Source organism: Absiella sp. AM29-15, assembly GCF_003434225.1.
Lineage (GTDB): Bacteria > Bacillota_I > Bacilli_A > Erysipelotrichales > Erysipelotrichaceae > Hoskinsella > Hoskinsella hominis.
In genome coordinates this window covers 1-115,343 of the sequence record NZ_QVFL01000010.1, presented here as the reverse complement: position 1 = coordinate 115,343, position 115,343 = coordinate 1, and the positions used below count along the sequence as shown (strand labels likewise).

Here is a 115,343-nt window from a genome sequence, read left to right as displayed (position 1 = left end):
AAAACGATGAAATATGCAGAGGTTATCTGGTTTTATGTCAGGAAGGTTGTGGCATGACGAATATTTTGGTTGTGAACAGTGGAGATGAAGCAACTTATGGTACGATGTGGTTTTTTGATTTATCGAATGATTTTGGCATTGCACCTATTTTCAAGCCAGGCACGAAAGAACCTATGCATTTTTTAGACTGGATCGAATATTGGATAGATTTCACATTACAGGCAAACGATGATGATGATTTTGGTTTTATAGAACTTACTTAAATTTGTAAAAGCGTATGCTTATCACTTGCATTCGCTTTTTTGTTTTATGACATTTATATTCGTTTATCCACCTGTTTCCATATGGATACAATGGTTTGCACAGCCTCTTCCATTTCTTCTTCATGAATACCTGCAAACGATAATACCAAATCTTTCTGGGCGTTCATATTACATAAGATTTGCTGCTTTTTACACGCCTCAATCAAAGCTTTTCCATCGATAGAAAAAGGAAAGCGCAGAATGAGCTGTAAACCAGCTTCCTCCAGATATACGTCTACATCGGGTAAATATCTATGTAATAATTCCATCATATAATGACATTTATATTCATAACGTTTTTTTAAGCGTTTGACATGGCGTTCTAAATGGCCGTCACTAATATATCTGGCAAGTGCCAATTGTTCGATTTTGGAAGCACTGGGACCATAATGATCTTTTTCATATACCTCAAACATTTCCTGATTCATGACAAGATAACTGATACGCAAAGCCGGCAGCAGCAATTTGGAAAAAGAGCCAATATAAAGCACATGTTTTCCCATATCATATCCTTGCATACATGGCGTAGGACGTGAATGATATCGAAGTTCTCCATTATGATCATCTTCAATGATCAATGCATGATATGCTTTGGCCCATGCAAGCAGTTCTTTACGCTTTTTACTTTGTAAAGGCTGATGATCACTTCCCATACTTCCTGCATTGATATATAATACGTTGATATGTTTTTCTATCAATTCTTCAATCGATACACCCTCTGGATGCATATCCAGTTTTATCACAGGATAGCCATAATCAGAAAATACCTGTTCTGCCTGTAGAAAGCCGCTTTCTTCCATACCGATGATCGGCTCTTTTAAATATCCGCAAAGGATATATAACAACGATTGGAAACTAGCACCGATCAACATACGTTCTGGTGTAGAAAATACCCCACGCATGGAATAAGCATATCTGCCTAGGGCAAGTCGCAGTGCATATTCTCCCTGGGCATCTCCATATGTAGTGATATCCTGTTCCATATCTAAAACTTCTTTTAAATACTTTTTCCATAAAGACATGTCAAAAGCATCTTTATCCATCGTCTGTGATCGAAAGTCATAACGTACCTTTTGTGTATTCACCTCATAAGGCCTCTCTACCAGCTGTTTTCTAAGCATACAATGTTCTTCATCAACATCAACAAAATAACCTTTCTGAGGGATAGAAACGATATATCCTTCCATCAACAGCTGTTCATAAGCACGCTCCACACTTGTCTTACTGATTTTTAACTGTTTTTCACATTTACGTATACTTGGCAGCTGATCATTCTTTTTTAAATAACCCGCCAACATATCATCACGAAGTTTTTCATACAATTGAAGATAAATAGGTCTGCCATTTTGTTTTTCAAAGTTGATTGTATTGATTTTCATATCATCACCACTTCTATTATAACAAACTGTACTCTAAATTAATATATATTCTGTACATTTTTATAATGACAGATTTCTGATAGAATAGTGAGCAAGCAGAAAGGGGCTTGAGAAAAATGAAAAAGAAAACTTTAACTACACAGGAAATCGTATTATATGCACTTGGCATGGCAGTTGTCTTTGTGGCTACGATGTATATCAAAATTCCAAATGCCTTGAATGGCTATTTTAACTTGGGAGATGGCTTTATCTTACTATTTGCCAGCATCGTTGATCCATTAGGTGGCTTTTTGATAGGAGGATTGGGCAGTGCTTTGGCAGATGTTGCTGGAGGATATGCTTATTACTTCTTTCCTACCCTGATCATCAAAGGATTAGAGGGGTTTGTGGTATCTTATCTGCTTCGCAAATTTGGTGAAAAAGCAAAATGGGGTGCCTATGGCTTAGGATGTGTCATTATGGTTGTTGGATACTTCCTTGCGAAATGGTATCTAAAAGGAAGTATGGCCATCGCTTTAACTGGGATTCCGGAAAATATTTTCCAATCTGGTGTCGGCTATGTGATTGCGATTGTAGCATTACCAGTTGTGAAACGCTGTTTACATCAGAAAAAGCTGAATGTACAGGCCGTTAAGTAAAAAAATCTACATATACAAATAACAGCATTCGCTTAGATTGGATGCTGTTGTTTCATTTTTGTAAGGAAAAAAACGTTGTTTTTTGATAAGAATACTTCTATAATAAAATACATGTGAAAGGGGGATAACATGTTTTGTAAATTAAAACTGTGGATCAAAGAACATCCACACTGTTATCTACTGGGATATTGGATTTTTTATTTATTATATTTTGAATTGTTAGAGCATTTAATAACACCGCGCTATATCTTACACAGTGCTGTGGATGATATGATTCCTTTTAATGAATACTTTGTCATTCCATATGTGATGTGGTTTCCATTATTGGTGCTTCCACTAGCCTATTTTTTATTTCATTCCAAAAAAGATTTTCAGGATTTATGCTTTTTCATGTTTACCGGCATGACCTTTTGTTTAATTGTCTATACCATTTTACCAAACGGTTTACAATTACGTGTACCAATTGTTCATGACAATCTATGTGCAAAACTGGTCACTTTCCTTCAAAGTATAGATTCTCCAACCAATGTATGTCCATCTATCCATGTATCCAGTACTGTAGCGATTTGGATTGTGGTATCCAGATATCAGTATTTTAAACATCCTTTCTTGATCAAAGGAACAACCGGCATCGTTTCTATCCTGATTATTCTTGCGACCATGTTCATCAAACAGCACAGTATCATTGATGTGGTGTTAGGAATTATATTATCCCTGATACTTTATGTTGTGACATATCACATGAACTGGCGCAAACTATTTGATCATACGCTATTAAAAAACGCAGTCAATTAAGACCGCGTTTTTTTATGAATCTAATCGTTTTTTCAAACGGATATAGGTAATGGTAAACTGTATAAATATCACAATATAAATTAGAAACATAATACCTAACAACCAAAACAATATATTTGCGAGAGGAAAATCTAAATGCGATTGGATTCGTAATTGTGGCAAAATACATAAGAAAAACAACACCAGTAAGGGAATCATTCTCCCTTTAAATACACGTTTGATCATATCCATACGGGAGTTGTCATCACAAAAGATTTCTTCTATACCCTTATCCATTTTAGAAACCGGCTTGCGAAAATAACTATAACCTCCTACATCTTCGATATATTCCCATCCACAATCTTCAAACAGCTGTATATATTCTTCCTTATGCGCCAATCCATCTTCATTGTAATCCAGTTGATATACAATGTTTTGTGGTTCACATTCTTCAAAATGATAGAAAAGCGGTGGTGTATAATGTATGAATTTTAGTCCCGATGCATGTTGTTTTTGAAGCCATTTTTGTTCCTTTTCATATTCAGATATAGAAAAAAAAGCCAATTTTATTTTACAAATATATAGAAACCTCCTTTACATTACGATATAATCGCTCTATTCTTTTTTTCTCTAATTGTAAGACTTCCTTTCCTAAAGCTGTGATTTTATAAATCTTACGTTTCTCTATTTCTTTCACAAACTGAATCAGACCATCTTTTTCCATTTTTGACAGACTGCCATACATTGTTCCAGGGCTTAATCGTATTTCTCCATGAGTAAGTGTTTCTACTTTCTGTATAATGCTGTAGCCATGCATTTCTTCTTGTAAACACAGTAGAATATAAAATCCCGTTTCAGTCATTGGCACATACACTTTTTTAATATGTGCATCCATTGCTTCACCTCCAATATATCGTACTGCGATATATCTTCAACCTCAGTATATCGTAGTGCGATATACTTATCAACAAAAAAAAGCAAAGACTAATTTCATCTTTGCTTTTCATACATTATTTTAATACAGCACCTTCATCAGCACTGGCAACCATACGGGAATAACGATATAACCATCCCTCTTTGATCTTTGGTTCTGGTTTTACCCATGCATCCATTCTGGTCTGATATTCTGCTTCATCAATCAAAAGATTAATTTTACCTTCGTTGATATCAATCGCAATCTGATCGCCTTCTTTGATGATGGCGATTGGTCCATGACTTGCGGCTTCAGGAGATACATGTCCGATAGCTGCCCCTCTGGTAGCACCAGAGAATCGTCCATCTGTGATCAATGCAACATCTTTATCCAGTTTCATACCGGCAAGTGCACTGGTAGGATTTAACATTTCACGCATACCAGGTCCACCTTTTGGTCCTTCATAACGGATAACAACAACATCGCCTTTTACGATCTTACCAGCATAGATAGCTGCGATAGCATCTTCTTCACTGTCAAAGACACGTGCTGGTCCTGTATGCACCATCATCTTTGGATCTACAGCACTACGTTTGACAACACAGCCTTTTGGCGCAATATTGCCATATAGTACCGCAATACCACCAGTTGCACTGTTTGGATGTTCAATATCCTTAATGATATTGGTATCCATATTCACTGCATTTGCGATATTTTCTTTTACAGTTTTACCAGTTACAGTCATTAAGTCCACATCAATCAGATTTTTCTTAGACAGTTCTTTCATGACAGCCTGTACACCACCTGCATTATACAGATCCACGATATGATCTGGTCCTGCTGGTGCTAAACGACATAAGTTTGGCGTTGCCTGAGAAACTTCATTGATTAAGTCCAGATCAACATTCACATGTGCTTCCTTTGCGATTGCTAGTAAGTGTAATACGGTATTAGAAGAACATCCCAGTGCCATATCACATGCAAGTCCATTACGCAATGCTTTTTCATTGACGATATCTCTTGGTTTGATATCTTTATTTACCATATCCATGACTGCCATACCAGCCTTCTTCGCTAATTGTGTACGCGCAGAGTATACTGCTGGAATCGTACCATTACCTGGCAATGCAATTCCCAGTACCTCGCATAAACAGTTCATAGAATTTGCAGTAAACATACCAGAACATGATCCACATCCTGGACATGCGTTTTGTTCGATGTGTGTTAATTCTGCCTGATCGATCAAGCCGGCTTTTTTAGCACCAACAGCTTCAAACATCGTGGAAAGACTCATTGGTTTGCCACGATCATTTCCTGGAAGCATAGCACCACCACTCATAACCACCGCTGGTACATTGACACGAAGTGCACCCATTAACATACCAGGAACGATTTTATCACAGTTTGGTACCAACACAAGTCCATCAAAGCCATGTGCTCGTGCCATTGTTTCTACACTGTCCGCAATCAATTCACGACTTGCCAAAGAATACTTCATACCAATATGTCCCATAGCGATACCATCACAAACGCCAATGCTAGGTACCATGATTGGTGTACCACCAGCCATACGGATACCTGCTTTTACCGCTTCTGTGATTTTATCAAGATGGGCGTGTCCTGGAACGATTTCTGAGTAGGCACTCACAACACCAATCAAAGGACGTTCTAATTCTTCTTCCGTTAAACCTAACGCATAGAATAAGGAGCGCTGCGGTGCGCAGGCATCTCCTTTTATAACTGAATCACTTGGTCTACCCATAGTTTCACTTCCTTATTTTTTCAGCCAGCTCATCATCTTACGCAACTGAGCACCAACTTTTTCACTCTGGTGTTCTGCATGTACTCTACGCATTGCCAAGAAGTGTGCACGACCTGCAGATTTGTTTTCTGTAATCCAGTTTCCAGCAAATGTTCCATCCTGGATTTCTGATAATACTTTCTTCATTTCTTTTCTTGTATCTTCTGTAATCAGACGTTTACCTGTTACATAATCACCATATTCAGCTGTATCAGAGATAGAATAACGCATCATTGCGAATCCACCACTGTTGATCAAATCAACGATCAGCTTCATTTCATGGATACATTCAAAGTATGCCATTTCAGGAGCATAACCAGCTTCTACCAAAGTATCAAAACCAGCCTGCATTAATTCACAGACACCACCACATAATACTGCCTGTTCACCGAATAAGTCAGTTTCTGTTTCTTCTTTAAATGTTGTTTCAATGATACCTGCACGACCTGCACCAATACCACATGCATAAGCTAATGCATAATCACGTGCTTTACCGCTTTCATCCTGGTGAATAGCAATTAATGAAGGAACACCACGGCCTTCTAAGTATTGAGAACGTACTGTGTGTCCTGGCCCCTTAGGTGCACACATCACAACATCAACACCTTTTGGCGCAACGATCTGGTTGAAGTGAATAGCGAAACCATGAGCGAACATCAATACATTTCCTTCTTCCAGGTTTGGTTCAATATCTGCCTTGAAGATATCTGGCTGGTTCTGATCTGGTGTTAAGATCATTACAAAATCACCAGCTTTTGCGGCTTCTGCAGTATCCATAACAGTTAATCCAGCTTCTTCAGCTTTCGCACGACTTGCACTGCCTGGACGTAAACCAACAACAACATTGACACCACTATCTTTTAAGTTCTGTGCATGGGCATGACCCTGACTTCCATAACCGATAATTGCGACAGTTTTTCCTTTCAATAAATCTAAATTGCAATCTGAATCATAATACATTTTAACCATTTTCTTTTCCTCCTGTTATTTATCTTTCTTTTTTATTTATTTTATTGAAACACGTGTGTGTTTAATAAACGGTTTCTTGGCTGAGTGCAAGTGCTGCACCGCCGGTTCTGCATACTTCTTTGATATGATATTCACGAAGTTCTTCAACGAAGAAATTAATCGTTGCCGGTGTTGCGGTAACCTCAATAATACAACAATCATCTTCTATAATCTGTTTACGTCCACCAAAGTCTTCTAATACACCATCTAGTGCTTCTAGCTGTTCTTTACCAGGTGCAAGCTTGATTAATGCAACTTCACGAATGAACTGCTGTTCATCCGGTATCAGTGAAACGATTTTCACATCTTCCAGTTTATCTAACTGTAAACGAATCTGGTTGATGATATTCTCATCACCATGTGTCGCAATCGTTACTCTTGAATAACCTGGATTTTCTGTTTCTCCTACGGCCAGAGAGTCAATGTTAAATCCTCGCTGACTAAACAAATTCGTAATTCTTGTAAGTACCCCGAAATGGTTTTCAACCAACAGGGACAATATTACATTATTCATTCTATCCTTCCCTTCTAATTTCCATACAGGATGATGTCTTTTCCACTCTTTCCAGGTGGAATGATTGGATATACACAATCATCTTTATCAATCATGCAGTCAACGATGCATGGTACTTTACTTTTGATTGCTTCTTTCATAACGTTTTCAATTTCATAACGATTATGAATTCTAAATCCTTTAGCGCCAAATGCTTCTGCCAGTTTTACATAATCTGTCTTACGATCAATGCTTGTATTTGAATAGCGGTGTTCATAAAACAATGTCTGCCATTGTCGAACCATACCAAGAACTGTATTATTGAAAATCAATACCACAATAGGAATGTTTTCACTAACTGCGACCGCCATTTCATTCATGTTCATATGGAAACTTCCATCCCCTGTTACAAGGACAACTGGACGATTTGGATTGGCGACTTTTGTACCAATAGCAGCACCCATGCCAAATCCCATCGTACCAAGTCCACAAGATGAAATAAAACTTCTAGGTCTTGAGAACTGATAATATTGTGCCATGATCATCTGGTGCTGACCAACATCGGTAACGATGATGGCATCTTCTCCAACAATCTTATGCAGGGTTGTTGCCAAATCTCTAGGATCTACACCATCGCCTTCTTTTGGTGTAGGAAGTCCCACTTTGGTTTTAAAATCTTTTAACGTATCGGTCCATTCTTTATGTTTGGTTTCTGGCATACGCTGAATCATTTTCTTTAAGATATATCTTGCATCTCCAACAATGGAAATATCGGTTGCGACATTTTTTGAAATTTCTGATGCATCAATATCAAAATGAATAATTTTCGCATTCTTTCCAAATTCTTCACGATTGCCTGCTACACGATCTGAAAATCTGGCTCCGATAGCAATAATCAAATCGGTATTTAATGTTGCATAATTACTAACCGGTGTACCATGCATTCCAATCATACCCAGATATAAATCATAATCAAATGGTACAGAAGATAAGCCCATCATAGAACAGCTGATTGGTATATCCATATGCTTTGAGAATTTCAATAATTCTTTTGTTGCATTAGAACTTAACACACCACCACCGGCATAAATCATTGGACGTTTTGCTTTCATGATTTCTTCCAGTGCCTGTTCAAATATTTCATCATCTACCTTTGGCAGTTTACGAATGCGATAACGTGGCAGTTTTACATATTCTGTAACTGCTGCAGTCACATCTTTTGGAATATCAATCAATACTGGACCTTTTCTTCCAGAATTCGCAATGACAAATGCTTTTCTTACGATTGCTGCTAAATCATCTACATGTTGAACAATAAAATTATGTTTGGTGATTGGCATCGTAATACCAGCGATATTTACTTCCTGGAAAGAATCCCTTCCTAACAAGTCATTACTTACATTTCCGGTAATTGCAATTAATGGAATAGAATCCATATAAGCTGTCGCAATTCCTGTTACCAGATTCGTTGCTCCCGGCCCTGATGTCGCAAGACATACCCCGGTTTTTCCTGTTGATCTAGCATATCCATCTGCTGCATGTGCAGCTCCTTGTTCATGGCTGCTAACGATATGACGGATGTCCTCACTTCTTTCATATAATGCGTCATAGATATTTAATACAGAACCACCTGGATAACCAAAGATGGTATCTACTCCCTGATCAATCAATGCCTGTATCAAAATCTGCGATCCATTCATTTTCATAACATTTCCTCCTTTACTCCATGGTAATATCGTATCCCTTTTTTCTTAATGATTTAATCAAACTTTCTCCATGTTCTTTACTTCTTACTTCTACTGCCAGATGTAATATGGTTTCATTCAGATTTAGATCTGCCTGAATTCGGTCATATTGGATTTGTATAATATTTGCATTTGCTACTGTAATCAAATGCGTCAAATGCTCTAAAGCACCTGGAACATCTAACATCAACACCTTGAATTTCATATTTCTTCCACGTGTCACAAGACCTTTTTCAACGACTTTATGAATGAAGCTTACATCAATATTCCCTCCGGATAAAACGCATACAACACGTTTTCCTTTACAATCGATTTTACCATTCAATACTGCCGCAAGACTTGCTGCACCAGATGGCTCCACAACTTGTTTTTCTCTTTCTAATAGTAGCAGAATCGTAGAAGCGATATCATTATCATTCACGGTAACCATATCATCTACATTCTGATTGATGAGATCCACTGTTAATTTACCAGGCTGGTTGACTGCGATACCATCAGCAATCGTATTTACATGATCTGTGGTCGTATACGCTTTTTTATGGAAAGACTGTACAATAGCACTAGCACCTTCCGCCTGTACACCAATCACTTTAATCCTTGGATTGATATGCTTAGCATAATAACTGATGCCGGCAAGTAATCCACCACCACCTGCAGGAACAACAATCATATCAACATTTGGTAAATCATGACAGATTTCATAAGCAATGGTTCCCTGTCCTGCGATAACATCTTCATCATCAAAGGGATGAATAAATGTTGCGTTCTTTTCTTTTTGAAGCTTTAATGCTTCCTGATAACATTCATCATAACAATCACCAGCAAGTACCACATCTGCGCCATAACCCTGGGTAGCGCTTACTTTCGCTATGGGTGTACTCTTTGGCATAACGATTGTCGCATGCATTCCTAACAGGCTGCTTGCATAACTGACACCTTGTGCATGATTACCAGCACTGCTTGCAATGACTTCGGTTGTTTTTCCTTCCTCTTTCAATTTGGCTAATTTGTTAAAGGCTCCACGGACCTTAAATGATCCTGTCTTTTGTCTGTTCTCACATTTCAGATATAAATCGCATCCACTCATTTGCGAAAAGGTACGAGAACTTGTGACCTTTACATTATGGATATTGCCCATGAGGCGCTGTGCAGCCTGCTCGATATCTTTACAATCCATATATTTCCTCCTCTATGACCTGACTCAACTCTTATAAAAAAGCAGCCCTCCGAATAGATAGCTGCTTTTCTTTCTTTACTCACATCCTTGTGCCTAAACAAAAATGATCTGTTGTGAAGAACCTAACGAATGAGGTTATCGGAAAGAAAAACAGATTGACGTAGGACTATGAGAATAATAATGACGATTAAACTATAGAATACTTGCATCTGGTTCACCTTCCTTCACGTTGTTGATGTGTATAAGGATAAAACTTTTTCAGTAATTTGTCAATGCTTTTTACAATTATTTTCATAATAATTGTAAATTTTGTTACATTGCGTTTGTAAATTGTATCAAAATATGAAACAATGCTTTTCAAATGTCTTTTCAACCGTTATAATGATGGTAATTGTAAAAGGGAGGAATTATATATGTATAAGGAATGTGCGAAACTTATTTTATATCGCAATTTAGGAAAAGACAGTATCCTATATCAATTATCTGAAATATTTCGGGATTTTGATACGGAAGCCGATAGTGAAACTCATTTGATTGAACGAATCTATGAACAAATCAAAGCATTACTTGATTTATCTACCATGTATGGATTTGATGATAACTTATGGCACAATTATCTGACATTCATATTATTGATGAATGAAAACAGTTTTACATTAGTAAGTGAAAAACAGGGGGCAATGGATGGCAGTGTCAATCAGTTCGCATTAAATGATTGTAAAGTGTTTAAAGCATTATTTGATTTTGACTTCTCAGAAATTGAAGCATCTTTAGATATCAACTGTTTCAGTATCATCAGCAATTATCATGCCGTTACCAAAAAAGAACGCATGTATAATAAGAATGTAAGTGTTATGGTGCGTTCGATATCCAAAGCTATTGAACAGGTAAAAAATGAAAATGAAATCTTTCAAATCATCACAGATTTCTATCAACAATATGGAGTTGGCATGTTTGGCTTGAATAAAGCCTTCCGTATCCGTCCAAATGATGAAGGCGTAGAATTCCTTCCCATCAATAATATGGAAAGTGTATATCTTAATGATCTTGTCGGCTATGAGCTACAAAAAGAAATGCTGGTAGAAAACACAAAGGCTTTTGTGAACGGGAAACCGGCCAACAATGTCTTATTATATGGAGATGCCGGCACTGGTAAATCCACCAGTATCAAAGCTATCGTCAATGAATTTTATGAAGATGGCTTACGTATGATTGAAATCTATAAACATCAATTTAAGGATCTATCCAATATCATTGCGCAAATCAAAAACCGTAATTATCGTTTCATTATCTATATGGATGATCTATCCTTTGAGGAATTTGAGATTGAATACAAATTCTTGAAAGCTGTCATAGAAGGTGGCGTTGAAACAAAACCAGACAATGTATTAATTTACGCAACCAGTAATCGACGTCATCTAGTAAAAGAAACATGGAATGATCGTGATGATATGAGTGATGATGGTTTACATCATTCTGATACAATGCAAGAAAAATTAAGTCTTGTGGCACGTTTTGGGTTAAGTATCTGTTATGAAAAACCTAATCAAAAGAATTATTTCCATATCGTATGCGAACTTGCGAAAAAACATCCAGAGCTGAATATGAGTGAAGATGAATTATGTGCTGAAGCAAGAAAATGGGAATTAAGTCATGGTGGTACCAGTGGTCGTGCTGCCCAGCAGTTGATCAATTATCTTTTAGGAAAAGTTGAATAAATGAAAAAGAATCACAGGAAGCAAAGCACTTTGCGAAATTCCTGTGATTTTTTTATTTTTAAGGAATACCACCTTTTTCAAAATATTCTTACAATTATTTTATATCATGGGTATGAAAAAGCAGTTAATCTATAAAAGACTAGCTGCTTTAAACACAATATAAAATTTACTCCAAAGCTTCAATATTGCCTGTTTGTATTGCATTTATATTACTAGCAATTTTATCTTTCGGCCAATTCCACCATTTTATTTTTTGCAAGGATGATATGGTTTCCTCAGTAAAGCGTTTCTTAATTATCTTTGCAGGAACACCACCTACAATTGCATATGGCGAAACATCTTTTGTAACGACAGCACGAGTACCTATGATTGCACCATCACCAATAGTTACACCAGCCATGATAACAGCTTCATAACCTAGCCATACATCATTAACTATTACAATATCACCTTTATTATCCCAAGAATCGATGACATCTTTCTTATCTAAACTCCATTCCTCAAAGAATAAAGGAAAGGGATAAGTAGATAATGATTTCATCGTATGATTTGCACTGTTAAACAAGAACCTGGCACCACAGCCAATTGAACAGAACTTTCCAATTATTAGTTTGTCATGATTGATTGAATAATGATACAAAACATTATTTTTCTCAAACTGAGTAGGATCATTTACAAAATCGTTATACATAGTAAAGTCACCTACCTCAATATTTGGATTGGTAATTATATATTTTAAATAAATTGTCTGTTTATCTCCTGAACGGGGATAAGCTTGTTTTACCGAAATAGTCATGTTAATTTTCTCCTAAATTTGACCTAGTTTCTTAAGACTACTTCGGTTTATGCAATACAAAGCCTCATTTCAACCACCTCTTTGTGCGTATTATATCCCAAATTAAAGATACTTTCAATCAGAAATTAGCTACACATTATTTCTTATCTTACTCATATTTTTAAATTTCATTTAATACTTGATTGACAATTTTATCTAATTCTACATGAACATCTCTGAAATTCAATTTTCGGTTGTTAGCTATATAAGTTATCATTCCATCTTTATTTGCTATGCTTTTTCCGGCCACAGTTTCTATTGCATTAATATAATTTTCAAAATAAATCACCATGGATTTTTTTAATGAAATATCTTTAAATATTTTATCATATATTGCCTTATTTCTTAGATCATAATCAATATCTTTTAAGTTTTTATTATTACTATTATATGAAAGTATACCAAGTGGCTTTTTCCTTTGGGAAAACCTCGAATTTATTAAGCTTAGTGTTCTGAACAAATCTTTACAGGCACTTTCTTCTAATCGATCAATATCTTCAATCACTAACATAATGTTGTCTTTTTGTATAAGATTATCAATTGATTGTACATAATAAGATTGATGAATTTTCGTTGTATTCTTAGAATGAACTATCGCATATGGAAGTAAATATTTTGTGATTATATATGCAATAAATACAGAACCACAAATCAAAATGATATCTTTCGAATTGATTAAAAAATTAATAACTCCATAATCATTTAGTAAATTAATTAAATTTTTATAAACATCATTTTTATTGAGTGCTCCCATAAAATATAATTTTATAATTTCATGTATATGATTTGATAATATAGTTAATAAATGGATTATTTGATTTATTAATGTATATAAGGCAATTATCATTGCAATTTCAAAAATTTTCACAGATTTGTCTAGTTTATTAAGCCCTTTTGTATTATCCTTGATTTTTGAATATATTAAATAGAGAAAATCATTATCATAATTTTCTTCCCATGGCGAAATAACGATTGTCTTATATCCTTGTGCACTCAAAAAAGAAAAATCTAAAACGCTTTTTCCAACACCGAACTTTCCATCATGCAATATCCATTTCCTAATATCTCTAAGTTCTTGTGTTCTAAATAACTCTGTGTTTTCACCCAGCATAATATCATCTTCATAATAATATGCATTGTTAAGTAATAAAGATAGCTCTTTTACATATTGCTTTTTAGATGGTGATTTTCTTAAAAATTTTGATGGTTGCTTAAAAAACAATGCATAATGAAGCATTTCAATCACAGGATTATATATTGTTATTTCTGTCTGATATCTGAAAAGATTTAGATAAATATTACATCTATATTTTTTTCTTTTCCCATGTTTTTCATATTCTAGAACTAATTTCAATTTGCTTAAAGTGTTCGTAGTGTTTTTTATAACAAAATAAATATAACTTGTATCTATGTTTCCTTTTTCTATCTGTGCTGGATAATATTGATGATTTAATACATGTATTTTTAAGTTTGATATATCTTTCCCATTACTATCAAACTTTATTTTAAATATTCGTTTATCTGCTTCTTCATCTTTTTCATCATCAATGTCATCAAAATATATTGGATGTTCAATAATATCAATAAAATTTAAGCTGATATAACTAATATTGATTTTAAACTTTTCTGTTACAGGTATACAAATCAACAATGCTTCAATTAAAATATAAAACACGAATGGCATATAAGAAATACCTAAATCTGCATTGTTCACTTTTAGTTTTAGCAACAAATAAGAATTTAAAAAAATAACACGCTTAAAATTCATATCTTTTCTTAAAATCAGGCTTTCACATTTTCTAAATATTTTTTTATTTTTTAAAATATTATGAAAAAGAAATGAAAATAAAACAAACAAAAAAATTGATACAATACCAAATTCTATTCCATTCACATTATTTATATCTTTTGTAGATGAAACTTCTATAAGAAAAACTATTGATATGATCATAATTTGGGTTGTTATCGCTTTAAAATATGTTTTTATAAAAATCAATCTATCTCCTTGAATAGTCCTATAATATGCAAAACAATAAATTGGTAATATCCCTAATAAAATGAAAATAAAGAACAAAATAATTGCTTCAATTATAGAAATTTTATCTATTACTACCAATATATATGGACATAATATCGCAATCATCAATAAAGCAGTTATAATAATCGCAAATATATAGCCTACTTTATTTCTTTCTTCTAACATTTTTCCTAATTTCAACTGTAAATCCCCCTCATTTATCAATATATAAATTATACCAAATTTTCTCTATAAAATGTTTACCAAAAAGAGAAAAAAGAGCACCAAATACAATTTCATCTGGTACTCTTCCCTTATTTTATAATTTCATAGCCGCAAGTGCACCATCACGTACTGCTTCTAATGCCTGTGCAACTTCCTTACTATCGCCGATATTATATACTTCTTTATGATCTTTTAATTCTTCATACAATGTGCTATCTGATTTAGAACCTGTCGCATAAACGATATGTGTAAAAGTCTTTTTGATCAACTCGTTATTTTGTTCAAGTGTGACGGTATTGCCTTCTACTTTACATAGACGTGTATTCGTCATCATGTTAATACCGGATGCATATAGGCGTTTCATCATACCAATACGATCATTGATCACCATAACTTTGGCAATTTCATCTTCCATTTCGATAATGGTAATCGCAAGTGGTCCTCTAGCTTGATGACATAAATGTTCACTGACTTCACATCCAACCATGCCTCCACCGACAACTAAGACATTTCCACCAGGAATGACAACATTGTTTTCAATGATATTCCATGCAGTGATTGCGGTATCAAGATCAACTCCTGGAATTGGTGGAATGCTTTCTTTCGCACCCGTAGCACAGATGATTGCATCATAATCCTTTGCCATTTCTTTTGTAAATGGTGTCTGTAGATGAATGTTGACACCTAAACGCTGACATTCATTTTTCAAATAGATTACCCATTTGCTAATGGATTGTTTATGTGGTGGGATGCATGCTAAACATAATTGTCCACCTAAGTGATCACTGCTCTCATATAGTGTAACATCATGTCCTCGAAGTGCTGCCCAGCGAGCTGCCGCAAGACCGCCAATTCCACCACCTGCAATTGCCACATGTTTCTTTGTGGTACAAGGAATAATTTGCATCTCTTTTTCTCTGCCTACAGATGGATTGATGACGCAGGTCGCATGACGACGTTTTGTCTGTTCTCCAACACAGCCTAATACACATCCTGTACAAGGTGCAATTTCTTCATATTTTCCTTCTTTTGCTTTGTTTACAAAGTTTTCATCAGCCAATAAACTTCTACCTAATACAACACCATCCAAATGATCCTGATCTACAATCTTCATTGCCATCATTGGATCTGTTATTTTTCCTACAACAATCACAGGAATGGAAGCGACCTGTTTGATAGCTTTTGCCTGTGCAACATTGACACCTTCGATTTCTCCATGACTTGGAATAATTTTATTTGGTGATTCATATTGGGTACCACCACTGATTTCTAAAGCATCTACCCCATGTGCTTCTAATAGTGGTACTAATTGACAAATATCCAATACATGATTGCCACCATCTAATTTTTCATCCCCACTGATTCTTAAAATGATAGGGAAATCTTTACCACAGCGTTCTTTGATTGCATCCATCACCTCTAGCAATAATCTGGCACGATTTTCTAAACTGCCACCATACTGGTCACATCGTTTATTACGAAGTGGTGATAAGAAGCTGCCTAGCAGCATATAGGCATGGGCACAATGTAATTCAATGCCATCAAAGCCCGCAAGTTTTGCGTTATAGCTAGCCTGCGCATATAATTCAATGATATGAGGAATTTCTTCTAGTGTTACAGCTCTTGTTTTCTGCGCCATTGAATTTAAATACACACTGCTGGCAAGAGGTGGAATCCCCATAAAGGCACTGATACTTTCTGGTCCTGGATGCGTGATCTGAGGAATAATTTTTGCGCCTGCTTCATGTATCTTATCTGTAAATGCTTTATAGTGCTCAATGGATGCTTCACTTCTAAAACATAAGGTATTGCCTAAATAAGGCACGTTTGGATCTACACTTAATGCATCTAATATGATACAGCCAACACCGCCTCTTGCTCGTGCAAGCCAATATTCCTGCATAATATCATTGACTGTGCCTTCTTGACTTTCGTATCCTAAAGACATTGGCGCCATAAAAGTGGCATTGCGTAATTTCATAGAACCAATTGTGAGTTCTTCAAATAATTTTGATTTCATATTTCCTCCTATTTATAATGCTCTAGCAACTTCGTGTGCTTCTTTGATTGCATGTAATGCTCTTCTGGCTTGTTTTGCATCTCCAATTATATGATAAGGAATGGATAGTTCTTCACATGCCTTGCTCAGGGTTTCATGATTTCTTGCCTTTGAACCTACTGCCATAATCACACTGTCACATAGTACCTTTTCTTCTTTGCCATCTTTTTCAATCATGACACCATCTGGTAATATTTCTGTGACTTTTGCATTCACGATAGAATTGATTTGATTCATGTATAGGGATTCCATGACACAGATTTTACGAAGGGAGCCTAAATCTTTTGCGACTTCATCTAACATTTCTATAATGGTTACATTTTCACATCCATGTGCTTTTAGATATTCCGCAGTTTCTACACCAACAAGACCACCACCAATGACAACACAATGTCCATTTGTTTCTGTCATGCCATTTAGTACATCATGTGACTGGTATACCTGTTTTCCATCAGCGCCAGGAATTGGTAAGCTGATTGGTTCAGCGCCAATCGCAATAATCACTTCATCTGGTTTTATTTCCTTTATCAATTCATCGCTCACTTTCTGATTCATATGAATTTCTACACCCAGACGTTTTGCTTTTTCTCCATAAGATAATGCTGCTTCTTTCATTTCATTTTTTCTTGGTGCTTTGCCTGCGGTTAAAAACTGTCCGCCTAAATGATTGCCTGCTTCATAGACAACTGGTTCATGTCCTCTTTCTTTCAGGATGCATGCGGCTTCAAGACCTGCCACACCGCCTCCTGCAATCAATACTTTCTTTTTGTGTTGTGCAGGGTGTAATACATCTTGTGCTTCTTTACCTAAATATGGATTTCTTAAACAAGTAATAAATGGCATGGAAGGATCTGTAAATCCATCGTAACATCCTTGATCACAACCGATACAATAGGTAATTTCATCAATTTTTCCTGCTTTTGCTTTGTTACAGAAGTTCGCATCCGCTAGTTGTGCACGTCCCATCACGATCATATCTGCTTTATCTTCTTCCAGGATAGATTCTGCTAATTGTGGTGCATTGATACGACCAACTGCAATTGTTAACATACCGGTTTCTTTACGAATACGTGCAGCATTGTCTACATTAAAACCGTTTGGAATATCAATAGGTGGTACTTCATATTTCAATCCTGCCGTGATCATATTTCCACGAGATACATCTAATACATCTACACCTGCTTCTTTGGCAAGTTTACAGAAAGCAATGATATCTTCAATACTTAAGCCTTCTTTGAAATAATCATCCTGCGCATCGATACGCATAAGTAATGGCATATCTTCTGGCATATGCGCACGAATGGCACGAATACATTCTAATGGGAAACGTGCGCGATTTTCAAAGCTTCCTCCATATTCATCTTCACGATCATTTAAGCCAGGAGATAACATGGAGTGTGGCAAATAGTTATGGGCACAATGAAATTCGATACAATCATATCCTGCTTCCACAGCACGTCTTGCGCCCTGTCCAAAGCATTCTACAACTTCATGCAGTGTTTCTATAGTGACTGCTGGTATTGTATAACCATGTACATTCATATCACTGGCTACTAAAATTTGGGCTTTAGGATCCATCCCTGCGGCAATACTTCCCTGCCATAACTGAACACCGCATTTTCCACCTGCTTCATGAATTGCATCACAAAAACGTTTGTGAGAAGCAATGTAGCTGTCTTGATGGATACCTAAAAACTTACGTGGGGCACTTGGTGTATGAACGCTACAAACTTCACTAAGATTTAGCCCACATCCTCCTTTGACTCTTGCGACCTGATAGTCAATGATCTGCTGCGTCACATTTCCATCCTCCGCAGCCATTTTGGTTCCCATGGCAGGAAATACAACACGATTGTTTAAATGCATTCCCTTGATATCAATGGGTGTAAATAGTTTTTCAAACATAGAAAAAACCTCCTTATTGTTACTTCTATTATAGCGCTTACAATCAGAGGCTTCTTATCATATAGTATTGTGAAATTCTCATTTTTGTAGATTTCGATAGGCACTGGGCGTACAGCCAACAGCTTTTTGAAAAGCTCGCTGAAATGTCATCATACTCTCAAATCCACAATCTAAGGCAATATGGGTAATCTGCATATCTGTAGCTTTTAATAATGCTTTCGCAAAGTGGATACGGATACGTTGTAATTCCTGATAAAAACTTGTGTCATAGCTTTCCTTCAACAATTGTGATATGGCATGTGGAGTCGTATCTAAAGCAACTGCTAAAGATTCTATTGTGACAGCTTGAAAAAAATGCAGGTATAAATACTGTTCAATTTTCAAAAATAAATCTTGATGTTCGTAAATATGCAGTTCATCCATGATATGTTCTTTTCGATATTGTAAGGGATGCATACCGGTATAGCTTTCAAATACACGATAAAATGTAGCTGTACTGTCAAAATTCATTAAATCTGAAATATAAGATATTGATAATTCTTCAAAATGCAGTAAAGCACAGGCGTTGATTACCTTGCCATACTGGGTCAGTTCTTTTAATGTATATCCACAGCGTTCTTTGATCATTTGATTTACATAATGGGGATTGCGATTGATTTTATCTGCGATATCCTGTAATGATACATCACTTGCCGGTGCACACAGGATATGTTGAATGGCTTTCCAGACTTCATCATGTGTTTGTTTATTTTTTGATGATAAGGCATAGCGGCAAAACAGCATATGGATTTCCATGGTTAGATATAAAATCAGATTCTTAGCGCCAAATTGTTTTTCCTGCTGTTCCTTGCAAAGACGCATAATACATTCTTTGATATATGGCTCCTCACATTTCATATATGGTCTTGTTTCATATACCAGCTGTGCATTTTTGCCACGTTCATGCTTCTCCCAGATCATATGCATAAATACTCCGATATAAAAACGGATGATCACGACTTCTACGGATGAAATAATGGATGCTTCATATAGATGATAAGGATACATACATAAAAATGTATCTTTTTCTAATGGAAAGTGTTCCCCATTGATACAGATATCCCCTTTTCCATTCAACACATACCAAAGTTCTGCCTGTATATGTCGATGTAAGGGAATATCTTTTTTGATCGTGGTATGTATGACCTGAATTTCTTTTTCTTTATATTGATCATAATAATCAATGCCTGTAAACCAATCCTTTTGTTGTTTCATATGCTTTTTCCTTTTTTCTTATTATACTATATTTTTCATCACCAGCAAAAGAAAACGTGGCATATTTGCCACGCATTTTCTAATACCGGTTAGTTGCCGCCTGGACCATCCTTACGTTCTCTGGTATCAGGATAATATTTCAGGTTGTTATTGGTCCATTGGTTATTGCCAGCTGTTTTCTTGTTGTCCTGCTCATATGCAGGTTTTTTCGTTTCTTTCATTTTCATCACCCATCTTATTATGGATGTTTACCCTGAAACGTATTCTTCTTTTAAAATACTATAAATCATATCATCATACACAATTCCCTGATATCCTTTTAAACATCTGCGAATGACACCTTCTTTTTGAAATCCCAAAGCTTCTACCAAATGCATAGAAGCCGTATTTTCACATAATACCCTTACAGATATCACATCCATTTCATCATCGTAAAAGATATGATGTATCAATGCTGTCATTGCCTCTTTCATATATCCCTGATGTGCATATGCTTCCTCTAAGTAACAGGATAAACTACATGCTTTCACGCCATATCGAAGACTATCACGTTCCACAAAAATTGCCCCAATAACTTTTTGCGAATTGATCATTTCTAACATATACACTGGTTCATCTTTATCCATCAACATGGTGTGAATTTGTTTTTTATTCATTTCTTTTAAGCCATTATAACGTAATACATAAGGTGTGTTTTGTATTTTATAAATTGCATCAACATCCTCATCACATGGCTTTCTGATAGATAAGCGTTTTGTTTTTAATATATTCATGCTGCTTGCCCAAAAACAGATGTAAACGCCTGAATATTGTTTTGCGTTTTACTTTTATCATATACCGCAAACAAGATTTCATGAAAACCTGATTTCATATCTTCATCTATCAATAATTCTTTCCATATCTGCGCAATTCGTTTGGGATCATTGCGAAATACCCCACATCCAAATGCACCTAAGATGATATGTGTATTTCCCATTTCATGAAACAACATCAAAATCTTTCGCATTCTGGTTTTCATCATCCGATAACATGCTTCTTCATCTTCCCCTCGTGACAATGCAACGCCAAGATTTACTGCAGGACTGGTAATGATATCCGCTAACTTTGGTTCTGGTAAAAACGCATATTGTTCATCACGGATATAGACAACATCTGAGGAATAAATCATGGTATCACTGTAACATTTTGTCTTAATAGATTGATGATAGTCATAAAATTCTTTTTGAAAACGAAGCTGTGTTACATACAGATTACTGCCAAAACATAAACTTTCCTCCTGTGCTAGTGAACCATTTAAAAATCCACCACCAGGATGATAGGCACTGGCGAAATTCAATACACCGTATTTTTGATTTGTTCTGGTAATTGCCTGAATGATATCAATGTTTTCAATTGTGATCTTTCCAGCAAGTGGTTTTGTGAAAGGAAACTGTAACTGTTCACTTTGTGATACAGATATTAATCTGCATACATCCAAACTATGGGCATGCTTTTCTTTCAAATCAATTTTTTGTTCATGATATAAATAATACCCCTGCCTGAAACAGTCTAATGTCTGTTGGGCAATCGTACTTAATTCATTTCTTTTCATAGGTTATTCCTTTTCTGTTTTGATAGCATCCTGTTGTATTTGATCATATTCTTTACACACGTCTTTTGAAGATTTTCCTTCCAGCATTTCTCTTCCCAGATTTCGTATAACTTCCCATTCACCAAATGGCAAACTGGTATCTTCCATCGGGATCGTGATGCCATGATAAATATCATGAATTGCATCTTTTCTTTCATTTCCCATATAAGAGAAATCCATTTGATCTGTTTCAACTGGTGGCAAAGCTTTTAATTCTTTGGCAATCTGCATCATATTATCTTCTTTTAAAATATAACTTAATGCTTCTTTTGCATATTCCATTTGTTTACTTGAAGGATTGATGGCAAATTTTCTGGCACTCGTTACAACAAATCCTCCTCCATCAGCCAACACATTGGCGCTCGTCATTTCATAATGGAAAGTAATATCACTCATATCATAGTTGGAAGATGCCGCAATACAAACGCCATGCCCGGCTTTAAAATCAGCTAAAGATTCATCAGGTGTTTTTTCCAATGCATACTTTTTGTCCATATATCCTTTGTCTATAAACAGTTCCAGTAAATCAAATCCATCTTTCATATAAGTACTGATAGGTGTTTTCCCATCTTTTAAATCATTTAAGAGCTGATCTTTTTTATCTGAAGTATACACTTGTGATAATCCACTTACCATGGCAGGTACGGTTAAACCATAACCTTTATTTCCAACGTATGGAGTGATGCCGTTTTTCTTTAATGTTTCAAATACAGACAACATTTCTTTTTGATTTTTTGGGACACTTAATCCATATTGATTTAACACATCCACATTCCAATACATTCCATATGCCGCATAAACTAGTGGAACGGCGAATATTTTATCATTGTACGTTGCCGTATTCAAAGCCGTTTTGGTTAAGTTATCAATGCCTTCCAGATCACTTAGATCTGTGAATAATCCAGCATCTCCCAGCTTTTTGATATCTTCATCTAGCACAATATATAAATCAATATCATTGTCTTGTTTTAACTGGGTATCCAAGTAGGAGCGATAATCTTCTTTTTCTCCATCTTTGGAATAATAGCTAGCTGTACGTTCAATAATATGGATTTTAGAATCATCTTTCGCTAACAGTGCATCATTCCATACCTTACTGTTTAATACGTCTATTTCAAACATCGTCAATGTTACTTCTTTTTGTGTATCGTATTCTTTTTTTAATCCCTGTTTTTCACTATTACATCCACCAAGCAATAACGCACCTACACAGAGCATACTAAGCAAACCACGCTTTTTGTTTAACATAAAACTACTCCTTTCCATATGATTCTTCATCACTGATATGAATTTGTGGATGTTTTAACAGCTCTTTAAACTGTTCTTCTGGAATTGGTTTTGATACTACATATCCCTGAATGATATCACAATTCATCTTCTGAAGAATTTTAAACTGTTCAATTGTTTCAATGCCTTCTGATACGGTAGAAAGCTTTAATTTATTCGCCATATCAATGACAGAGGAAATGACGGTTTTCTCTTTTGGATCATCTAGATTATCGGAACGGAAGAATGCTTTATCCAGTTTGATTGTATCTACATTTACATCAATCAACATATTCAATGAAGAATAGCCACTGCCAAAGTCATCCAGCGAACACATGAAGCCAGCATCATGAATTTTATTTACCGCATCTGTCACAATCTTCATATTTTCTGTGAACATGGATTCTGTTAATTCTATTTCTAACAGTCCTGTTGGTATCTTATACTTTTCCTGTAGTTCTTGATATGGCCGGATAAAGTCAGCATCATTTAAATGAACTCGGGAAAGATTTACGGAAATCGGTACAGGGGTGATACCTGTATCCATCCAGTTTCTTAAATATTGGCATACTTTTTCAAAAACATATAAATCTAATTTAATGATGAAGCCGTCTTTTTCAAATACCGGGATAAATTCATTTGGCGGAATCAGTGAACTATCTTTTGCCCGCCAGCGTACAAGTGCTTCCCCACCATCAATACGGGATTCTTTTAGATTTGCCTTTGGCTGAATAAATACTTCAAATTCATGATTTGCCAAAGATTCCTCCATGCGATTCTCCAAATCTTTTTCTCTATGCATACGAATACGCTCCAAATCAGAGAAAAACATGCATTTATATAAGAAAGTTCCTTTCGCACCTTTTTCATTACGACGAGCTGTGTTTGCCCGATCCTGAATCAGATAGATGGACATTTGTGGGTTATCAATAATATATACACCAGCGCTTAATACCAGATAATATTTTTCTTCCAGTCCCTCGTTGAAAGCATTAATACTATGGGAAATCTGATCCATTTTATTTAATATTTCTTGATCACTCTGCGTTTTCACAAGCAATAAGAATTTATCCGCAAAACTTCGACACATCAATTCATCTGGTAACAGCTGTTGCTCAATATTCTTATATACATGCTTTAGCATCTTATTTCCACGACTTGTGCCAAAAGTTTCATTGATATATTTAAAATGCTGGATATCAATTATGATCATGGAATAATAATTACTCGGATGTGCTTTAATTTTTATTTCTGCTTCATTATAAAAACGTGTGGTATTGTATCCCTTTGTCACAGGATCCATATATGCGATGTTAAACAGTCTGTGATTATTGGTATAATAATTATAAAATAAGGCAGACCAGATTATCAGCATCAAAATGAAAATAATAATGGTATTGCGTAAGGATTCATCAAAGATTGTATGGAAAGTATCAGATATCGCAGCTGTACGATCAATTACTAGCACTGCATATAAATTTCCCAGTTTCATCGGTGTATAAGAAGCCAGTTTTTCTACATTGTTTTTAAACTTTATCTCCACCACTACGCTTTGATTATCAGAAAGTGCCTTTTTTAAATCTGTAATATCACTTTCTTCCAATTCGGTTTGTTCATGTAAGGAATAATACATATTGTTAGAATTGATTATGACACCTTCTTGTTTGGACTTGATCACAAAAGTACCATCACGTTCCATCACATGTAAAAACATATCTTCATTATTATATGACTCACATAATTTTGCAGTTCCTTTTGAAAAATCCGTAATCGCAATAATGGCTCCGTTGACTTCTCCTTTTTTATCCATCATTGGATATACATACACCAGTCCTTCATCAACAGTAAAGGTATTGTTGTAGATATGTGGCTGTTTATCTTTTTTTAATGTATCAAAAAGTTCTTTGGTGGATATCTTTTGATGAAAATCCGTATAGAATTTTCCTTCATCATTGACAGCAGTGACCATGATAAAATCATTTTGTTGTACACTGGATAATATCTTTTCATTCATTTGATCAATTTGATAAGTTTGTGCTACATGGGCCAACACATCCAGATCATTTTCCATTTGTAAATCTAACAGCTCTACTACACGTTGATTCATATCCTGTAAGTGTTTTGTAGCGTCCATAAAAATCTCATGGTTTGTATTTTTCAGGTATGTATAGCTTAAACCCATTGTAATACATATCACGATTACCAATGCACCAATAAATGTCCATATTTGCTTTTTGAACGCAAACTGCTTTTGATTATTATTCATACTGTCACATCCTGTCTTATTTTAGTGATATTTTTCCTGAATCAATTGTATTTGTTGTTTCATTTCCTGACTGATGTTACGATGGAACAGGTAAACATAATGATGATCTTTTTGATAATAACATATACTATAACATTCATACCAGAGGGTTTCATCTGACATGATCCGATAATGTATATGCTTGATTTCTTTATGTTCATGATAGGCTTTTTTCAGAGAAGATAAAGTAAATGTTTCAATAAACTCATCTACATCATCCATATAAATTTCCTTACTATAAGCACGCAGTGCCTGATCATATGTATCATGAAAAAGATTTGCTTTTTCATTGTTATCATGGTAAATCTTTACACTACATAATGCTTCATCTAAATCAACACATACAGAAAAATCACAGTTGCGCATAATAATCTCACGATTCATCATTTCTATAGCATCTTTTTCCATCTGGTATTGGTTTTCTAACTGATCTCGATATTTCTTTCTTTGACCATGGAAAATTAAATAGATAGTAATGATGGATACAAGTATCATAGCAATTAATAAAACCACTATAAAAACCGTATTTCTCTCAACCTGTGCAATCTGTGTCGCAAACATATCCGCACGCATAATTGTCACAATCTGCCAATCGTTAATTTCATGTACCGGTGTTGTACAAAGAATCAATGTCGCATCATTTCCCTGGATTTCAAATACACCGGTTTTCTGTTTGGCAATACTGTCTTTTAACTGCTTCACCGTGGAGTCATTATTTCCATTTTCCTTGATGGTTGCATAAAGACCATCATCATTTAATTTGATCATATCTGATGCAGGACTTTTTAATAACCAGGCACCATCTTCACTATTCACAATAAAGGTTCTTCCCTTTCCTTCCTGGAAAGCAAATAACTCATTGGTATAGTAACGCTGAACCATAACTTCACAATATAAAGCACCTTTTTGTACATTATTTCGATATACTGGTGTCTGAATCAACACAATCGTATCTCCTGCCTCATTCATATACGCAGGTGATATACTGCTTTCCCCTTTGGAAATTGCTGTTTCTTCATTTTTGATATAACTGAAATCGATGGTATCATCATTATGGTCAATTCCCTTTCCATCCATATCCAGATAGAAAGTACTATATAAATCATTATTACGTGTAAATTCTCTTAAAGCATATTTCAATGTATTGTGATCAAAAAGAATTGACTCTGAAAGATAATTCAATTTCTGTACATCTTTTTCTAATGAACTGACCACTTTGCTTTCTACGATTTCCGTTGTACTTAACAGATAATCATAAGAAGTATCATTGATCTGCGCAATCACATTATCCTTTACCCGATAAGCTCCTATACCAAGAAAAGCGATGACGAAAAGCAGAATGATGATAAAAAATCCTGTGTTCTTCTTATAATGAAACTTCTCCTTATTCATATCCTTAACCTGCCTCTCACCCTGGGCCAAACAATGAAAGCTTTAGAAAAAGATTATAAGCATATCTTTCTCTTTTCCTATTGTAACCGGTTTCTATGTTCTACTTTTATTATATAACAGTTACCTACTGATAACAATGCACTTTCGATGTTATATCATATTTATATCATATTTTTTTGAAAAAAGACAAAAAAATGCCAGTTATATTTCATATTTTCACTTATTTTCCTCATAATGACGATATCGTTTTGAGCTCTTATGAAGATCATAATACTCTCGTTTATCTTTATACATTGCTGCATCAGCTGCCGCAATCATTTTATCAAGCTGGGCAGGCTCCTTGAACCATATCGCACCCAACGCTATCTGAAGCATATCATTTTCCTGTATCTTTTCCCGCATTTCCTTTATTTTCTGATAGAAAATCGCTTCCTCGATATTTTGATAAATAATCACAAATTCATCTCCACCAATACGATAAATTCTAGCTTTCACAAATACTTCTTTCATATAAGCAGCTGCCTGAATGATAATTTCATCACCCTTTGCATGTCCATACATATCATTGATATCCTTTAATCCATTAATATCTAAGAAAACTAATCCCATTGTTATCTGTTGATGCTTAAATTGTTCAATATCTTCAATATAACGATTACGGTTATAAAAAGATGTTAAAGTATCATGATAGCTTAAGCGTGATAATTCTTCTTCTGCCTGATTTCGCTTAATTGATAAACTAATGAAATAACATAACGTTTCTAATAAAGACGCAATATTCTGTATTTTCTCAATCGGTGGATTATCTACACCGATGATGCCCGCAATCTGTCCATTGCTTTTTAATGGAGATGAAACCAGACGATAAATATTATTGGTTTTTAACAGTTCATATTCTTCTTTTGAGTTTTCCTTTAATTCTTCTATATTATTTAATATCATATAATTTCGTTCTTTAAAAGATCTTAACCAGCGTTCAATTACAGCAAATGGTAAATCTTTTAAATCCAGTATAGAGCCTACCCCAGATTTACACCATTCCCAATCCTTATTGACTAATTCACCTTTTAGGCTGACTAAATAAACACGATCAGCACATAAATAATTACCAATTTTTTCTAAAACAATATTGATACTCTGATTGATATCATGAATATCATATAAAATATGGATACATTCTACGATGATCTGTTGTGCTTCCAACGTTCTCTGTAACTCGTTTTTTTCATTTTCAAGCTTTGTCATATCAAAGGCAATTTCTAATCGTGCAATACGTTCATCCCATAAAATCTTACGATCCTTCAACATATAATGCTTATTTGTGATGGGATTATCAATTTCCCATGAATAAATTTCATTTTCTTTCAATAATGGATTTGTACAGAATGGGCAGGGACTTGTTCTTCCCTGCAATACTTCATAGCACTTTTTACCATAGAAATCATTTGCATGAAATGTTTCCTGTCCTGCCTGATTCAAAAATAACAATTCATAAGTTTCTATATCACTTACATAAAGCAGTTCAGATATTTCATTTAACGGCGCCTGTAACTGATCTGCCATCATTGATAAATATTCACGTTTTTTACGATTCTCTTCTTCCGCTTTCTCAACTTCCATCTTTTGTTTCGTGACTTTTGATGTATAAATCGCAATTAATGCCGCAATAAAAAGACATATACTGATTAAGATAATCAATCCATGCATTGCTCGTCGTACGGTTCTTTCTGTGTATACTTCTGCCGCATTTACAGCAGCGTTTGTTTCTGTGAAAAACTGTTCACTTAAAGTGAACAATTGTTGCTTATCTTCTCCCTTGCGTACCAGATTGATTTCCGCTTTGATCTGTTTCCATAATTCATCTACCACAAGCAGCTGCTGTTGGAAATCCTTATCATCCAAACAAATCAAATCATTCTCATCATCACCCTTTTGTAAACCAAGAATAAGTTTATCCAGACGTTTTATCAATGCATCATCCTGCATACCAGAAAGCTCTTGTTTTACAAGCATCTGAGAAGCTCCACGAACAACCCCTGCATAATTCACAACTCTTGCGTTTCCTTGTACATTTTTAATCGAGAAAAGAGCAACCAACACAGATAAAATCAATGCCAGCGTCAGCGTCACAGGTAATAATTTCTTCTGCATAGTATCCCCCCGCTTTATGATCTTTATTATATTAATCATACTACTTATTTGAAAATAAATATAGCTATATACGATTTAATTCGGTTGTTTTTACATTTTCATTTGCTTTCCTATCACTTATTTGCATATAAAGTTCACAAGTTCTTAACAATACATAAAAAAAGATGAAATTTCATCTTTTTTTATCCTTATGCCTGAAGTCTTTTTATGATGGAAAGTTTATCTTCCCTCCATGAAGAATATAATTCTTCATTATCTTCCCATAATTCTTTTAATTCACTATGATCAGATAAAACGGCTTCTAAAGCTTTTACAGCTTTCTGTTTCAAAGGGTGAACATCAAGATTTTTGATAGATTCCATCCAGTGAATGTATGTATCATCATCACAACGCTGTTCTGTACCATTTAAAATGGTATCCATGATTGCGGCAGAAACAATCGCGTATTGTCCATCATCATACTCTACATATTCACTTGTGATTACATCATCAAGATACTGTCCCATATCTTTCAGCAAATCTTTGGATGCCATTAAATCTTCTAAAGCATCATAAGCTGTATCATCATCAAAAACTCCATAATTCCATGCGCCCATAATTATTTCCTCCTAATTTCCTTATATTGCAGCTAGCACAAAAGCTGATAAGACAAGTAATGCTGTTATCTGTAAGAAAAGATTGATGATATCCGGTAATATAGATGCAGTGTTTTGACGTAATTGCTTTGTGATTGGTAAATCATATCCTTTTGTGAAAATGATATTTACGATAATCTCCATCATAAAAATCGCAACTAATATAGATTTATCACCCATGGAAAACCCACCAGTTAAGTTACTATGAGCCTTTACCTGTTGTCCAATTTCATTCCATTTATATAACATCGTACAGCCAATCATCACGATGATAATCCATGATACGACATTCACAATCTTCCTTAAGGTTTTCATAAGCATTATCCTTTCGGATATATGATAACACAAAAAGCGATAACAATCAGTAATTTACTGAAGTTATCGCTTTTACTTAATCTTCTAACTCATTCATAGAAATGGTTGTGAAATTCAATGATTCTAATACCTTTAAAATAGCATTCGCTGTATCAAAAGATGTGAAACAGCTGATGTTATTTTCCGCAGATACACGACGAATCAAGAAACCGTCATTCGTGACTTCTTTTTCATTTGACATCGTATTGATGACATAGTTGACTTTTCCTTTACGGATGATATCTAACACATTGTTTTCATCATCTTCACTGATTTTCTTAACCGTTTTCACATGAATATCATGTTCATTTAAGAAGGCTGCAGTTCCTGCTGTTGCTAAGATTCCATAACCAATGTTAGAGAAACGTTTTGCGATGGCTAAACCTTCTTCTTTGTCCATATCCGCAATGGTCATTAAGACATTGCCATGATTTGGAATTTTAACACCACTTGCAAGTAATGCTTTATAAAGTGCTTTTTCAAGTGTGACATCTCCACCAAGTGCTTCACCGGTTGATTTCATTTCAGGTCCAAGTACCGTATCGACACTTCTTAGTTTCGCAAAAGAGAAAACTGGTGCTTTTACAAAGACACGATCGCCTTCTTCTTTTACTGCATCTAATGGATATCCCTGTTCTTGTAAGCTATGTCCTAATACACATTGTGTTGCGACATGACTCATTGCTACTCCTGTAATCTTAGATAAGAATGGAACAGTACGAGAGCTTCTTGGATTTACTTCCAGTACATATACCTTTTCTTCTTTATCTACGATAAACTGAATGTTATATAATCCAATGAACTTAAAGCCTTTTCCAATACGAATACCATATTCAATGATGGTATCCTTCACTTTTTGTGAAATGGATTGTGGTGGATAGACACTGATAGAATCTCCAGAGTGAATACCAGCACGTTCGATATGCTCCATGATGCCTGGGATAAAGACATGTTCTCCATCACAAATCGCATCGATTTCAAGTTCTTTTCCGACAACATATTTATCGACAAGGATAGGTGCGTCATGACTGATTTCCTTTACAGCTGTTGCCATATAAATCTTTAGATCATCATCATTGTGTACGATTTCCATCGCACGTCCACCCAATACATAACTTGGACGAACAAGTACTGGATAACCAATCTTATTGGCAATGACAAGGGCTTCTTCTACCGTTACTGCTGTTTCACCAGTTGGCTGAGGAATATCTAATTTATGAAGCATTGCCTCAAATTCATGACGATCCTCTGCTTCATCAATACTTTGTAGCGACGTACCTAAAATTTTAACACCGCGTTCTACTAATTTATCCGCTAAGTTAATGGCTGTTTGTCCACCAAACTGTACAATGACACCTAATGGCTGTTCCAAGTCAACGATATGCATAACATCTTCAATCGTTAATGGTTCAAAATACAGCTTATCTGATATAGAGAAATCGGTAGATACTGTTTCTGGGTTGTTGTTAATGACGATAGCTTCATATCCTGCTTCACGAAGTGTCATGACACAGTGTACAGTCGCATAGTCAAATTCTACACCCTGACCAATACGGATTGGTCCACTACCCAATACAATAATTTTTTTACGATCTGTACGAACAGATTCGTTTTCATCTTCATAAGTAGAATAGAAGTATGGTGTTGCACTTTCAAATTCTGCCGCACAGGTATCTACCATTTTATATACAGGAACGATACCATTTGCTTTACGCAAATCATAGACTTCACGTTCCTTCATGCTCCATTTACGAGCAATATAGCTGTCCGCAAAGCCGTTTTCCTTCACAAGACGCAATGTTTCTATATCCTGTGGATGCGCCATCATTTCTTTTTCAAGCGCAATGATGTGTGCAAATTTATCTAAGAACCAATCATCAATCAATGTGATCTCATGAATCTTTTCTACACTTTCGCCTCGACGAATCAGTTCTGCGATACCAAACATACGCAAATCATCTTTGACATGAATCTTTTCCCAAAGTTCTTCGGTAGATAATGCGTCAATCTCCTTATTGTCGATATGATCGCATTTCATTTCTAAGGAACGTACTGCTTTTAAGAAACTCTCTTCAAAGCTTCGTCCTATAGACATGACTTCTCCGGTTGCCTTCATCTGTGTTCCTAAACGACGATCGGCATGTGGGAACTTATCAAATGGGAAACGTGCAAGTTTTGTGACGATATAATCTAATGTTGGCTCAAAGCAAGCATAACTTGTTTTGGTAATTGGATTGATGATTTCATCTAATGTTAAACCAACAGCAATCTTTGCCGCAAGTTTTGCGATTGGATAACCCGTTGCTTTAGAAGCCAAAGCACTGGATCTTGATACACGAGGATTTACCTCGATAATGTAATATTTAAAGGAATTTGGATCTAAGGCAAGCTGTACATTACAGCCACCACAGATTTTTAATGCACGAATGATTTTCAAGCTTGCGTTACGCAGCATCTGATGTTCACGATCACTTAAGGTCTGCACAGGTGCCACAACCATGGAATCTCCGGTATGGATACCAACCGGGTCAATGTTTTCCATGTTACAAACAACGATAGCATTATCGTTGTAGTCACGCATAACTTCATATTCGATTTCTTTAAAGCCGGCAATGCTTTTTTCAATCAGACATTGATGTACTGGTGATATTTTTAATCCATTGTCTGCGATAATGCGAAGTTCTTCTTCATCATCCGCAAATCCTCCACCAGTACCACCCAGGGTATAGGCAGGACGCACAACGACTGGATAACCAATCTGATTAGCAAAAGCTACAGCTGCATCTACTGTATGTACGATATCACTTTCTGGTACTGGTTCATTGATTTCATACATCAGATTACGGAACAATTCACGATCCTCTGCCTTATTGATTGCTTCTAAATCTGTTCCTAAGATTTCTACATTGTATTCATCCAAAATTCCAGAATTCGCTAATTCTACAACCAGATTTAATCCTGTCTGCCCACCAAGGCTTCCAAGGATGGCATCCGGGCGTTCTTTATAGATAATACGGCTGGCAAAATCCAGCGTTAATGGTTCAATATAAACACGATCGGCAATCGCGGTGTCGGTCATGATCGTCGCAGGATTGGAGTTGATCAAGATCACTTCATAACCTTCTTCACGAAGCGATTGACATGCCTGACTTCCCGCATAATCAAATTCTGCGGCCTGTCCAATAACGATTGGTCCAGATCCGATCACCATGATCTTATGTATATCTGTACGTTTTGGCATATTACATATTCTCCTTTTCCATCAGTTTCATAAAGTCGTCAAACAAATAGTTGGCATCTTCTGGTCCAGGACTTGCCTCTGGGTGATACTGCACACTGAATACTGGGTATTTACTGTGTTTTACACCTTCCACACTTTTGTCATTTAAGGCACGGTGTGTTAGCACTAAATCAGTACCTGCAAGACTTTCTTCCTCTACCGCAAACCCATGGTTTTGGGAAGTGATTTCTACCTTGCCACTTGCAAGATTGACTACTGGGTGGTTACATCCTCGATGACCAAATTTCAACTTTGTGGTATTGGCGCCACATGCTAAAGAAATTAGCTGGTGTCCTAAACAGATACCAAAGATTGGTACTTGCCCCATCAATTTTTGAATTTCTTTGATTGGACCTTCCATATCTTTAGGATCTCCTGGACCATTACTTAACATCACACCATCTGGATGAAGTGCCATAATTTCTTCTGCACTTGTATCATATGGTACGACGATTAAATCACAGTTACGTTTTGATAATTCACGAATAATGCCATGTTTTGCGCCAAAATCCATCAATACGACTTTCTTTCCACGATTTGGAATAGGGAAAGGCTTTTGGGTAGACACACGTTTTACCTGATCATGTAAGAAGTCTGTGTTTTTTAACATGGAAACAGTTTCTTCCACATTAACACCTTCATCTGCCATGATGGCACGCATGGTACCCTTATTTCTAATTTTTCTGGTAATGGCACGGGTATCCACGCCATAAATACCAGGTATATGCTTTAACTTTAAAAATTCATCGACACTCATATCGCCGCGGAAGTTGCTTGGTTTTTCACATGCTTCCTTCACCACAAATCCAAACACTGCTGGATTCAGGCTTTCAAAATCATCACGGTTGATGCCATAGTTACCGATCAATGGATAGGTCATCATGACGATTTGCCCACAATACGACAAATCACTTAATACCTCCTGATATCCACTCATCCCTGTATTGAATACTAATTCTCCCACTTGATAATTATCTGAACCAAATGCGTATCCCTTATAACAGCTGCCATCCTCCAGTATTAAATATCTTGTCTTCATAAAACGAGAGCAACCTCCTTTTTGTTTATATTTTATTGTTACTATTTATTCATCCAAGACTCATCTTTAGGGTCTTTTTTCCATGCTTTCAGTTTTTCTAAATCACTTTCTTCGATATAGTTATTTTCTAAAGCAACACCAATCAATACATCATAATTGCTTAATGTAGAATATGGTACATCCAGTGCTTTGAAGCATTCATCAGCTGCTGGTAATAAGTATGTAAAGATAGCGACAACACCGATTACGATGGCACCAGCTTCACGAAGTGAATCTACAACATCTTTTACACTTCCACCTGTAGAGATTAAATCTTCTACAACGACAACTTTTTGTCCTGGTTCTACTTTACCTTCGATTTTATTTCCTTTTCCATGTGTTTTATTGCTGCTTCTTACATAGCCAAATGGTTTGTTTAATTTGTCCGCAACCATCGCACCCCAAGGGATACCTGCAGTAGAAGTACCAATGATCACGTCTGCATCATTGTAGTTTGCTTTGATTTCTTCTACAAAACCTTCCACAACAACACTTCTTTTTTCTGGAAAGCTTAATACCAGACGGTTGTCACAATAAATTGGACTTTTGATTCCACTTGCCCATGTAAATGGACTTGTTGGCTGTAAAGATACAGCTTTGATAGAAAGCAGGTTTTCTGCTACGATTTTTTCTACGCTCATTATTTTCCCTCCATAATTGCTTCAATTTCGTTATATGTTTTATAAGGATCTTCACTCTTTGTGATACTTCTTCCTACAACGATGTAGTCACAGCCTTCTTCTTTGGCAAATGCTGGTGTTGCGACACGTTTTTGATCATCTTTTGAATCACTTGCCAAACGAATACCAGGTGTCACGGTTAAGAAATCATCACCGCATGCTTCATGGATGCCTCTTGCTTCATGAACAGAGCATACAACCCCATCCAAACCACTTTCTTTCGCAAGTTTTGCGTAAGAAATAACAACGTCCTGAACTTCTCCAGGAATCAATAATTCGTTGTTCATCGCTTCCTTGCTTGTACTAGTTAACTGTGTAACAGCGATACATAATGGACGTTTTCCATTTACTGCACCTTCCGCAAGGCCTTCCATAGCCGCTTTCATCATGGCACTGCCACCAGCTGCATGCAGGTTTACGATATCGACATCTAATTTTGCTAAATTCTTCATACCGTTTTTTACAGTATTTGGAATATCGTGCAGTTTTAGATCCAAGAAGATTTTGTGTCCTCTTGCCTTGATTTCACGAATCATTTCAAATCCAAATGCATACGTTAATTCCATTCCCACTTTTACATAAATTGGTTCACTGAACTTATCCAAGAAACTGATCACATCTTCTTTTTTTGAAAAATCCAGCGCTACGATTGTTTTACTCATCCTCTATGACTCCTTCCGATTGCTTCCTTGATATCTGAAATACCATACTTCTTGAACACTTCTGGTAATTCCTCTATTATTTTAACACAACAATAAGGATCGATAAAGTTCTGCATACCAACTTCTACAGCACTTGCCCCTGCATACAAAAACTCTAATACATCCTCTGCTCTGGTAATACCGCCTACCCCGATAATTGGGATATTGACAGCTTGTGATACCTGATAAATCATACGAATCGCAACTGGCTTGATGGCAGGTCCACTTAATCCTCCAGTAAGATTTGCTAAAATTGGTTTTCCTGTTTTTAAATCCAAACGCATCCCCATCAAGGTATTGATCATGACGATACCATCTGCCCCTGCTTCTTCTACCGCTTTCGCAATTTCTACGATATCCGTAACATTTGGTGATAACTTCACATAGACAGGTTTTGTGGCAGCTTCTTTTGCCATACGTGTTACTTTTGCGGCAAGCTCTGGTTTTGTACCTAGACCAATCCCACCATGTTTTACATTTGGACAACTGATGTTTAATTCATAAGCTTTCACAACATCACTGCTGTTTAGTTTTTGAATGACTTCGACATAATCTTCTTCACTGGCACCTGCCACATTGGCAATGATTTCTGTATCAAACTGTGCCAGCCATGGCAGTTCTTTTTCCATGATCACATCAACACCTGGATTTTGAAGTCCAATAGCATTCAACATACCACTTGGTGTTTCCGCAACACGTGGGGTTGGATTACCAAAACGTTTTTGTGGCGTTGCGCTTTTAATAGCGATACCACCTAGCTTTGATAAATCATATAATTCAGCATATTCTCTACCGAATCCAAAGCATCCACTTGCAGGAATGATTGGGTTTTTCAGGTTTAATCCTGGCAGTTTTACTGATAAATCCATTAGTATTCCACCTTTCCGATAGGGAACACCGGACCTTCTTTACAGATACGGTGATACATGTTTTCCTCTTTTTTATCTTTGGCAACACATGCCATGCAGGCACCAATACCACATGCCATACGGCTTTCAAAACTCATATATCCTTTTGAATAAGCATTTTCGACTGCCTTTAACATTGGAATCGGACCACAGCTGTAGGTGAAATCACAAGTGATTCCTTTTTCTTTGATGGCATCCATGACGGTACCTTTGACACCATAGCTTCCATCCATGGTCGCCACAACAACACTTGCGCCTAGTCTTTCAAATTCATTCACATAGAACACACTTGCGGCATCATTGAAGCCTAAGACAACGTTAACTTTTTTATTGATGGCACGATATTGTTTCGCCAGTTCATATAAAGGTGGAACGCCAACACCTCCACCAATCAACAGCACTTCATCTAATTCTTCATGAATCGGATAGTTGCTGCCAAGTGGTCCAAAGACATCCAGCATTCTTCTAGCGCTAAGCTCACTTAATACCTTAGTGCCATCGCCTACAACTTTGTAGACGATGACGAATTCATTTTTACTTTCTACACTGCAGATACTGATTGGCCTGCGCAACATGTACCCATCCACTTTGATATTCACAAATTGTCCGGGCTTCATATCCTGGGCAATCTTGCCCTGCAGCTGCATACGGTACGTATCTTTCGCAATCTTATCATTGCGCATGATCAGACATGTTTCTACCTGCATATTAATCCTCCAGTTCATTCATTGAAATTGTTGTAAAGTTCTGGCTTTCCAATACACTTAAGATGGCATTGGCTGTATCCAGAGATGTGAAACAGCTGATATTATTTTCCGCTGCGGTACGACGAATCACAAATCCATCATGGTTTGCTTCCTTTTCAACGCTCATTGTGTTGACAACATAGTTGACTTTACCACTTCGAATCACATCTTCTACATTATCTTCCCCATGTTCACTGATCTTACCAACGGTTTTCACAAATAAGCCATGCTCTTTTAGGTAAGCAGCTGTACCAGCTGTCGCATAGATACCATAGCCAATCGCATAGAAACGTTTTGCGATAGATAATGCTTCATCTTTATCCTGATCCGCAATCGTCATTAAGACATTGCCATGACTTGGAATACGGATGCCACTGGCAAGTAATGCTTTATATAATGCTTTTTCAAGTGTCACATCACTTCCTAAAGCTTCTCCTGTAGATTTCATTTCAGGTCCTAAGGTTGTATCGACATGACGCAGTTTCGCAAATGAGAATACTGGAGCTTTTACAAACCAGCGATCACTTTCACTGTGAATGCCTTCTTCATATCCCTGTTCCTTTAAGGAATGACCAAGTACACAACGTGTAGCGATATAGCTCATTGGAATACCTGTGACCTTGCTTAAGAATGGTACGGTACGTGAACTTCTTGGATTTACTTCCAATACATATACCTTTTCTTCTTTATCTACAATAAACTGAATGTTATATAATCCGATAAATTTAAAGCCTTTACCGATACGAATCGCATAATCTAAAATTGTATCTTTTACTTTCTGTGATACGGTTGGTGCTGGATACACGCTGATAGAGTCACCTGAGTGAACACCGGCACGCTCGATATGTTCCATGATACCTGGAATATATACATGTTCTCCATCACAGATACCATCGATTTCAAGTTCTTTACCTACGATATATTTATCGACAAGGATTGGTGCATCATGACTGATTTCTTTTACAGCTGTTGCCATATAGATTTTCAAATCATCATCATTGTGTACGATTTCCATCGCACGTCCACCCAATACATAACTTGGACGAACAAGTACTGGATAACCGATACGATTTGCGATGACAAGTGCTTCTTCCACGGTTGTCGCAGTTGCGCCATTTGGCTGAGGGATATCTAATTTGTGTAACATTTCCTCAAATTCATGACGATCTTCTGCCTCATCAATACTCTGTAAAGAAGTACCTAAAATCTTCACACCACGTTCTACTAATTTATCCGCTAAGTTGATAGCAGTCTGTCCACCAAATTGAACGATGACACCCAATGGCTGTTCCAAATCGATGACATGCATAACATCTTCGATCGTTAATGGTTCAAAGTATAATTTATCAGAGATAGAGTAGTCGGTTGATACAGTTTCTGGGTTGTTATTGATAACGATAGCTTCATAACCACATTCACGAAGTGTTTTCACACAATGAACGGTCGCATAGTCAAATTCTACACCCTGTCCAATACGAATTGGTCCCGCACCTAATACGATTACCTTCTTGTTATTGCTTGGGATACTTTCATTTTCATGTTCATACGTAGAATATAGATATGGTGTATGTGATTCAAATTCACCCGCACAGGTATCTACCATCTTATAAACTGGAATGATGTGATTAGACTTACGTAAGTCATAGACTTCACGTTCCTTCATATCCCATGCTCTTGCGATATAACTATCTGCATAGCCTTTTTTCTTAGCTTCCTTCAATACTTCCAGATTGCCTTTGTTTTCTTTTAATATGGTTTCAAATTTCACAAGATTTTTAAAACGGTTCAAGAAGTATTCATCCATCATGGTGACTTTATGAATATCTTCTACTGTGACACCTTTTCTTAACAATGCCGTAATCACAAAGATACGTTCATCATCATTATCACGCAGTTTCTTCCATAAATCTTCGACATCCATTTCATTGATTTCAGCTTTTTCAAGGTAATCCACTTTCATTTCTAATGAACGGATAGCCTTTAACATCGCTTCATCAAAAGTACGTCCAATGGACATAACTTCACCAGTTGCTTTCATCTGAGTTCCCAGTTTACGATCACCTTTTGGGAATTTATCAAATGGGAAACGTGGGAATTTTGCGACTACATAGTCAATGGTTGGTTCCACACAGGCATAACTAGTCTGGGTAATTGGATTGATGATTTCATCAAGTGTTAATCCAACAGCAACTTTTGCGGCAAGTTTTGCGATAGGATAACCGGTTGCTTTAGAAGCCAAAGCACTGGATCTTGATACACGAGGGTTTACTTCAATGACATAATAGTTGAAAGAATTAGGATCTAATGCCAGCTGAACGTTACATCCACCACAGATTTTTAATGCACGAATGATTTTCAATGCACTTGCACGCATGATACCACAATCACGATCTGTTAATGTCTGGGTAGGTGCTACGACGATAGAATCTCCGGTATGAACACCAACTGGGTCGACATTTTCCATGTTGCAGACAACGATGGCGTTATCCGCATTATCACGCATTACTTCATATTCAATTTCTTTATAACCGGCAATACTTTGTTCAATCAGACACTGTGTTGCTGGTGAAATCTTTAAGCCATGTGCACAGATTTCTTTTAATTCTTCTTCATTATTGGCGAAACCTCCACCAGTTCCACCTAAGGTATAGGCAGGACGTACTACCACTGGATATCCATTTTCATTTGCGAAAACAAGTGCTTCTTCCACTGTATGAACAATCACACTGGCAGGTACTGGTTCTCCGATTTCATACATTAATTCACGGAATTTATCACGATCTTCTGCTTTTTCGATTGCATCTAATGCTGTACCTAATACTTCTACATTAAATTCATCCAAGATGCCAGATTCTGCTAGTTCTACAACTAAGTTTAATCCTGTCTGTCCACCAAGACTTCCAAGGATTGCATCTGGGCGTTCCTTAAAGATGATACGTTTCGCAAATTCTGCGGTCAATGGTTCAATATATACACGATCAGCAATGACAGTATCTGTCATAATCGTCGCTGGGTTGGAGTTGATCAGAATAACTTCATACCCTTCTTCCTTTAAGGAAGTACATGCCTGTGTACCGGCATAGTCAAACTCTGCAGCCTGTCCAATGATGATTGGACCTGATCCTATGACTAAGATCTTATGAATATCTGTTCTCTTTGGCATGATTTATCCCCTTTCCTTCATCAGTTCGATGAATTCATCAAAAATGTATTTCAGATCATCTGCCCCAGGACTTGCTTCTGGTTCAAATGCGACAGAAATTAATTCGTATTTGTTGTGTGTAAAGCCTTCTACAGAATCATCATTTAATGCACGATATGTGATTTCAATACCTGTACCATCGATACTGGATTCATCTAAATCATAACCATGATTCTGAGCTGTAAATTCAATCTTGTTTTTCTTCAGGTTACGTACTGGCATACTGTTTCCATGATGCCCGGTTTTCATCTTTTTCACGTTCGCGCCTAAAGCTAAAGCAAGCACTTCATGACCTAAGCCAATTCCTAACAAAGGAACTTTACCTAACAACTGTTTGGTTGCTTCAATCGTTTCAGGGATTTCATCAGGAGAACCAGGTCCCCCACTTAAGATAACACCATCTGGTTGAAGCTCCATAATTTTTTCTGCACTCATATTGTAAGGTACAACCAATAAATCAATATCACGTTCATTAAATTCACGAATCACCGCAAACTTTGTGCCGATATCTAACATTACAGCTTTTTTACCACGACTTGGAATTGGGAATGGTTTCTGGGTAGAAACTTTTGCAACACCGCCTGTTGGTAGTTCTGTATGCTTCATCATATCAACGATGGCTTTTACATCTGCACCTTCATCAGCCATCATAGCTTTCATTACACCGTTATCTCTAATTTTTCTTGTGATCTCTCTTGTATCGATATCTGCGATTGCTGGAATATTTTTCATTTTCAAGAATTCATCCAGACTCATATCACTTCTGAAATTGCTTGGTTCTTCACAATATTCTTTAACAACGAATCCAAATACATTAGGAATCAGACTTTCAAAGTCATCACGGTTGATCCCGCAGTTTCCAATGGCAGGATATGTCATCATAACGATCTGTCCATAATAAGACAAATCACTCAGGATTTCCTGGTATCCACTCATACCCGTCTGGAAAATCAATTCTCCCATCTGGTAATTGTTGCCACCAAATCCAATACCTTCATAAACACTTCCATCTTCTAAAATCAGCAGCCTTTTCATTTGCGCTCCTCCTTATATACGATTGTCCCATTCACAATCGTTGTGACTATGTTTCCATAAACTTCCCATCCATCAAATGGGGTATTCTTTCCTTTTGAAAAGAATTTTTCTTTATCTATCGTCTGTTTATGATCGATATCCACTAAGATCATATCGGCATCATAACCAGGGGCAAGTTTTCCTTTTTTTTCAAATCCAAAGCGTTTTGCTGGTGCTTCACTCATAAAGTGAACTAGCTGGTTCATTGTGAAGCGCCCTGTATCCTTTACAAAATGAGTATATAACAAAGGGAATGCAGTTTCAATGGATACTATGCCAAATGGTGATTCTACCATTCCTTTATTTTTCTCTTCTTCACTATGTGGGGCATGATCGTTTGCAATCATATCAATCGTACCATCCAGCAAGCCTTGAATCAATGCTTCCTGATCATCTTTTCCCCTTAATGGCGGATTCATTTTATGATTAGGATTTTCTACATCCATCTCATTCAACAATAGGTGATGCACGGTGACTTCCCCACTGCAATCTACACCCATATCTTTATATTCTTTTAAATACTGTACACTTTCTTTTGCGCTCATATGACATACATGATATTTCACACCAGTTTCTTTTGCCAGCTTTAAATCACGCAGCATTTGCGCATATTCACAAGCACTTGGAATACCAATATAACCTAATTCTTTGTTACGGATCCCCTCATGCATACAAGCACCTGGTTTTCGATAATCCATATCTTCCGTATGTGCCACGATCATCGCATTTTCTTTCTTACAGGCTTCCATAGCTGCCTTCATCATATCTTTGCTCGCAACACCAACACCATCATCACTGAATGCGTGGATGCCAAGTTTGCTTAAACCGGCTATATCACTTAATTCTTTACTTTTTTCACCCTTTGTAATGCATCCATAAGGAATGACATTCACAATCGCATCTTCTTTTATTTTCTGAAGGTATGCCTTCATTGTTTCTACATTATCTGGATAAGGAATGACATTTGGCATTGCCATGACTGTTGTAAAGCCACCATGTGCCGCTGCCATTGTTCCAGTTTTTATCGTTTCTTTATGTTCATTTCCAGGTTCACGTAAGTGTACATGCACATCGATAAGTCCAGGCAACAATACAAGACCATTCGCATCGATTATTTCATCAGCTTCTATCTCCAAATGTTCTTTGATTTCTTTGATCCCTGTTTCATCATATGCAACATCCATCTTACAATACGTATGATCCGCTTGCAGGATATTTGCGTTTTTAATCAGCTTCATAGTTTCACATCCTTAAATGGCGCAAAGCCAAATGCTCTTTTCACAACAGCTTTTCTTACTAGCACACCGTTTTCCATCTGTTTAAAGATTCTACTCTTTTCACATTCTACCAGATCATTATCAATTTCTACACCACGATTCACTGGCGCTGGGTGCATAATAATCGCATGTGGTTTCATCATTTCTGCACGTTTTTTGGTTAATCCATATCTTTCCAAGTACTCTTCCTTACTCATTGCCATAGTTTCCTTATGACGTTCATGTTGAATACGAAGCATCATAACCACATCTGCCCATTTTACAGCTTCATCCACTGGCATATAAGACTCGTCTTTATGTATCCATTCATCTGGACCGGAAAATCTTGTTTCTCCTCCCAGCATCGCCATGGCTTCTTTAATACTGTTAGCAACACGGGAATGTGTCACATCACCAATGACAGCCACCTTGATATTTTCAAAAGTCTTAAATTCCTGATAGATCGTCAGCAAATCCAATAAGCACTGGGTAGGATGATTTCCACATCCATCTCCGGCATTCAGAATAGGAATATTGATATTTTCCAGTTCTTTAAAGTATTCATCTTTACTGTGACGAATAACAACAGCGTTGTACCCAATGCTTTCAAATGTCTTAACCGTGTCATAAAGGGTTTCTCCTTTTTCCACGCTGCTTCCGGCTGCGCTGAAATCTTCAACCCTGGCACCAAGCTGTAATTCCGCTGAAGCAAAGGAATAATGTGTACGGGTGCTTGGTTCAAAAAAAAGATTAGCAATTAACGTACGATCAGGTAATTGCCAATCTCTATGGGAACATGAAAAAGCATGAGCATCGTTAAGAATGTCAAGTAGTTCTTCTTTCGTTAAATCACTGATTCTTAGCAAACTATTCTGATTCATAAACAACCTCCATCAGACCACAAAAAAGGTCCATTTTGATATGCAAAAGGACCTTTAATATCTAAAGCGGAAATATATGTTGCCTTCATAACCTCTCTGGATTATCTTAAAGGACCTTTTTATCGTTACTATTTTACCTTATTCTACACCATTTTACAAGATTTTTTTTAAAATATTGCAGAATGGTGAATGTCTTAATAATGTCAATATTCAGTAATTGCTTTTATGGAGGTTTTTTCTTATTTTAAATGTGGCTTTTGTTTCTTATATATAACACACTTATCTTCTAATAATTTAAAATCACAACAAAAACTTTTTAAAAAATCATCTTTATCATGCTTAACGATATCATATACATTTGACACCTTTAATAATATCTCTTTTATCACCTCTTTTTTTCTCAAATATGTATATTCACTTATCAAATAATCTTTATATTTTTCTTTTTCTATATTTACTAAGTTACAATATCTTAAATCAACAGGAATCATATTATTAATCAATAACGCCGAAATTAATATACCACTCTCATTATAAATTTCTACAGTAGTTCTTTTATTTCTTTTTCTACCATCTTTTCTTAATGGTTTTGATGTTAACGGAATTACATAAAAAATGTTTTCTAAAGATACAATAATTCCCGTATATTTTCTATCGCTTTTTAAACTGACTTTCTTATCAAATTGATATAAATATCGCCTATATTCATCTTCCACTTCATAAAACCTTATCTTTTGATCCAACAGCGTTAATTCATCCATTTTTTCACCCCTTTTTAATTTTAAATAAAAATTGAGATTGCTTAATGCAATCTCAATTTTTTTGTCCACTAAAGTAGGACCTTCTCTGTTTTTCATCGCCTACTATAGCAAGGCCACTCTCGTTTTACATCGTCCACTAAAGCAGGACCTCTCTCGTTTTACATCGTCCACTAAAGCAGGACCTCTCTCGTTTTTAGGTATTTCTACCTTCACTTATATTATACATTTTATATAAGAAATGTCAATGATAATATTAACTATTTGCAATTAGTATACAAATCAAACCATTTAGGAATGATCAACTTTTTTGCATCACAGTTGTCTGTACAACATTAATAAATTCTTCCTTACGAATTCTATATATTGGATATCTAATTTATGATGGTTTATTCTCTATTATTTCTATACGTTTCTATATATTGAAAAGCTTAACTTTTGCATATTTATATATATTGTATTTCGTATTGTTATATCTATATCTTTATCACAATTTTCAAAAAAATCATAAATGATGATTCATCATCAAACATTATCCATAATATAAAAATAAATTTCCATACCTGTTTTTGTTAATTCATACCATTTATTTTTTCCTATTTTTTCAACATCGAATATATCATATGTATATACCTTTTTCATAATATTCGTCAAATAATTTTTTTGTAAACCTAGCTTGTCTGCTAATTCTTGGTGTGTGATTCGTCTTTCTTTATAAACTATTTTTATAATATCTATCATATGACAATTCAAATCTAATATTGTTTTAGGATTTACGCTTTCTTCTTTTAAGTTATCCATAAATTCCTCGATTTTTATAAAAGCGAATAATTGTCCTATTCGAAATGTTTGATAAAGTAATTGATGTTCTGATAAATCTAGATCATCAATCTGATCAAATATATCATAGTGTAGAGCATCAAATTTTTTCATATATTCACTTTTCTTTGAAGTTTTCATATACATACAAATTTGTTTTATTATACTACCTATCACTTCGTCATCATATCTCATTGCTTCTACTGAAACACTTTGATTTAAATCGTTCATAGTGATAACTTGCCAATTTAGCTCAAAATCCTTATTTATAAATGATTGCGATTTCATAGTATACCTCCTAAGTTGTTTTATAGTTCACAACAGTTCACACCACTATTATATCATGATTTCTACAGCATTAAAGATTATTTATAAAAATCCAAAAAAACAGATTAAACAAAGAGTATGGATTGGTAAATTTAAAATAGCAATTTTTAAGTTTTTCATACTCTTGCATTATGCAAAAACTATAGATTTCTTTATCTATACAATAATTAGGAAGGCATTCTATCTGCATAATCTAATGGATACTCCCTTATTTTCCATATTTTATCAATAAACTTTTCGCATAATACTCACATGCAGGTTCACAATAATGTCAGGAGGTAATTGAAAATGAAAAAAGAAAAATCTAAAAAACAGAGCACTAAGTTTGTGGCAGCACGTCGTAATTCTGATGGAACTCTAAGTGAGTTTAAAGATGCAGAAGGAAACACTTACGATTACGAACAGGCGTTAGAAGCAGTTGAACAAGGTTTGATTGAAAATGCATTGCCTTTTACTGGCCGTGATGGTGCACGTCATATCCGTGGAGTAAATGACGGAGATGAATCAACAAACTTAAGAAACTTAAAAGAATTCTAGTATGAAAAAGAACATATGGAGAAATTAATCTTCCATATGTTCTTTTATTTCTTCTACTTCATAAGCTAAGCTTTCTTTATAATTTCCTATCGTTATATACAAAGATAGAAATGCTATTACCAATAATACAATATTGACAATTAAAAATACCTGACCAATCAATCGGATATAGATAATTGCGCCATTAAGAGAAGAAGCACGTAAAGCAATCACAACAAGAATCGTACAGACAATAAATTCTGCCAACAGCAAACTGATGACATAAGTTGTCTTTTTTTTATTGATATAGAGTGCGTATGCCATGATACAGACAAATCCTTCTAACAACTCCATTGTTCCGATATTTTCTAACAATAACTTTAATATTGCTAAAGGCGTTACTTTCGTCAATGATATCGCATCCAAGATGACTCGTGATATATAACTGGAATCTAAAATTGGATAAGACAGCATTTCAAATAATGAGGTATAAGAACCACGGGATACTAATAATATGCCTAATAAAATATATGGAATGATAAAGATGATAGAAACAATCAGAAATATCAACATACAAACATGGACACGTTTTTCTCTTGTATCGATCCATGCATCATAAGGCAGCATCATTTTTCTAACCAGTCTTCCCCTTTGATGACTTCTACGCCTGATAAGCCTGGATAATCTAACTGTCGCAATACTTCATAAATGATAATTGCTGCACAATTGCTTAAATTCAGACTTCTGGCATTGGCAACCATTGGCAAACGCATACAACGATCCAAATGCTGGGAAAGTATTTCTTTTGGAATCCCTGTACTTTCTTTTCCTAATACAAGATAAATATCTCCCTCACATGTTGTAAAGTCAAACTGGCTTGGTGCTTTCTTTCCATATCTTGTCATATAATAATAGTTTTCACTAGGGTGCTGGGATACAAATTCATCCCAGTTTTCATATACATGATATTCCAGTTCTTTTACATAATCCATGCCGGCACGTTTTAAGTGCTGTTCATCTAATGAGAAGCCTAATGGTTTGATCAAATGCAACACACTTCCTGTTGCCATACATGTACGCATCATATTTCCTGTGTTTTGAGGAATTTCTGGTTCATATAATACCAAATGTAACATCGTTATTTACCTTCTTTCATATAATTTAAAAGCATTTGAATTGCTTTTCCACGATGGCTGACTTCATTCTTTTGATCTTCACTCACATTCGCTAACGTGGTTTTAAATGGCGGATAATAGAAGATTGGATCGTATCCAAAGCCTTTTGCGCCTTCGATATGATCATAGATTTCTCCTTCTACAACACCTGTAAATACATTTTCATGTCCATCTGCATCGATATAGGCAATCGCACATACGAATTGTGCACCTTTATCCTGCGCATCTTTTACCTGATCAATGATATATTGATTCTTTACATCATAACTGGTATCTCTGCCTAAAAAACGTGCGGAGTAAATACCGGGTTCTCCATTCATCGCATTGACCGCAAGACCACTGTCATCTGCGATTACTTCGATATGTAACTTATCATAAATGGTTTTGGCCTTTATCAATGCATTTTCTTCAAAGGTGGTTCCATTTTCTTCAATATCTATTTCTTCATCTAAATCAAGCAGGCTTCTTACTTCATAGCCATATGGTTGTAACATACGTTTAAATTCTTCTACTTTATGCGCATTACTTGTCGCAATCATAATCTGTTTCATCGTTTCCACTCCTTTATTTCCAGCGTATCTTTATCAATTAAGTATTGTTTTGGATAGCTTTGTGAGGTATTGTACACTACGAGCTGATAACATATATGACCATTATCATATCCAAGATCTATGAGTCCATAACGAAACAGCTGGTCCTGATTTCCAATGCCTGCATCTACACAATGATACATCAATTCTTTCTTTTTTTCCAGTGATACATAAGATTTTATAAAGCGCTTTGGGCGCTGTTTATGGATAGCATAATATTCCATCAATAAGAGTGCATCCACCATCATTTCATCTTGATCTTTTAAAATATCTTTTACACAGGTAAACAATTGATATGGCTGATAAGGACGTGGCAATTTCGCATATGCTTTTCCTAATGCCATAAACATGGTGAAAGGACTTGTATACCAGCCTTGTTTCAATACTTGTGATAAAGTATAACGAAGCTTTCCACTGTTCCAGAATTTTTCAGTTGCATCGGCACAATGATGAATGGATTGTAATTCTTCTTCACTCAGCCAATTGGTTTTCTGGATATCATAAGGTGGTATGATAGAATACTGAAAGCCATATTCTTCCTGCTGGGATTTTAGTTTGGTACCTTTTAATAATTTTAAGATACCTAATTGTACTTCACTTGCCTGTAAAGCGAATAGTTCATCATAGGATTTATGAAAACATTCTAAATCTTCATAAGGAAGGCCGGCAATCAAATCTACATGCATTGTACAACCTGCTTTACGAAGGCGCTCTATGACTTCTTTCAAACGTTTATTGTTTTGTATCCTGCCAACAGATTCTAAGGTCTGTTGGTGGAAGGATTGTACACCGATTTCAAATCGAAAGCGTGTGTCATCGGCTTCTTCACAAAAGAAATCTAATAATTCTTCACTCAGTGTTTCTGCGACAATTTCAAATTGAAATATTTGATTTACGCAATATGTATTCATATATCTTGCGATAGCAAGGGCTCGTTTGGGATTACTGTTAAACGTACGATCTAATAACTTCACCTGTTTTACATCACTATCTTTGATTTTCTCCAACAGATGAAAAACATAATCATCAGAAAACATACGTACACAACGATCAGCACTGCTTAAGCAATAGGTACAGCCATAAGGACATCCTCTGCTTGTTTCAAGATATAAATAACGATCTTTCATATGGGATTGATCCATCTCCATAAAATAAGGATCATCAAAACTTTCCAGCCATGTTAAATCTACACGCTGATATTCTTTGTTGGGATATGCTTTGGTATACATGCCTTTTACTTCATAAGCAACTGGCTGTTTTAACATTTCAATATATTCCCAAATGCATTTTTCTCCTTCTCCAATACAAATGGCATCAACGCCTTCCTCTAATAAATCATAAGATTCATAGGTTACTTCAGGACCTCCAACAATCACGTGTATTTCAGGTTTTAATGCTTTGATGGTTTTAATCAATGCTTTATGAATTTCAATATTCCAGATATATGTGCTCAAACATAAGACATCAACGCCTTGTTCCATGATTTCTTTTGTGATACGTTTTACATCATCTTTGATGGTATATTCCTTGATGATAACATCTTCCTTACAGGGGGATGTGGTATACAACCAGCGGATAGCCAGGTTTTTATGTATATATTTGGCATTACAACTAGCAAGCATAATGTTCATTTATTTTCACCTTCTCGTTAGTATTTTACCAAATTTACGTAAAATATGCTATGATAATAGGCGGTGATTATTGATGGACTATAAAGATTTAATGGATTCTTTATTTTTTAATACAGATATTGTGTTGGAAGATATGCAAAAAGGATTGACCAACCACAATTATTTATTAGAGATGAACAATGAAAAACTGGTGTTGAGAGTGCCTGGCAGTGATGCAGATCAAATCGTGGAGCGACACCATGAAACGCTGGCGTTAGAAGCGATTAAAGATGCCGATATTGATGTAGAAACCATTTATTATGATGAAATCAGCGGTTATAAAGTAACCCGTTATATGGAAAACGCTTTGACATATGGAGAATGTCAGGATGAAAATAAGATTGAACAGGTCGCGGCTTTGATGAAGAAATTTCATGGCCTGCATAAACTGATTCATGAAGATTTTGACCCACTCAAACGTTTACACAACTATCAATCCCAGGTGCAGCATCCATGTGTGGATGTATCAGAATTTGCATGGATAGAAGATAGCATTTCTCATTTAAACAATCCAAAAGTATTGTGTCATAATGACTGGGTAGATGGTAATATGTTATTTTGTAATCATCGTGTATATTTGATTGACTATGAATATGCTGCTGATAATGATCCTTTATTTGATGTTATGAGCTTTTTAAGTGAAAATCAGATTACAGATGAAACTCTTCGTGAACGCTTCTATGCTGTTTATTTTGATGAAATGAATGATCAGATAAGAAAAGAATTAGATTTATGGGAGAACTTCCATAATTATCTTTGGTGTTATTGGGCAATGATGATGTATGAAAGCCGCCGTGAAGATGTATATAAAGATATTGCAATGGATAAATATCAGGCATTGATGCATAAGAATCAAGCATAAGAAAAGAACCACAACATATAAAGTGGTTCTTTTTTCGTTATCTTACACTGTCCTTTTCTTCTACACGATAGAACGGTTTCTTTTCTGGCAGCATTTTCTTTTCAATCATGGCAAATAAACACTGGCATACATATGATGTATAAGCTTCATAATCATATTGTAGTGATGTGATTGCCGGCGACATGACATTCGTAATGGAAGTACCACCAAAACATACCATAGATACATTTTGAGGAACAGAAATATGATATTCTTTTAGATATTTGTTTACCGGAATCGCCATTTCATCTGATTGCAGAATCAGCAGATCAATTTTTTCTTTAAATACATCTTTAATCTTTTCAAACAAGTCATCATAGGTACCATCGCTAATGACAGGAATAATATCAATTGGCTGTTTCAAAGCATGGTATGCATTGCGGATACCTTCTAAATGATCTTTCGTCAATTCTTCATCACTGCCAAGGTAGCGTATAATCAAATGCTGTTTATCCAACAGATATTTTGCCAGAAGATTTGCGGCATGCACTTCATCCATCGCTACATCATTGCCTTCCATATGACTGCGTAAGAATACATAAGGAATCGCAGTTGTGCGAAGCTGTTTCATGATAAATTCAGCACTGCTGCAGCTTTCAATCAGAATACCATTTACATTTTGTACAATAAAAGTTGTCAGGTACTGTTCTTCCAATTCTTCTTTTCCTTCTGTCATAACGATTTGAAGCATACATCCAGCTGCAGATAAAGTCTGTTGAAGATATTTCAGCATCGTTCTAGTACGATAATCACTTAAATCTTTTGTTAGAAGTGCTAATTTATAACCTTTTTTCTCAACGCTTTTCTTTGCTTTGGCTTTTGGTTTTTTCACTTCTTCTTTTTTGACTGGCTCTTTTTTCTCAGGTACACTAAATAATGTTTCTTCTTTTACGGATGCGCCTTTTGGCACATATCCCAATTCATCAATGGCCGCCTGAATTTTTTCTGCAATTTGTGGCTTTACGTTTTCCTGTTTCAAATAACGTGAAACCGTTGGTTTTGATACGCCCGCTTTCTCTGCAACATCTGCAATGGTAGGTTTTTTCATAACAAACATCCTCTCTTTGCCTTTGCTTTTTATTTTACCTTATTTTTCCTCAAATGAAAAGGCTTTTTTAAGCCTTACAGATAGTTTCTATAATATATGCGACTGCATATTCGTCATTTGTTTTGGTAACATAACTTGCGGCATCTTTGATTGCCTGTGTGGCATTGCCTACCGCAATGCTGTGTGGAAATAATTGCATCATGGAAAGATCGTTCATACTATCTCCAATAACCACCACTTCTTCAGGTTTGATGCCAATGCGTTTGATATATTGCATCAGAGTCGTACCTTTTTGTGCACTGACTTCCGTAATCTCAATATTTTCTGAAATAGAATCAGATAATGCCAGTTCTTTATGTTCACTCAGTTGTTTTTTTACCTTGCGTGCAACTTCCACATTCCCACCGAATGTTTCCATTTTATAAATGACAGGTTTCTCACTTAAATAAGCATCAATATCCTTGATTTCACGTTCATACTTACAAAAAGCATTCCGCTCCATCACATCTATGATTTCCGCTTCTTCTAGGCCATGTTGTTTCATATGTTCGATAAATTCACGTTTGGCTTTTTCTATATCTGGTGTACAAGTTCCTTCTTTTGTGTACATATTGTAGCACAAATCCTGTCCCTGCATGATTTCCATAACAACCCTGACATTTTCTAATTTCATTGGATTTTCAAATAAGACATTTCCCTTTTCATCAGCGATCATTGCGCCATTTACCAATAGATGATTACAGGTAATGCCATGTGGTTCAAATATGGAAACAACACTGTCATATGTTCTTCCAGTTGCACTCATAAAGGTGATTCCTTTTTCCTGTAACTGTTTAATTGCTTCTGCATTTTCTTTTGGAATGCTGTGGGTACCATCCAGCAAAGTACCATCCAAATCACATGCTACTAATTTGATCATTTTATCTACCTCTTTCTCCAGGGTATATTTTACCATTCAAATCACTGTATTCCAACACCAAATTTATGTTAAAATAAAAACAAGGAGTGATAATATGTTAGAGATAGGTACAAAGGCAATTGATTTTACCTTGCCAGATGAATTGGGAAATGAAGTTTCTTTACATGATTTTAAAGGAAAGAAAGTTGTAATTTATTTTTATCCAAAAGATAATACCCCGGGTTGTACAAAGGAAGCATGTGCTTTCAAAGCTGCTTATGATGGCTTTAAAAAAGAAGATGTTGTGGTTATTGGCATCAGTAAAGATACCCAGAAGGCTCATCAGAATTTCAAAAAGAAATATGAACTGCCTTTTATCTTATTAAGTGATGTAGACCACAAAGTCATTGAGGCTTATGATTGTTGGAAAGAAAAGAAATTATATGGAAAAACATATATGGGCATTACCAGAAGCACTTATGTGATTGATGAAGATGGCATGATTATTCAGACATATCCAAAAGCAAGTCCGGATAAAAATGCTGGTGAAATTTTAGCATTCTTAAATCAGTTATAAAGAAAACCAGCACTGCTGGTTTTTTTATGATAATTTCGTGGGTTTTCGATCAAATGGCTTTTTATCTAAAAAATAAATTGCTGTAATGCTGATACAGTTAAAAAGACTTAGTACATGACCGATTTTTGTGCCAAATACCTGAAATACAAATCCTAAAGTATTCAACAGCATTAACATAGTGGCAAGAAATAATAAAATCTTATCGGATGTCTTTATTCTGACGTTCATCAAAAATCCCCCTTTAACGTTGGTTATACCTTAATTGTAGTTGAAACCTACAAATAGGTCAACGGGTTAAAGAAATTTTGGAAATGACCCTCCATTTTTGTACAATAGAGGCGGTTACATTGCGTGATTACGACAATTGTGATGCATGTTGAAGATGAATGCCAATATGCCCGATACCTAAAATCGTGATAGAAAACAACATCCAGATTACCTGACCATGTATTCCTAACAAGAAAAAGGCAAGTACTGGAAGGGTTGCGCCAGCAAGTGGAATATGTAAAAAATCACTATAGAAATCGTGCAAAGATTGCTCACTTCTAAAATATTGCATCCAAAATCCTTCATATAACAACATACAAAGAAAAGCGATGATCAACCAGATATTTGCCTGCCATGTATCATGGATATTAAAATCTGAAAATATAAGTGCACATGTACATACCAGCACCTGCCCAATCCGCTCAAACAGCAATAATATTTTATTTTCTCCTGTAGGATCATATCCTTTTGGCTGATGCTTTGTCCATATAATATTTGGTATCATCAACATCATCAAAAATATAACACCAATATAAGAAAATCCTAAATGACCTGCCATATAATCCTTCTTTCTATTGTTTTAAGGATGCAATCTCTTGTATACAATATTGATTCTTTCCCTGATGTTTGGCTTTATATAATGCCTGATCACTTTGTTTATATAATTCTTCAAAAGTGATATTTCTTAAATGATGACCAAACACAACGCCACAGCTAAACGTGATATATTTTTTTTCATTTCTAAAAGCTTCCTGATAAAAACATCTAAGTTTTCCTTCTAATGCTTCTTTCGAGATATTAAAACAGAATACACAATATTCATCTCCACCGATTCTACCAACATAGGCATTATCTTTAAATACCTGTTTTAGATAATTACCAGTTTTCATAATGACTTTGTCGCCTTCTGGATGTCCAAACTGATCATTGATATTTTTAAAATCATCAATGTCAAATATCAATAAAGCACAAGTTTCCTGCTCCTGAATCTTTTGAAGATAAGCAGCCGTTTTTTCATTCATAACTCGCTTATTCAATAAGCCGGTTAATGGATCCAATTCTCCAAGTTTTTCCTTTGTGATGTCTTTCATAATGCCAATAACACGTTTTCTTTGTTCAGATAAAGGTGAAATAGATACTTTATACCATGCAAATTTTCCATTAGAATACATGACCTTTATAGTACATTCGTTATCATAAATACCTTTTCGTGTTTCTAAAAGCATCTTCTGCAGTTTTTCTAATGATTCATCATCCAGTTCTCCATTCATAAAAATCTGTTCCTTTAAATCATTTAAAGAGCTGGTGATTTGTTTGATTTTTGTGGTATAAAACTTTGTAATACCACCTGTTTGTAAATCATATTCAAAAAGGATATTATTGGTTTGCGCAAGAGCTACACGAAAGCGTTCTTCATTCATTTTTATATCTTCGGCCTGTTGTTGAATTTCCTTTTTTTGAAGTAATAATTCATTGGCATATTGTTTTTCTTTTTTTAAGTTATAATTCGTATAACTATATAATAAAATCAAGAATGCTGCCAGAATAATAAAGAATGGTGCACTGCTAATCATACTTCTTCCAGCGCTTTGTTCAATAAAGTTATTCATTAATTCTCCATAAAATCCAACATATAATCCCCAGCCAGTTTCCTTTATTGGTGCATAAGTCAGATAATTTCGAGAACCTTCCCACAAATATGATCCATATCCTGTTTTTCCATTCAATGCCTGTGCCTCTAAATCAGCAACCGTTTTAGATTCCTCATCCTGATTTTTAATTTCCTGTGCATTATATTTTGTCGTGATCCAGTCATAGTTTTCTTCACGTGCGGACGCAATATTTCTTCCATCTTTTCTTACGATATAAGCGGTGCCCTCTCCGGTATCAAATTGAATACTCTCTAACCAATGACTGATACAAAAGCCATCTAGACGCATGACCAGTAAAGATTTTATTTTTCCATTTTCCAAAAGAGGAGAAGCGATTGCAAACACATATTGTTGATCAGATGTAAAATCTGGTTCAATCACACTAGTATTTTTATTTTTAAATGCCTCAGTTAAATCTAATTCATTCTTCCAATTTATGATATTTCCTTTTGCATCCAGCATTGTACCATCGCTATTAGCCAAAACATAATCAATGCCATCTTCTGGTAATAACATATTAGATAACGCATCTGCTTGTTCCATTTGTGAACCATGTAAAAGGATATCATGGTGTTCTTTAATCTGGCCTTCAACATCCATTTTTAAATTTTTAATTTGTGATTCTACCTTCTCTACACCAAGATCACGGATCACGTGAATGGTTTCTAATGTTTGATTTACTGCTGCATCAAAAAATACCTTGTGATTAGTTTGAAATGTTAACAGGCATAAAACCAGAATGGAAACCGCCATTAATGCAGATATACTGATTGTGATAAACGACCTTCTTTTGTTCATGTCTAGCCACCCCATTTACACATGCATGCACAAAACATAAATATATACAGCTTTAGTATATCATGATTTAGAGCATGCGTGGAAATTTATGTTATAAAAAAGGCAAGATGTTTTGTATCTTGCCTTGATTTTATCTTAGTACATTCCACCCTGTGGCATAGGAGGCATTGGTGCTTCTTTTTCTTTGATAGCAGCAACACCAGCTTCTGTTGTTAAGAACAGAGCAGAAATACTTGCGGCATTCAATAATGCACTTCTTGTTACCTTTGTAGGGTCAATGATGCCTTCATCAAACATATTTACCCAAACGCCGTTCTTCGCATCAAATCCAACATTTTCTTCTGCATGTTTTTGAGCTTCTACGATTTCTTCAGCGTTATATCCTGCATTTTCAGCAATCTGTTCAATTGGTGCCAACAATGCATCAAATACCACTTTGATACCTTTTTGAACATCCACTGTTTCAGATTTCAATTCATCTTTTAATGCTTTATAAGCTTCCACAAGGGCTGCACCACCACCGATAACGATACCTTCAGCAACAGCAGCACGTGTTGCATTTAATGCATCTTCAATACGTAATTTCTTTTCTTTTAATTCAGATTCTGTTGTTGCGCCAACTTTGATGATTGCGACACCATCACTTAATTTACCAAGACGTTCTGCATAACGTTTCTTATCATATTCACTCTTGCAGTTTTCCATCTGTGCACTGATTTCATTGATACGTGCTTCGATTGCTGCTTTATCACCAGCACCACCAATCATAGTTGTATTATCTTTTGTGATAACTACTTTCTTCACAGTACCTAAATCTTCAATCTTCATTTCTTTTAAATCCATGCTTAAATCTTTAGAATAGAAGGTTGCATTTGTAAGTGTTGCGATATCTGCTAAGATATCCTTCTGGTTGTCACCAAAGCCTGGAGCTTTTGTAGCTACAACATTGAATGTACCACGTAATTTATTGACAACAAGAGTAGATACAACTTCATTTTCAATATCATCTGCGATGATCAATAATGGTTTGTTTGCCTGTAATACCTGTTCTAATAATGGCAGGATTTCCTGAACATTGCTGATTTTCTGATCAGTTACAAGGACAAATGCATTTTCAAGAACAGCTTCCATTTTTTCATGATCACTTACCATGTATGGAGAAACATATCCTTTGTCATACTGCATACCTTCACTGATTTCTAATTCTGTATCAAAACCATTAGATTCATCTACAGAGATTACACCGCTACGTCCAACCTTTTCCATTGCTTCTGCGATAATCTGACCGATTTCTTTGCTTCCACTAGAAATTGCCGCAACACTTGCGATATCATTACTTGTTTCTACTTTACGAGATTTATCAAGAATGTGTTTTGCCACTTCCTTGCTGGCATATTCAATACCTTCTCTCATTAGGACTGGATTTGCGCCTTTTTCAACCTGACGTAAACCGTTGCTGATCATGCTCTGGGCTAAAATAGTTGCAGTTGTTGTTCCATCACCTGCTGTATCATTGGTTTTGTTTGCTACTTCATAAACCAGTTTTGCACCCATATTTTCAAATTTATCTTCTAATTCAATTTCTTTTGCGATGCTGACACCATCATTGGTAATTAATGGAGAACCATATTCTTTTTCAAGTACGACATTACGTCCTTTAGGTCCTAATGTTACACGTACAGCATCAGCTAGTGTATTTACACCTTTTAACATTGCATCTCTTGCATCTTTTGAAAAACGAACTTCTTTTGCCATCTTTCCATTACCTCCTTGATTAAGCCATCACAGCTAAGATATCTTCATCTTCGATGATGATATATTCTACTTCATCTACTTTAACTTTTGTACCAGAATATTCTTTGTAAACAACGCGGTCATTTTCTTTGATATCCGCTTCACTGTCTGGTCCAACTGCTACTACGGTAGCAATGCTTGGCTGTGTCTTGTTTGGCTCAGTCAAGATAATTCCGCTTGCTGTTTTCTTTTCTACTTCTTCTTTCTTTAAAATGACGTTCTTGTGTAATGGTTTTAACATTTCAAAGTACCTCCTTCATCATTTTAGCACTCGCAGTTCATTACTGCTAACACCATATATTATACTCACTTTTAGCACTTATGCAATAGGATTGCTAAAATTTTTTGAAGAAATTTTAAAAGGATGGAAATAAACATAAAAATACGTTGTTAAGATATATTTACCTGTTGTTTCCTCAATATTTATAAAGAAATGAAACTAACATCTACAAGATATGAATATTATAAGTTACGCGTACAGCTTCTTAAATATGTATAAAATAGCGTTTTAATATTTCTTTTCCATCTTTTACTTCGTTTTCAAAAACTCCACCATTTGATATAATTGTATGAATGCTTGCCAAATTATCTTTCTTTGCCACAAGTAATACATCATGCATTGCAAACTGTCTGCATATTGCCAAAGCTTCCTTCAGCATCTTTTTGCCATAGCCTTTTCCTCTTTGATTTCTAGCGATACTATAACCGATATGTCCACCATATTGAAAAAGGTAGTCATTTAATTCTAAGCGGATATTGACCATTCCCAATAATTGATGCTCTTCCACAAATAAATATTGTCTGGCACATACCCTGCCTTTTGGTAGCGTCTGCTTTTGTTCATGACAATCGATCCATTTCTTCCAATCTTCATAATGCTCATAGTTTTGAAGATCACCACTTCCACAGATAACTGCTTCATCTAAATGCTCTAATCGATACTGCATGATAGCTTCTTTGTATTCTTCTTGTACATTTATTAGCATAGATTCTCCTCCTAATAAAAAAAGACAATCAGTGAAATAATCGCTGATTGTCTGCGTGATTAATGATGACATCCACCTTCACTGTGATCTCCACAGGTGTGTCCTTCTTCATGATGATGGTTACAGCTTCCACTTGGATCATCTTTCAATGTACCTGCTTTTAAGGCATCAATGATAACATCCACGTTTCCATTCGCTCCAGCAATCACCTGGATATTGTTTTGTGCCAAAGCATCTCTAGCACCCTGTCCAATACCTCCGCAGATCAGCGTATCTACATTTGCCTGCGCAAGTAAGGTGGCAAGAGCACCATGTCCACTTCCTCCACTTGATAATACTTCTTTGGATACGATTTCACCATTTTCCATATTCACTAATAAGAATGAAGGACACTTTCCAAAGTGCTGGAACACCATATTATTTTCCATTGTAATTGCATATCTCATTTTGTTCATCTCCCTATTTTGTATACATCTCATCTGTAAGTGTTAATTTAAACTGTTTCAAGAATGTTTCAATATCGGTTTTTACATCTGTTGCTTTTTTGATATGGATATTTTGACGTTCCCATGTTTTCACTGCGATTTCTGCATTTGGAATACCAAGTTTTTCAACTGTTGCGGCTTCTACCTGCGCTTTGATTTTATCACTGTCTTTAGGTGCTGTTTCATTTGCGAATTTTGCGGCTTCTTCGATATAGCTTGCGACTTTATCTTCACTGCCTTTTTTCACAAACAATGCTGCCTGTGGATATCCGCTGGATTCCAGATTGTTTTTTTCTTTGTATTCTTTCTGCAGATCTTTGATAATTTTTAACTCAATACCTTTTTCTTTTGCTTTCGCAATTGTAGCAGTCGCTGCAGGTTCTGCCATTAAGCCAACACTAGCTTTACCACTTAACAACTGTGCCTGTACATCATTCACGGAATTGAAGTATGTAGGTGTTGCTTTGATTGTGGATAAATCCATGCTTGCATTTAATACTTTCTGAGGTACTGCTTTTTCACCGAATACCGCGAATGTGCCTTCTTTATCTAAGGCATCATCACTTGTACCAACGATATACAGATTACCCCAAGTCACAACCTGGCTCAATGTATAATTGCTTTTCCCTTTATTCATCAAAGCTGCTCCCTGGTTGATTGGTGCTACAATGATATCATAGCTACCATCCTCCTTGGATAACTCTGCCGCAAGCGTGTCTGCACCATCTACTGTTTCCATGGTCACCTTGTCATTTCCATATAGGCCTAATAAAGAAAGACTTGGTGCTCCCATTGGTGTCAATACTTTGATTGGTTCTTCTTGCTTTGCTGTTGAGCATGCAGTAAGCGTTAAGGCTAATACTGCTGCCAGTGCTCCCTTGAATAATTTCATAAACGTTTCTCCTTCACTTCTGCACTCAACATAGTGATAAATTCATCAAGAGGCATTGTGATGGATTCTTTACTCATCGCTTTACGTATTGTTACACTTCGATTTTCGATTTCACCATCTCCAATGACCAACTGATAAGGTACCTTCTGCATCTGTGCTTCTCTTATACGATACCCCAATTTTTCATTTCTTGCATCTAATTTGCTTCTAAATCCTAAAGCATTCAGTTTTTCATTGATTTCTGATGCGAAATCTACATGTTTTTCATAGTGTACTGGTACGACCATAACCTGTGTTGGTGCTAACCAAGTTGGGAAGTGTCCTGCAAAGTGTTCAATCAGGATACCGATGAAACGCTCGATGGAACCAAAGATTACACGGTGTAACATAACAGGACGTGCCTTGCTGCCATCACTTTCTACATAAGATAAATCAAAACGTTCTGGTAAGTTCATATCCAACTGGATTGTTCCACACTGCCATTCTCTTCCTAAAGAGTCTTTGATATGGAAGTCTAGTTTAGGACCATAGAATGCACCATCGCCTGGATTGACTTTATATTCTTTACCTGCGTGAACACATGCATCCGCAAGTGCTTTTTCACTCTTTTCCCAAATTGCTAAATCTCCAATATATTTCTTTTCAGGACGAGTAGATAATTCAATACGATAGCTTAATCCAAATACGGAATATACACGGTCAATAAATTTGATCAATTCCATAACTTCGCTTTCAATCTGATCTGGACGCATAAAGATATGTGCATCATCCTGTGTAAATGTACGTACACGGAATAAACCATTTAATGCTCCACTTGCTTCATGACGGTGTACCTGTCCAAGTTCACCCATACGAAGTGGTAAATCTTTATAAGAATGTAATGCATTTTTAAATACTAATAAAGAACCTGGGCAGTTCATTGGTTTGATTGCGAATTCACGATCATCTACCATTGTTGTATACATGTTTTCTTTATAGTTTTCCCAATGTCCACTGACTTCCCATAATTCCTTACTCATCATGATTGGTGTTTTGATGAATTTATAGTTTTCTTTTGTATGTTCTTCATACCAGAAGCTTTCTAACAGATTACGGATAATCATACCATTTGGCAAGAAGAATGGCATACCAGGTGCATATTCACTCATCATGAACAAGCCTAATTCTCTACCAATCTTTTTGTGATCACGTTTTTTTGCTTCTTCCAACAGATTTAAATGTTCTTCTAATTCCTCTTTTGTTTCAAAGCATACACCATAGATTCTCTGTAACATCTTATTGTTGGCATCACCTTTCCAATAAGCGCCTGAGTGTTTTAACAGTTTAAAGTTCTTTAATTCTTTCACAGTATCTACGTGAGGTCCACGGCATAAGTCGATGAATTCTCCCTGCTGATAGCAAGTGATGTTTCCATCTTCTAAATCCTGAATCAAATCGATTTTATAAGGATCATCTTTAAACATTTCCAAAGCTTCTACCTTTGAGATTTCTTTACGTACGATACGTTTTCCATCTTTTGCGATTTTCTTCATTTCTTTTTCGATTTTAGGAAGATCCTCATCACGGATTACTTCATCTCCCAAATCAATATCGTAGTAGAATCCTTCACTGATGACTGGTCCTACCCAGAATTTTGCGTTTGGATATAAACGCTTAACGGCCTGTGCCATCATATGTGCACAGCTGTGATTCATTACACTTAATCTTTCATTTTCTTTAATGTCGATCATGTTCTTCATTCCTTTCTTACATTTATACATATAAAAAAGACTGCCATCAAAGGACGTCAGTCTTACACGCGGTACCACCTTTGTTCATATTTCAAATGAAATATGCCCTCTTACCTGTTAACGCTGGTTATATGCGGCACACCTTTTCAGGGGCAACTCCAAGGGAGTAAGTACAACATCTTTCAGAAAGCTTTCACCTGCCGCTTTCCTCTCTACATCAGAATATTTGTACCCATATCCTTTTCTTCGTTTTTGTTTTACTTTTATTTTATACAACTTTTTTTAAGATATGTCAATTCTTTCGCGTTTTTTCCTTCCTTTTTCCTCCAATTCCAGTATTTTGATTTCTATTTTACCATTCAGAATGCTAAAAAATAAGAAAAATTAACATTATATGAATTAAACATTCTATGAGTACTTGTGATAGAATAATCTCATGTAGATTTCATCAAAATATTGGTAACTGTGAAATTTACCAATATTCAGTATAATCGACATCATGAAAGAGGGTGTATTATGAGAAAGACTTATGGCTATGTTCGTGTATCGAGCCAGGATCAAAACGAAGCACGACAGTATCTGGAGTTGATTGAATTCGGGATTGAAGAAAAATACATCTATATGGATAAATTAAGCGGAAAAGATTTTAACCGTCCTTCCTATCATCAGCTGGTATATAAGAAAATAAAGCCGGGAGATCTGCTGGTCATCAAAAGTATTGATCGTCTTGGCAGAAATTATAATGAGATTCTAAATGAATGGAAATACATCACAAAGGAAAAAAATGTAGATATTAAAATTCTGGATATGCCATTATTAGACACAGATCAAAGTAAGGACTTAATTGGAACTTTAATAGGGGATATTGTTTTACAGCTGTTGTCGTTTGTTGCGGAAAATGAACGCATCAATATACGACAGCGACAGGCAGAAGGCATTCGTGCCGCAAAGATACGCGGTGTTCATTTTGGAAGGCCAAAAATTGACTTTCCAGAGGACTTTGGAGAAATCATCTATTTATGGAAAAAAGGTGAGCTGCAAAGTAAAGAGGCCATCGCATTATCAGGATTTAAGTATTCAACTTTTTATAAGAAAGTAAAAGAGTATAAAGAAATCATGCATAAAGCATAAAAGGTAGGAAAAACTCCTACCTTTTCTACAGCTTACCAGCTTCCACCACTGCCGCCGCCAAAACCGCCGCCGGAGAAGCCTCCACCGCCAAATCCACCAGAAGAGAAGCTTCCACCTCCACTTCCAGATTTCGCAGGTGGGATATAACAGACTGCTTTTGAAATATCACGCATACAATAATGGAAATGATTCCACCACAACATACTCATAAAGACATCTCCCTGATTGCCTATATACCAGCCAGGGTTTGGCAAGCCGATGTTTTCAAATTTTTTCACCCATACATCACTGATTCCAAGTACATACGCATAAGGCAGTACTTTAAAAAACGCATATGGATCATCCTTTGCCAACGCTTCAATTCGATCTTTTTCACAGCTTTCAATAAACTCTTTTAACCCAAGAATCTGTCCCAGCCATGCATTGCCTTTCTTACTGCGTTTATCCATGAAAACCATAATGACCAATAGTCCAAGTGTCACAAGGGTTGTCAATAAGATTACATACCAGCTTGTTTCCAGCTGCATTTGTAAAATCACACCGGCACCAATACAGATACCGTTACATATTAATAAAACGATCATCAGGATAAAGAAAGTAGAACGTTTCATCGCATAACGTTTTCTGATGAATAAAATCCATGGAATGATTGTGATTAATAAAATCAATGATGGTATCATAAATGGTAAAGAAAGTGATATTGCATCATATTTGGCATATGCCCCCGCAAAGGATGCGATTGCCTGTGGCAACACAACAATAAACAACATCACACATTGTAATACCAAAGAGGCTTTCATATATACCTGATTCTCTTTTTTAAAATGATTTTGAATCTGTATTTTTGTTTCATTCATCGCTTTACTCATTTTCTCCGTTTTTAAATCATCTTCTTTTACGATATAATCCTTAGAGAAGATTGCAGAAAACAGCGTTCGCTCATAATCATTAGCTTCTATGCCAAGTTCTTTACGTTTCTCAAGCTGGAAGCCTTCATTTTCATCATGAATCAAAATATTCCCATTGTTTGCCCACTTCAAAATCAAAGATACCGCATCACGATCATCTACGATATGATCGATTACATAGCCCACACCTGCACTATCTAAATCTTTTGGTGGATCAAATTCCACTGTCACAATGACTTCATCATCTTTACCAAAACGAATAAATAAAATCAGACTGCCAAGCAGGATGATCAGAGTAATACCAATCACATACGTATCATAGTTTTTATCTTTTGTAAAAGTAAAATAATCTTTTGGCACATTAACCATAATGGTTGCCTGCTCTTGTGAAAACAACATTTTTGTATTGTGTCCACTGATGACATTGCCATCTACTTTTACACTTAATTTATTGTTATTTTGACCATAGCGCCCTGTAGAAACATATATGTTTTCACTATCAAATGCTTTTGGCATGGTAATACGATAGGTAAAGTCCTTTATGGTTGTGTCAAAACTTCCTATCAAATTCCAGTACAGCATCTGTATGCCATCAAGATCTAGATCTTTTGTTTGTACACGATAAGAAAGACGATAAGACTGTTTTCCTATGACTTCTTCATCTTCATCGCCTAAACGTATGGAAATCCCATCATAGTTCTTTTCTACCTTATATGGTCCATCACATTCTATATGACTAATAGGAAAGTAATAGGACTTCTTTTCTTTTACGCCATCTACATTCCAATCCATATCATATACGGTTGGAATGTTACGATAAAAGCCATGACGTCTTTGCAGGAACTTTAAATCATAGGTTTCAGTGATATCAATACTGCCATTTTCATGTACGACCATTTCTATGTTTGCCTTTTCAATATCGAATGCTTCCTTTGCGGACAGCGGTGTCAGTGACATCATGCAGCAAACCATGATCATGATCCATAAACTTATCTTTTTCATAGTCCCTCCTTTGAAAAAAGGAATCGTATGCACAATATGGTAAACGATTCCTTCAGATTGTTTAAAACTGTACGTTTACATTTTCTCTTTGTGATGCGTCATTTACCTCATACATTGGTTTCTTTGTGAAATGGAAGATACCGGCTAATATATTGGTAGGAAACATCATGACAAGGTTATTAAACTTCAGACATACAGCATTGTAGTATTTACGTGCATTCGCAATATCATCCTCAATTGACTTTAAATCAGCCTGTAAAGACATGAAGTTTTCATTAGCTTTTAATTGTGGATATTGTTCACTGATTGCAAATAATGATCCAATCATGCTTTGGAATTTTTGTTCACACTTGATTTTTTCATCCATTGATGTGGCATTCATTGCACTGCTTCTTGCTGCAATTACCTTTTCCAATGTTTGAGATTCATGTTTGGCATAACCTTTAATTGTTTCTACCAGGTTAGGGATCAAATCATAACGTTTCTTCAAGAATACATCCATAGTAGAGAATGCTTCTTCTACTTTATTCCCCATTTTGATAAATTTGTTGTAACTGCTGATCAGCCAGATGACTGCAATTACCAATACGATTCCTATAACAATCAACGCAATTTGCATATATATTCTCCTCTCTTGTTTTTTTGATTATACCATTTATGAAAACAGTACGCAATATTTCTTGTAATTATGGAAATTTATATCATCAGATTGCTGTTTTCTTACAATTTTATATGCAATATCCAAAAAAAGACTAACGCATATACGTTAGTCTAAAATACAAAGTTTCCATTCTCAAAGACAGTTACCTTTATGCCATCTTCTTTGATACCGATGACTTTCATATCTTCATTACCAAACATGAAGTCCACATGCGTTAATGACTGATTGACATCTGCTGCCAGTAATTCTTCTTCACTCATATCTGTTCCATGTTCAATATTGCCTGGATAAGCACTTCCAAGTGCCAGATGGCAGCTTGCATTTTCATCAAATAAAGTGTTATAGAATAAAATACCGCTTTGTGAGATTGGTGATTCATAAGGAACAAGTGCTACTTCACCTAGACGATTGCTGCCTTCATCAAAATGAACAAGGCTTGCTAGAGCATCTTTTCCCTCTTTTGCATCAAAATCTTTTACGACACCATCTTCAAATGTCAGCCAGAAATCTTTTACCAGTGTACCATTATAATCTAAAGGTTTACTAGCAACAACTTTACCATATACCCCACTGCGTGATGGTGTGGTAAAGATTTCTTCGGTTGGCATATTAGGATTAAATGGAATATTTGTTTCAATTGTAACATCATTTCCACCAGCCCAGATATGACCTTTCACAAGCCCTACATGTAAATCTGTACCTAAAGAATTTGTGAAATGCAGTTCTTTGAAATTGTGATCATTTAAAATCTTCACACGTTTTTGGAAACTTTCATTTAATTCTGTCCATTCTTCGATTGGATCATTATCCTCACGAACGTGTACACAGGATAAAATGCGTTCCCATAATTCTTCTACAGCTGCATCCACATCTTCAAATTCAGGGAATACAAGGGCTGCCCATTCAGGATTTGGTACTGCGACAATGCTCCATTGTGCCTTATTGGCATTGGTATATGCGCGTACTTCTTTACTTGCTGAAGCCATTGCCATACGACGTTTACTGATTTTATCAGCTGGCACATCTTTCATAATGCCTGGAATATCACTGATGATATGCAGGATGCATCCACCTTCTTTAAAATAATCCAGCTTACTATCTACCTGCCATGCATGAACATTGCTTAATGTTTCTTCACTTTGGTGTATATAATCTTCTCTGATATTATAATCATCTACATAGGTTACAATTACCTGTTTTGCGCCATGTGCATAAGCTGCTTTTACACATGCACGTGCCATATCTACTGCATCAATGCTTGCGTTGATCATCAGTGTCTGATCTTTTTGAAGATTGACACCCTTTACGATAGCAAGCTCTGCATATTTCTCTAATCTTTTTTGGTCAATCATATGTTCTCCTTGTCAACATAAGATCTAGGCAGCATCGCTGCACCAACAATACCTGGTTCTTCCAACTGTGCTTCTTTGAATTCTACTGTCTGCATACCTTTATGAATCATTGTACGATAGTAAGCTTCCATCTTATCGAAGAATACATCTTTACCCTTCATAACGCCTCCACCAACAACGAATACATATGGGTCAACAACATGTGCGATAGCTGAGAACATAACCGCTAAATCATAAGCAACTTCATCACAAAGTTTCAATGCTTTTTCATTACCTTCTCTTGCTAAATCAAAAACATCACCTGCATGTCTGATCTTGTCATCGCCAAAGATTGCTTTTCCTTTTCTTGTGATTGCAGTTCCACTAGCTTCATTTTCTACTGCGCCTACATTTAAGTAATTTACTTTTTCACGGTTACGGTCAATGATGATATTTGCTACTTCACCTGCGTGACCATTTTTACCAGCAACTACACGCTGATTTACAACCAATGTGCCACCAATACCAGTAGAGATGGTTACATAATATACTACAGGCAGACCTTTTCCGGCACCAAGCATAGCTTCACCCATACCAGCAACATTTACATCATTGTCAACGAATGTTGGCATATGGAAATGATCACTGATTGTTTTTGCGATTGGGAAGCCTTCAAATCCTGGAAGGTTGGTAGCTAAAACCATTTTTCCTTCAATGGTATTCACTGGTCCTGGAACACCCATACCGATTCCTTCACAATCAGCATAGCCATCAATTTTTTCAATCATAGAAATGATTTTATTAATCACATGCTCTGTTCCTTGTGCAACTTCTGTAGGTTCTTTTACAATCTGTAAAATATTACCTTCTTCATCAACTTTTGCTACACGGACATTTGTACCACCTAGGTCTACTCCAATATACGTTTTCATAAAAAAAACTCCTCCTTTAAAATCAATGTATATCAATATTTTACCACTTTTATGTGTATTTTCCCACTTAATATGAACGATTTTAGAAAAATAAAACAAGATATCACAAACGTTTTTGTTTTCCCACCATAATCATACAGAAAATGCTATGATTGATAGACAAAATCAACAGTAAACTGACGGTTTCCATCAATTGGATGCTCCCATGATGGAACGATTTGATAACTGCTTATGGTATCCGGACATTCTTCTGCTTCTTTTTTCGCATAGCTTTCCGCTTCTTCATAAGTCATAAATACCTGTCCACTGTTTCCAATATATTGTGTATTGCTCATGACGACAACTTCTTCTTTTGGAACCGTTACTTCTTCTTTTACCACTGTTTTTTCTTCTTGTTTTGTTTTTGTCTTTTCTTCTTTTTTATCTTCTTTCTTATCTTCTTTTTTTACTTCTTCTTTTGGCTGCTCCTGTTTCTGTTCCACTTTTTCTTCTTTTTTTTCACTAGCCGCAATCCGCTCTTCCAACTCGGCTGGGGTTATTTCTTTTGGTTTGATTTCTTCTACAGGTCCTTCTCGATCAAGACGTGGTGTTAAACTGTTCCTTGTTTCTCCCAAGGTATCCAGAAAAGCATAGCCAGGCTTTTTTTCCTGTACTTCCGGTTTCAGATAGGTAATCCCTGCAAAAAGGATAATCGCAACTGCAACCATTGTAAATAAATGATCTGATAGCTTTTTCTTCATTGTCCATCCTCATTTCTCTTTTCAAGTAGTTTATCATTTCTTATAGCTACTGTCTAGATATTAAAAAAAATTTGGATATCCGCATATAAAAGTGTTCAATTCTGACAAAAAAAGCATAGCGTTTCTGCTATGCTTTCATAAAATCTGTTTTGATTATTTTACTTCAATGATCTTCATTGTGTTTGTAGCACCGCATCCTACAGGATATCCAGCAACGATGATGATAGTTTCACCAACTTTGATTCCCATATCTTTTGCGATGGCACGAGCCAATTCACATTCATTGTTCTGGTTGTTTGTTACTTCAGAAAGAACAGTTGTAACACCCCAGTTTGCAGCTAATGAACGCTGTGTCTTTTCATCAAAAGTAACAGCGATGATTGGTGCTTCTGGACGGAATTTAGAGATTCTTCTTGCAGTTGTTCCACTCTGTGTAAATGCGATAACAGCAGCAACATCAAGTGCCATTGCAGTATCCGCTACAGAGATAGCGATTGCATCATTCTTTGTTCTTTGGCTAGTCTTGATTGCATTCTTTAAACGTACTGCATAAGGAATTTCTGGTTCCATAGCTTTTGCAATCTTATCCATTGTCTGAACAGCTTCTACTGGATATAAACCAGCTGCTGATTCACCAGATAACATGATTGCATCTGTTCCATCAAGGATTGCATTCGCAACATCACTTGCTTCTGCACGTGTAGGTCTAGGGTTGCCCTGCATACTTTCCAACATGTGAGTTGCAGTTACAACTGGTTTACCTAATGCATTTGCAGTCTTGATAATCTTCTTCTGATAAATAGGAACTAATTCAAGAGATACGTCAACTCCCAAGTCACCACGTGCAACCATAACACCATCAGCAACTTCAAGGATTTCTTCCAAATTATCGAAACCTTCTTGGTTTTCAATCTTTGGAATAATCTGAATATCTTCTCTTCCTTCTTCTTTTAAAATCTGACGGATAGCTAATACATCATCTTTTCTTCTTGTGAAAGATGCAGCGATGTAATCAACACCCATTTTACAACCGAAACGGATATCTGCATCATCTTTTTCTGAGATGAATGGCATACTTAATTTAACGCCTGGCAGGTTACATCCTTTTTTGCTCTTTAATGTATGAGGATTTTCAATACGGCATGTTAATTCACCGTCTTTTTTATCGATTACTGTTAAACGGCATTTACCATCATCAATCAGGATAGTTCCATCAACCTGTAAATCGTCAAAGATTTCTGGACACTGGATGTGGAATTTTTCGTGTGTTCCTTCGATTTTTTCACGAACGATTTTTACGATTTCACCTTTTTCATAAGTTTCTGATCCATTAGCGAAGTCACCTAAACGTACTTCTGGGCCTTTTGTATCAAGTAAAATCGCAACACTTTTTCCTGTTTCTTTTACAACTTCACGAATCGTTTTAATACGATTTCCATGTTCTTCATAATCTCCATGAGAGAAGTTTAAACGGATGATGTTCATTCCGTTGTTTACCAGCTTGGTCATCATTTCTTTGCTTTCAGAAGCTGGACCAATGGTACAGATGATTTTTGTTTTTCTTTTTTGCAGCATAAATTCAATTTCCTTTCCTAATTACCTACGTGTTTGTAATTTTTTTTGTTTCTGATTAAACCAGTCTTTCAAATAAGTTAAGCAGTCGTTTACGTGACTCTCTAGGCATACTTAATGCTTCTTCAATAGGAACTGATATAATCTGGTTGTCTTTGATGCTTACACATTGTCCACCAATGCCCTGCATCAATAAATCAACAGCTTTTTCACCCATGCGGCTTGCCAATACTCGATCACTTGGTGTCGGTGATCCACCACGCTGTACGTGGCCTAATACCGTGGCTCTACCAGAGAATCCAGTATTCAGACTAACCTTTTTCGCAAACTGGTGTACGTCTGTGATTTTTTCAGAAATTACCACAATTGCATGACGTTTCTTTTTGATCAAATCAAAATCACGCAATCTCTCCAGCACTTCGCCTTCCTCAAAGCCAGTGGAAGAAGTAATAACGATTTCAGCACCACAGGCAATGCCTGCCCATATTGCCAAATCACCACAACGGTTTCCCATTACTTCTACAATAGAACAGCGGTGATGCGAACTGGAGGTATCTCTCAGTTTATCGACAGCTTCTACGATAGTCGTAAGTGCAGTATCAAAACCGATTGTAAAATCAGTACATGTGATATCATTGTCGATCGTGCCAGGCAGACCGATACAGTTGATGCCCATTTCCGTTAAGGCCAGTGCACCACGATAAGATCCGTCTCCACCAATTACAACAACTGCCTCGATTCCACGTTTCTTCAGCTGGGATACAGCTTTTTTACGAACTTCAATATCCTTGAACTCCGGCAAACGTGCAGATCCTAATATAGTCCCGCCACGGTCAATGATTTCACCAACGGAGGCCTTCGTCAAAGGTTCTATATAGCCTTCTACCATTCCCTTGTATCCATCATAGATACCGAAAACTTCAATTCCACTATTTAATGCAACCCTTGTGACGGCACGAATGGCAGCATTCATTCCCGGTGCATCTCCACCAGATGTCAGAATACCAATACGCTTTACCATAATAATTCCTCCATTCACTTCTTTATAATACCATTTTCTTACAATTTTGACTAGCATTTCTTTACGTTTTACGTGTATTTATTTACGATTTATGTACAAGTTAGAATCTTCGCGTTTCTCCTTTGACGAATATTTCATCTGATAACGCTTTAATTCTTTCCATTAATCGCTCTGCGGCAATCGGCTCGGATGATTTGTTCGTTGTCACACGCAGACGTTCTTTTAAATCCTTCATAGAATAATTACTTGTAAAGATGGTTTTCTTTTTTGCCTGCATTCTGGCTTCCAATATCGTTAATAAGATATCATCACGACTCCAGCTGGTGATACTTTCTCCACCGATATCATCTAATACTAGAACATCTATGCGTTTTAACATATTTAATTTTCGTTCCATGCCTTCTGGATCTTGAAACATCAGTTTTAAATCTGAAATAAGCTTTGGCACATGGACAAATGCACATGGCACATTTCTTCTTGTATAGAAATTGGTCATACCAGCTGCAAGATAAGTTTTTCCCACACCTGGTTTTCCCCATAAGTATACCCCTTTGTCATTTGTTTCATCCATCAGATTCTGGGTAATCGACATGACGACTGCTTTGTAATCCGCACTTTCTTTTTTTAAATCCAGACGTGCAATATTCACAAGCAGCATTTCTTCATTCATATCTGCCTGGCGATAGTATTTTTTATGAGCAAACTGTTCTTCTCTTTGTATTACATATGCACAATGTGTTAAGCGATTTTGTAAGAAACCATCTACATACAAATCAAGATAAGCACCTTTTTGTGGCTGACGACAAAACATCAGTCCTTCACAATGCTCACATTTTTCTTTGACCTTTACCCAGTCAGAGAATTTACCACTGTGTTCTTCCACAAAGTGTTCATCTAATTGTTGCTTTTTCAGCCATTCTTTTACGTAAGGATGAGCCAGCAGCTTTTCTACCAGCTGTTTCTTTTTTACTTTTTGTTCTTCGCTTAATTCATAATGAAAACTGATTTTATCCATGCTGCTCACCTTCCAGTTCTTTCAACATTTTTTCTAATGCTTCCTCATCCACTTGTTGATTGCTTTGTACACTGTCCTGATCATGATACCATGCAGGCAGCTGTTTCTTTTCGACATTTGGTTTCGGTTTTCCTTTTTGCTTTTCTTCTTCTATCTGCGCCAATGCTTTTTCTTTGGTATCTATACCTAAGCGCACCCATACACCAGCTACTTTTTCTACATAGTTTCTGGTAAAACGCTGATTGGTGGTTTCTAATACATATTCTATCAATACATTCACAACTTCTGGTTTCATCTTGAAATCTGTAATCAAATTCTCAATCAAAAACTTGTCAGCATGACTAACTTTTACACCGCGTTGTTTCTTTTGTAAGAAAATAACTGGTGGTAGTCCATAAGGATCTTGTTGCTTTTCTTCATAGACAGGTTTGGCATTTCGGCATTTTTTCTTTAACGCTTCCAAATTTAACCGCCCCTTTTTTAAATCGATACATTGGGAAACCAGCTTGCGCATTTCCATTTCTGATATGCCATGAATGGTCGCAAGCTCCCCTATGGCATGGAGATTTTCTCCACTTCTTGCTTTTAAAGGGAATATCATTGTAGAATATCCAGTTAAGAACCGATCAAAATTAAAGCTGAGTGGGATATCGTTTTGGGTTAAGATATCCTGCTTTGGTTTCATCTTTTTAAACAGTTCTTCTTGACTATCCTCCCAATCTTCTTTTAATACGTTTTCAAAAGGAATCGTAATTTCCTGATAGCCTTTTTTATCCTCGATAGCTGGGGCAAAACAGAGTTTATTGAATTCATAGACCTGTTTCCCCATTTCTTTCATATATAGTCTACCAAATACTTCATGACGCAAAAATTCACTGCCTTTTTTAGGCATGAACACCTGATAGATATAAGCATTATGTAAGGCGTCATAATAGGTTTTCATTAACAGATACTGTTCTAGAATGCGTCTGTTTTTTTCTATGACCTCCATGCTTAAGCCAGTGATATTGGCAATTAACAAATGGTTTTTTATTTTCGCATGGCGGGTGCCGATGGCAAGCAGGGTCTGATACAGAGTAACTGCATCCTGTTTGATAAGGGGGGCATACAGCATGGTAAATGATGCAAGTGTTTCATTGCTGATTTCCCCACAGATTTCTATTTTGCATTTATCTTCCTTCATCAGCATCCAAACCACCTCTATTCTTTATTCAGTATATCATGAATCTGCTGTTTCAAAGCTTTTTTATCTCCATTATTCCAGAATACGACATCACTTTTTTTAATCTTTTCTTCTTGGGACATCTGGGCATCTAATCGTCTGATTGCCTCTTTTTGGGATACATGGCGATACATCATCAAGCGCTGTAAGATGATATCGCGTTCTGCTGCCACAACCCATATTTCATCAAAGAAGCTTTCCCAATGTACCTCAAATAGTAATGGTACTTCTACAACTGCCAGCTTTTGATTTTTTAATGTACCTAGACAGTTAGAGATTTCTTCTTTGATCAAAGGATGCAAAATACCCTCCGCTTGTTTTTTCTTTATCGGATCTGAGAATATCAGATCACTCATTTTCTGTTTATCTAATTCTTTTTGTTCATTTAAAATATCATCAGAGAATACTTCTACCAGTCTTTGATATCCTTTGTTTCCTTTTTTTAATAAGTCGGCGTTAATGGCATCACAATCTAATACAGTAACATCTGCTTCTTTCAGTATTTCAATTACACTGGATTTTCCAGCGCCCATCACACCTGTTAAGCCAATCTTTTTCATTTCCTTTTCTGACATACAGGACAGTAGCACGTTCCTCGCTGTGCGACCTGGATCTTTTTGATTTCCGTACCACAGACACTGCACTTTTCTCCTTTTTTCGCATGTACTTTCAGTTTCAACTGAAATCTTCCATCCACCCCTAAGGAGGATGTATAGGAACGAATGGTTGTTCCACCTGAACGGATGGCACCATTCATGATTCTTCTTGTCTGATAGATCAATTCTTCAAAATCTTTTTTACGCAAATGATTGATCATAGTTTCTGGATGCATCTCCATCGCAAAACATATTTCATCCGCATAGATATTACCAATACCACACATAATACTTTGATCTAACAAAACGGCTTTTAACGCTGTTTTTTTATGATGCAGGCGGTGATACAGATAATCTGAGGTTAATCGTTCATCAAATACATCATAGCCAAATTTCTCAAAACAGGGATATCGTTGCTCATCTGTTTTGGGATACAGCCACATTCTGCCGAATTTACGTGTATCATGATATCGTAATTGCCGCCCATCATCTAAGGTAAATATCACATGCGTATGTTTATCGTATGCCTCAGATGGTCGTTGTACATAGAATTTACCTTCCATACGCAAATGAACGATCCATACCATATCATCTAAATCGAAGATAAGAAACTTTCCATAGCGTTCATATGCCAGTATTTTTCTGCCTTTGATTTGTTTTATAAAAGTATCAACATCAGGATAGGCGATGATACGTGTCCAATAGACTTCTACATTTTCAATAACGGGATGATTCAACTGATGCTCTAAGGTACGAAGAACGGTTTCTACTTCAGGAAGTTCTGGCATTATTTTGCCTCATACCAGTTCTTGCCTATGCTTGCTTCCGCAATCAAAGGAACCTTCAGCTTCATGATATTCTGCATACCATCTTCTACCAGTTCTTTCATTAATTCGATTTCATCCTCACATACATCAAAGATCAATTCATCATGAATCTGTAAAATCATGCGTGATTTCACGCCCCGTTTCTGCATGGTGTCATAAATAGAAATCATTGCCATCTTGATCAAATCAGCGGCACTTCCCTGAATAGGAGCATTCATAGCAGCACGTTTTCCAAATTCACGCATCATATAATTCTTATCGCTGATCTCTGGAATATATCTTCTTCGATTAAAGATGGTTTTTACATAGCCATTTTCTTCACAATAGGCAATTGTCGCATCCATAAAGGTTTTGATGGCTGGATAAGACGCAAAGTATTTTTCAATAAAGCTGTGTGCTTCTTTTCTGGATATACCCAGCTGTTCACTTAAGCCGAAATCACTTTGTCCATACACGATACCAAAATTAACTGTTTTTGCGCTTCTTCGCATGTTGGAAGTTACCGCATCATGGTCAACATCAAAAATCTGCATGGCTGTTTTGGTATGAATATCAATACCATGATTAAAGGCATCAATCATCTGTTCCTCATTTGCCATATGTGCTAACATTCTTAATTCGATTTGTGAATAGTCCGCACTTAGCAATACATGATTGGGACTGGCCACAAATGCTTTACGTATTTCTTTGCCTTCTTCATCACGGACACTGATGTTTTGAAGATTTGGTTCACTACTGGATAAACGCCCTGTCTGGGTCTGTATCTGATTAAAAATCGTATGGATTTTCCCATCGCTTTGGATATGTTTACTCAATCCAACTGCATAGGTACTATAAATTTTCTGATATTTACGATGCTCCAGCAGTAATGGAATGATGGGATGTACATGAATCAGTTTCTCTAATACATCTGCGGCAGTACTGCGTTTCTTGCCGGCTTTTAAGCCTAATTCATCATATAAGATGACTGCCAGCTGTTTTGGGGAATTGATATTAAATTCCATACCTGCCATTTCATAAATCTGTCTGCTTAAATCATCAATTTTCTTTGCGGTTGCCGCAGCGATTTCATCTAATGTTTGCAAACTTGTATAAACGCCTTCTTTTTCCATCGCATATAACACACGTGTTAATGGCATTTCAATATTCATAAACAGATCCATCATTTCCATTTTATTCAATTCATCTTTTAACGGCTTTATTAGATCTGATAGATCATCTACCTGCATCAGCGCATAGTTTTGTTGCTGTTGCTCATCAACCAGTTTTGGTTTGCCACGTTTGCCATATACATCTTCTTTACGAATGCTGCGATCAAAGTTATATTTCTCCTGCAGCTTATCATAATCTGAAATCGTTCCATCTACTAAAAATGCCGCAATCATGATATCAAATGCAATATTGCCACATGGGATATTATTTTTATGACAGGTATGATAGAAATTCTTTGCATCATAGACTGCCATGTGATTATCTTCTTTGATATATTGTAAGAAAGCTTCATCCTGTAAAGCATCCGATAAGGTGATGTATTCGTTTTTCGTTTCATTTCCAATGGCAAAGCCATATAATTGTGCATCATAATAGGCTTCATTGTCGACATCCGCATAGACAACGGAATCATCGCATAATAAATCTTTACTAATGGTATGTACAACTTCCCGTGTACTATGTTTTTCTACTTTATCGGTATTCATAGTAGCTTTCGCAAAGCTGTTCATTTCATATTTCACATAAAAATCATGCAGAGTATCGCCTGGTTGTGGCATTGCGATTTCATCAATAGTGAATGGAATATCCGCATCCGTTTTGATTGTCGCAAGATATTTTGATAAAAATGCTTTTTCTTTATCGGTTACCAGTTTTTCTTTCAACTTGCCTTTGATTTCATCAATGTGTTCATATACATTATCTACTGTTTCATATTCATTCAACAGTTTTAATGCTGTTTTTTCACCAATTCCCTTAACACCTGGAATATTATCTGCACTATCTCCCATCAACGCTTTTAGATCAATGATCTGACATGGCTTAATGCCCATGGTTTCCATTAATTTTTCTTCGTTCATGACTTCCATTTCCGTGATTCCTTTTTTCATCAGATAAACATCTGTGGTAGGATCAATCAGCTGTAATAAGTCACGATCACTGGAAAGGATATGGATATTTACATCCGGATATTTTTTCGCAAGTGAGCCTATGATATCATCTGCCTCAATACCTTCACATTCATAACGAGTGATACCATAACTATCTAAGTATTCACGGGCAATTGGAAACTGTACGATCAATTCCTGATCCAGTTGTTTTCTTGTTCCTTTATATTCTGTATATGTTTCATGACGGAAGGTTGGTTTTCCAGCATCCCATGCCACAAATACTGCATCTGGTTTTACCATATCCAATGCTTTATTGATCATGGTGATAAAACCATATACCGCATTGGTAGGAATCCCATTGCTGGTTTTCATCATTCTTCCATATAATGTCGCATAGTAAGCACGAAACAACATGGAATTTCCGTCAATTAATAATAGATTTTTCATAAAATAACCTCCATTTGTACTTTATTTTACCACAGTTTTCAATAAATCACGCGTACTTTACACATAAATCAAAAAGAAAAGGTCTTGCGACCTTTATGAAGCCATATTTTCCAGCATTTTCAGATTTTCATACATAATTGTAAGATAATCTTTGGTAGCTTTCTGATCTGATTCACTGATACTGGACAGATTGCTCATATTGATAGGTGTTAATCCTAATTCATCAATCAGCTGCTGCTGTAACTTGGCCATGTCTTCTGGTAAATTTTGTTCCAGCACCATATAACGTACTTTATCTGCACGAATACGGCTCTTGATTGCTTCTAACTGATCTTTGGTAGGCAATGCCCCATATTTACTTAAACATACAGGATATACATTGACACCATAGGATTTCTGCCAAATACCAAAGCTTGGCGTCATGGACACAAAAGAAATCTGCATATGTTCTTCCGGTATCTTTTGATAATCCGCATCCAAACGTGCCAGATCTACTTCCAGTTTTTTATAATTAGACTGAAATATTTTTTTATATTCCGGATATTGGTTACTCAAAGATGTACAAATATCATGTGCCATAGAAGTCATAGCGACTGGATCCATCCAAAGCATTGGGTCAGAATCATATAAATCCAGCATTTTGAACGCATCCCCATCATAATAAGGTGCTTCCACCCCTGTGGTAATACCGTTGATGGTTGTCGTTGTATAACGTTCAAATTTATATACGGCACTCTTTGTTTCCAGATTGACCATATTTACTTTTGTGGAACGGATATCATCATAATAAATATCCATATATGGTTCTAATCCACCAATATAAAACAAAATATCGCTGTTTTTTAATGTTTTTTTATAATCTTCTTTCAGTTGTGCACGTTGTACCAATGTATCTGTACTGATGTTTTCCACCTCTACATAATTGCCTGCGATACGATCCACAAGATAAGTTAATGGATAAATGGTTGTGGCAACCTTTGGGTGTTCTTCACTGCATCCGCTAAGAAATAACGCACATAACATGATGACAAGAAAAGATTGAAGTTTTTTCATAACTTTCATCCTCCTTGTTTTAAATTATATCATAATTTTTTTCATGCGCCTACTCATAATCGAAAAATCGACAGCCATTTTTCCTCCTCCATCCATGCGCCATGCACATACATCACATTATAGGAAAAGCGATATAAATCATGTCCTTTATTCATGCGTACAGGATAAGAAACAGGATGACTTCTGCGATAGCGATAGAATACCAATTTACGATATCTGATGGTGTAGTATGCCATGATGTTTTCCATAACCAATAAGACAATCACCATCATGGCACTGATGCCGTGTAGTATCTGAAAGTATCCTAACATTAACAGCCATATGATCGATAGCACATGCAACAAGCGGGCAGCTGTTTCATAACGAAAGAAAAGCTGTAAACATAACTCCAATATCCGACCACCATCCAAAGGATAAATTGGCAGCATATTAAAAACCAGTATTGAAGCATTCATCAAACATAAATACTCGTAAAAGGTATAGGAAATGATATGGGTACCTACAAAAAGATATAATAATACCGGTTCAAAAAGGTGTGTTAGAGGGCCTGCGATAAGGACACAAAAATCCTTTAAGCCACTTCGATAGCCAATGGATTCTATGATGGCACATAGGCCAAATGGATATATAATGATTTTTCGTATGGGATAATGAAACAAATATGCGATGAATACATGTGCGCCTTCATGCATGCTCATGATCAAAAAGATAAAACACAGTATTTTATAAACCGGCAGCCATGCACACAAGAAAAGAAAAGGTATCCATAACCAGGAAACCTTAATCTTGCGTAGCTTCATGCATATCCAGCTTGCGATTATCTTTCATAAAGCTGATCATAATTTGATCTTGATAAGTCCCTAACACCTTATCTTTTAAGATACGTTCATTTTCTTTGACACTGACATCTTTTACCCCTTCATATGTGGTCACGACTCCATTATCCTGTTTCATCACGATACTGACATCCTGATTTTCCATTTTCTGAATATGCAATACCACACCATCATACAGGTTATTCACCGTATTGGAATCGTTACGATACGTATCTTCTTTCACTTTGGTATAAGAAACAGGCGAGCTGACACTTTGATCTTTCAACTCAAGAAAATCCTCTAACGGCAACCATGATGACAGCTCTTCTAAATGTAGTTCTTTCATAAATGCAGGCATTTCAACCAGATGTAATTTCTCATTCAATAATAACGCTAATACCGCCACACATACAAACATCATCAACATCACTGTATGATATAAAAAGCGAAATATATGCGGACCCTTCCTATGTTCCTCTTCTTCAAATCCAATTCTTCGCTGGGCAATTCTTCTTCTCACTTTATGCAGATCATCCACAAGCTTCCCTCCTCGTTACTACAACATATGCCTGTATACGAAAAAAAAGAACAGGCAGCCTGTTCTTAAGGATTCTCAATATCTTCTTTATGTTCCTGTTTATAAATCACCATTCCTGTTTTGATCATAATCGTAACCGGTACGGACAACATGATGCCAATTGGTCCATAAATCACACCACCTGCAAATATCACAAAGATCGTAAGCAATGGTCCAAGTGAGCTTCGTTTTTCATGTACGATGGGGGAAATGACATAGTTATCCACGTTACTTAAAATCAAAATACCAATCAATAACGCAATCAGATTTGGTGTTGGAAGGGTCAACCCTGTCAATAAACCAATGGCATTGGCAATCGTTCCACCAATATATGGAACAATCGTACCAAGGGCAGATATGATACCAATAATCAGCCAGTCGGGATGTCCCACCAGAAAATAAAATGCGCAATATTCAATCAATCGGATAAATACCAGTATAATCAAAGATTTGATATATACATACACATCCTCATCCATCTTGGTAAGATAATGATCACAATGAGGGAAGAAGAAACGAATGCCTTTTTTTATGTAGTTCTTAATACGTTTAAAATCAAACATCATATAAATTGCGATAATGATCGTAAACAGGATATTCGTTAAGTAATCCAATACCATCGTCATCCAGTTTGGCAGATTGCCAAGCAGCTGTGGCAGCCAGTCATCATAGCCCTCCAATAGTTTGATAATACTATCCTGAATAGAATTCACAACCGAAAAATCTTTAAAGTTTCCAACTTCTTTGATTTTATTACTGATCCACTGTACCCCTTCTATAATACTCATAATAAAGGAATTCACTTTTGTATACAGTGCTGGTATCAGCATCACGATCAATACGATAATTAATATGATCAATAAGACCCAGATGGCTAATATTGAAAAGTTTTTCGGTATTCCTTTCTTTTTCAAAAATTCCACCAGCGGGCTCATGATATACGCAATCACAAAGCCAGTCACAAACGGAGTCATGATAGAAACAAGCATCGAAGCCCAGCTTCCCCATACGCTTTGGGTACGTATCAACAGATAAAGAATCATCAGAACACCAATGATTTTTAACAGTACGTATAAGGAACAATGGTCGTCAAATTTTTGTAGTAGTTTCTTAAACATCCATTCACCAGCTTTCTTTCTGGTTTATTTTAACATACTGGCATGAAAAAAACCAGTCAGCCAAACAGTTTTGAAAGAAAGCTTTCCTTATGAAGCTTTGGCAAATTTACATGTTCGCCCTGTAAGCGTTTCGCAATTGCCATAAAACATTCATAAACAGGCTGATTGCGTTTGATAACTGCTGGCTTTCCAATATTTCCTGCTCTTTGCATTTCTTCATCCTCAAATACATATCCTAAAAATTCAACCGCCAGCCAGCGTTTCGCATCTTCTAAAGGAATCGCAATCTTTTTTTCTATGGCTTTGGGTGAATAACGATTCACAAGAAAGGATATTTCTTCTTTTCCCTCCTGCATCAAAATACCGATGATGCGATCAGCATCCTGTAATGCTGTCACATCCAGTGTTGTCACAACAATGACTTGATCAACACAATACATGGAGCATGCAAAACCTTTTTCAATACCCGCTGGGGCATCTAAGAACACATAATCAAACTGTCCTGCCAACTCCTCTACAATCAATTTCAACTGTTCCTTTGAAAAATCATGAATCTGAACACTTTTACAGGCAGGTATCAGATAAACATTTCTACAATACTTATCCTGCAGCATCGCTTTCCGTAAGGAACAATGTCCTTCCATGACATCTTTTAAATCGTATATTACCCGATTTTCAAGTCCCATCATATAATCCAGATTTTTTAATCCCAGATCCATATCGATCAAGCATACTTTCTTATCCATGTTTCCCAGCATTTCACCAAGATTCAATACGATACTGCTTTTTCCAACCCCGCCTTTTCCTGATGCAACGGCAATGATTTCTCCCATAAAGCTCCTCCTTTTACTGCTTTCAGTAATACTTTTTCCCTGTTATAGTAAGCTTTTATGGGTGCGAAACTTGTCACATTTTGAAATGCACTATCACAAATGCGCACCTTGGAAGTAATAGAGGAGGCCACAAGTACATCTTCTTTATGCCAAAGATCAATCACTGCCTCCACATGTCCAATCACATATAAATTTCCCATAGCATGCACATAGGCACCTTTTCGCATATCCCCTATCCATAAGGTATCTTCTGTTAATGTGATGATTTGCCCATTGTACAAAGTTGCTTCTTTGATTTGTTGTTTTCGCTCAACAATTTCATCAAATCCTTTAATCAGTATATGATTATTTTCACAGATGGCAAACAATGATAATAAGGTATCATCACAGACATCGGGTATATGAAAAAAAGCCTCAATCGCTTTTCCATACATTGAAATTGCTTTGAGTCTTTTCTCTAATTCTTTTAAAAATATTGTTTCATCATCAAATTGTGCAAACAGATGCAAGCCATCTTTTAATCCTTTGATTTTAATCTGAACCATTCGACCTTTTCGCTCCTTCTTATCCGTTTTTCTTTCATAAACAGATAATCATCTTTGATTCTCATCAGGAAAACGATGATCATAACCAGAATTGCATTCGCTAACAGCGTTAACAATTCAAAGCGTTCTGCCCATTCCAGAAACATAAGTGCTGTCACTCTTTGGAAATACATATAGAAGTATACCAAAAGATCTTTGGCGAAAATTGTCACAATACATAATACTAAGGATTCAATTAATGTTTCTGTCATATGTTTACTCCATAAACGCAATAAACATGCGACAATACCATAGACAATGGCATATACCAAGAATGTATTTGCGCAGAAGAAGTCATAATACATACCCCATAAAACAGCAAATAATACAGAATCTAAAAAATCAAATTTACGAATTGTCAGAATCATGGCGCAAAAGCCAAGGTTTGCGATAAACAACAAATCATTCAACAGATAACTGCCAGGAAACAATACCATCAATATTTCATCCAGTATAAAACAGATGAATACAAATACTGCATGCGTCAACATTATTTCTCACCTGTCACAACAGCAACCGTTTCAAAACTTTGGAAATCATCCACTGGTTTTACATAAACAGTCTGTCCTGTCTGATTATTCAAAGCCTGCACAGTATCCACGGTACCAATAAAGATACCCCCTGGATAACCTTCCCCTTTTCCACTGGAGATGACCTGTTGTCCCTGCTTGATCTTATCTGATGTATCAAACAATTGAACCACGTATCGTCCTTTACTTGCATCATAGCTTTGTAAAACACCATCCACGGCTTCTTTATCTGAAATGCTTACCTTAATAATGACATTGTTTTGTTTATCTTCACTCGTCAAAAGCTTCACAGTGCTGGAATACTCACTAACTTCAGAAATCTTTCCGATTAAGCCTTTTGCGGTTCTTACTGCCATTCCTTCTTTGATACCATCTTTTTTACCTTTATTGATCGTTAACTGATTGTTCCAGTATGCCTGATCACGACTTTTTACTTTCGCATATGTTAATTTATATGCAGTTTCATCTTTTTGTAAATCCAGCAATTCTTTTAATTCCGTATTTTCTCTTATCAGCTCATCATTTTGTGCCTGTATACTTGGCATGGTGCTGATCAGATATTTATAGTTGTCATTTTCATCCTTGACCGCCCATAAATCAGAAAAATCTTTCATCCATCCTTTTAATGTTTGAAGTGGCTGATCAATCAATCCATATTTCAGCATACTGACACCATCATATGCAAGATTTCCACTCAGACTGCCACTCATACTGCGCAGAATCACACCTAGTATTAGAAATACTGCGATCAATCCCAGCAGTATTTTTTGTAATCGATTTAATTTTGACATGCTATCACCAACTTTACTGCTATTATTATAAAGGCTAATCGAAAATAGTTCAATCAATTAATTGCTTTTGTCGCAAACTTGTATAAGAATTTTTTCCTACAATGATATGATCCACCAAAGGAATACACGTCATCTTCCCGCAAGCATCAATAGCTTCTGTCAATAAGATATCAGCTTCACTGGGTTCTACATTTCCAGAAGGGTGATTATGCACACAGATGATCTTTGCACAGCCACTGGCCAAAGCTTCTTTATAGATTTCTCTTGGATGTACACTTGCTGATGTCATAGAGCCTTTAAACATCGTACGATAACTAACAATCTGGTTATGATGATTCAAAAAGAGTACCAGAAAATGCTCCTGTTTCATAAAACCTATTTGCTGATTCAGCCAGTCCACAATATCCTTGGGACTATTAATACAATGCATCTGTTTGACTTTATCAAAAGCAATGCGTCTGCCAAGTTCAAAAGCTGCCTGTAGCTCCAATGCTTTTGCCTGTGCTATCCCATCAATTTCCATCAAATCATTTAATTGTGCTACATCTAACTCTCCTAAATGTTCCATTTTTGCCAGTACTTCATCAGCGACTTCTAGTGCCGAGCGTGTCTTACTGCCACTTCGTAATAATATTGCCACAAGCTCCCGGTTGTTAAGTGCCTCAATACCATCTTGTAATGCATGTTCTCTGGGACGTTGTTCCTTATTCATATCTTTTACTTTCATTCCGCAATCCTTTCCAGTACCTCCTGGTATTTCTTTTCATCAATCAGTTTTGCCACTTCATTGCTTTCGATATCAGCTGTTTTCTGAATATAATTGATCCCCAGAGATTTTAGTTTATCCTGGCCATTTTTGGTATCATCGATATTGGTAGAAATATAACAGACGATTGCTGTTACATCTTTTTGTTTCCACGTATAGGAAACAATACCCTGGTCTTTTAATTTTTTCTGCATTTTCTTTAAGGTATCCTCTTGTTTATATAAACCTACCTGATTCATATATAATGTCTTATGTAGGATATCCTCATTTTGTGTGGTATAAGAAAACAAAAGATAATAAAATCCAGTAAACAATATAGAGAAAACAAGTGCTGAAATAATAATCATACGTTTCTGATTCATTGTACACCTCCCATATCAATTTATGTAATCGACGCAATGGGCATACCTGATTCGACAAGAAAGGATAAAACACCTCCTCATATATATACATACGTTTTTTTGATGTGAAATTCCTAAAAAATTTTGAATTTTTTTAAATTAATGATAAAATAAAGAAAAAATGGAGGTAAAAGACTCGTGAATATAAAAAAATTATTGGCAATCGCTGGTTTGGTACTGATGCCAGTCACCTTGCAGGGATGTACATCAAACAGTATTACACCAACAGAAACCGTCAAAGAATTCCTGGATGGCTATCATGATCGTGACAATACGAAAATCGCAGCCAACAGTACATGGAAAGATTACGATGCCACTGCCCTTGAACTGCGTGATGAAGATTATATGGAAGATGTTGATCAACAGCTGCAGAAAAAAGTATATGATATGATGCTTGATTTCTCTCATAAGGAAGAAAAAGAAACCATTGATGAGGATAAAGCCAGTGTAGAAGTTACACTGACCATGTATGATTTTTCAGCCGTTATAGATAAAGGTATGAAGGAAGCTGCCAAAAAAGCTGATGAATTAAGTAAAAAAAGTGATGTAGATGATAAAGAAATTCAGAAACAGATCTTAACTGTTTTATTTGACAATATGGCAAAAGCTTCCAAAGATAAAACAATTCATGTCACTGTTGACTTAGTAAAAGAGCATGGCGATTGGAAGGTAAGTGACAACAATACTGCATTAACGGATGCCTTGCTGCAAAATACACAATCTATCCAAAATATAGCAAAATAAATGTGCGAAATTAATTGTTTTCGCACATTTTTTTCTTATTCAAATTTTCCAACTTCTTCTGCACTTCTTGCATGACTTACACGTTTGACTTCTACACCCTGCTGTTCACACATGGCAAGAAACGCTTTGCTTAAACCTTTATCCACATGATGAAAACGATAATCAATGCTGGCATCATCTTCTACATAGATATGATTTTTCGCTAACAACGTTGCCATTTTGTGATATGTATGATCCATCTTAAAAGGGCATTTCACATTCATCAGCTTGATATTATCAAAACCGGCAATACCATCGAATAGATGGGATGTCAGCATCGCATTCATCATTTCATAATAACGACGATACAAATAACCTGCGTTATATTTATCCCACATCATTTCACGAGAATGCTTTGGCCAGTCAAAGGCGATATTATCAAGAAAATGAATGCGTCCAATAAACACATCATAATCAAACGCTTCTTTAATACCAGCAATATAGCTTTCATGCTGTGTGAAGTAACATGCTTCTAATCCAAATTTTACATCAATGGGAAATTCTTTTTTTCGCATTTCTGTGATAAAATCCTGATACTCTTTTAATGAAGCTGTATTCACCTTTTGAAACCATGTCTTTTGATAAGGATATGTTGCACATACCTCACGATACATAGATTTCAATTCACGAAATTTATAAGTAGGCTCTAAAATCACGATTCCATCCAGTCCTTTAGAAACTGCCACATCAATATATGCTTTTAATGCTTTATAAGTAAATGGCTGTGGAAGCGCCACATGTGCATCTATCATGTTCATAACCTCTTAATATTTCAATTTCTTGATTCTGCCAAAACCAATCGTACCAGGTCCTGTATGGGACATGATAACTGCTTTGAACACATGCTGTTCCACAGGCTGTCCAGTTGCTTCTTCCAGCATTTCCTTTAATTCATCACTCATGGAACGATTATAGGCATCAATGATCATCCAGTCATATTCTTCAGGATTAATGCCCTCTGTAACGACACGAATACCTTCTTTATATGCTTTCTTCAGCGTACGTACTTTATCAACCAAATCAATTGCGCCATGATCTACTTTCAAAAGTGGCTGAATCTTCAACAAGCCTGCCAAAGCAGCTGCTGCTGGGGATATTCTTCCACCATTTTTTAAAGCAGTCAAGGTTTCTGGAATCAGAATCGCAAACATATTGGTTTCTTCCTCCAGTTTCTTTTTCACGGTTGCACAATCATAGCCTTTTTCAAACATAGCTCTTGCTGCCAGTAATTGTTTTACGATTGGATAGCAAGCATATTCACTATCCACAACAGTTACACGTCCATTGTATTGTTTCGCAAGTCCAATCGCTACATGACATGTACCAGATAAAGCTTTGCTTAATGGCAGATAAAAAACCTCATCATAAGTTTCCAACAGATGATCCCAGGTTTTCACAATATCGCCAATGACCGGCTGTGCAGTTTTTACTTGTTCTTCTTTATTTAATGCTTCAATGATATCCTGATCAAATATCGTTTCTTCTTCAATATATTCTTTTCCATTAATCGTAATCGGCATACGAATGACATGGATATCTAGTTCTTCTGCCTCTTGTTTTGTGATATCTGCGCTAGAATCACATAGTAAAGCGATGTTTTTCATATAATCACTCCTTGCTAGAAATTATAACAATTTTTCATCATAAATACAACCAAGTAAATGATGAACTTCCATTCATTTATGCGGTTTTTAAACGCGTAGTGACTTTCCTGCTCATCTCATGCATAAAAACAAAAAAACGTCTGTATATAGACGTTTGATTTTCTATGGCGGAGCGCATGAGATTCGAACTCACGGTAGCTTTCACTACGCCACCTTTCCAAGATGGTGCCTTAAACCGCTCGGCCAACGCTCCAAAATTACTTTATTCAAGTCACTTCTATAATTTTACAGATTTTAAAGCAATTGTCAATCTCTTTTTATATATTTCTTATCAAGAACCAATAAGAATTGTTTTTATACAATCTATAATGAAATTTCATTTATATATGTTTCTTCAATTCCTTATCTTAGCAAATTTCTATAATCAAAAAAATTAAAACTGTTTGATTGCAGTATTCATATTTTCCAAATTTTTAGTTTGCAAAATCGTATAAGTGATCATTTATCTTCATTCGCTGAAAGTTCTTTTTAAATCTTTGTAATCTGGATATATAACTGCCTATTCAATAATAACTTTTCATAATTTGTGTTGTATAAATATATATATCAGTTTACCAATTAAAACAAAAACTTTTAATTGATTAAAAAAAAATCAAATAAAAAAATAAAAAAATTTCAAAAAAGGGGTTTACAAAACGATGGGGATAGGTTATAATATGACTCGCTTACAACACATGGCGGATGTGGTGAAGTGGTTAACACAGCGGGTTGTGGTCCCGTCATGCGTGGGTTCGATCCCCATCGTCCGCCCCATATAAAAGTAAGCAACTGGCGAAGCCAGTTTTTTTTGTATATAGAAGATATATTTATAAAATATTCAAAAAGTTTTTGTTTTTTTTCATATCCATTAAATTCCTTTGTAAGATTAACTTGTGAAAGAATGTATTTTTACATTACTTTCTTGATGATTCGTGATAAAATATACATATATACAAAGGAGGAATCACACATGAATAATCTTGGTGATGAAATGAAGAAAATCATTCTTGCAGGTATCGGCGCTGCGGCAACAACGGCTGAAAAAAGCAAAGAGGTTGTTGATCAGCTGGTAAAGAAAGGTGAAATCACGGTTGAACAAGGCAAAGTCTTAAATGAAGAATTGAAACACAACATCAAAGAAAAGCTGAGAACACCGGCAAATGCTGATGAAATCAGCCGTGATTTAGAAAAAGTAAGCAAGGATGACCTTGCGAAACTGAAAGCGAAGATTGAAGAATTGGAAAAGGGAATGGATGAAGAAGAACCATCTGCTCCTGGCCAGGATGGCGAATAATCAAAACAGCACCCTGAGCAGTAAAAAACGGCTTGCCCAAATCATTGGTATTTTAAAAAAACATCATTTAACACGGGGCATTGATCCTGTAAAGTTTAGAGAAATATTAGAAGATCTGGGACCGACGTTTGTAAAGATTGGTCAGATCATGTCCAGTAGACAGGATATGTTCAGTGAACGTTATTGTAAGGAATTAGTCAAATTGCGCGATAATGTTGCCCCTATGCCCTTCTCTGTTGTTGAACAGGTGATAGAGGCAGAATATGGGGTAAGTCGTGCTGAGATATTTCCACAGATGGATCCAAAGCCGCTTGGGAGTGCTTCTATCGCACAAGTACATAAAGCAACATTAAAAGATGGCAGATCCATTGTCGCAAAAATACAGCGTCCTCATATCTATCAGATGATGGAACGTGATATCTCTTTGGTACGTCGTGCTGTAAAGATATTGCGTTTGAATGAAGTGCTGGGCAGTGTTGTTGACTTAAATATCGTATTGGATGAATTCTGGTATACCGCAAAACAGGAAATGGATTTCTTAAATGAAGCGCATTTTGCGATGAGGTTTGCGGATTTAAATGACAGCATTACATATATTGGATATCCTCAGATAGAAACTGATTATAGTACCAGCAAGGTACTCGTTATGGAGTATATTGATGGATATCAGATTGATAACTTTGAAGCATTAAAAGATAATGGATATGATTGTAAAGAAATAGCTGAAAAACTGGCAGAAAATTATATCAAGCAAATCGTAGATGATGGATTCTTCCATGCGGATCCACATATTGGCAATATTCGTATCCGTGATGGACAGATCGTATGGATTGATTTTGGTATGATGGGTACTTTGACAAGACAGGATAAGGACCTGATGAAAAAAGCCGTGATTGCGATTGCCAGCAGCAATGCACAGAAACTAGTGGATGTTATCTTGGTATTGGGTGTTCATGATGATCGCATTGATTATACTGGTCTGTATTGTGATATTGAAACCTTTATGAATAAATATATCAATCTGGATCTAAAGGATATCAATCTTGGATTTGCGATTCAGGAGGTATTTACCATTGCACATAAGCATCGTATTTCCATGCCAAAAGGCATCAGTATGCTGGCAAGAGGTCTAGTCACAATTGAAAGCACGATGACAGTATTAGATCCTGATATCAATATTATTACCATTGCCGCAAACCATGTCAGTGAGAATAAACTGAAACATATGGACTTAAAGAAAGAATTCGCTTCCACCAGTCAAAAGATTTTGGAAGCTGGAAACAATGGTATACAGATTCCTGTGCATTTGAATGAATTGATTCAGATGTGTTTAAAGGGCAGAATGAAAATCAATCTGGAGGTTATGGATTCTACAGTCCCTTTAAATACCATCAATCATATGGTGAATAAATTAACCGTAGGAATTGTATCAGCTGGTTTATTAATGGCCAGTTCCCTGTTATGTACAACAGAGATGACACCAAAGGTATTTGGCATTCCTGCCATCGGCTTTATCGGTTATGTGACTGCTTTATGTTTAGGATTCTGGTTATTGTTCAGTGTTATTAAAGAACATCACAAAAGAAAACGTTAAAAAACGGATGAAATTTTTCATCCGTTTTATTTTACAACCGTTTTTAACACCTGTCCGATAGGATCATGTATGACAATGTCTGCCTGAGAATCCACTGATGTAGCTTCTTTATTGATCAAAACCAAATGTTTTCCATGAAAATACTGGAGTAATCCTGCCGCAGGATATACGACAAGGCTGGTTCCTCCAACAATCATGGTATCTGCCTGTTCAATATAAGATACAGCTTTTTCCATGACATCCATATCTAAACTTTCTCCATATAAAACAACTTCCGGTTTGATGATACCGCCACAAACAGGACATACTGGCACACCATCTTTTTGAGATAAGATATCTTCCAAGGTATAAAATTTATGACAATCCACACAGCGATTGCGATGGATACTGCCATGTAGCTCCAGCACTTCTTTACTTCCTGCTTTTTGATGTAAACCATCAATGTTTTGCGTGATAACGGCTTTTAGTTTCCCTTGCGCCTCCAGTTTTGCCAATGCGATATGCGCAGGATTTGGCATAGCTTTTTCATACACCATCTCATGGAAATAAAAGTCATAGAATTCTTTGGTATGGCGTATAAAGAAGTCGTGTGAAATCATTGTTTCGGCACGATAAGGATAGGTTTTCTTACTATAAATCCCACTTTGTGAACGAAAATCAGGAATATTGCTTTCTGTACTGACACCTGCGCCTCCAAAAAATACGATATGATTGCTTTCTTCAATTACTTTTTTTAATTCTTCATACATTTAGATCAGTCCTTTCTGATTATGATTGTACTACCATTTCGTGTTTTTTCAACCTCGATTCCACCTGGAATATTTTCTTTTAATACTTCCACGTGGGAAATGATTCCAATTTTCCCTTTTTGTTTACTCATTTTTTCAAGTATGGATAATGCATCCGCAATACTATGTTCATCTAATGTGCCAAAGCCTTCATCAATAAACATACAATCAAAGCTGATTCCTCCATTTCTTGCCTGTACACTCATAGATAAGGCAAGAGATAATGCCAGGGATACTAAAAACTTTTCTCCTCCTGATAAGGAAACAACATTACGCATGGAACAGGAATAGGCATCATATATTGAAAATTCAAGTCCTGCTTTACGAGTTTTCCCACTGGCATGTTCGCTTCGATAGATTTGATATCTACCATGATGTACACCAGCTAACAACTGATTGGCATTTGCGGTGATGTTGGAAAGCATGATTCCCAATACATAACGTTCAATACCAACGCTGTTATCTCCCCGCATTGCCCTTGAAAAATGCAGAAGTTTCTGATAACTTGGCTGTAGTTTTTCATATTCCTCACTCATGCTGGCGCCCTGTTTTTGGATATCCTTTAAAAGCTCGATCCGGCTTTTTACATCTGCCATCATTTGCATATGTGCTTTTCTTTCCTGTTGAAGCCTGATCATATCCTGATTCAGCATCTGTAGATCTTCTATTTTTTTATTTTTTAACTGCAGAGTTACTTCTTCCATGCGGGATGCTGTTTTAATCATCATTGTCTGATATTCTTCTATTTGTTTTTCATCTTTTTTTATTTGTGCGGCATCTGGCTGATGTAGTAAAACTTCTTCCTTCATATCCTCTGTGCAATGGGCAAGGTATGCCATATGTGCTTCTTTTTCCATATCTTGTGCCCGTATGATCTCTGTTTTGGCTGTTTCCAGTTTGCCCTGTGCTTCTTTGTGTTTTAGTAAAATGTTTTCAATTTCTTTTTGCTGCTGTTGTTGTTTTTGATAAATTGTCAAAAGCTTCTGTTTTAAGTTTTTTTCTTCATTTTGTAATTTTTCAATAGTATCAAGTGATGCGTAGGCAGAAAATTTTGTTTGATAGCTAGTTTTTTGTTGTGCATATTGATGGATGTAATGATCATAATCTGTGCTTATTTTTATCCATTGCTTTTCTAGTTCTGACTGTTTTTGTTTCTCCTGTTCTAATGTTTCTTTCAGGCTTTTTAATGCCATCACATCTACATATTGATTCGTCATCATTTTTTCATAGGGATGATGTAGTGACCCACATACAGGACATGGTTTTTGATCCTGCAACGTTTCTCTTAACTGCATTGCCGTATCATTCAAATAGGCCTGATACATAGTTTCATGTTGCTCCTCAATAGCTTTTAACTGTAAGCTGTGTGCTTCCATGCGCTGCTTGATTTCTTTTTGTTTATTCTGATATAGATTTTTCTGCTTTTGCAACTGCTGCAATTCTAAAAATGCCTCTTTACAGTTTTGAAGAGATGTCGCTTCATTCTGCAGGTTTTGATAAATGATCATACCTTTTTCATTATCCTTGCGCATATCTTCTAAGTGACGCATTTTTTCCTGCATGATCTTCCACTGCTGTTGTGCCTTTTGTAAGTCTGCCTGTCGTTTTAGATGTTCCATCTGACTTTTCTTGTAACTGTGAAAATAAGGCAGAATCATTTCTACCTGATGATATTCTTCTATACGCTGTTTTATTTTTTCAATAATTTGTTTCTGTTGGTGCAGCTGGCCTTGTTTCTTTAATAATGTTTGTTGCTCCACAACCAGATCATGAAGCATTTTTTGTTCATTTAGGATATCCTGAAGTTTTGTAAGATCATGTTCTAAAATCAAAGATTTTTCTTCCATCTTTTGAAGAACTGCTTCTTTTTCCTGTATTTGACATAAGACATCTTCTTGATCTTTTACCATGGCGCCCTGATACAATGCATCCATGCGCTGTTTTTTTTCATCCATCTGCTTTTTCATCAGGTTGGCTTTATCACTTAGATAAATCGTAATATTTTCCCACTTGTCCATTTGAAACAGGGTACGCAGAATTTCTTGTTTTTCCTCGCTTTTACTCGTCAACAGCTTCTCAAATTTGCCCTGTGGAAGTACCATGACCTGAATAAACTGTTCATGCGTTAATCCGATTAATTCTATAGCTTTTTCTTCGATATTTCTAAGTTTTGGATTTTCAAAGAATGGATAGAATTGATCATCGAGCATCTCTCCTGCATCAACACTTACTTTTATTGTCTTATCTTTATTGCGTTTTTCTTTTACTTCTACTTTTCGCATAAAACGATAATGTTTTCCATGCAAAGCAAATGTAAAATCAATGATGGTAGGTGTATCATCTTTGACAAAGCGTGAACGCATACTCTCTAATTCTTCCCGCTGTCCCCCACTGCTTTTTCCATATAATGCATAGGTCATTGCGTCCAGAATCATGGTTTTTCCACTGCCGGTTTCTCCCCGTATCAAAAACAGATGTGAAAAATTATCAAAATCGATTTCTTGTTTATCTACGTAGGGACCAAAGGCCTGCATCGTGAGTTTTTCAGGTAACATGGCCTACACCTCCTCTACCATCTGACTGGCTTCTAAAAACCAGCCTGTTTCTTCTTCATCTAATACTTCATCATAATAATCCTGAAAGAAATGGGAAACAATATCTAAATCATTCATTTCTTCCATCTCATCCAATGCGATACTGACATTTTGGTTTTGTAAAGCATTCTTGCCACTTAATTGTAATAGTGTTTCCACATGCTCACGGAAATAATCCATCATTTCATACTGTACACTTTGATCTTGAAGTTCTATTTTGTAATAAGCATTGGTATCTAGGCCTTCTTGTATAATTTTTTGTATCTGATCAAAATTGCCTTGTAGGCTGATTAGGGGATGAAGTGGATGGATTGTTATTTCTTCTACCTCATCTGTTTCACTATCATAAATCAAGACAGCTTTTTTATATTGGGCTTCTGAGAAAGAATAAGCTAAGGGAGAGCCACTATAGTAAACATGGTGGTGTAGCTTTTGTTTACGATGTAAATGTCCAAGTGCTGTATACTGCATATCTGAAAAAACATCTGCCGATACCAAATCAGAACCGCCGACATTCGCAAAACGATCACTTTCACTGACGCTTGCATTCGCACAAAAAGTATGCGCAATCGCGATATGGGTGGATATATTTACCGTCTTTTGTTTAGCTCTTTCCAATATCATCGCAAAAGCTTCATCTAGATTTTTTACCTTTGCCTGATAAACATTGCGCATAGTTTCTAAATGAAAAAAAGGTATAGGATAAAATGCACAGTTTTGTATGATCAATGGTTCTACTTCCTGGTCCATGCGCCCATATATATGCAATCCCATAGGCTTTACCAGATCTTTTAATGATGATAAACGCTCTCCGGAATCATGATTTCCCGCAATCACAATAACTTCTTTTTTCATTTCCAGACATAAACAGCTCATCATTTGATCATACAAACGGATTGCCTCTTTATTCGCAAGGGCAGTATCATAGATATCTCCTGCGATTATGATAACATCTACCTGTTTTTCTTTGATGATGGCTTGTAATTGTTGAAAAAAGTATTTTTGATCTTCTAATAAAGACATTCGATGTAAATCAATGCCCAAATGCCAGTCTGCTGTATGTAGTATACGCATATATATCTCCTCTCCAGATAGAAAAAGCAGATTTTTATCTGCTTTCTACTCGCTCTTTGAAAAATCTGCTGTAAAATCTTTGTTTAATTCAATGTCCGCAAAATACCAGCGAATGGTAAACGGTGTGATTGTTTGTGACTGATCCCATGTAAACGTATATTCCTGTGTCACGATAACATATTTATCATTGACTCTGGTATCCGTCTTTGTGACTTTGTAATTCATAGTGATATCGCTATAAATCAAAATTCGTGGTTCTTTTACTTCATTGTTTTTTCCATATTTATAAGACAATGTCAGTTTTGCTTCTCCTGGTTTTACATCTTTGATCGTCTGTGTCACATCTAGTACCAATGGCAATTTCACTGTTGTTGTTTTCTCAAGTGTTTTCCCATTAGATAAGACTGCCTTGATTTTAAATGTATTAGATCCTGGTAATATCTGATAAATACTGGCATTGATCCGATAACTGGAATAATCACTTACATCTAACAATTCTGATTCTTTATTGTCCATGGGATCTACATAATATAAGAAGATGCTATCCACAGTACTGTCTGCTTTATTCAATGTCCAGTTAAAAAAGATTTCACCACTGTTTCTTTCATATTCCCCACTGAAATATGTAAATTCAGTTACTTCTTTTTCTGCAGGCTCTTCCCCTGTATCCGGATCTTTATGTTCAATCTGAAATACTTCCTGATTAGCTAAAATCGTATATACTTTATAACCGCCAAGTCCTAAAGCGATACTTAAAAAGACAACACATAGAATCACAAAGAATAAATTTCTCTTTATAAACTCCACTCATCATCGCCTTCTTTCTATCTTTTTTATTATACTGTTTTCCCAAACAAAATACCACTGTATCCATGCATATGCTTACATATAGTATATGTTGTTTTTATTTTATAATAGATTGTTGTATTTTACAATAGTAAATTTCCTTTTATAAAAAAGAAAAGACGGGAAGCTCACCCGTCTACTTCAAATAATCTAAGGTATAATCCACAAATAAATTGCATGAAATCAATAATGCATCTTCATCTATATCAAATAATCCATGATGAAGCGCAACACATGTATTGGGATATGCTTTATTTCTGGAGCCGATAAATGCATAGACTCCTTTTACTTTTGCCAGATAATCCGCAAAATCATCTGCCTGCAGCATTTTTGTCTGATTATGGATCACATGCGATGGACCAACAATGGCTTCTGCGATTTTACTTACCTCATTTGCGATATCTTCATCATTGATAAGCGGTGCTGCATAATCTTTAAATGTTACCGTTGCACTTGCGCCAAATAAAGCTGCTGTCTGTGTGGCAATCGTTTCTACTTTTTGATTGGTAAAGGCTCTTTGTTGTGGTGTAAAGCTGCGGGTTGTACCTTCTAATACGGCATCCTCAGCCACAATGTTATATTGTGTACCAGCACGAAGAACACCTACACCGACCACCGCACTATCTACAGGTGCTGTATTTCTTGATACGATAGTTTGCAGGTTCACAACGATCTGACTGGCAATATATAAAGCATCAATTCCTAACTGTGGTGTAGAAACATGGGCACCTTTGCCTTTTACCTCAATCTTGAAGTAATCACAACTGGCATTCATAGGACCTGGTGTCAAAGATACATCTCCTACATCTAAACTACTACACATATGTGCACCATATACACGATCCACACCCTCTAACAAGCCGGCATCAACAAATTGTCTAGCACCCTGTCCGATTTCTTCTGCCTGTTGGAAAAAGCAGCGAACTTCCCCAGAGAATTCATTTTCTTTTGCTTTTAGTATCTTTGCCACAGTTAATAAAACGGCAGTATGGGCATCATGACCACAGGCATGGGCACATCCTTCATTAACAGAACGATAATCCTCATCTTTTAAATCATCCATTGCCAAAGCATCTATATCACAACGAAGCGCAATGACATGTCCCATACCTTTTTTACCCTTGATACATGCATATACGCCACTTTCCCCGATTCTTTGATGCTTGATTCCACAGTCATCTAATTCCTGTTCAATTTTTTCAGCTGTATGAAATTCTTTTAAACTAGGCTCGGGATGTGCATGAAAATAACGTCGTAATGCAATTAAATGCTCTTTTTCATCTAATACATAGGGTTTGATATTCATAAAGCATTACCATGCGCAGATAAATGCACCCTTATATGTATCATCAATGGTTTTCTTTGCTTCTGCACTGTGATATGCATCCACAACTTTCTTATATACTTCATTGTCTTTATCTTTTGTTCTTGCGACAATAACATTTACGATATCCCCAGCAGTTTCCAAGTTCACATCTTCAATATAAATAGAATCATCTTTTGGATTTAAACCAGCTGTAATGGCATTTCCACCATTGATAACTGCAGCATCCATATCTGGCAATAATTTTGCTAAGGTTGCACTTTCTGCTTCTTTGATTTCAATTTTCTTATTGTATTTTGTGATATCTGCTTTGGATGGTACATCTTTTTTCGCTGGATCACATTCGATCAGTCCGGCTTTTTCTAATAGTTTCAATGCACGGCCGCCATTGATTTGATCACTTGGAATACCAATCACAGCACCATCTTTGATATCTTCAATTTTTGATACTTTATCTTTATTGTTGTAGATGGCAAGAGGTGCCACAATGGTATCACCAATTGCTTCGATATCATATTTAAAATCTTCAACGCTCTTTGCTAGATATGATTTTGTCTGGAAAGCATTCAAATCGATTTCACCATCATTCAACGCTCTGTTAGGTGCAGCATAATCAGTGAATTTCTTTAATTCTACTTTGATATTGTCCTTCTCCAATAATTTGTTTACCGTATCCCATTGCGCATTGTATTCCCCTACAACACCAACTTTTACAGTCGTAACATCTTTACTGTCATTTCCTCCACATCCTGCTAAACCTACAAGTAATGTGAAACTTAATACTGCTGTCAATAACTTTTTCATAATTTATTCTCTCCTTTTTTATTTATTAATGACTTGTTTTTTTGATAATCAGATTACCAATCAGCTGAATTACACTGATCAATACTAGAATAATTAAGATGGTACACCAGATCATATCGGTATAGTTCATCTGATATCCATAACGAATTGCGAAATCACCTAATCCACCTGCACCGATGGCTCCGGCCATTGCGGTTAACCCAATCAAATTGATAACGGTAATCATGGTAACACGGGCAATACTTGGAATACTTTCACGTAAATATACACGTGTAATGATTTCAAATGGTGTAGCCCCCATTGCCTGACTTGCTTCAATTAAACCGGTGTCTACTTCTGATATTGCCGTTTCAATCTGTCTGGAAAAGAATGGCACAGTACCAGCAATCAGGGCAACATAAGCACCCTGTACACCTGAACCAGTCCCTACAATTGCACGGGATACAGGAATCAATAATACCATCAGAATCAAGAATGGCACTGAACGAATCACATTAATCAGTTTATCCAAAATATTGTAAATTACTTTATTTCTTAAAATACCACCAGGTCTTGTGACGATTAAAATCACACCAAAGATGATACCAAAGATAAAACTGATGATACCGGATACAAATACCATCTGCAAGGTTTCTATGGTACATTTCCATAATTCCTCGCCTAAAAGCTCTAAATTAGGAGCTAAGGTATATAGAAAATCTAACATTCTTTCAACACCTCCACTTCAATGCCACAAGCTACAATGTATTCCTGTGCTTGTTCAATATCTGCTTTATCTCCGCTTAAGATAATGGCAAGTTTTCCCAATGGCGAATGTTTTAAGACCTCTACATTGCCAAAGATGATACTTGCGTCCACATGAAACTTACGGGATATCGCAGAAATCAAAGGCTCTTTTGTTTCTACATTGGCATATGTCAACATTAACATTTTTTCACCAGGTTTCAGCTTAGTGATTTCACTGTCTGCCTCAATCAGTTCATAGATTTTATTAACGTTGCTTGCGGTTTCGATAAAATTCTTTGTAATTGGTGCTTGTGGATGAGCAAAGATTTCCAGAATATCTCCCATTTCTTTTACTTCTCCATTTTCCATTACCGCAACACGATCACAGATATCTTTAATGACACCCATCTCATGGGTAATCAATACGATTGTAATTCCCAGCTTTTCATTTACCTGTTTTAATAGTTTTAAAATTGCCTGCGTTGTTTGTGGGTCCAGTGCACTGGTCGCTTCATCACACAACAAGACGTCAGGATCATTGGCAAGTGCTCTTGCGATTGCGACACGCTGCTTCTGTCCACCGCTTAATTGTGAAGGATATGCATCCTTTTTTTCTTTCAAATCGACAAGCTCCAATAAAGATAGAATTTTCTTATCTAATTCTTCTTTTGACAACTTGCTGTGTTTTAATGGAAACGCCACGTTTTGATATACTGTACGTGAACGCATCAGATTGAAATGCTGAAAAATCATACCAATCTTCTTTCTTACTTCACGTAATGCTTTCGCATCCAAGCGCATCAAATCCTGCCCATTGACGATGACACTTCCTTCACTTGGTCGTTCCAATAGATTGATACAGCGAACAAGCGTTGATTTACCAGCTCCACTAAATCCGATGATACCAAAGATTTCACCATCCTGAATATCCAGATTTACATTTTTTACCGCATGGACATCATTTCCATTTACCGTAAATGTTTTACTGATGTTTTGTAATTTAATCATCCTTTAACCTCCTATCACATAAAAAAGCTTCCATCCTCATAGGACGAAAGCTGCATTCGTGTTACCACCTATCTTCATCACAACTTCACAGTTATGATCTCATCAAGTACGTCTGTTTACCAGATTATACTCTATCGCTTTAACGGGCGAACACGTCGTAATCTAAAGCTGGCTCTCGACTACGCGACTCCAAGACCATTTTCAGCAGGCAGTTTCTTCTTTCTCTTTCACCATACGAGAACTCTCTGTATAAGTCTTCCCTGTTTACTCTTCTTTTCAACGTCATTTTGTATCTACAAAAAAGATTACTTGATTTTTTTGTTTTTGTCAACCGTTTTGTTCATTTTCATGTAGCAGGAATACACTTTCCTTACAATCAAGCATAAATCCACAACTTTTCAGATGTTTTCTTATGTAAATATTATGTTCATCAATATCCGCAATCAATGTATGTATTTGTGCCAGATACGCCATATGTATTGCTTTTTTCAATAATAATTCACCATAATGATGTCCCTGATAAACAGGATCAACACCAATATAATAAATTCCTCCAATATCTTCTAAAAGTCTGTTTACGCAAACAAAACCAATAGGTTTCTCTTTTATCACAAGCACCTGAAACAAATCCTTCTCCTGCCGCATTTCCTCATACAACTGCTTTGCGCCATCTTGCCTGTGCCCTTTTAAAATCAATCGATCATATGTTGTTTCATTCACACGTTGAATGATTGAGATAATTTCTTCCTTTTGAAGCTTATCTGCTTTTTGAAATAAATGATCATCTGATTCCTGTAAATGGCATGTTACGGTATAACTCTCTCTTTTGATTTCTGTTTGAAAATACTTTCTTAACGTAGTATAAATTTTCTGATAATTCTTTTTATCTCCATATAAATCTATTCTCCAGTTTATCGTGGTATCCAAATGTGATAAAACAGTTTTCATAAACTGATCTGTTTCATCTTGAGAAATATCTTCAATTGTGAAATAGCCAAGATACTTCATTTGTGGAAACACCACGATTCTACAAACACAGCGTTTATTTTTTATCGCGATATAACAGTTTTCTAATGGTAATCCTTCTTCTAAATTTTGCGCAAGCGACTTGTTTTGCTGGATGCTTGATGAAGGCATCTGAATCATGACCTTCATCCATTCTTTGTTGCATTTCATTATGTTCATGTTTTCCTCTCCTTTTATACAATTGAAGTTGCAGATAAAGGAAAAAAAGTATCCCAAAGGATACCCAGCTACTGTTTCTTCATCAGGTGTGCTGTATTTTTCCTTTGTAGTATATTATGATTTTTCATACAGACCACCTGCCTTTCGTTGTGTTTATTTTATCATTTCTTTTGTGTGTTTACAATTAAGAAAGCCCCATTTCAGGTAAGAAATGAGGCTTCTTTTGTTATAATTGCTGAATCCACGCTTTTAATTCTTCATCACTCGCATCTGCATCAAAACGTTTTCCTTCTTTTAATACAGCACCTGGGCAGGATGGTTTTAATTCCTCATTGGTTTTTCCCATCTGACTAGAGCCGGATGTCGCAAATGGAATGATTGTTTTACCTTTTAAATCATACTGTTCTAAAAACGTATTGATAATGGTTGGTGCTACATACCACCAAATAGGAAATCCTATATAAATCATATCGTATTGATCTATATTTTCTACCTTATTTGCAATTGCTGGACGATAAGTCTTATCTTTCATCTCAATAGAAGAGCGGCTATTATGGTCCATCCAATCCAGATCTTTTGATGTATATGGAACTTCTGGTATGATTTCATGTACATCTGCATCTGTCAAAGAGGCCAATCTTTTAGCTAATTTTGCAGTAACTCCACTTGCGGAAAAATATGCTACCAAAGTATGACTCATAACAAACACCTCCTCTTATAGATATGTTACTGTTTCAGATAATGCTTTTCTTAGTTCATGATTGGCAAGAGGTTTTGTGCCTTCACTGGCATACCCTAGATCTAAGATCATCAACACTTCTTCATTATCTGGAAGTGCAAATTCTTTTGCGACAATTTCCGGGTCAAAAAAGTTAACCCAGCAGCTATCTACACCAACTGAGTGTGCTGCCAGCATCATATGAGTTGCCACAATTGTCGCATCCTCAATACCGGAATCACGTTTTTCGCCAGGATATGTAAAGACATGATGCTTATCAAATGCCACAATGATCACGGTGGCTGCCCCATATCGACATGGTGTAACCTTGTCAATTTTGTTTAATCCTTCTTGAGATTGAACAACATAAATACGCTGCTCCTGAAGATTTTTAGCAGTTGGTGCTAATCTTCCAGCTTCTAAAATGATATCCAATTGCTTTTGATCCACTAATGTACCATCAAAGCTTTTACATGCATAACGCTTTTTCACAACTTCTTGAAATTCCATAATGATGCCTCCTTTATATACCTCTATTCTAATACTGCCAATTCAAAATGTCTAATGCCTATCCAGCATGATTTGATATACGTAGCATGTATAGATATCAATCAATTTCTTCAAAATAGAACATATCCTCAAACTTTTGATCTAAGGCAATACATAAGATCAACGCAAGCTTTGCGGTTGGATGAAATAAACCAGTTTCAATCGATGAGATCGTTTGGCGAGATACGCCGACCATCTCTGCTAATTCTCCCTGTGATAACTTTTTTTCTTTACGAGCTTCTCTGATATGATTTTTAAACATTAACTTTTCATTCATAATGACATCCCTAAATAGTTCCCATAAACAATTTAAAAATAAATATAGCTGCCCCAAATCCAAAAAATAAAGCACCAATTAAATTTGCGATTTTTCGTGTGTAATAATAACTTGTGACTTGATAAATACATAATCCTAAAATACTTGGTCCAAACAGAAAATGAGCCTGTTTCGCATCTTCAAAAAATAATATCCGGTATAAATAAAATACACAAACCAAAACTTGTATCGCGATAAATCCATTCGCATAACTTTGGCGTTCCACAAACAATTTTCCCTCATCACGTTTCTTATTTTCTTCTCTGCTTAAAGCTAAAATTTTATCTTTTTCCATAGGTCATGCCTCCCAGTTTCTTCACTTACAATATAGCGGTAAAATTATTAATTGTCAATAAAACTTGTCATTTTTTGCAAACAAAACTTTACATTTTAAAAAGCAGCTTGCAATTCATGGAAAACATGGGATAATTCTTACAAGAAAGGGGAATTTCTATGGCATTTATTTCTTTATTTTTGATTTTACCAATGCTTGGCATCGTTTTTACTTTAGAAGTGTTAAAATTATTGGTGCCAATTTATATCGGTTGGGCTGTTTTTATGATCATTGTGGCCATTGTTGTATATGTATTATTGAAACGTAAGCATATGTTTGATCGATATCATGAAGGATGGAAGAAAACCGCAATGACTATTTTAAAATATTTTATTATATTAGATGGTTTATTTTATCTATTCACTATCTTTGCGGCCATTTATTTTCTTTGCGTATTTCCATAAAAAATGAAAGCGGATATTCTCTGCTTTCATTTTATTTTATATTTTAATTTATATGTTTTACCTTCACTTTCATCATCAAAATATTCTGTATATGTCATCATGATCTTCGTAGCACTGTTTGATATAATAAAAATCAGTTTACCGCTTTTTGACTCCTGAGGTTTCAGGGCATATTCATCTGGAAACTGATTTCTGACACCAAAATTATTTTCTGCTTCATAAGGGCCATCCTGATCAAAGGTGATCATAAAATCATCCTTATACATAGTCAATATCTCATTTGTGATATTGGTTACCTTTAGATGCAGTATCAAAAACTGTGCGCCATCATCAACGATAAAATCATCAATTTCTTTACCCGCAAGTTCTATCTGGGTTAATTTACAAGTAAAGAAAATCGTTTGAAATTCATTGATCATCGCCTGATTGGGACAGTAATCATTGGTTAACAGGATATTGTTTCTATTATGTTCATGTTGCAGTATCTCCATTGTTTTTCACCTCTATACCATACTATATGATATCATTGTGAAAAACTGTCGAACTTTGTATCAGACAATCACATTTGGATAAATTCGTACACCTTTTTTAATCACCTGATAAATTTTTTGATCCTGCAGACTGGAAAACATTTCCTCTAAATCTAAGGCGTTTACCAATAACATATCTGCCTGCATTCCTGTATCAATAATACCGACATGTTTTAACCGCAGACGTTTCGCGGGATATTTACATAATGCATTCAATAAGGTGACACAGGATATCTGCTGTTTGATATGATACATCTGCGCACTTAATAAAGGATTTTCACTGTTATAGCCAGCACTTAGACAAAAGTGTTTGCGTTTTTGATTTTGTTTTAATATTGTTTCTAAGTCCATGATGGGATATCCATTTGCCTGTTTTCTTTGCCAGTATATTTCATAAATAAATGATTCACAATACCAGATTGGCTTTGGTTCTTCGATATATAAACTGGTTACACCATGACGCATATAGGAAATCGCTGTTTCCTGCAGGATTCTGGCTTCATCAAATCGATGTAATTTGGGAAGATTCATACAAACATCAATAAATCCAGGCACCATGATATGTCCTGTCGCATCCACAACACGCGTATCTTTATCGATTAAATGGGAATAATCCTTCACACCTACTTCAATAATGAAATCATGATAGATTCCAACATAGGCATTCGATAAAACCACCATATGATGGCCAATTTCTTTACATGTATATAATTTATGTATATGGGTAATCAGTAATGTTGCTTTTTTTCTCACTTGCATTCTCCTAATCGCTTATCTTTATTATAAGACAATTTCACATAGAATGGTATGTTTTTTATGATATAATGAGGTAGAAAGGAGGCATTTTATGTTTGAAAAATTAAAACAATACTTCCAGAAAAATGAAAACCAGACAGTTTCTGAACCTGTCATCATTACAATTCATGGTTATGGACGACGTACAAAACATGAGTTTGATAATTTTAAATTGTGGGGAGAAAAAGATGGTTTCACCATAATTACATTTGATATGTATGATATATTCGATGCATCTGATTGTGATTGGAAAACCTGGCTGCAACGGGCAAAAGATGTAGTCAAAGAATATAAGAAAACAAAACGCCCCATCTATCTGGTTGGCTTTTCCATGGGTGGTGTCATTGCCAGTTATCTAGCGGCGACCTTCCAGGTGGATCGTTTGGTATTAATGGCTCCTGCATTTAGTTATATTAATATGGATTCTGTTGGTGGTGTGATCAGTAAAACAGCCGCCAGTCTTTGGTCAAATGAGAAAAAAGAAGAAATCAAGCTTCCTTCCTCGTTTTATAGTGCCTTCACAGATATTGTGAAGAATCTGAAGAAATATATTACCGATGTAGAATGTCCTGTCTTGATCCTGCATGGAGATGAGGATGAAGTAATTTCTATCAAAAGTTCTTTATGGGCATATGATAAAATACCTCATGATCATAAGAAAATGGTAATCCTACATGAAGGGCATCATCGTTTGTTGATGGATGAAAAAGTCAATTGGGAATGTTATATCCTCATGAAGGCCTTTTTGAAAAAACAGATTTTAGGCGATCAGGAAATAGTGATGGCAAAAGATATCATGGAAGAGCTTTTAGAAAAACAAAGAGCGATGCATATGGATAATGAAAAAGAAATCAGCGAAGAGGAGTCTTCTAACTGATTTCTTTTATTTTATTTATGGGGTGCTATATTTCTTTCATAGAATTTTTCATATACGTTGGTAAAGAAATTGCCTTTGCCAGTTTTGTGATAACGGATAATCAACAAGGTTAATAAGATACCCGCAAGAGTTGCGCACATCACATCTGTAATCGTATCATGTACCCCTTGTGAATAATGATTAATACAATCATTATTAAAGAATACCAGCATGGCATATTCATAAAATTCCCAGATTTCACCAACTGCGATATTGACAGCATTAATAAATACCAGAAATACATGATAATCTGTTTGATCTTTGAATTTGTTGCTTTTTTTCAAAAAGAAATACAAAATGACTGCCAGGGTCGTAATGAACCATCCACTTGAAAAATGCAGTACTTTATCAAATCCGGTATAAGAATACCAGTGGAATCCACTGCCAATCAAAGACGCAAAGTAGGTAAATATCGTAGATACGATATAGATTTCATATACTGGTTGAAAATGAAATATTTTAAATGCTACAGGTACGATCAATGGGGTTAAAATAGCCACAAAGCTCATTCCAACAGCATTCCAATCCTCATTTGTAATGCCTCTATAAAAACTAAATACCAGTGTAATGGCATAAATCAATACACAAATATGGAAGACCCGCTTTAAGAAAGTCTCTTTTTTATCCATGTTTTACATCCTCCAACATTTTCAATTTTAAATCCAGCAGCTTTTTGCTTAAGTCCACATAATAAGTCTGCGGATATTCAAAACGTAAGATTTCATCCCACATACATTGAAATTCTTGTTCACTATATGCACGGATTTCTTCAAGTTTTGGGACATCATATACCAATTGTCCTTCTACAAAAATTGGTTCTAATAAATCTTTCACAATATAGTTGCCTCCTGGAATAGTCTTATTCTTCCAGCTGTTCATCTGATGATAGATCGTTAAGTCTTTTTTGGGATCTATCACTTCTCCATGAAGCGTCATCAAATCACCAATCGCTTTGCCACTTTCTTTATCATAAATACGATATAAGTCTTTAAAGCCTGGATTGGTCACCTTTTCTACATTTTCACTTACCTTGATTTTAGGAATCATTTCTCCATTTTCATACACGGAGCTCATTTTATAAACCCCACCAAATACTGGTGCTGATTTACTACATACTAAATTTTCCCCAACACCCATGCTGTTGATCTGTGCTCCCTGATCGATCAATGATTTAATCAGGTATTCATCTAAAGAATTGGATACGACAATATTACAGTCCTGCATTCCTGCCTCATCCAAAGCTTTACGAATTTTCTTTGATAAATAAGCCATATCACCACTATCAATTCGTACTCCCTGCATACGATAGCCATTAGGTTCTAAATAATCTTTTGCGACACGTATCGCATTGATCAATCCACTGTTTAATGTATCATAGGTATCTAAAAGCACAGTACAGCTGTCTGGATAGGTTTTCGCATACGCTAAAAAAGCTTCATATTCACTGTCAAAAGACTGGACAAAAGAATGTGCCATAGTACCAAGTACCGGCATACCAAACTTTTGACCGGCATAGGTTGTCGCAGTCCCTGCAACACCTCCAATATAAGCAGCACGTGCCCCATAGTTTGCGGAGTCAAAATTATGCGCACGGCGAGCACCAAATTCCATGATAGCCCTGCCTTTTGCGGCTTTTACGATTCTTCTAGCCTTTGTGGCAATCAAAGTCTGATGATTGATACATAATAGCATTGCTGTTTCAATCAATTGTGCATCTATGATTTTCGCTTTTACACGAATCAAAGGTTCATATGGAAATACAGGTGTCCCTTCTTTGATTGCATAAATATCTCCTGTAAAAATAAAGTGACGCAGATAATTTAAAAACGGTTCACTGAACTTATGTAATGAACGAAGATAAGCAATGTCCTCATCTTCAAAATGAAGATTCTGAATATATCCAATCACTTCTTCCAATCCCGCAAATACCGCATAACCGCCTTCATCTGGATTTTTACGATAAAATAAATCAAACGTTACTATACGATCACGATGATCAGAATTAAAATAACACTGACTCATTGTGAGTTCATAAAAGTCCATGACAAGACTTAAGTTGCGTTCATCACGAAAATCAAATTTATAATCTAAACTATTCATGTTTATTTCCCCTCTCTTAAACTTTTCACCATAAGGATTCCATTGGCTTTCATATTTGCGATTGCAAATTCGTTACAGCTATATGCATCATGGATGCCTTCTATATGATATGTATCTATGGTATTCACTGGAATGATGATACGATGATCAACCATATTATGCTCATTGAACCACGCATTTAAACAAAGCGCAAACTGTAAGATACAAATATCACTGCAACATCCCATTATGATGATATCCTGATAAGCATCCAAACGTTTTTCTTCAATAAAAGATTGAAAATCCATACAGGTAAATGTATTGGTACTGTTTTTATGAAATAGTTCATGAATATATGGCTGTAGTTCTTCGACTACTTCACTTTCCCTTGTGCCAATCACACAATGAGATGGAAATGATAGAAACTCTCTTGTTTTTGGTGGATGTGCATCTGCGATAAAGATATTACGGGTATCCAGTGCTTCTAATACCTCTATGATATTCTGCGTGATTTCATTGATTGCCTCATCTGCCAATGCGCCTTCATGGATAAAGCCATTGATCATATCCACAACGAATACGATTGGATCTTTGATATCCATAACATGCATGTCAGATAATTGCTGCATAAACATTTCGCTAACTCTTGCCATAGAAAATCTCCTTTAAAAATTTTTATACTTCTTTATTATAGACTTTTTTTATTTGATTTTAAACAAAAAGTAACGATTTCTCGTTACTCATGCTTTATAGATAGATATATAACCACATTCTTCAGGTAAATCCATTCATATATAAGGCAGCACACCATTTTCTATTCGTTCTAACAACTGTTTGCCATCTATCTTAATCACCTCTTGAACATTTCGCTGCATCAATTGCCAGTACGATCATCAAACATAGTAAGGCATCCTCATCTCTTTCAATATCCAAAACGTAAGTATCGCTGAAGTGAAACAGTTCTTTTGAAGCCTGCATAATAATACGTGTATCATTTAAGACGGTATAATCCCATTCCATAAAATCACCTTCTACACGCCAATCGTTACATGTCAGATGAAATTTTGGACGAAAGAATGTAAATTCTTTTTCAATCTTTCCAATCTCTATACCATGATCATATAGGATGAATTTTGGTAAAAGTGTCAATACTTCTTCTTTTACTTCTCCAATCTGTAAATGCATCTGATCATAGATCAATAATTTATGTCCCCAGGACAGTTTTCCTTCTACCTGAAACAGCGTTTCTCCATTTTCATTATAGATATCATAACTGTCAAACCAGCTAAATATTCTTTGTTTAAATAATAGTTTCATATGCTTCCCTCATTTCTTATTACTTTTTCACGATATCACATTATAAAAGAAATGAAAAGAACTGAAATAAAAATACTGCTACGCCATAAGGAATGATGATCATCATCGCAATGGATAATGCCAACATTTTTTTACCATATTCATGATAGAGCGCTTGTAAAGTCATAATGCATGGAATAGATAGTAATACATATACCATAAAACAAAAAGCTCTTAAATTTGCGTATTTATCCTGCCATAGGTTTTTTACAGCGATCACAGCACCCTGATCTTGAGATTTTAATTTTACATTTGGAAAGAACGTATCGTGAATACTGCTTTTGATAGCATGCAGGGTTTCCTCTTTGATGGATTGTATATCTTTTTCTAAATCAATTGGCGCTGGTTTTGCGTCTTTATCTCCTTCTAACACTGTTCCAAAATAGCCAACGATGGTTTCTTTGGCGATGATTCCTCCTGGTAACGATGCCACACATTCCCAACGATTTCCAAATCCTGCCGGTTCAAAAATGGGAGCGGCCGTTTTCGCAAATGTTGCCATATAGCTTTCAGATAAATTACCAGTTGGAAAATAACTGATTCCCCATAAAATTACCATTGCCCATAAGACGATACCAAAGGCTTTTTTTACATAGTTTTTCACTTCTTCTTTGACCTTATGAAATACCACATGAAAATTAGGCATATGATAGTTTGGCAGCTCTAAAACGAATAGTCCATCCTCTTTAAATGCTTCCTGTTTACTTAAAAGAAAGGCCAGAATCAAGGCAATCAGGATGCCAATGCCATATACACTCAATATCATCAAAGAAGCTTTATGTGGAAAGAAAGCAGATGCAAATAATACATAGACTGGAAGTCTGGCACCACAGGACATAAAGGGTACTAAGACAGCGGTTAAACGTTTTTGATGTTCATTATCCAAAGTTCTTGTCGCATAAATGGCTGGTACATTACAGCCAAAGCCTAATAATAATGACACAAAACTTTTTCCACTTAGATGAAAGGTATGCATCATACGGTCTAATAGAAAAGCAATTCTGCTCATATAGCCGCTTTCTTCCAAAATGGATAACACCATATACAGAATTGCCATTAAAGGCACAAAGGTCAATACACCACCTACCCCTGCTAATATACCATCCAGCAAAAGATGTTGAAATGCGATAGGAAACGATAGAATTGCGTGGGCAAGATATTTTTTCAAGATATCATTTATCAAAAAGTCTATGAGTGCATTATATGGTGCACTGAATTGAAAAACAAATAATAAAAGAAACGTAAAGATCACAAAAAAAAGTGGCAGACCAAAATATTTATGCAGCAGGATACGATCTATTTTCCGTGTAAAAGCAAATCGCTTTTGTTCATCTTCTTCTACATAATTCATTAAAGAAGCTATCACATGATACCGGCTTTTTTCTATACGCTCTTTATTCATTCCCTGTGACAGTGCTTTGATAGCTTCCAGATCTATTTGCCATCCCTCCAACTGTTTCCATGCTGTTTCCTCCTGTTTTAAAACCTGTAAGGTAAATACATGACGATGTTGCTCATTCCATGTAACATAGGATGGTAAATGATCATCCAGATAGTTATATACATGCACATAGATTTCTACATCTTCATTAGATAATAATGGATAATAAAATCCATCCTGATGAATCTGTGTACAAATGGCATCCCAAACAAGTTGTTTATCTTTTTTACGAAATGCGCTCACACACAGAATCGGTATCTGTAAACGCTTGGAAATTCTGGTATGGTCGATATGTATGGCACACTTTTCTACTACATCCATAAAGTTAAAAATGATCAGCATGGGAATCTGTAGTTCCCTTAACAACAGCGTTAGATACAGGTTATGAGAAAGATTACTAGCATCCACAACATTCACAATCAGATCAACCTGTTCCTTTTGAAGAAAATCACTGGTAATACGTTCTTCATTTTCTTGTTTATTCAAGCTGTAACAGCCAGGCAAATCAATCAGATGATATAGATTCCCATGGTATTTGATGGTTGCCTCTTTACGCTCTACTGTTACACCAGGCCAGTTGCCGACTTTAAAATCTGCATCACTTAATGCATTGATCCATGCACTTTTTCCAACATTGGGATTTCCTACAAAAGCAATTGTATATTCCTTCATAAACATTTCACCTCAATTCTTTGTGCATCCTGCTTTCTTAAAATCAGATGTGTTCCCTGTACATAAAACAGATAAGGATCTTGAAGGGGCGCTTTTTGTATCAGCCTGATGATTGCACCTTCATAAATACCTAGATAAAATAATCGTTTGGTATCTGCTTCCTCCATATGTACTCTTATAACTTCACATAGCTGCTGTTCCCTCATTTCACTTGCATTCATCTTTATCACCATACATAATATACAATGTAGAAAACATAAAAAAAGTCGCAATATTACGATAGATTCTGGTTATATTTTTCATTATGAATGAATATATTTTCATAAAATATGAAAAAATTAAATTTTTTATTTTCATTTTTGTAATTTGCGTTTATAATATAGGCAGGCTAAAGGAGGAAATTGTATGGCTAAATTAGATTTCGTAAAAGAAGCAGTTCGTAAACGCAACCCAAATGACGCAGAATTCATTCAAGCTGTGGATGAAGTAATGCTTTCTCTTGAGAAAGTTGTTGAAAAACATCCAGAGTATATAGAAAAAGGTGTATTTGAACGAATTATTGAGCCAGAACGACAAATCATCTTCCGTGTTCCATGGGTCGATGATTCTGGAAAGGTACAGGTGAATCGTGCATACCGTGTGGAATTCAATTCCGCAATTGGACCTTATAAAGGTGGACTTCGTTTCCATCCAAGCGTAAACATCAGTATTATCAAATTCTTAGGATTTGAACAGATCTTTAAAAACAGTCTGACTGGACTGCCTATGGGCGGTGGAAAAGGTGGAAGTGACTTTGATCCAAAAGGTAAAAGTGACGCAGAAGTCATGCGTTTCTGCCAGAGTTTCATGACTGAATTATGTAAATATATCGGACCAGATACCGATGTACCTGCTGGAGATATCGGTGTTGGCGGACGTGAAATTGGTTATATGTTTGGACAATACAAACGTATCCGTAATGAATTTACTGGTGTATTAACTGGTAAAGGTTTAAACTGGGGTGGTTCTTTAGCAAGAACACAGGCTACCGGTTATGGCTTATGTTACTTCACAAATGCGATGTTAAAAAACAAAGGCTTATCATTTGAAGGTAAGAACGTGGTTGTTTCAGGTAGTGGCAATGTTGCTATCTATGCCGCAGAAAAAGCTATGACATTAGGCGCAAAAGTTATCGCAATGAGTGATTCTAGTGGATATGTTGTAGATGAAAACGGCATCAACTTAGATGTAATGAAAGAAATCAAAGAAGTAAAACGTGGCAGAATTCATGAATATGCTGAAAAAGTTGAAGGTGCTACTTTCCACGCTAAAGAAAGCATTTGGAATGTACCATGCGATATCGCATTACCTTGTGCTACACAGAATGAATTGAAAAAAGAAGACGCAGAAACATTGGTAAAAAATGGTGTCATCGCTGTATGTGAAGGTGCCAATATGCCGACAACACCAGAAGCCATTGAAGTTTTACAGGCAAACAAGATTTTATATGCCCCAGGTAAAGCAAGCAATGCAGGTGGCGTCGCAACTTCAGGACTTGAAATGTCACAGAACTCAGCACGTTTAAGCTGGACATTTGAAGAAGTTGATGAAAAATTAAAAGGCATTATGGAAAACATCTTTGATACAGTTTCTAAAACTGCTGAAGAATATGGCATGCCAGACAACTATATGGCTGGGGCAAACATTGCTGGATTCATCAAAGTCGCAGATTCTATGATTGATCAGGGTATTGTATAATACACGTAAAGAAAACCGATGAAATTCATCGGTTTTTTCTATGTTCATTCACAAAAAAAGGAGCAGATCACTACTCCAACTTTCGTTTACTCTTCTGTTTCCATATGGCGTTTAATAATAGAACTAATCAAATCAGCAGCCAGTTTTGGATCATCATTACATACAATATACTTGTAATTATCCATCATCTTCATTTCTTTGCTGGCTTTTGCTAAACGCTGCTGTACGATTTCTTCTGGTTCACTTCTTCTACCACGGATACGTTTTTCCAATTCTTCCATGTTTGGTGGTATGATAAAGATCGTTAATGCGTCAGGACATTTCTCACGCACCTGCGTTGCACCCTGTACTTCAATTTCCAGTAAAACATTTTTACCTTCATTACGAAGTTTTTCAACTTCCTCCATAGGCGTACCATAATAGTTACCTACAAATTCTGCCCATTCCAGCAGTTCCCCGTTCTTGATAGCTTCCTCAAACGCTTCTTTCGTTGTAAATATGTAATCAACACCGTCTTTTTCACCAACTCTAGGACTTCTTGTCGTCATAGATATGGAATAAGCCAGTTTCAGTGATTCATCATTCATAAAGTAGCTTCGAATAGTACCTTTTCCAACACCACTTGGGCCACTGATGATGATCAACAATCCTTTCTTCATACGCTCACCTCTCAACATCTTTATAAACATTTTACTAGCTGGAACCATCAATGTCAAACAAGTTTCATAAAGATTTTCATTTTTATGTTATAATAGGAGCATTGAGGTGAGAAAATGGCATTAGATGGTTTATTATTAAGACAGCTGTATCATGAAATCAATACCTGTCTACCTGCAAAGATTTTAAAGATTCAGGCAGTTAGTGATACGGAATTACTTTTTACCCTTCGTACACAACAAGGTAATCAAAAACTGATGATTTCTTTACATAGTGTATATAACCGTATCAATATCACGAAGGAATCTTATACAACGCTGGAAGTTCCGGGTAATTTTGTGATGCTGTTAAGAAAACAGATAGATGGTGGTATTATTCGTTCTATGGAACAAATTGGATTAGATCGTATCCTGCATATGGAAATTGAAGCCAGAAATGAAATGGGCGATATCCATGTAAAACATTTTTATGTAGAGCTCATGGGCAAATATGCCAATGTGGTATTAGTCGATGAGGACATGCGCATTATTGATGCGCTAAAGCGTATTCCGCCTTTTGAAAACAATAGTCGTACCATTCATCCTGGGGCAGCTTATGTATTACCTGCACCCCATGTTGGGAAACAAGATCCCTTTCATCATGAAGCATTTGATCTTGAAGAATCTTTCACAAAACAGTTTCACGGATTTTCTCCATTGTTGAGTAAAGAAATGCAATATCGTATAAAACAAGGTCAATCATTTGATGAAGTCATGCAGGAAATTGCATCATCAAATCAATTATATATCAGTGATGTTGAGGACAATATGTTTTTCCATTGTATTCCTTTGCTTCATTTAGGAGCACATTATCGTGTGTACCCTTTGATGAAAGGTATGGATATTTTATTTTATCATAAAGAAGAAAAAGTGCGGATCAAACAACAAAGCGGAGATTTATTCAAAGCGTGTCGTAAAGAATTAAGAAAAAATGAATCTAAGCTTCCAAAACTGAAGCAAAGTCTAAAAGAAGCACTGGATTGCGATAAATATCGTGAATACGGTGATTTATTATTTGCCTATCAACATACGCTGCAAAAAGAAAAAACGATTGTACTTCCCTCTTTTGAAACCGGTGAAGATGTAAAAATTCCGATTGATATGCGTTTTGATTTAAAAACCAATGCAAATAAATTTTATCAAAAATACCATAAATTTAAACGTGCACAGAGTATTTTAAATGAACAGATCGAACTGTGTGAAAAAGAAATCCGCTACTTTGAAGCTATGGAAGTACAACTGGAGCAAGCTGGTATACAAGATGCCATCGAAATTCGTGAAGAACTGGCAAAACAAGGCTATGTAAAAGCATATAAGAGCCGGATACGTAAAAAGAAGAAACAGGAACTGCCCCATTATGATACATTTCAGTTTGAAGACGTTACATTGTATCTGGGAAAAAACAACCTGCAAAATGAATATGTTACATGGAAGCTTGGAAGAAAGAATGATACATGGTTTCATGCCAAAGATTTACATGGTGCCCATGTGATTATCACAACCCCTGATCCAGATGAACAGTTGATTCGTGATGCTGCCATGCTTGCGGCATGGTATAGCAAAGGACGTTTTTCATCCAGTGTTCCTGTGAATTACTGTTTAGTAAAACAATTGAAAAAAATACCTGGCAGTAAAGGCAGCTTTGTATCTTTAAGTACCTATAAAACTATTTATATCGATCCAGACGCTGCTTATATTCAACAACTGATTGATGAACATATGGTTCATCAGAAATAAGGAGGAGCTTATGGGACTGTTTTCTAAGAAAAAAGCGAAAAAAGAAATACAACCTGCTGTTGAAGAAGTAAAAGATGAAGAATTGGATGCAACTGGATGGCATGCAATTACACAAGCTTTTGAAAAGCTTTATCCAGATCAGAAGGATCCCAGACACTATGGTGTTTTGATTCCATGGCGATTAGGCGGCAATGATCCTTTACAAGGTATCAGTATTTATGAAGCAAGTGATTATTATCACTTTGTAACCTATGGTTTTAGTGAGCTGTATGAAAAAGAATTTGAAAATAAAGAATATAGCGGTTATGGCTTTGAGTTGACCTTAAAACTAAAAAAAGCAGGTTTATCTGATGATGAAGCTGAAATCAAAGGCATCTGTGGTATCCTTCAGGCATTAGCCAGAGAAACCTTTCAACATGGTGATATCTTTCAACCTGAAGAATATATCTATACAGGGCAGAAAACCGGTATGGATGTAAAAGCTGAAAGTAAGATTACAGGCTTTATCACTACCTTAGATGAAGCAGGCGAAATTGATACCCCAAATGGCAAAGTACAATTTGTACAGCTGATTGGTATGCAGGATCAAGAACTTCAAGCAATCGTAGATCATACCTATCGTGTCCATGATCTATTAGAAAAACTGCCAGATACCCTGACAGATTATACAAGAGAAAGTGTTATATAATATAAAAAAAGAGAAGAAATGAACCAATGCCAATAAGTTAAGGGTATTGACAAAAACAAAAATCAGGAATATAGCT

General features: G+C 36.0%; 111 protein-coding genes, 2 tRNA genes and 2 other annotated features (1 of these 115 running past the window's edge). Of the genes, 17 read left to right on the top strand and 96 right to left on the bottom strand.

The genetic code is table 11. The features are described from left to right. Positions 1-263: the 3' end of an SMI1/KNR4 family protein gene (locus DW761_RS11520; protein WP_117518235.1), read on the top strand. 346 nt of this gene lie to the left of the window's left edge; only the last 263 of its 609 coding nucleotides appear in the window; the start codon falls outside the window, past its left edge; it ends in the stop codon at positions 261-263. 53 nt (positions 264-316) lie between these two features. Here DW761_RS11520 and DW761_RS11515 read toward each other — a convergent pair whose 3' ends face one another. Next, positions 317-1,681 (bottom strand): PLP-dependent aminotransferase family protein, encoded by a 1,365-nt coding sequence (locus tag DW761_RS11515; protein ID WP_117518234.1) that lies wholly within the window; start codon positions 1,679-1,681, stop codon positions 317-319. Between the two features lie 116 nt (positions 1,682-1,797). Between DW761_RS11515 and DW761_RS11510 the strand changes: the two genes are divergently transcribed. Together DW761_RS11510 and DW761_RS11505 are read left to right on the top strand one after the other, a co-directional pair. After that, complete coding sequence (locus DW761_RS11510) at positions 1,798-2,319, top strand: ECF transporter S component (protein WP_117518233.1); 522 nt, start codon at positions 1,798-1,800, stop codon at positions 2,317-2,319. 129 nt (positions 2,320-2,448) lie between these two features. Then, the gene (locus DW761_RS11505) at positions 2,449-3,114 is read left to right on the top strand and encodes a phosphatase PAP2 family protein (RefSeq protein ID WP_117518232.1); all 666 of its coding nucleotides are present in this window, start codon (positions 2,449-2,451) and stop codon (positions 3,112-3,114) included. A 12-nt stretch (positions 3,115-3,126) separates the two neighbouring features. On the opposite strand, the gene DW761_RS11500 is transcribed toward DW761_RS11505, so the two are convergent. The 7 genes from DW761_RS11500 to ilvA all read right to left on the bottom strand — a co-directional run bounded on the left by DW761_RS11500 (position 3,127) and on the right by ilvA (position 10,230). Beyond that, the gene (locus DW761_RS11500; protein WP_199485631.1) at positions 3,127-3,657 is read right to left on the bottom strand and encodes a DUF2812 domain-containing protein; all 531 of its coding nucleotides are present in this window, start codon (positions 3,655-3,657) and stop codon (positions 3,127-3,129) included. Between the two features lie 7 nt (positions 3,658-3,664). Then, positions 3,665-3,988, bottom strand: a complete 324-nt coding sequence (locus DW761_RS11495) for a PadR family transcriptional regulator (protein WP_117518230.1) — start codon at positions 3,986-3,988, stop codon at positions 3,665-3,667. Positions 3,989-4,103: 115 nt separating this feature from the next. Continuing rightward, on the bottom strand, positions 4,104-5,768 hold the full coding sequence (gene ilvD / locus DW761_RS11490) for a dihydroxy-acid dehydratase (protein ID WP_117518229.1): 1,665 nt from the start codon (positions 5,766-5,768) through the stop codon (positions 4,104-4,106). A 12-nt stretch (positions 5,769-5,780) separates the two neighbouring features. Then, positions 5,781-6,776, bottom strand: a complete 996-nt coding sequence (gene ilvC / locus DW761_RS11485) for a ketol-acid reductoisomerase (RefSeq protein ID WP_117452368.1) — start codon at positions 6,774-6,776, stop codon at positions 5,781-5,783. Between the two features lie 61 nt (positions 6,777-6,837). Then, positions 6,838-7,329 (bottom strand): acetolactate synthase small subunit, encoded by a 492-nt coding sequence (ilvN, locus tag DW761_RS11480; RefSeq protein ID WP_117452369.1) that lies wholly within the window; start codon positions 7,327-7,329, stop codon positions 6,838-6,840. Between the two features lie 14 nt (positions 7,330-7,343). Continuing rightward, positions 7,344-9,014 (bottom strand): biosynthetic-type acetolactate synthase large subunit, encoded by a 1,671-nt coding sequence (gene ilvB, locus DW761_RS11475; protein WP_117452370.1) that lies wholly within the window; start codon positions 9,012-9,014, stop codon positions 7,344-7,346. Positions 9,015-9,027: 13 nt separating this feature from the next. Beyond that, complete coding sequence (gene ilvA, locus DW761_RS11470) at positions 9,028-10,230, bottom strand: threonine ammonia-lyase (RefSeq protein ID WP_117452371.1); 1,203 nt, start codon at positions 10,228-10,230, stop codon at positions 9,028-9,030. A 413-nt stretch (positions 10,231-10,643) separates the two neighbouring features. On the opposite strand from ilvA, the gene DW761_RS11465 reads away from it, so the two are divergent. Beyond that, entirely contained in the window at positions 10,644-11,948 is a 1,305-nt protein-coding gene (locus DW761_RS11465; protein ID WP_117518228.1) for an ATP-binding protein, read from the top strand. Positions 11,949-12,114: 166 nt separating this feature from the next. Here the strand turns inward: DW761_RS11465 and DW761_RS11460 are convergent, their stop codons facing one another. The 26 genes from DW761_RS11460 to DW761_RS11340 all read right to left on the bottom strand — a co-directional run bounded on the left by DW761_RS11460 (position 12,115) and on the right by DW761_RS11340 (position 45,647). Further along, entirely contained in the window at positions 12,115-12,744 is a 630-nt protein-coding gene (locus DW761_RS11460; RefSeq protein ID WP_117518227.1) for a CatB-related O-acetyltransferase, read from the bottom strand. A 160-nt stretch (positions 12,745-12,904) separates the two neighbouring features. Then, complete coding sequence (locus tag DW761_RS11455; RefSeq protein ID WP_117518226.1) at positions 12,905-15,001, bottom strand: hypothetical protein; 2,097 nt, start codon at positions 14,999-15,001, stop codon at positions 12,905-12,907. A gap of 118 nt (positions 15,002-15,119) precedes the next feature. Beyond that, positions 15,120-17,045 (bottom strand): FAD-dependent oxidoreductase, encoded by a 1,926-nt coding sequence (locus DW761_RS11450; protein ID WP_117518225.1) that lies wholly within the window; start codon positions 17,043-17,045, stop codon positions 15,120-15,122. A 12-nt stretch (positions 17,046-17,057) separates the two neighbouring features. Beyond that, entirely contained in the window at positions 17,058-18,989 is a 1,932-nt protein-coding gene (locus DW761_RS11445; RefSeq protein WP_117518224.1) for an FAD-dependent oxidoreductase, read from the bottom strand. A 78-nt stretch (positions 18,990-19,067) separates the two neighbouring features. Continuing rightward, the gene (locus tag DW761_RS11440) at positions 19,068-20,243 is read right to left on the bottom strand and encodes an AraC family transcriptional regulator (RefSeq protein ID WP_117518223.1); all 1,176 of its coding nucleotides are present in this window, start codon (positions 20,241-20,243) and stop codon (positions 19,068-19,070) included. Positions 20,244-20,332: 89 nt separating this feature from the next. Next, positions 20,333-20,464 carry a hypothetical protein gene (locus DW761_RS21655; protein ID WP_255411888.1) on the bottom strand — a complete coding sequence of 44 codons (132 nt, stop codon included), beginning with the start codon at positions 20,462-20,464 and terminating at the stop codon, positions 20,333-20,335. A 27-nt stretch (positions 20,465-20,491) separates the two neighbouring features. Beyond that, positions 20,492-21,016, bottom strand: coding sequence for a GNAT family N-acetyltransferase (locus DW761_RS11435; RefSeq protein ID WP_117518222.1), 525 nt, complete (start codon positions 21,014-21,016; stop codon positions 20,492-20,494). Further along, positions 21,013-21,834, bottom strand: a complete 822-nt coding sequence (locus DW761_RS11430) for a TIGR02452 family protein (protein WP_117518221.1) — start codon at positions 21,832-21,834, stop codon at positions 21,013-21,015. The genes DW761_RS11435 and DW761_RS11430 overlap by 4 nt, the downstream gene beginning before the upstream one ends. Positions 21,835-21,837: 3 nt before the next feature. Continuing rightward, positions 21,838-23,121: an ABC transporter substrate-binding protein gene (locus DW761_RS11425; protein ID WP_158553799.1), complete on the bottom strand. Its 1,284-nt coding sequence runs from the start codon at positions 23,119-23,121 to the stop codon at positions 21,838-21,840. Positions 23,122-23,125: 4 nt separating this feature from the next. Continuing rightward, positions 23,126-25,405, bottom strand: coding sequence for an EAL domain-containing protein (locus DW761_RS11420; protein ID WP_117518219.1), 2,280 nt, complete (start codon positions 25,403-25,405; stop codon positions 23,126-23,128). A gap of 21 nt (positions 25,406-25,426) precedes the next feature. Continuing rightward, the gene (locus DW761_RS11415) at positions 25,427-26,836 is read right to left on the bottom strand and encodes a cache domain-containing protein (protein WP_117518218.1); all 1,410 of its coding nucleotides are present in this window, start codon (positions 26,834-26,836) and stop codon (positions 25,427-25,429) included. 216 nt (positions 26,837-27,052) lie between these two features. After that, positions 27,053-28,987, bottom strand: a complete 1,935-nt coding sequence (locus DW761_RS11410) for a diguanylate cyclase domain-containing protein (protein WP_158553798.1) — start codon at positions 28,985-28,987, stop codon at positions 27,053-27,055. A gap of 188 nt (positions 28,988-29,175) precedes the next feature. Next, the gene (locus DW761_RS11405) at positions 29,176-29,583 is read right to left on the bottom strand and encodes a DUF4259 domain-containing protein (RefSeq protein ID WP_117518214.1); all 408 of its coding nucleotides are present in this window, start codon (positions 29,581-29,583) and stop codon (positions 29,176-29,178) included. Between the two features lie 21 nt (positions 29,584-29,604). Next, entirely contained in the window at positions 29,605-29,937 is a 333-nt protein-coding gene (locus DW761_RS11400; protein WP_117518212.1) for a hypothetical protein, read from the bottom strand. Between the two features lie 76 nt (positions 29,938-30,013). Next, positions 30,014-33,217 carry a carbamoyl-phosphate synthase large subunit gene (gene carB / locus DW761_RS11395; protein WP_117518210.1) on the bottom strand — a complete coding sequence of 1,068 codons (3,204 nt, stop codon included), beginning with the start codon at positions 33,215-33,217 and terminating at the stop codon, positions 30,014-30,016. Position 33,218: 1 nt separating this feature from the next. Continuing rightward, positions 33,219-34,295 (bottom strand): glutamine-hydrolyzing carbamoyl-phosphate synthase small subunit, encoded by a 1,077-nt coding sequence (carA, locus tag DW761_RS11390; protein ID WP_117452386.1) that lies wholly within the window; start codon positions 34,293-34,295, stop codon positions 33,219-33,221. Positions 34,296-34,336: 41 nt separating this feature from the next. Then, a complete protein-coding gene (gene pyrE / locus DW761_RS11385) occupies positions 34,337-34,975 on the bottom strand; it encodes an orotate phosphoribosyltransferase (protein ID WP_117452387.1) in 639 nt (212 codons plus the stop codon). After that, positions 34,975-35,676 (bottom strand): orotidine-5'-phosphate decarboxylase, encoded by a 702-nt coding sequence (pyrF, locus tag DW761_RS11380; protein WP_117518208.1) that lies wholly within the window; start codon positions 35,674-35,676, stop codon positions 34,975-34,977. The genes pyrE and pyrF overlap by 1 nt, the downstream gene beginning before the upstream one ends. Beyond that, positions 35,673-36,584 (bottom strand): dihydroorotate dehydrogenase, encoded by a 912-nt coding sequence (locus DW761_RS11375; RefSeq protein WP_117518206.1) that lies wholly within the window; start codon positions 36,582-36,584, stop codon positions 35,673-35,675. The genes pyrF and DW761_RS11375 overlap by 4 nt, the downstream gene beginning before the upstream one ends. After that, entirely contained in the window at positions 36,584-37,330 is a 747-nt protein-coding gene (locus tag DW761_RS11370; RefSeq protein WP_117518203.1) for a dihydroorotate dehydrogenase electron transfer subunit, read from the bottom strand. Before DW761_RS11370 ends, DW761_RS11375 begins: the two co-directional genes overlap by 1 nt. A 1-nt stretch (position 37,331) precedes the next feature. Further along, a complete protein-coding gene (carB, locus tag DW761_RS11365) occupies positions 37,332-40,532 on the bottom strand; it encodes a carbamoyl-phosphate synthase large subunit (RefSeq protein ID WP_117518201.1) in 3,201 nt (1,066 codons plus the stop codon). 3 nt (positions 40,533-40,535) lie between these two features. Then, on the bottom strand, positions 40,536-41,606 hold the full coding sequence (locus tag DW761_RS11360) for a carbamoyl phosphate synthase small subunit (protein ID WP_117518199.1): 1,071 nt from the start codon (positions 41,604-41,606) through the stop codon (positions 40,536-40,538). Continuing rightward, the gene (locus DW761_RS11355; protein ID WP_117518197.1) at positions 41,603-42,883 is read right to left on the bottom strand and encodes a dihydroorotase; all 1,281 of its coding nucleotides are present in this window, start codon (positions 42,881-42,883) and stop codon (positions 41,603-41,605) included. The genes DW761_RS11360 and DW761_RS11355 overlap by 4 nt, the downstream gene beginning before the upstream one ends. Then, positions 42,880-43,782 (bottom strand): aspartate carbamoyltransferase catalytic subunit, encoded by a 903-nt coding sequence (locus tag DW761_RS11350; protein WP_117452394.1) that lies wholly within the window; start codon positions 43,780-43,782, stop codon positions 42,880-42,882. The genes DW761_RS11355 and DW761_RS11350 overlap by 4 nt, the downstream gene beginning before the upstream one ends. Before the next feature lie 239 nt (positions 43,783-44,021). Next, a complete protein-coding gene (locus DW761_RS11345) occupies positions 44,022-44,639 on the bottom strand; it encodes a type III toxin-antitoxin system ToxN/AbiQ family toxin (protein ID WP_117452395.1) in 618 nt (205 codons plus the stop codon). Positions 44,640-45,065: 426 nt separating this feature from the next. Then, positions 45,066-45,647, bottom strand: coding sequence for a hypothetical protein (locus DW761_RS11340; RefSeq protein ID WP_117452396.1), 582 nt, complete (start codon positions 45,645-45,647; stop codon positions 45,066-45,068). Between the two features lie 327 nt (positions 45,648-45,974). Between DW761_RS11340 and DW761_RS11335 the strand changes: the two genes are divergently transcribed. After that, positions 45,975-46,223: a DUF3892 domain-containing protein gene (locus DW761_RS11335; RefSeq protein WP_117452397.1), complete on the top strand. Its 249-nt coding sequence runs from the start codon at positions 45,975-45,977 to the stop codon at positions 46,221-46,223. 24 nt (positions 46,224-46,247) lie between these two features. Here DW761_RS11335 and DW761_RS11330 read toward each other — a convergent pair whose 3' ends face one another. From DW761_RS11330 to DW761_RS11315, 4 genes are read right to left on the bottom strand one after another with little or no spacing between them, the layout of a single operon-like run. Next, a complete protein-coding gene (locus DW761_RS11330; RefSeq protein ID WP_117518195.1) occupies positions 46,248-46,832 on the bottom strand; it encodes a hypothetical protein in 585 nt (194 codons plus the stop codon). Then, positions 46,829-47,338, bottom strand: a complete 510-nt coding sequence (locus tag DW761_RS11325; RefSeq protein ID WP_117518193.1) for a tRNA (cytidine(34)-2'-O)-methyltransferase — start codon at positions 47,336-47,338, stop codon at positions 46,829-46,831. The genes DW761_RS11330 and DW761_RS11325 overlap by 4 nt, the downstream gene beginning before the upstream one ends. A 2-nt stretch (positions 47,339-47,340) precedes the next feature. Then, positions 47,341-47,928 (bottom strand): RdgB/HAM1 family non-canonical purine NTP pyrophosphatase, encoded by a 588-nt coding sequence (gene rdgB, locus DW761_RS11320; RefSeq protein WP_117452400.1) that lies wholly within the window; start codon positions 47,926-47,928, stop codon positions 47,341-47,343. Continuing rightward, a complete protein-coding gene (locus tag DW761_RS11315) occupies positions 47,925-49,598 on the bottom strand; it encodes a B12-binding domain-containing radical SAM protein (RefSeq protein ID WP_117518192.1) in 1,674 nt (557 codons plus the stop codon). Before DW761_RS11315 ends, rdgB begins: the two co-directional genes overlap by 4 nt. A gap of 73 nt (positions 49,599-49,671) precedes the next feature. Between DW761_RS11315 and DW761_RS11310 the strand changes: the two genes are divergently transcribed. Continuing rightward, positions 49,672-50,499: a phosphotransferase gene (locus tag DW761_RS11310; RefSeq protein ID WP_117518190.1), complete on the top strand. Its 828-nt coding sequence runs from the start codon at positions 49,672-49,674 to the stop codon at positions 50,497-50,499. A gap of 37 nt (positions 50,500-50,536) precedes the next feature. Here the strand turns inward: DW761_RS11310 and DW761_RS11305 are convergent, their stop codons facing one another. Both DW761_RS11305 and DW761_RS11300 read right to left on the bottom strand, forming a co-directional pair. Continuing rightward, positions 50,537-51,586 carry a LacI family DNA-binding transcriptional regulator gene (locus DW761_RS11305; RefSeq protein WP_117518188.1) on the bottom strand — a complete coding sequence of 350 codons (1,050 nt, stop codon included), beginning with the start codon at positions 51,584-51,586 and terminating at the stop codon, positions 50,537-50,539. A 67-nt stretch (positions 51,587-51,653) separates the two neighbouring features. Then, positions 51,654-52,505 (bottom strand): HAD family hydrolase, encoded by an 852-nt coding sequence (locus DW761_RS11300; RefSeq protein WP_158553796.1) that lies wholly within the window; start codon positions 52,503-52,505, stop codon positions 51,654-51,656. A 94-nt stretch (positions 52,506-52,599) separates the two neighbouring features. Here DW761_RS11300 and bcp point away from each other — a divergent pair, with 94 nt between their 5' ends. After that, on the top strand, positions 52,600-53,061 hold the full coding sequence (gene bcp, locus DW761_RS11295; RefSeq protein WP_117452405.1) for a thioredoxin-dependent thiol peroxidase: 462 nt from the start codon (positions 52,600-52,602) through the stop codon (positions 53,059-53,061). 24 nt (positions 53,062-53,085) lie between these two features. Here bcp and DW761_RS11290 read toward each other — a convergent pair whose 3' ends face one another. From DW761_RS11290 to thrS, 9 genes are all read right to left on the bottom strand, one after another. Beyond that, a complete protein-coding gene (locus DW761_RS11290) occupies positions 53,086-53,289 on the bottom strand; it encodes a hypothetical protein (protein WP_117518184.1) in 204 nt (67 codons plus the stop codon). A 127-nt stretch (positions 53,290-53,416) separates the two neighbouring features. After that, positions 53,417-53,887: a hypothetical protein gene (locus DW761_RS11285; RefSeq protein ID WP_117518182.1), complete on the bottom strand. Its 471-nt coding sequence runs from the start codon at positions 53,885-53,887 to the stop codon at positions 53,417-53,419. Positions 53,888-53,900: 13 nt separating this feature from the next. Further along, complete coding sequence (locus DW761_RS11280) at positions 53,901-55,778, bottom strand: diguanylate cyclase domain-containing protein (RefSeq protein WP_158553795.1); 1,878 nt, start codon at positions 55,776-55,778, stop codon at positions 53,901-53,903. A 135-nt stretch (positions 55,779-55,913) separates the two neighbouring features. Beyond that, complete coding sequence (groL, locus tag DW761_RS11275) at positions 55,914-57,533, bottom strand: chaperonin GroEL (protein ID WP_117518178.1); 1,620 nt, start codon at positions 57,531-57,533, stop codon at positions 55,914-55,916. Positions 57,534-57,552: 19 nt separating this feature from the next. Further along, on the bottom strand, positions 57,553-57,813 hold the full coding sequence (locus tag DW761_RS11270) for a GroES family chaperonin (RefSeq protein ID WP_117452410.1): 261 nt from the start codon (positions 57,811-57,813) through the stop codon (positions 57,553-57,555). 244 nt (positions 57,814-58,057) lie between these two features. Next, positions 58,058-58,558 (bottom strand): GNAT family N-acetyltransferase, encoded by a 501-nt coding sequence (locus tag DW761_RS11265; protein ID WP_158553794.1) that lies wholly within the window; start codon positions 58,556-58,558, stop codon positions 58,058-58,060. Between the two features lie 59 nt (positions 58,559-58,617). Continuing rightward, the gene (locus tag DW761_RS11260) at positions 58,618-59,004 is read right to left on the bottom strand and encodes a NifB/NifX family molybdenum-iron cluster-binding protein (RefSeq protein WP_117452412.1); all 387 of its coding nucleotides are present in this window, start codon (positions 59,002-59,004) and stop codon (positions 58,618-58,620) included. Positions 59,005-59,017: 13 nt separating this feature from the next. After that, positions 59,018-59,935, bottom strand: coding sequence for a hypothetical protein (locus DW761_RS11255; protein ID WP_117452413.1), 918 nt, complete (start codon positions 59,933-59,935; stop codon positions 59,018-59,020). Then, positions 59,932-61,665, bottom strand: a complete 1,734-nt coding sequence (thrS, locus tag DW761_RS11250; protein ID WP_233513088.1) for a threonine--tRNA ligase — start codon at positions 61,663-61,665, stop codon at positions 59,932-59,934. The genes DW761_RS11255 and thrS overlap by 4 nt, the downstream gene beginning before the upstream one ends. Before the next feature lie 46 nt (positions 61,666-61,711). After that, positions 61,712-61,921, bottom strand: a binding site (T-box leader). A 260-nt stretch (positions 61,922-62,181) separates the two neighbouring features. Here thrS and DW761_RS11245 point away from each other — a divergent pair. Beyond that, complete coding sequence (locus DW761_RS11245; protein ID WP_117518174.1) at positions 62,182-62,796, top strand: recombinase family protein; 615 nt, start codon at positions 62,182-62,184, stop codon at positions 62,794-62,796. Positions 62,797-62,828: 32 nt separating this feature from the next. Here DW761_RS11245 and DW761_RS11240 read toward each other — a convergent pair whose 3' ends face one another. The 22 genes from DW761_RS11240 to DW761_RS11130 form a co-directional block, all read right to left on the bottom strand. Further along, the gene (locus DW761_RS11240) at positions 62,829-64,706 is read right to left on the bottom strand and encodes a DUF2207 family protein (protein WP_117518172.1); all 1,878 of its coding nucleotides are present in this window, start codon (positions 64,704-64,706) and stop codon (positions 62,829-62,831) included. A 61-nt stretch (positions 64,707-64,767) separates the two neighbouring features. Beyond that, the gene (locus DW761_RS11235) at positions 64,768-65,325 is read right to left on the bottom strand and encodes a LemA family protein (protein ID WP_187426201.1); all 558 of its coding nucleotides are present in this window, start codon (positions 65,323-65,325) and stop codon (positions 64,768-64,770) included. Positions 65,326-65,477: 152 nt separating this feature from the next. After that, positions 65,478-66,719, bottom strand: coding sequence for an aminopeptidase (locus tag DW761_RS11230; RefSeq protein ID WP_117518170.1), 1,242 nt, complete (start codon positions 66,717-66,719; stop codon positions 65,478-65,480). After that, entirely contained in the window at positions 66,716-67,630 is a 915-nt protein-coding gene (locus DW761_RS11225; RefSeq protein WP_117518168.1) for an ROK family protein, read from the bottom strand. Before DW761_RS11225 ends, DW761_RS11230 begins: the two co-directional genes overlap by 4 nt. A gap of 146 nt (positions 67,631-67,776) precedes the next feature. Then, on the bottom strand, positions 67,777-68,370 hold the full coding sequence (locus DW761_RS21025) for a hypothetical protein (protein WP_158553793.1): 594 nt from the start codon (positions 68,368-68,370) through the stop codon (positions 67,777-67,779). A 153-nt stretch (positions 68,371-68,523) separates the two neighbouring features. Continuing rightward, positions 68,524-69,945 carry a pyruvate kinase gene (gene pyk / locus DW761_RS11210; protein ID WP_117452420.1) on the bottom strand — a complete coding sequence of 474 codons (1,422 nt, stop codon included), beginning with the start codon at positions 69,943-69,945 and terminating at the stop codon, positions 68,524-68,526. Positions 69,946-70,000: 55 nt separating this feature from the next. After that, complete coding sequence (pfkA, locus tag DW761_RS11205; RefSeq protein ID WP_117452421.1) at positions 70,001-70,963, bottom strand: 6-phosphofructokinase; 963 nt, start codon at positions 70,961-70,963, stop codon at positions 70,001-70,003. A gap of 100 nt (positions 70,964-71,063) precedes the next feature. After that, on the bottom strand, positions 71,064-71,978 hold the full coding sequence (locus DW761_RS11200; RefSeq protein ID WP_117518162.1) for an ATP-binding protein: 915 nt from the start codon (positions 71,976-71,978) through the stop codon (positions 71,064-71,066). After that, entirely contained in the window at positions 71,971-73,167 is a 1,197-nt protein-coding gene (locus tag DW761_RS11195) for a DnaD domain protein (protein ID WP_117518160.1), read from the bottom strand. The genes DW761_RS11200 and DW761_RS11195 overlap by 8 nt, the downstream gene beginning before the upstream one ends. A gap of 11 nt (positions 73,168-73,178) precedes the next feature. Next, positions 73,179-73,775: a dephospho-CoA kinase gene (gene coaE / locus DW761_RS11190; RefSeq protein ID WP_233513087.1), complete on the bottom strand. Its 597-nt coding sequence runs from the start codon at positions 73,773-73,775 to the stop codon at positions 73,179-73,181. Continuing rightward, positions 73,757-74,584 (bottom strand): DNA-formamidopyrimidine glycosylase, encoded by an 828-nt coding sequence (gene mutM, locus DW761_RS11185; RefSeq protein ID WP_117518158.1) that lies wholly within the window; start codon positions 74,582-74,584, stop codon positions 73,757-73,759. The genes coaE and mutM overlap by 19 nt, the downstream gene beginning before the upstream one ends. Continuing rightward, the gene (gene polA / locus DW761_RS11180; protein WP_117518155.1) at positions 74,584-77,169 is read right to left on the bottom strand and encodes a DNA polymerase I; all 2,586 of its coding nucleotides are present in this window, start codon (positions 77,167-77,169) and stop codon (positions 74,584-74,586) included. The genes mutM and polA overlap by 1 nt, the downstream gene beginning before the upstream one ends. Before the next feature lie 93 nt (positions 77,170-77,262). Beyond that, positions 77,263-78,222, bottom strand: coding sequence for a metal ABC transporter substrate-binding protein (locus DW761_RS11175; RefSeq protein WP_117452426.1), 960 nt, complete (start codon positions 78,220-78,222; stop codon positions 77,263-77,265). 53 nt (positions 78,223-78,275) lie between these two features. After that, entirely contained in the window at positions 78,276-79,022 is a 747-nt protein-coding gene (locus tag DW761_RS11170; protein ID WP_117518153.1) for a site-2 protease family protein, read from the bottom strand. Continuing rightward, a complete protein-coding gene (locus DW761_RS11165; RefSeq protein WP_117518151.1) occupies positions 79,003-79,575 on the bottom strand; it encodes a peptidoglycan DD-metalloendopeptidase family protein in 573 nt (190 codons plus the stop codon). The genes DW761_RS11170 and DW761_RS11165 overlap by 20 nt, the downstream gene beginning before the upstream one ends. Before the next feature lie 65 nt (positions 79,576-79,640). Beyond that, positions 79,641-80,732: an AI-2E family transporter gene (locus tag DW761_RS11160; protein WP_117518149.1), complete on the bottom strand. Its 1,092-nt coding sequence runs from the start codon at positions 80,730-80,732 to the stop codon at positions 79,641-79,643. A 56-nt stretch (positions 80,733-80,788) separates the two neighbouring features. After that, positions 80,789-81,565 carry a septum site-determining protein MinD gene (minD, locus tag DW761_RS11155; RefSeq protein WP_117518147.1) on the bottom strand — a complete coding sequence of 259 codons (777 nt, stop codon included), beginning with the start codon at positions 81,563-81,565 and terminating at the stop codon, positions 80,789-80,791. Next, on the bottom strand, positions 81,502-82,110 hold the full coding sequence (locus DW761_RS11150; protein ID WP_117452431.1) for a hypothetical protein: 609 nt from the start codon (positions 82,108-82,110) through the stop codon (positions 81,502-81,504). The genes minD and DW761_RS11150 overlap by 64 nt, the downstream gene beginning before the upstream one ends. Continuing rightward, positions 82,083-82,640 carry a rod shape-determining protein MreD gene (locus tag DW761_RS11145; protein WP_233513086.1) on the bottom strand — a complete coding sequence of 186 codons (558 nt, stop codon included), beginning with the start codon at positions 82,638-82,640 and terminating at the stop codon, positions 82,083-82,085. The genes DW761_RS11150 and DW761_RS11145 overlap by 28 nt, the downstream gene beginning before the upstream one ends. Then, positions 82,640-83,470 (bottom strand): rod shape-determining protein MreC, encoded by an 831-nt coding sequence (gene mreC / locus DW761_RS11140; protein WP_117452432.1) that lies wholly within the window; start codon positions 83,468-83,470, stop codon positions 82,640-82,642. Before mreC ends, DW761_RS11145 begins: the two co-directional genes overlap by 1 nt. Positions 83,471-83,519: 49 nt before the next feature. Continuing rightward, entirely contained in the window at positions 83,520-84,197 is a 678-nt protein-coding gene (radC, locus tag DW761_RS11135; protein WP_117518145.1) for a RadC family protein, read from the bottom strand. Then, positions 84,194-84,598, bottom strand: coding sequence for an SPOR domain-containing protein (locus DW761_RS11130; protein WP_117452434.1), 405 nt, complete (start codon positions 84,596-84,598; stop codon positions 84,194-84,196). The genes radC and DW761_RS11130 overlap by 4 nt, the downstream gene beginning before the upstream one ends. 177 nt (positions 84,599-84,775) lie before the next feature. Here DW761_RS11130 and DW761_RS11125 point away from each other — a divergent pair, with 177 nt between their 5' ends. Continuing rightward, complete coding sequence (locus tag DW761_RS11125) at positions 84,776-85,381, top strand: HAMP domain-containing histidine kinase (RefSeq protein ID WP_117518143.1); 606 nt, start codon at positions 84,776-84,778, stop codon at positions 85,379-85,381. A 35-nt stretch (positions 85,382-85,416) separates the two neighbouring features. Here DW761_RS11125 and DW761_RS11120 read toward each other — a convergent pair whose 3' ends face one another. The 3 genes from DW761_RS11120 to DW761_RS11110 form a co-directional block, all read right to left on the bottom strand. Beyond that, entirely contained in the window at positions 85,417-86,172 is a 756-nt protein-coding gene (locus DW761_RS11120) for a PHP domain-containing protein (protein ID WP_117518141.1), read from the bottom strand. 12 nt (positions 86,173-86,184) lie between these two features. Then, positions 86,185-87,024 (bottom strand): DegV family protein, encoded by an 840-nt coding sequence (locus DW761_RS11115; RefSeq protein ID WP_117452437.1) that lies wholly within the window; start codon positions 87,022-87,024, stop codon positions 86,185-86,187. Positions 87,025-87,189: 165 nt separating this feature from the next. Beyond that, positions 87,190-87,277 (bottom strand) — tRNA-Ser (locus DW761_RS11110). Positions 87,278-87,761: 484 nt separating this feature from the next. On the opposite strand from DW761_RS11110, the gene DW761_RS11105 reads away from it, so the two are divergent. The 3 genes from DW761_RS11105 (at position 87,762) to DW761_RS11095 (ending at position 89,951) form a co-directional block, all read left to right on the top strand. Further along, a tRNA-His gene (locus tag DW761_RS11105) sits at positions 87,762-87,837 on the top strand. 196 nt (positions 87,838-88,033) lie between these two features. Further along, positions 88,034-88,357 carry an aspartyl beta-hydroxylase gene (locus DW761_RS11100; protein ID WP_117452438.1) on the top strand — a complete coding sequence of 108 codons (324 nt, stop codon included), beginning with the start codon at positions 88,034-88,036 and terminating at the stop codon, positions 88,355-88,357. Further along, positions 88,347-89,951, top strand: a complete 1,605-nt coding sequence (locus tag DW761_RS11095) for an ABC1 kinase family protein (RefSeq protein ID WP_117518139.1) — start codon at positions 88,347-88,349, stop codon at positions 89,949-89,951. Before DW761_RS11100 ends, DW761_RS11095 begins: the two co-directional genes overlap by 11 nt. Positions 89,952-89,977: 26 nt before the next feature. On the opposite strand, the gene DW761_RS11090 is transcribed toward DW761_RS11095, so the two are convergent. The 13 genes from DW761_RS11090 to DW761_RS11030 all read right to left on the bottom strand — a co-directional run bounded on the left by DW761_RS11090 (position 89,978) and on the right by DW761_RS11030 (position 102,178). Further along, a complete protein-coding gene (locus DW761_RS11090; protein ID WP_117452440.1) occupies positions 89,978-90,700 on the bottom strand; it encodes an NAD-dependent protein deacylase in 723 nt (240 codons plus the stop codon). A gap of 5 nt (positions 90,701-90,705) precedes the next feature. Next, complete coding sequence (locus tag DW761_RS11085) at positions 90,706-93,294, bottom strand: AAA family ATPase (protein ID WP_117452441.1); 2,589 nt, start codon at positions 93,292-93,294, stop codon at positions 90,706-90,708. Between the two features lie 3 nt (positions 93,295-93,297). Next, positions 93,298-94,407 carry a metallophosphoesterase family protein gene (locus DW761_RS11080; RefSeq protein ID WP_117452442.1) on the bottom strand — a complete coding sequence of 370 codons (1,110 nt, stop codon included), beginning with the start codon at positions 94,405-94,407 and terminating at the stop codon, positions 93,298-93,300. A 45-nt stretch (positions 94,408-94,452) separates the two neighbouring features. Then, positions 94,453-95,214, bottom strand: a complete 762-nt coding sequence (locus tag DW761_RS11075) for a hypothetical protein (RefSeq protein WP_117452443.1) — start codon at positions 95,212-95,214, stop codon at positions 94,453-94,455. A gap of 175 nt (positions 95,215-95,389) precedes the next feature. Next, a complete protein-coding gene (locus tag DW761_RS11070; RefSeq protein ID WP_117452444.1) occupies positions 95,390-96,559 on the bottom strand; it encodes a M20 metallopeptidase family protein in 1,170 nt (389 codons plus the stop codon). Between the two features lie 6 nt (positions 96,560-96,565). Next, positions 96,566-97,381 (bottom strand): MetQ/NlpA family ABC transporter substrate-binding protein, encoded by an 816-nt coding sequence (locus DW761_RS11065; protein ID WP_117452445.1) that lies wholly within the window; start codon positions 97,379-97,381, stop codon positions 96,566-96,568. Positions 97,382-97,406: 25 nt separating this feature from the next. Further along, a complete protein-coding gene (locus DW761_RS11060; RefSeq protein WP_117452446.1) occupies positions 97,407-98,087 on the bottom strand; it encodes a methionine ABC transporter permease in 681 nt (226 codons plus the stop codon). Then, a complete protein-coding gene (locus DW761_RS11055; RefSeq protein ID WP_117452447.1) occupies positions 98,081-99,115 on the bottom strand; it encodes a methionine ABC transporter ATP-binding protein in 1,035 nt (344 codons plus the stop codon). The genes DW761_RS11060 and DW761_RS11055 overlap by 7 nt, the downstream gene beginning before the upstream one ends. A 36-nt stretch (positions 99,116-99,151) precedes the next feature. After that, positions 99,152-99,404: a binding site (T-box leader), on the bottom strand. A gap of 38 nt (positions 99,405-99,442) precedes the next feature. Next, entirely contained in the window at positions 99,443-100,300 is an 858-nt protein-coding gene (locus tag DW761_RS11050; protein ID WP_117452448.1) for a GNAT family N-acetyltransferase, read from the bottom strand. A gap of 226 nt (positions 100,301-100,526) precedes the next feature. Beyond that, positions 100,527-101,000 (bottom strand): flavodoxin, encoded by a 474-nt coding sequence (locus DW761_RS11045; RefSeq protein WP_117452449.1) that lies wholly within the window; start codon positions 100,998-101,000, stop codon positions 100,527-100,529. Between the two features lie 15 nt (positions 101,001-101,015). Continuing rightward, positions 101,016-101,528 (bottom strand): nitroreductase family protein, encoded by a 513-nt coding sequence (locus tag DW761_RS11040; protein WP_117452450.1) that lies wholly within the window; start codon positions 101,526-101,528, stop codon positions 101,016-101,018. A gap of 97 nt (positions 101,529-101,625) precedes the next feature. Then, on the bottom strand, positions 101,626-101,844 hold the full coding sequence (locus tag DW761_RS11035; protein WP_117452451.1) for a helix-turn-helix transcriptional regulator: 219 nt from the start codon (positions 101,842-101,844) through the stop codon (positions 101,626-101,628). A 10-nt stretch (positions 101,845-101,854) separates the two neighbouring features. Further along, complete coding sequence (locus DW761_RS11030) at positions 101,855-102,178, bottom strand: DUF6442 family protein (RefSeq protein WP_117452452.1); 324 nt, start codon at positions 102,176-102,178, stop codon at positions 101,855-101,857. 158 nt (positions 102,179-102,336) lie between these two features. On the opposite strand from DW761_RS11030, the gene DW761_RS11025 reads away from it, so the two are divergent. Beyond that, positions 102,337-102,621 (top strand): hypothetical protein, encoded by a 285-nt coding sequence (locus DW761_RS11025; protein WP_117452453.1) that lies wholly within the window; start codon positions 102,337-102,339, stop codon positions 102,619-102,621. Positions 102,622-102,647: 26 nt separating this feature from the next. Here DW761_RS11025 and DW761_RS11020 read toward each other — a convergent pair whose 3' ends face one another. Both DW761_RS11020 and DW761_RS11015 read right to left on the bottom strand, forming a co-directional pair. Further along, positions 102,648-103,112: a DUF4352 domain-containing protein gene (locus tag DW761_RS11020; RefSeq protein WP_117452454.1), complete on the bottom strand. Its 465-nt coding sequence runs from the start codon at positions 103,110-103,112 to the stop codon at positions 102,648-102,650. Positions 103,113-103,172: 60 nt separating this feature from the next. Beyond that, the gene (locus DW761_RS11015) at positions 103,173-103,904 is read right to left on the bottom strand and encodes an amidohydrolase family protein (RefSeq protein ID WP_158552154.1); all 732 of its coding nucleotides are present in this window, start codon (positions 103,902-103,904) and stop codon (positions 103,173-103,175) included. Between the two features lie 94 nt (positions 103,905-103,998). On the opposite strand from DW761_RS11015, the gene DW761_RS11010 reads away from it, so the two are divergent. Next, on the top strand, positions 103,999-104,823 hold the full coding sequence (locus DW761_RS11010) for an alpha/beta hydrolase (protein WP_117452456.1): 825 nt from the start codon (positions 103,999-104,001) through the stop codon (positions 104,821-104,823). Between the two features lie 11 nt (positions 104,824-104,834). On the opposite strand, the gene DW761_RS11005 is transcribed toward DW761_RS11010, so the two are convergent. The 6 genes from DW761_RS11005 to DW761_RS10980 form a co-directional block, all read right to left on the bottom strand. Further along, the gene (locus tag DW761_RS11005; RefSeq protein WP_117452457.1) at positions 104,835-105,491 is read right to left on the bottom strand and encodes a hypothetical protein; all 657 of its coding nucleotides are present in this window, start codon (positions 105,489-105,491) and stop codon (positions 104,835-104,837) included. Next, complete coding sequence (locus DW761_RS11000; protein ID WP_117452458.1) at positions 105,484-106,962, bottom strand: nicotinate phosphoribosyltransferase; 1,479 nt, start codon at positions 106,960-106,962, stop codon at positions 105,484-105,486. The genes DW761_RS11005 and DW761_RS11000 overlap by 8 nt, the downstream gene beginning before the upstream one ends. 2 nt (positions 106,963-106,964) lie before the next feature. Next, the gene (locus DW761_RS10995; protein ID WP_117452459.1) at positions 106,965-107,594 is read right to left on the bottom strand and encodes a cysteine hydrolase family protein; all 630 of its coding nucleotides are present in this window, start codon (positions 107,592-107,594) and stop codon (positions 106,965-106,967) included. A 193-nt stretch (positions 107,595-107,787) separates the two neighbouring features. Then, complete coding sequence (locus DW761_RS10990; protein ID WP_117452460.1) at positions 107,788-108,258, bottom strand: LURP-one-related/scramblase family protein; 471 nt, start codon at positions 108,256-108,258, stop codon at positions 107,788-107,790. Positions 108,259-108,298: 40 nt separating this feature from the next. Beyond that, positions 108,299-110,410 (bottom strand): ferrous iron transport protein B, encoded by a 2,112-nt coding sequence (gene feoB / locus DW761_RS10985; protein ID WP_117452461.1) that lies wholly within the window; start codon positions 110,408-110,410, stop codon positions 108,299-108,301. Continuing rightward, on the bottom strand, positions 110,407-110,643 hold the full coding sequence (locus DW761_RS10980; protein WP_233513085.1) for a FeoA family protein: 237 nt from the start codon (positions 110,641-110,643) through the stop codon (positions 110,407-110,409). Before DW761_RS10980 ends, feoB begins: the two co-directional genes overlap by 4 nt. Positions 110,644-110,815: 172 nt before the next feature. On the opposite strand from DW761_RS10980, the gene gdhA reads away from it, so the two are divergent. Continuing rightward, complete coding sequence (gene gdhA, locus DW761_RS10975; RefSeq protein ID WP_117452463.1) at positions 110,816-112,147, top strand: NADP-specific glutamate dehydrogenase; 1,332 nt, start codon at positions 110,816-110,818, stop codon at positions 112,145-112,147. Between the two features lie 86 nt (positions 112,148-112,233). Here the strand turns inward: gdhA and gmk are convergent, their stop codons facing one another. Continuing rightward, positions 112,234-112,806: a guanylate kinase gene (gmk, locus tag DW761_RS10970; protein WP_117452464.1), complete on the bottom strand. Its 573-nt coding sequence runs from the start codon at positions 112,804-112,806 to the stop codon at positions 112,234-112,236. 114 nt (positions 112,807-112,920) lie between these two features. Between gmk and DW761_RS10965 the strand changes: the two genes are divergently transcribed. After that, entirely contained in the window at positions 112,921-114,579 is a 1,659-nt protein-coding gene (locus DW761_RS10965; RefSeq protein ID WP_117452465.1) for an Rqc2 family fibronectin-binding protein, read from the top strand. Between the two features lie 10 nt (positions 114,580-114,589). Further along, the gene (locus DW761_RS10960; protein ID WP_117452466.1) at positions 114,590-115,267 is read left to right on the top strand and encodes a suppressor of fused domain protein; all 678 of its coding nucleotides are present in this window, start codon (positions 114,590-114,592) and stop codon (positions 115,265-115,267) included. Positions 115,268-115,343 lie beyond the last annotated feature (76 nt).

Coding starts and splice junctions, on each gene's coding strand:
- DW761_RS11515 (WP_117518234.1), bottom strand. CDS start 1,681: ATGAAAATCAATACAATCAACTTTGAAAAACAAAATGGCAGACCTATT.
- DW761_RS11510 (WP_117518233.1), top strand. CDS start 1,798: ATGAAAAAGAAAACTTTAACTACACAGGAAATCGTATTATATGCACTT.
- DW761_RS11505 (WP_117518232.1), top strand. CDS start 2,449: ATGTTTTGTAAATTAAAACTGTGGATCAAAGAACATCCACACTGTTAT.
- DW761_RS11495 (WP_117518230.1), bottom strand. CDS start 3,988: ATGGATGCACATATTAAAAAAGTGTATGTGCCAATGACTGAAACGGGA.
- ilvD (WP_117518229.1), bottom strand. CDS start 5,768: ATGGGTAGACCAAGTGATTCAGTTATAAAAGGAGATGCCTGCGCACCG.
- ilvC (WP_117452368.1), bottom strand. CDS start 6,776: ATGGTTAAAATGTATTATGATTCAGATTGCAATTTAGATTTATTGAAA.
- ilvN (WP_117452369.1), bottom strand. CDS start 7,329: ATGAATAATGTAATATTGTCCCTGTTGGTTGAAAACCATTTCGGGGTA.
- ilvB (WP_117452370.1), bottom strand. CDS start 9,014: ATGAAAATGAATGGATCGCAGATTTTGATACAGGCATTGATTGATCAG.
- ilvA (WP_117452371.1), bottom strand. CDS start 10,230: ATGGATTGTAAAGATATCGAGCAGGCTGCACAGCGCCTCATGGGCAAT.
- DW761_RS11465 (WP_117518228.1), top strand. CDS start 10,644: ATGTATAAGGAATGTGCGAAACTTATTTTATATCGCAATTTAGGAAAA.
- DW761_RS11460 (WP_117518227.1), bottom strand. CDS start 12,744: ATGACTATTTCGGTAAAACAAGCTTATCCCCGTTCAGGAGATAAACAG.
- DW761_RS11450 (WP_117518225.1), bottom strand. CDS start 17,045: ATGAAATCAAAATTATTTGAAGAACTCACAATTGGTTCTATGAAATTA.
- DW761_RS11445 (WP_117518224.1), bottom strand. CDS start 18,989: ATGTTTGAAAAACTATTTACACCCATTGATATCAAGGGAATGCATTTA.
- DW761_RS11440 (WP_117518223.1), bottom strand. CDS start 20,243: ATGAAACAACAAAAGGATTGGTTTACAGGCATTGATTATTATGATCAA.
- DW761_RS21655 (WP_255411888.1), bottom strand. CDS start 20,464: ATGAAAGAAACGAAAAAACCTGCATATGAGCAGGACAACAAGAAAACA.
- DW761_RS11435 (WP_117518222.1), bottom strand. CDS start 21,016: ATGAATATATTAAAAACAAAACGCTTATCTATCAGAAAGCCATGTGAT.
- DW761_RS11430 (WP_117518221.1), bottom strand. CDS start 21,834: ATGAAAAGAAATGAATTAAGTACGATTGCCCAACAGACATTAGACTGT.
- DW761_RS11425 (WP_158553799.1), bottom strand. CDS start 23,121: ATGTTAAACAAAAAGCGTGGTTTGCTTAGTATGCTCTGTGTAGGTGCG.
- DW761_RS11420 (WP_117518219.1), bottom strand. CDS start 25,405: ATGAATAATAATCAAAAGCAGTTTGCGTTCAAAAAGCAAATATGGACA.
- DW761_RS11415 (WP_117518218.1), bottom strand. CDS start 26,836: ATGAATAAGGAGAAGTTTCATTATAAGAAGAACACAGGATTTTTTATC.
- DW761_RS11410 (WP_158553798.1), bottom strand. CDS start 28,987: ATGCAGAAGAAATTATTACCTGTGACGCTGACGCTGGCATTGATTTTA.
- DW761_RS11405 (WP_117518214.1), bottom strand. CDS start 29,583: ATGGGCGCATGGAATTATGGAGTTTTTGATGATGATACAGCTTATGAT.
- DW761_RS11400 (WP_117518212.1), bottom strand. CDS start 29,937: ATGAAAACCTTAAGGAAGATTGTGAATGTCGTATCATGGATTATCATC.
- carB (WP_117518210.1), bottom strand. CDS start 33,217: ATGCCAAAACGTACAGATATACATAAGATCATGGTGATCGGATCTGGA.
- carA (WP_117452386.1), bottom strand. CDS start 34,295: ATGAAGACAAGATATTTAATACTGGAGGATGGCAGCTGTTATAAGGGA.
- pyrE (WP_117452387.1), bottom strand. CDS start 34,975: ATGAGCGTAGAAAAAATCGTAGCAGAAAACCTGCTTTCTATCAAAGCT.
- pyrF (WP_117518208.1), bottom strand. CDS start 35,676: ATGAGTAAAACAATCGTAGCGCTGGATTTTTCAAAAAAAGAAGATGTG.
- DW761_RS11375 (WP_117518206.1), bottom strand. CDS start 36,584: ATGGATTTATCAGTAAAACTGCCAGGATTAAACCTGAAAAACCCAATC.
- DW761_RS11370 (WP_117518203.1), bottom strand. CDS start 37,330: ATGCAGGTAGAAACATGTCTGATCATGCGCAATGATAAGATTGCGAAA.
- carB (WP_117518201.1), bottom strand. CDS start 40,532: ATGCCAAAGAGAACAGATATTCATAAGATCTTAGTCATAGGATCAGGT.
- DW761_RS11360 (WP_117518199.1), bottom strand. CDS start 41,606: ATGAAAAGGCTGCTGATTTTAGAAGATGGAAGTGTTTATGAAGGTATT.
- DW761_RS11355 (WP_117518197.1), bottom strand. CDS start 42,883: ATGAAGCTGATTAAAAACGCAAATATCCTGCAAGCGGATCATACGTAT.
- DW761_RS11350 (WP_117452394.1), bottom strand. CDS start 43,782: ATGAATCAGAATAGTTTGCTAAGAATCAGTGATTTAACGAAAGAAGAA.
- DW761_RS11345 (WP_117452395.1), bottom strand. CDS start 44,639: ATGAAAAACAGAGAAGGTCCTACTTTAGTGGACAAAAAAATTGAGATT.
- DW761_RS11340 (WP_117452396.1), bottom strand. CDS start 45,647: ATGAAATCGCAATCATTTATAAATAAGGATTTTGAGCTAAATTGGCAA.
- DW761_RS11335 (WP_117452397.1), top strand. CDS start 45,975: ATGAAAAAAGAAAAATCTAAAAAACAGAGCACTAAGTTTGTGGCAGCA.
- DW761_RS11330 (WP_117518195.1), bottom strand. CDS start 46,832: ATGATGCTGCCTTATGATGCATGGATCGATACAAGAGAAAAACGTGTC.
- DW761_RS11325 (WP_117518193.1), bottom strand. CDS start 47,338: ATGTTACATTTGGTATTATATGAACCAGAAATTCCTCAAAACACAGGA.
- rdgB (WP_117452400.1), bottom strand. CDS start 47,928: ATGAAACAGATTATGATTGCGACAAGTAATGCGCATAAAGTAGAAGAA.
- DW761_RS11315 (WP_117518192.1), bottom strand. CDS start 49,598: ATGAACATTATGCTTGCTAGTTGTAATGCCAAATATATACATAAAAAC.
- DW761_RS11310 (WP_117518190.1), top strand. CDS start 49,672: ATGGACTATAAAGATTTAATGGATTCTTTATTTTTTAATACAGATATT.
- DW761_RS11305 (WP_117518188.1), bottom strand. CDS start 51,586: ATGAAAAAACCTACCATTGCAGATGTTGCAGAGAAAGCGGGCGTATCA.
- DW761_RS11300 (WP_158553796.1), bottom strand. CDS start 52,505: ATGATCAAATTAGTAGCATGTGATTTGGATGGTACTTTGCTGGATGGT.
- bcp (WP_117452405.1), top strand. CDS start 52,600: ATGTTAGAGATAGGTACAAAGGCAATTGATTTTACCTTGCCAGATGAA.
- DW761_RS11290 (WP_117518184.1), bottom strand. CDS start 53,289: ATGAACGTCAGAATAAAGACATCCGATAAGATTTTATTATTTCTTGCC.
- DW761_RS11285 (WP_117518182.1), bottom strand. CDS start 53,887: ATGGCAGGTCATTTAGGATTTTCTTATATTGGTGTTATATTTTTGATG.
- DW761_RS11280 (WP_158553795.1), bottom strand. CDS start 55,778: ATGAACAAAAGAAGGTCGTTTATCACAATCAGTATATCTGCATTAATG.
- groL (WP_117518178.1), bottom strand. CDS start 57,533: ATGGCAAAAGAAGTTCGTTTTTCAAAAGATGCAAGAGATGCAATGTTA.
- DW761_RS11270 (WP_117452410.1), bottom strand. CDS start 57,813: ATGTTAAAACCATTACACAAGAACGTCATTTTAAAGAAAGAAGAAGTA.
- DW761_RS11265 (WP_158553794.1), bottom strand. CDS start 58,558: ATGCTAATAAATGTACAAGAAGAATACAAAGAAGCTATCATGCAGTAT.
- DW761_RS11260 (WP_117452412.1), bottom strand. CDS start 59,004: ATGAGATATGCAATTACAATGGAAAATAATATGGTGTTCCAGCACTTT.
- DW761_RS11255 (WP_117452413.1), bottom strand. CDS start 59,935: ATGAAATTATTCAAGGGAGCACTGGCAGCAGTATTAGCCTTAACGCTT.
- thrS (WP_233513088.1), bottom strand. CDS start 61,665: ATGATCGACATTAAAGAAAATGAAAGATTAAGTGTAATGAATCACAGC.
- DW761_RS11245 (WP_117518174.1), top strand. CDS start 62,182: ATGAGAAAGACTTATGGCTATGTTCGTGTATCGAGCCAGGATCAAAAC.
- DW761_RS11240 (WP_117518172.1), bottom strand. CDS start 64,706: ATGAAAAAGATAAGTTTATGGATCATGATCATGGTTTGCTGCATGATG.
- DW761_RS11235 (WP_187426201.1), bottom strand. CDS start 65,325: ATGCAAATTGCGTTGATTGTTATAGGAATCGTATTGGTAATTGCAGTC.
- DW761_RS11230 (WP_117518170.1), bottom strand. CDS start 66,719: ATGATTGACCAAAAAAGATTAGAGAAATATGCAGAGCTTGCTATCGTA.
- DW761_RS11225 (WP_117518168.1), bottom strand. CDS start 67,630: ATGAAAACGTATATTGGAGTAGACCTAGGTGGTACAAATGTCCGTGTA.
- DW761_RS21025 (WP_158553793.1), bottom strand. CDS start 68,370: ATGAAGAAAAAGCTATCAGATCATTTATTTACAATGGTTGCAGTTGCG.
- pyk (WP_117452420.1), bottom strand. CDS start 69,945: ATGCTGCAAAAAAGAAAAACAAAAATCATCTGTACCATTGGTCCAGCT.
- pfkA (WP_117452421.1), bottom strand. CDS start 70,963: ATGGTAAAGCGTATTGGTATTCTGACATCTGGTGGAGATGCACCGGGA.
- DW761_RS11200 (WP_117518162.1), bottom strand. CDS start 71,978: ATGGATAAAATCAGTTTTCATTATGAATTAAGCGAAGAACAAAAAGTA.
- DW761_RS11195 (WP_117518160.1), bottom strand. CDS start 73,167: ATGCTGATGAAGGAAGATAAATGCAAAATAGAAATCTGTGGGGAAATC.
- coaE (WP_233513087.1), bottom strand. CDS start 73,775: ATGTCAGAAAAGGAAATGAAAAAGATTGGCTTAACAGGTGTGATGGGC.
- mutM (WP_117518158.1), bottom strand. CDS start 74,584: ATGCCAGAACTTCCTGAAGTAGAAACCGTTCTTCGTACCTTAGAGCAT.
- polA (WP_117518155.1), bottom strand. CDS start 77,169: ATGAAAAATCTATTATTAATTGACGGAAATTCCATGTTGTTTCGTGCT.
- DW761_RS11175 (WP_117452426.1), bottom strand. CDS start 78,222: ATGAAAAAACTTCAATCTTTTCTTGTCATCATGTTATGTGCGTTATTT.
- DW761_RS11170 (WP_117518153.1), bottom strand. CDS start 79,022: ATGAAGCTACGCAAGATTAAGGTTTCCTGGTTATGGATACCTTTTCTT.
- DW761_RS11160 (WP_117518149.1), bottom strand. CDS start 80,732: ATGTTTAAGAAACTACTACAAAAATTTGACGACCATTGTTCCTTATAC.
- minD (WP_117518147.1), bottom strand. CDS start 81,565: ATGGGAGAAATCATTGCCGTTGCATCAGGAAAAGGCGGGGTTGGAAAA.
- DW761_RS11150 (WP_117452431.1), bottom strand. CDS start 82,110: ATGGTTCAGATTAAAATCAAAGGATTAAAAGATGGCTTGCATCTGTTT.
- DW761_RS11145 (WP_233513086.1), bottom strand. CDS start 82,640: ATGTTGACGCATGCAGTATTTGTATTCATCTGTTTTATACTGGATGAA.
- mreC (WP_117452432.1), bottom strand. CDS start 83,470: ATGTCAAAATTAAATCGATTACAAAAAATACTGCTGGGATTGATCGCA.
- radC (WP_117518145.1), bottom strand. CDS start 84,197: ATGAAAGTAAAAGATATGAATAAGGAACAACGTCCCAGAGAACATGCA.
- DW761_RS11130 (WP_117452434.1), bottom strand. CDS start 84,598: ATGAATCAGAAACGTATGATTATTATTTCAGCACTTGTTTTCTCTATA.
- DW761_RS11120 (WP_117518141.1), bottom strand. CDS start 86,172: ATGATAGATGCACATGTGGCGCTTCCACAGCCATTTACTTATAAAGCA.
- DW761_RS11115 (WP_117452437.1), bottom strand. CDS start 87,024: ATGAAAAACATCGCTTTACTATGTGATTCTAGCGCAGATATCACAAAA.
- DW761_RS11100 (WP_117452438.1), top strand. CDS start 88,034: ATGAATAATCTTGGTGATGAAATGAAGAAAATCATTCTTGCAGGTATC.
- DW761_RS11095 (WP_117518139.1), top strand. CDS start 88,347: ATGGCGAATAATCAAAACAGCACCCTGAGCAGTAAAAAACGGCTTGCC.
- DW761_RS11090 (WP_117452440.1), bottom strand. CDS start 90,700: ATGTATGAAGAATTAAAAAAAGTAATTGAAGAAAGCAATCATATCGTA.
- DW761_RS11085 (WP_117452441.1), bottom strand. CDS start 93,294: ATGTTACCTGAAAAACTCACGATGCAGGCCTTTGGTCCCTACGTAGAT.
- DW761_RS11080 (WP_117452442.1), bottom strand. CDS start 94,407: ATGCGTATACTACATACAGCAGACTGGCATTTGGGCATTGATTTACAT.
- DW761_RS11070 (WP_117452444.1), bottom strand. CDS start 96,559: ATGAATATCAAACCCTATGTATTAGATGAAAAAGAGCATTTAATTGCA.
- DW761_RS11065 (WP_117452445.1), bottom strand. CDS start 97,381: ATGAAAAAGTTATTGACAGCAGTATTAAGTTTCACATTACTTGTAGGT.
- DW761_RS11060 (WP_117452446.1), bottom strand. CDS start 98,087: ATGTTAGATTTTCTATATACCTTAGCTCCTAATTTAGAGCTTTTAGGC.
- DW761_RS11055 (WP_117452447.1), bottom strand. CDS start 99,115: ATGATTAAATTACAAAACATCAGTAAAACATTTACGGTAAATGGAAAT.
- DW761_RS11050 (WP_117452448.1), bottom strand. CDS start 100,300: ATGAACATAATGAAATGCAACAAAGAATGGATGAAGGTCATGATTCAG.
- DW761_RS11045 (WP_117452449.1), bottom strand. CDS start 101,000: ATGAGTCATACTTTGGTAGCATATTTTTCCGCAAGTGGAGTTACTGCA.
- DW761_RS11040 (WP_117452450.1), bottom strand. CDS start 101,528: ATGGAATTTCAAGAAGTTGTGAAAAAGCGTTATGCATGTAAAAGCTTT.
- DW761_RS11035 (WP_117452451.1), bottom strand. CDS start 101,844: ATGAATGAAAAGTTAATGTTTAAAAATCATATCAGAGAAGCTCGTAAA.
- DW761_RS11030 (WP_117452452.1), bottom strand. CDS start 102,178: ATGGAAAAAGATAAAATTTTAGCTTTAAGCAGAGAAGAAAATAAGAAA.
- DW761_RS11025 (WP_117452453.1), top strand. CDS start 102,337: ATGGCATTTATTTCTTTATTTTTGATTTTACCAATGCTTGGCATCGTT.
- DW761_RS11020 (WP_117452454.1), bottom strand. CDS start 103,112: ATGGAGATACTGCAACATGAACATAATAGAAACAATATCCTGTTAACC.
- DW761_RS11010 (WP_117452456.1), top strand. CDS start 103,999: ATGTTTGAAAAATTAAAACAATACTTCCAGAAAAATGAAAACCAGACA.
- DW761_RS11005 (WP_117452457.1), bottom strand. CDS start 105,491: ATGGATAAAAAAGAGACTTTCTTAAAGCGGGTCTTCCATATTTGTGTA.
- DW761_RS11000 (WP_117452458.1), bottom strand. CDS start 106,962: ATGAATAGTTTAGATTATAAATTTGATTTTCGTGATGAACGCAACTTA.
- DW761_RS10995 (WP_117452459.1), bottom strand. CDS start 107,594: ATGGCAAGAGTTAGCGAAATGTTTATGCAGCAATTATCTGACATGCAT.
- DW761_RS10990 (WP_117452460.1), bottom strand. CDS start 108,258: ATGAAACTATTATTTAAACAAAGAATATTTAGCTGGTTTGACAGTTAT.
- feoB (WP_117452461.1), bottom strand. CDS start 110,410: ATGAAGGAATATACAATTGCTTTTGTAGGAAATCCCAATGTTGGAAAA.
- DW761_RS10980 (WP_233513085.1), bottom strand. CDS start 110,643: ATGGTGATAAAGATGAATGCAAGTGAAATGAGGGAACAGCAGCTATGT.
- gdhA (WP_117452463.1), top strand. CDS start 110,816: ATGGCTAAATTAGATTTCGTAAAAGAAGCAGTTCGTAAACGCAACCCA.
- gmk (WP_117452464.1), bottom strand. CDS start 112,806: ATGAAGAAAGGATTGTTGATCATCATCAGTGGCCCAAGTGGTGTTGGA.
- DW761_RS10965 (WP_117452465.1), top strand. CDS start 112,921: ATGGCATTAGATGGTTTATTATTAAGACAGCTGTATCATGAAATCAAT.
- DW761_RS10960 (WP_117452466.1), top strand. CDS start 114,590: ATGGGACTGTTTTCTAAGAAAAAAGCGAAAAAAGAAATACAACCTGCT.